Genomic DNA, 114842 nt, shown 5'->3' with positions numbered 1-114842 from the left:
GCGAGGCCGGCTGACCACCCCCTGACCAGCCCGTCCCCGGCGGGCACGATCCCCGCACCGCCCGGCCGGGAGCCTCGGACGGCGCCCGCGACCGACGCGCTCCGTATGCTTTTGGCCACGGCGGCGTCAGGGCGGCATTAGGGTTCTGCCCCGAGGGCGCGTGAGCCGGACGCGCGAGAAGGGGACCGAGGACCGTGGACGTTACGTGGCCGGGCAATGAGCTCGAAGAGGTGCTGGCCGCCTCGCTCGGCAACCCCGCCGCCGGGGGCCGCCTCGTCGAGGTGCTCGGACGCAGCCCGGTCTGGGTCCCGCTGCCCAACGGCGGCAGCCCCGAGAGCACCGACCTCGACCTCCCCACCATGGAGATCGACGGCGTCCCCTACGTCCCCGTCTTCAGCTCCGAGCAGCAGTTCCTCGCCTGCGTCGGCGGCCACATGTCCTTCACCGTCGCGCCCGCCCGCGAGTTCGCCCGCGGCCTCCCCCCGCAGCTCGGCATCGCCGTGAACCCCGGCGGCACCGTCGGGGCCCCGCTGCCCCCGCCCGCCGTCGCCGAGCTGTGCCGGACCGGCCGCACCCCGCTGGACGGCCCCGCCACCGGCGGCCGGGTCCGGCTCTTCGAGCCCGACTGGCAGGACGACCCCGTCGACTTCCTCTCCGCCGCGGCCGCCGAGTTCGAGGCCACCGGCATCGTGCTGAGCGCCCGCCGCGCCCTGGCCAGCGTCGAGGGCACCGAACCGGCCCTGTTCGTCGGCGTGCAGCTCGCCGCCTGGGACGGCGTCGACCGCAACGCCCCGCTGGACGCCCTCGGCCGCGCGCTCGGCCGCGTCGAGGTGGCTTGGCCGGTCAATCTCATCCTCCTGGACGTTGCGCAGGACCCCGTGGCCGACTGGATGCTGGAACGGGTGCGCCCCTTCTACCAGCGCACCGCCGGCTGAGCCGGGCATCACGGCATGACACGTCAGGAAGCTGGACCGATGGACGGACGAGGGGCGGAACACAGGTGAGCGCGTCAGGCACGGCCGCGGCCGGACAGGTCGAGCACATGCTGCGCCAGGTGGCACCCGGACGCTACGACGCGTACGAGCGGCTGCTGCACGCCCTCGCCGACGGCGACGTGTGGATGCTCCTCTGGCACGGCCAGGCCGGGTCGCCCGACGCCCAGTACGGCAACATGGAGGTCGAGGGCCTCGGCTACGCCCCCTGCGTCACCTCCGCCCAGGAGCTGGCCGCCTCCGGCTGGAACCGCGCCCACGAGGTGGTCACCGGACGCGAGATCGCCCGCGCCCTCTACCCCGACCGCTGGGGCATCTGGCTCAACCCGCACGACTCCGGCGGCGGCGTCGGCATCCCCTGGGCCGACCTGCGCAGGATCGCCACCGGACTCGACCGGATGCCCGCCGGTCCGCTCCGGCTGACCGAACCCGCCCTGGAGCTGCCCCGGTTCTACGCCCAGCTGACGCAGAACGCGCACCGCACCCCCGCCGTGCGGGCCCTCCGGCGCGCCTGGGTGCAGCCGGCGCTCGGCTCCCCGTACCTCGCCATCGGCCTCGACCTCTACGACACCTCCCCGGCCTCGGTCGACGCGGTGCGGGCGATGATGCGGCAGTCGGTCTCCGCCGTCCCCGACGGGCTGCCCGTCTCGACGGTCGCCATGTCCGACGAGTACGACCCGGTGGCGATGTGGTTGCGCGCCAACGCGCGCCCCTTCTACGACCGCGACGCCCACGCCTCCCCGGCGCCGCCCGCCCCGGGGTACGGCTACCCGCCCCGCCACTCCTGACCGGCGAACTCGACTCAATGACAGGGGCGTTCGTTCGGGCAGCGCACTTGTCCCGGATCCGTCCGGTTTGGCGAGTGTCCGGGTCTCGACTAGGTATCACCGCTATCCGGACTGTTCTCCAGCTGGTTCCCCGTCGGTAGTGTTCGGCCGGTCAAGACCTCTCACGGCGGAACCTGGGGTGGGCCCATGCGAATACACACGTCCCGTACGGTCCGGGCGATCACGGTGGCGGCAGCCGTCACCCTGATCGCCACGGGGTGCTCCAGTGAGCGCGGCAAGGACGGGGACAAGGCCGGCGCGAAGGACACCTTCGTCTTCGCCGGTGCCGGTGACCCCGGTTCCCTCGACCCCGCCCTCGCCAGCGACGGTGAGACGTTCCGCGTGACCCGGCAGGCCTTCGAGGCGCTGCTGGAGCACGAGTCCGGCGGCAGCAAGCTCGTCGGCGGCCTCGCCGAGACCTGGGAGAGCAACCCGGCCGGCACGGTGTGGACGTTCAACCTCCGCAAGAACGTGAAGTTCCATGACGGCGAGGCGTTCAACGCCGCGGCGGTCTGCGCCAACTACGACCACTGGTTCAACTGGAAGGGCACCTACCAGTCCAGCGCGGTCTCCTACTACTGGCAGACCATCATGGGCGGCTTCGCGAAGAACGAGGACAAGGAAGCCCCCAAGGCGAACTACAAGTCCTGCACGGCCAAGGACGACAACACCGCCGTCATCGAGGTCAACGAGCCCTCGGCGAACCTGCCCGGCGGCTTCTCCCTCCAGGCGCTGGCGATCCACTCGCCGAAGGCCCTCCAGGAGTACGCCAAGCAGGACGCGACCGCCAAGGGCGACGCGATCACGTACCCCAAGTACAGCCAGGAGGCCGGCACGGTCGCCGGCACCGGCCCGTACAAGATCGTGAAGTGGAACAAGGGGAACAAGGAAGTCTCCCTGGAGCGCTTCGACGACTACTGGGGTGAGAAGGCCAAGGTGAAGAACCTGGTCTTCCGCACGATCGACACCGAGGCCGGCCGCCGTCAGGCGCTGCAGGCCGGTGACATCGACGGCTACGACCTGGTCGCGCCCGCGGACGTGAAGACGCTGGAGGGCGAGGGCTACAAGGTCCCGACCCGTGACGTCTTCAACATCTTCTACGTCGGCATGACGCAGTCGAAGAACCCGGCGCTGAAGAAGCCCGAGGTCCGGCAGGCCATCTCGCACGCCATCGACCGCGAGGGCATCGTCAAGACGCAGCTGCCCGAGGGTGGCAAGGCCGCGAGCCAGTTCATGCCCGACACGGTCGCCGGCTTCTCGGACAAGGTGAAGACCTACCCGTTCGACACCGCCAAGGCCAAGGAGCTCCTCAAGAAGGCCGGTGAGGAGAAGCTGAAGATCGAGTTCTGCTACCCGACCGAGGTCACCCGCCCGTACATGCCGGCCCCGCAGGACATGTTCGAGCGCATGAAGGCCGACCTGGAGAAGGCCGGCATCACGGTCACCCCGAAGGCCATGAAGTGGGCCCCGGACTATCTGGACGCCACCGAGGCGGGCTCCTGCGCCCTGCACATGCTCGGCTGGACCGGTGACTTCAACGACGGCTACAACTTCATCGGCACCTGGTTCGCCGGGCCGGACAAGCAGTGGGGCTTCAACGAGAAGAAGGTCTTCGACGCGGTGAACGCCGCCTCCAAGGTCACCGACCCCGCGGGCCGCGTCGAGGCCTACAAGAAGGCCAACGAGGCGATCATGGAGTACGTCCCGGGCGTCCCGATCTCGGCTTCCCCGCCGGCCATCGCCTTCGCCAAGAACGTCAACCCGCCGAAGGTCTCCCCGCTGACGCAGGAGAACTTCGCCGAGGTCTCCTTCAAGTAATCGCACTCCAGCGGGTCCGCCCGGCCACGGAACCTCGGTGGCCGGGCGGACCCGCATCGACGCACGTAAGAAAGGGGCACGCGGGGTGCTGCGACTCGTCGTACGAAGACTGCTACAGCTCATACCCACCCTGCTCGGCCTGTCGGTTCTGCTCTTCCTCTGGCTGAACCGGCTGCCCGGCGGACCCGCCTCGGCGATCCTGGGCGAGCGGGCGACCGAAGCCGAAGTGGCGCGCATCAACCGGGCCCTCGGCCTGGACCAGCCCGTCTGGGTGCAGTACGCCCGCTTCCTCAAGCGCATCGCCGAGCTCGACCTGGGCACCTCCACCCAGACCGGCCAGCCGGTGTGGGACGAGTTCGCGACCCGCTTCCCCGCCACGGTGGAACTGAGCATCGTCGCCATCCTCATCGCCATCGTCGTCGGCATCCCGATGGGCTACCTGGCGGCCAAGCACCGCGGCGGCTGGCTCGACGTCGCCTCCGTCTCCGGGTCGCTGATCGGCATCTGCATCCCGGTGTTCTTCCTCGCCCTGATCCTCAAGGGCATCTTCGCCGTGCAGCTGCACTGGTTCCCGAGCTACGGACGGCTCACCACCGGCATCGACGCCACCGACGTCACCGGATTCGCCGTCCTCGACGGCCTGCTGACCGGTGAGCTGGACGCCAGCTGGGACGCCATCCACCACCTGATCCTGCCCGCCATCGCGCTCTCGTCCATCCCGCTCGCCGTCATCGTGCGGATGACCCGGGCCAGCGTGCTCGAAGTGCTCGGCGAGGACTACATCCGTACCGCGGAGTCCAAGGGTCTGGACAAGCGGACGGTGCGCGGCCGTCACGTGCTGCGGAACGCGCTGCTGCCGGTGGTCACCGCCGTCGGCCTGCTGACCGGCAGCCTGCTGTCGGGCGCGGTGCTGACCGAGTCGGTCTTCTCCTTCAACGGCATCGGCAACTTCATCCGCACCTCCATCGACGCCCGCGACTACCCGGTGCTCGTCGGGTTCATCCTCTTCATCGCGATGGTGTACGTCCTCATCAACCTGCTGGTCGACCTCGCGTACAGCATCATCGACCCGAGAGTGCGGGTGCACTGACGTGACGACCTTGACGAAGAAGGCCGACAAGATCGATCGGCTCGCCGAGCTGATGCAGACGTCCGAGGCCACCAGCGGCGCCAGCCTGTGGCGCGAGGCCATGCGCCGGCTCCGCGCCAGCAAGATGGCGATCATCGGCGCGGTGATCATCGGTCTGTTCGTGATCCTCGCGATCGTCGGGCCGTGGATCGCGCCGTTCAGCCCGTCCGCCCAGACGTGGCGCGGCGAGGTCTTCGCCAACCGGGGCGAGTTCGTCGGCGCGCGGGACGGGAACTGGTTCGGCCTCGACCACCTGGGCCGCGACATGTTCTCCCGCATCCTGGTCGGCGCCCGGCAGACCCTGATGGTCGGCGTGGTGTCGATGCTCATCGGCCTGCTCGTCGGCGCGGTCGTCGGGGTGCTCTCCGGCGCGGCCGCGACCCTCGGCGGCAAGACGGGGCAGCGCATCGACACGGTGGTCATGCGCTTCACCGACATCATGCTGTCGCTGCCGTCGCTGCTGCTCGCCGTCTCCATCGCGGCGGTGATGGGCCAGTCCCTCACCACCGTGATGATCGCCGTGGGTGTCGTGCAGATCCCGATCTTCGCGCGGCTGCTGCGCGGCTCGATGCTCGTCCAGGGCAGCTCCGACTACGTCCTCGCGGCCAAGGCGCTCGGCATCCGCAAGAAGCGGATCGTCCTCACCCAGATCCTGCCGAACTCGCTGAGCCCCGTGATCGTCCAGGCGACGCTCAGCCTCGCCACCGCGATCATCGAGGCCGCGGCCCTGTCCTACCTGGGCCTCGGCAACCCGGACCCGGCTATCCCCGAGTGGGGCGTCATGCTCGCCCAGGCCGAGCGGTTCTTCGACAACGAGCCCATGATGGCGGCCTACCCCGCCATCGGGATCATCATCACCGCCCTTGGCTTCACCCTGCTCGGCGAGGCCATGCGCGAAGCCCTCGACCCGAAGCTGCGAGGCTGAAGTCCCATGGCACTGCTCACTGTTGACGAACTCAGCGTCACCTTCACCGCCAAGGGCCGCAAGGACTCGACGGCCGTCGACGGCGTCTCCTTCGCCGTCGACCAGGGTCAGGTCGTCGGTCTGGTGGGCGAGTCGGGCTGCGGCAAGTCCGTGACCTCGCTCGCCCTCATGGGCCTGCTCCCGGCCAAGGGCGTGAGGGTCGGCGGCCGCGCGGAATTCGACGGCCAGGACCTGCTCACCATGTCCCCGCGCAAGCGCCGGGACATGCGCGGCAGCCAGCTCGCGATGATCTTCCAGGACCCGCTGTCCTCCCTGAACCCGGTCGTCCCGATCGGCGTCCAGGTCACCGAGATCCTCCAGCGCCACCGCGGGCTCAAGGGCGAGGCCTCCCGCAAGGAGGCCGCCCACCTGCTCGAACGGGTCGGCATCCCCGACCCGGCGCGCCGGCTCAAGGAGTACCCGCACCAGCTCTCCGGCGGCATGCGCCAGCGCGCGCTGATCGCCATGGCCGTGGCCTGCGCGCCACGGATGCTGATCGCCGACGAGCCGACCACCGCGCTCGACGTCACCATCCAGGCGCAGATCCTCGAACTCCTCAAGGAGCTCGTCGACCAGGAGGGCACCGCCCTGCTGATGATCACCCACGACCTGGGTGTGGTCGCCGGTCTCTGCGACGAGGTGAACGTCCTGTACGCCGGGCGGGCGGTGGAGTCCGCGGGCCGCCGCGAGCTGTTCGCGCACCCCACCCACCCGTACGCCCACGGGCTGCTCGGCTCCATCCCGCGCCTGGACGCACCGCGCGGCGAGCCGCTCAACCCGATCCGGGGCTCCATCAACGACAAGATCGCCTGGGCGGACGGCTGTGCCTTCGCGCCCCGCTGCGACCACTACACGATGGAGTGCCTGACCGGCACCCCCGAACTGACCGAGCCGCGCACCGCGGGCCACCAGGTGCGCTGCGTCAACCCGGTCCTCCCCACGTCGGACAAGTCGGAGGTCCCGGCATGAGCCTGCTCGAACTCGAGGGAGTGAAGGTCCACTTCCCGGTCAAGAAGGGCGTGGTCTTCAACCGCACGGTCGGCCACGTCTACGCCGTCGACGGCATCTCGCTGAGCGTCGAGGCCGGCCAGACCTACGGTCTGGTGGGCGAGTCGGGCTGCGGCAAGACCACCCTGGGCCGGGCGGTGCTGCGGCTCGTCGACATCACCGACGGCGAGGTCGTCTTCGACGGTACGGACCTGGCCAAGCTCCCGGACGAGGAGATGCGCCGGTTCCGCCGCCGCCTCCAGATGGTGTTCCAGGACCCGCTGGGCAGCCTCAACCCGCGCCAGAACATCGAGTCCATCCTCAGCGAGGGCATGGCCGCGCACGGGATCGGCGCCGACCAGGAGGAGCGCCGGGAGAAGATCAAGGCGATCCTCGCCCGGGTCGGCCTCCCGACGAACGCCCTGTCGCGCTACCCGCACGAGTTCTCCGGCGGCCAGCGCCAGCGCATCGGCATCGCCCGCGCCCTGGTCCTCGAACCGGACGTGATCATCTGCGACGAGCCGGTCTCCGCGCTCGACGTGTCGATCCAGGCACAGGTGATCAACCTCCTGGAGGAGCTCCAGGAGCAGTTGGGGCTCACGTACCTCGTCATCGCCCACGACCTGGCGGTCGTCCGCCACATCTCGGACGTCATCGGCGTCATGTACCTCGGCTCGCTGGTCGAGGAGGCGCCGAGCGACGCGCTGTACGAGGGCCCCAAGCACCCGTACACCAAGGCCCTGATGTCGGCGGTCCCGGTCCCGGACCCGGAGGTCGAGGACCGGCGCGAGCGGATCCTGCTCCACGGCGACCTTCCCTCGCCGGCCGACCCGCCGACGGGGTGCCGCTTCCACACGCGCTGCCCGTGGAAGCAGGAGACGCTCTGCGCGACGGACCGGCCGGCTCTCACCGACCTGGGCGACGGGCACAAGGTGGCCTGCCACTTCGCCGCCGAGATCGCGGCGGGCACGGTGGAGCGGACCCGGGCGACGGGGATCGAGGCGGTGACGGTGGCGCTGGCGGAGACGTCGGACGCGGCGGACGCGGCGACGGCCGAGGGCGAGACCCCGCTCCCGAGGCAGAAGACGCCGGAGCCGGAGAAGGCGAGCGCGGCCGACGGGGCCTGAGCGGCGCGCCGCGCGTGGACGGCTCACGGCCGGTGCCCCCCACCAGGGGCACCGGCCGTGAGCCGTACACGGTAGAACTGTCCGGTGCTCCACGAACTGTTCACCCCCTCCGTTCAACACGCGCTCGACCTCGTCGGCATCTTCGTCTTCGCCATCTCCGGCGCCCTCCTCGCCGTCCGCAAGAACTTCGACGTCTTCGGCATCGCCGTCCTCGCCGAGGTCACGGCCCTCGGCGGCGGCCTCCTGCGCGACCTGATCATCGGAGCCGTACCCCCCGCGGCCTTCACCGACCTCGGCTACTTCCTCATGCCGCTGGTCGCGACCGTGCTGGTCTTCTTCCTCCACCCGCAGGTCGAGCGCACCCAGAACGCGGTGAACGTCTTCGACGCGGCGGGCCTCGGCCTCTTCTGCGTCACCGGCACCACCAAGGCGTACGAGTACGGCCTCGGGCTCACCTCCTCCGCCGCCCTCGGGCTCGCCACCGCCGTCGGCGGCGGTGTCCTGCGCGACGTCCTCGCCAACGAGGTGCCGTCCCTGCTCCGCTGGGACCGCGACCTCTACGCCGTGCCCGCCATGGTCGGCGCCACGATGGTCGTCCTGTGCATCCGCTTCGACACCCTCAACGCCTTCACCAGCGGGACCGCCGTCGTCACCGCGTTCGTCCTCCGCCTGCTCGCCATGCGTTACCACTGGCGGGCGCCCCGGGCGTGGAACCGCCGCTCCTCCACCCGCGAGGACCCCGAAAAAGCTACCGCTCAGTAGTTTCCTGCGGTACCGTCGGGCCCATGAGCACGAGCACCGAGACGGCCGCGGCGACGAGCGCGGCGACGAGCGAGTTCGACCGCGACACCGCTGTCACCCTCCGCGCCCCCGGGGTCTACGACGCCGACCTCTCGGCGGGGTGGACCATCATCCACGCCGTGAACGGCGGCTATCTCCTCGCCCTGCTCGGCCGCGCCCTCGGCGACCACCTGCCGCACCCGGACCCGTTCACGATCTCGGCGCACTACCTCACGCCGTCCGTGCCCGGCCCCGCGGTGATCCGCACCGAGACCGTCCGGACCGGCCGCACGCTCTCCACCGGCCAGGCGTCCCTCTTCCAGTACGCCGAGGACGGCACCGAGGTCGAGCGGATCCGCGTCCTCGCCTCGTACGGAGACCTCGACGCGCTCCCCGACGACGTGCGCACCACCGCGCTGCCGCCGGCCATCGCACCCCTGGAGAACTGCTTCGGCCCCTCCGACGGCCCGGCGCCCAAGATCCCCGGCTCCTCCGCCATCACCGAGCGGCTCGCCATCAAGCTCGACCCGGCCACGATCGGCTGGGCTGTGGGCGCGCCCTCCGGCAAGGGCGAAATGCGCGGCTGGTTCGGCCTCGCCGACGGCCGCGAGCCCGACGCGCTCTCCCTGCTCCTGACCGTCGACGCGCTGCCGCCGACCTCCTTCGAGCTGGGCCTCAAGGGCTGGACCCCGACGGTCGAGCTCACCACCCACATCCGCTGCCGCCCGGCCCCGGGACCGCTGCGCGTCTCCATCACCACCCGCAACCTCGCGGGCGGCTTCCTGGAGGAGGACGCCGAGGTCTGGGACAGCGCGGACCGCCTGGTCGCCCAGTCCCGCCAACTGGCCCGCGCCCCGCGCCCCTGAGCGTCACGGCGGGGCACCGGTCCACCCGTCCGAGGCTGGCCGACCGGCCCCCGGCCGCACGGCCGGTCGGGCGCACCGCCTCCGGCCCATGCCCTCGCACCCCCGCCCGCGCGCCCCGAGCCAGGGGCGCGATCCGGCCACGCCCCGGCGTCCTCGTAGAATCGAGGCACCATGGCATACCTCGACCACGCGGCGACCACGCCCATGCTCCCCGAGGCGATCGAGGCGATGACCGCCCAGCTCGCCGTCACGGGCAACGCCTCCTCCCTGCACGCCGCCGGGCGGCGCGCCCGGCGGACCGTCGAGGAGGCGCGGGAGACCCTCGCCGCCGCCCTGGGCGCCCGGCCCAGCGAGGTGGTGTTCACCTCCGGCGGTACCGAGGCCGACAACCTCGCGGTCAAGGGCCTGTACTGGGCCCGCCGCGCCGCCGACCCCCGCCGCACCCGCGTCCTGGCCAGCCCCGTCGAGCACCACGCCGTGCTCGACGCCGTCGACTGGCTCGCCGCCCACGAGGGCGCCACCGTCGAGTACCTCCCCGTCGACGTCTACGGCCGCGTCCACCCCGAGGCCCTGCGCCAGGCGATCGCCCGCGACCCCGGCAGCGTGGCGCTCGCCACCGTCATGTGGGCGAACAACGAGATTGGCACCCTCCTGCCCGTACGCGAACTCGCCGACGTCGCCCGCGAGTTCGACGTCCCCCTGCACGCCGACGCCGTCCAGGCCTTCGGTCAGGTTCCGGTCGACTTCGCCGCCTCAGGCCTCGCCGCCATGACCGTCTCCGGCCACAAGATCGGCGGCCCCTACGGCATCGGCGCACTCCTCCTGGGCCGCGAGCACAGCCCCGTCCCCGTCCTGCACGGCGGTGGCCAGGAGCGCCACGTCCGCTCCGGCACCCTCGACGTGCCCGCCGTCGCCGCCTTCGCCGTGGCCGGCCGTCTCGCCGCCGAGCGGCGCGAGGAGTTCGCCCGCGAGATCGGCGCCCTGCGCGACGCGCTGATCGCCGCCGTCCTCGACGCCGTCCCCGACGCCCTCCTCGGCGGCGACCCGGTCGACCGGCTCCCCGCCAACGCCCACTTCACCTTCCCCGGCTGCGAGGGCGACTCCCTGCTGCTGCTTCTGGACGCCCAGGGCATCGAGTGCTCCACCGGCTCCGCCTGCACGGCCGGCGTCGCCCAGCCGAGCCACGTCCTGCTCGCCACCGGCACCGACCCGGACCTCGCCCGCGGCACCCTGCGCTTCAGCCTCGGGCACACCTCCACCAAGGAGGACGTCGCGGCCGTCGCCGCGGCGATCGGCCCCGCCGTCGAACGGGCCCGCACCGCCGGCCTGACGTGAGCCCGGCTCACGTCACCCGCGTCGACGCCTCCCGTACGAGCCGCATGTAGCGCGGCCAGTCCCAGTGCGGGCCCGGATCGGTGTGGTCCGTGCCCTCCACCTCGACGTGCCCGACGATGTGCTCCCGGTCCACCGGTATGCCGTACCGGACGCATATCCCGGCGGTCAGCCGCGCCGAACCCTCGTACATCGCCGTCGTGAAGTCCTGCGGCCGGTCGACGAAGCCCTCGTGCTCGATGCCGATGCTCCGCTCGTTCATGTCCCGGTTCCCGGCGTGGAAGGCCACGTCCAGCTCGCGGATCATCTGCGCGACATGGCCGTCCTTGCGCACGACGTAGTGCGTGGCCGCGCCGTGGCCCGGGTTCTTGAAGACCTTCAGGGCCGTGGCGTAACTGCCCTGGACGACATGGATCACCACCCGGTCGATGGTGTAGTCGGCGGGCCGGTCCGCCCGCCGCCAGTTCGCCCGGGCCGCCGCGGACCAGTCGGCGCCCTTGTGGTCGAGCTCACCCTCGACCCGCTTCCGCTGCGCGCCCGGCAGCCCCCACCAGGCACGTCTCAGCTCGTCCTGGGCCAGCACCGCCGTCCCCAGGACGGCCGCGCCGCCGCCGAGCAGGACGGCCCGCCGTCCCACCACCCGCTTCTTCCCGGTCCCCATGTGGGTGTGAACGCCTACTCACGTGCCCGTGGTTCCCGCGGCCCCGTACCCTGGTAGCGCTATGACTCAGACTCCCCAGCGCCCCCTCCGCGTCCTCGCCGCCATGTCCGGCGGTGTGGACTCCGCCGTCGCCGCCGCCCGCGCCGCCGAAGCCGGGCACGACGTGACCGGGGTGCACCTCGCGCTGTCCGCGAACCCCCAGTCCTTCCGTACCGGCGCCCGCGGCTGCTGCACCATCGAGGACTCGCGCGACGCGCGCCGGGCCGCCGACGTCATCGGCATCCCCTTCTACGTCTGGGACCTCGCCGAGCGGTTCCGCGAGGACGTCGTCGACGACTTCGTCGCGGAGTACGAAGCGGGCCGGACGCCCAACCCGTGCCTGCGCTGCAACGAGAAGATCAAGTTCGCCGCGCTCCTCGACAAGGCCCTCGCGCTCGGCTTCGACGCCGTCTGCACCGGCCACTACGCCACGGTCGTCACCGGCGCGGACGGCGCGCGCGAGCTGCACCGGGCCTCCGACATGGCCAAGGACCAGTCGTACGTCCTCGGCGTGCTCGACGAGAAGCAGCTCGCCCACGCGATGTTCCCGCTCGGCGACACCCTCACCACCAAGGACGAGATCCGCGCGGAGGCGGAGCGGCGCGGGCTCGCCGTGGCGAAGAAGCCCGACAGCCACGACATCTGCTTCATCGCCGACGGCGACACGCAGGGCTTCCTCGCCTCCCGGCTCGGCACGGCCGAGGGCGACATCGTCGACGAGACGGGACGCAAGCTCGGCAGCCACGAGGGCGCGTACGGCTTCACCATCGGCCAGCGCAAGGGCCTGCGGATCGGCCACCCCGCCCCCGACGGCAAGCCGCGCTACGTCCTCGACATCTCGCCGGTGGACAACACCGTCACCGTCGGCCCGGTCGAGGCGCTCGACGTCACCGCCCTGACGGCGATCAAGCCCCGCTGGTGCGGCGCCGCCCCCGAGGGCCCCGGCCGCTACACCGCCCAGCTCCGCGCCCACGGCGGCGAGACCGCGGTCACGGCGGAGCCGGCCGACGGCGAGCTGCGGGTCGCGTTCGACGAGCCGGTGCGGGGCGTGGCCCCCGGCCAGGCGATCGTGCTGTACGACGGCACCCGCGTGGTGGGCTCGGCGACGATCGCGACGACGGCCCGCCGCACGACGACGACGGTCTGACCTGACCCGACCCGGGGCGGGCGGCCGCCCGGCGGCTCACTCCTCCGTGAAGAAGTCCTCCAGGACCGGCGCGAGGACGTGCGGCGCCACCAGGTGCGTCTGACCCGTCAGCGTGCGGTGGCGGCCCCGGGGCAGCGCCGTCGAGACCAGCCCGGCCGCGCGCCGCGTCCCGGCGGGGCTGAAACCGCCGTCGACCACCAGCACGCGCGCGTGCACCGCCGTGAGCCGCTCGTACGGCACCTGCCCGTCGCCCAGGATCGCGTGGTCGTACGCCAGGGTGGGCGCCAGGGCCTCCAGCCCCGGCCACGCCGGCGACCCCCGCAGCGCCGTCAGCGCCCCCGGCGCCATCGCGTCGGCCAGGAACAGGTCCAGTGCGTCCCCCCGCCGCCCCCGGCCGAGCAGCCCGGCCAGCCGCCGGCCCAGGACCGCGTGGGCCTCCCCGGCCTCCGGGTCCGTGGCGTACGGCGGCTCGTACACCGAAAGCCGCCCGATCGGCAGCCCCGCCGCCGCGGCGGCGAGCGCCAGCGCCCCGCCCGACGCCGTCCCGTGCACGCACACGCCGTCGCCCGCCTCCCCGGCCAGGGTGACCAGGGCGGCCAGATCGTCGATCTCCCGCTCCACCGCGTACGGCCCGGAGTCCCCGCTTCCGCCCCGGCCCCGCCGGTCGTACGTCACCACCGAGAAGCGCGGCGCGAGGAGCCCGGCCAGCGCCCGCTCCTCGGCGGCGGTGCCGAGGGCGCCGCTCACCACGATCACCCACGGGCCCTCGCCGTGCCGCTCGTACGCGATCCGCGTCCCGTCGCCCGACCTGACCCGCCCCCGGGCCCTGCTCAGCGTGCTGCTCGCCTCGTCCATGCCGGTTACGACCGCCGCCGTCACCGGAACTCATCGGTGCCCGACGCGAAATCCCGGAAAATCTCGGACGCGGGGGCCACGCCCTACGGTGGAGCCCATGAACATCTGCGTCTTCCTCTCCGCCGCCGACCTCGACGAGCGCTACACCACCCCCGCCCGCGAGTTCGCCACCCTGCTCGGCAAGGCCGGCCACACCCTCGTGTGGGGCGGCTCCGACTCCGGCCTGATGAAGGTCGTCGCCGACGGGGTCCAGCAGGCGGGCGGGCGGCTCGTCGGCGTCTCCGTGGAGTTCCTCGCCGCCAAGGCCCGCCCGGACGCGGACGAGATGGTCTTCGCCAAGGACCTCGCCGAACGCAAGGCGCTGCTCCTCACCCGCTCCGACGCGATCGTGATCATGGTGGGCGGTACGGGCACGCTCGACGAGGCCACCGAGATCCTGGAGCTGAAGAAGGACGCCCTGCACACCAAGCCGGTCGTCCTGCTCAACACGGCCGGCTTCTACGACGGTCTGAAGACGCAGTTCCGCCGCATGGAGGAGGAGGGCTTCCTGCCCCTGCCCCTCACCGACCTCGTCTTCTTCGCCGAGGACGGCGTGGGAGCCCTCGCGTACCTGGAGGAGTCCGTCGGCACCCGGTGAGGGTGGGAGCATGACTCCCATGGCTACTCATGTGATCACCGGAGCGGGCTCCGGCATCGGCGCGGCCGTCGCGCGCCGGCTCCACGCGCGCGGGGACGAACTCGTGCTCCACGCGCGCGACGCGGGTCGGGCCAAGGAGCTGGCGGCCGCGTTCCCCGGCTCCCGCACGCTCGTCGGGGACCTCGCCGATCCGGACCGGCTCTCCTGGGCGTTCTCGCACCAGAGCCTCCCCGACCGGGTGGACAGCCTGCTGCACATCGCCGGCGTCGTCGACCTCGGGCCGATCGGCGAGCTGACCCCCAAGACCTGGCACCAGCAGCTCAACGTCAACCTCGTCGCCCCCGCCGAGCTGACCCGGCACTTCCTGCCGCAGCTGCGGGTCACCCAGGGCCACGTGGTCTTCGTCAACTCCGGCGCGGGGCTCAACGCCCACGCCGAGTGGGGGGCATACGCCGCCTCCAAGCACGGCCTGAAGGCGCTCGCCGACTCCCTGCGCCAGGAGGAGCACGTGAACGGCGTGCGGGTCACCTCGGTCTACCCGGGGCGCACCGCCAGCCCGATGCAGGCGAAGGTCCACGCGCAGGAGGGCAAGGCGTACGACGCGTCGCGCTGGATCGACCCCGAGTCGGTCGCGACGGCGATCCTGACGGCGATCGACCTCCCGCGCGACGCGGAGATCAACGACCTGACGGTCCGCCCCGGCCGCTGACGCTGCGGCGTGGCCGCCGTCCCGGCTCGGTGTTCGGACCTCCTCGGGGCTCGTTCCGGATCCGCGGCCGGACTCTCCTCGGGGGCCGCCGGCCCGGTCGCCGACCCCCTGCCCCTCCCGGGTCTGGGCCCGGCGGCCGAAGCGGCCGCCCGGGCCGGCGGGCGCCGGCGGCGCTGTCCCGGCCGGCCGGACGCCCGGACGCCCGCCGTCGGCCGCCCACCGTCCGTCCGGGGCCGCCCCTCGCGCCGCGTACGCTTCGCGGGTGAGCGAGAACACCGAGAAGACGCCCTTCAGCTGGGGGCCCGCGACCGGCGTCGGGTCCATGCCCGGCGGCGACGCGCGGGAGGCCGCCAAGACCGTCGCCGGGTCCTTCGAGGACTTCCCCTTCCTCGCGGAGCTGCCCGCCCGCGGCCCCGGCGCCGACATGATCGGCCGGACCATCGGGCTGCTCGTCGAGATGTACGCGCACGTGGAGCCCAGCGGGTGGCGCGTCAGCGACCGCCCCGGCCGCGACACCCGGCGCGCCCGGTCCTGGCTCGGCGAGGACCTCGACGCCCTGGAGGAGTTCACCCAGGGCTACGAAGGGCCGCTCAAGGTCCAGGCCGTGGGCCCCTGGACGCTCGCCGCCGCCCTGGAGCGGCGAGGCGGCGAGGCGGCCCTCGGCGACCCCGGCGCCTGCCGCGATCTGGCCGGCTCCCTCGCCGAAGGACTCCGCGACCACCTCGCCGAGCTGCGCAGGCGGGTGCCCGGCGCCCGGATCGTCCTCCAGCTCGACGAGCCCTCCCTCACCGCCGCCCTGCGCGGCCACGTCCGTACCGCCAGCGGCTACCGCACCTACCGGGCCGTCGACCGGCAGGTCGTCGAGAGCGCCCTGCGCGAGGTGATCGCCGTCCACGACGGCCCGGCGATCGTCCACTCCTGCGCCCCCGACGTACCGTTCGCGCTGCTGCGCCGGGCCGGGGCAGCCGGCGTCTCGTTCGACTTCGGCCTGCTCACCGAACGTGACGAAGAGACGATCGGGGAGGCCGTCGAGGCCGGCACCCGGCTCTTCACGGGCGTGGTGCCGTCCACCGACACGGCATTGTCCGACCCTGGGGGTAGCGTCATGGGTGTCAGGACGCTGTGGCGCAGGCTGGGGCTGAATCCGGGGACTCTCGCCGAGTCCGTGGTCGTCACCCCGACGTGCGGGCTCGCGGGCGCTTCACCCGCCTACGCCCGCGCCGCGCTCGCCCACTGCGCCCGGGCGGCGAGATCGCTCGCGGACAACCCTGAGTAAGGGTTTCGAGGCAACGGGAGGACGAGTAACGGTGGCAGTCGAACAGGGGGCCCTGCCCGCCGAGGCACGGGAGAAGCACGCCGACCTGGCGGAGCGGATCGAAGAGCACCGCTTCCGGTACTACGTGAAGGACCAGCCGGTCATCAGCGACGGCGAGTTCGACGAGCTCCTGCGCTCCCTGGAGGCGCTGGAGGAGGAGTATCCGGAGCTGCGCACGCCGGACTCGCCGACCCAGAAGGTCGCGGGCGCGTACGAGACCGAGTTCACGGCCGTCCAGCACCGCGAGCGCATGCTCTCGCTCGACAACGCCTTCGACGACCTCGAACTCGCCGCGTGGGCCGAGCGGATCGCCCGCGACGTGGGCACACCCGACCACCACTTCCTCTGCGAGCTCAAGGTCGACGGCCTCGCCGTGAACCTCACGTACGAACACGGCAGGCTGACGAGGGCCGCCACCCGCGGCGACGGCCGCACCGGCGAGGACATCACGCCCAACGTCCGCACCATCGCGGACATCCCGGAGCGGCTCCGCGGCGAGCGCGTCCCCGACCTGGTCGAGATCCGCGGCGAGGTCTATTTCCCGATGGAGGCGTTCGAGGGGCTCAACGCCCGGCTGGTCGAGGCCGGCGACAAGCCCTTCGCCAACCCGCGCAACGCCGCCGCCGGTTCGCTGCGCCAGAAGGATCCCAAGGTCACCGCGACCCGCCCGCTGCACATGGTGGTCCACGGCATCGGCGCCCGCGAGGGCCTCGACATCGCCCGGCTCTCGGAGGCCTATGACCTGCTGCGCGGGTGGGGCCTGCCGACCGCCCGGCACAACAAGGTGGTCGGCTCCCTCGACGAGGTGCGGGAGTTCATCGCGCACTTCGGCGAGCACCGGCACTCCGTGGAGCACGAGATCGACGGCGTCGTCGTCAAGCTGGACGAGATCCCGCTCCAGGGCCGGCTCGGCTCCACCGCGCGCGCCCCGCGCTGGGCGATCGCCTGGAAGTACGCCCCGGAGGAGGTCAACACCAAGCTCGTCGACATCAAGGTCGGCGTCGGCCGCACCGGACGCGTCACCCCGTACGCCCAGGTCGAGCCGGTCACCGTCGCCGGCTCCGAGGTCGAGTTCGCCACCCTCCACAACCAGGAGGTGGTGAAGGCCAAGGGCGTGCTGATCGGCGACACGGTCGTGCTGCGCAAGGCCGGTGACGTCATCCCCGAGATCCTCGGCCCGGTCGCCGACCTGCGGGACGGCACCGAGCGGGAGTTCGTGATGCCCACCGAGTGCCCCGAGTGCGGGACGCCGCTGCGGGCCATGAAGGAGGGGGACATCGACCTGCGCTGTCCCAACGCCCGGACCTGCCCGGCCCAGCTGCGGGAGCGCCTCTTCTACCTCGCCGGCCGCGACTGCCTGGACATCGAGAACTTCGGCGCGGTCGCCGCGGCGGCGCTCACCCGCCCGCTGGAGCCCGCCGAGCCCCCGCTGGCCGACGAGGGCGATCTCTTCGACCTGACGATCGAGCGGCTGCTGCCCATCAAGGCGTACGTCCGCGACGCGGACAGCGGGCTGCCCAAGCGGGACCCGAAGACGGGGGAGGAGAAGGTCGTCACGGTCTTCGCCAACCAGAAGGGCGAGCCGAAGAAGAACGCCCTGGCGATGCTGGCGAACATCGAGGCCGCCAAGACCCGGCCGCTGGCCCGGTTCATCAACGGCCTGTCGATCCGTCACGTGGGCCCGGTCGCCGCCCAGGCCCTCGCCCGCGAGTTCCGCTCCCTGGACCGGATCGAGCAGGCCACGGAGGCGGAGCTGGCCGCCGCCGACGGGGTGGGCGCGATCATCGCGACCGCCGTGAAGCAGTGGTTCGCCGAGGAGTGGCACCGCGAGATCGTCCGCAAGTGGCGCGAGGCCGGGGTGGTCCTGGAGGACGCGGGGGCCGGAGAGGACCAGGGGCCGCGTCCGCTGGAAGGGCTCACCGTCGTCGTGACCGGCACCCTGGAGAAATTCACCAGGGATGGCGCAAAAGAATCGCTCCAGAGCCTCGGCGCCAAGGTGACCGGTTCCGTTTCGAAGAAGACGGACTTCGTGGTCGTCGGTGACAACCCCGGGTCCAAGTACGACAAGGCGATGCAACTGAAGGTTCCGGTTCTGGACGAGGACGGCTTCACGGTCCTGCTGGAACAGGGTCCCGAGGCCGCTCGCGAGGCAGCGGTTCCGGTCACCGGATAGGCCCTTCCCGGCCCTTGAGAGCTCACCCGTTCGGCGCATACCAGATCGTTACGGGTGGCCGGGTCGCATTCGGGCAAGACATGGAGAGCGCTGCCCGTCGGAGCCCTCCGCGGCCTACTGTTGTGACGTGCGTCTGCCACCCATGACCGCGCAGGGCTCCGCCGGTCGTGGTGGCATGACAACGGCCCATCGCGTTGCGACGGCACCGCCGGCTGTGAGAGGGACGGAATGAAACCGACCGAGAGTGCCGCCCGGGTCTCACGGCCACTCGGCCGCGCGGCCTTCACGGGCATCGCCTCCGGGCTGCCCGGAGCCATCGTGGGCCTCGCCGGACTGCTGCTCGCCACCGGCCTCTACCGCGCCCTGAGCACGGGACACGGCCTCTTCCCCGGCGACGCCGCCGGCTGGTCCCTCGCCCTCCTCACCGGCTTCATCGTCACCCACCTCGTCGCCCTCGGCCGCGACCGCTGGTGGGGCGGCACCGGCTCCGGCGCCGCCCTCACCCTCGCCGTCCTGCTCCTGTACGGCTGGGTGCCCGCCGGACTCGTCTCCCTGGCCGTCGTCGTCCTCGTCGGCGCGGCCCGCCGCCACCGCTGGCGCCAGGGCCTGCTGCACGGCGCCGCGGACGTCCTCGGCATCGGCGCGGCCGCCCTGGTCCTCGCCGCCTTCGGGGACGTACCCACCGTGGAGAAGCCCTGGCAGCCCCTCGACTGGGGGATCGCCGACGTCCCCGAGGTGGCGCTCGCCGCCGCCGCGTACCTCGGGGTGACCCGCCTCCTGCTGTGGTACGCCCTCACCCCGCAGGGCGGCGGCCTGCCCACCGTCGCCCGCACCGCCCTGCTCCGGCAGGGCCTCGTCGCCGTCGCCCTCCTCGGCATCGCCCCGCTGATCTGCGTCGTCGCCGTCTCCCAACCGGTGCTGCTGCCGCTCTTCGCCGTCCCCCTCATCGCCCTCGACTCCACCCTCTGGATCGCCCGCGCCCGCGCCGAGGAGCAGCTCAAGGACCCCCTCACCGGGCTGCCGAACCGGCAGTGGCTGCTGGAACGGGCCTGGACCGCCCTGGAGGAGGCCGAGGGGGAGGGAGCCCGCACCGCCCTCGTCCTGATCGACCTCGACCGCTTCCGATCGGTCAACGACACCCTGGGGCACCTCGCCGGAGACCGGCTGCTGCTCCAGATCGCCGAACGGCTCAAGCTCGCCCTGCCCCGCGGCGCCGAGGCCGCCCGGCTCGGCGGCGACGAGTTCGCCGTACTGCTGCCCACCGCGGACTCCACCACCAGCGCCACGCGGGTCGCCCGCCACCTCGTCGCCGAGCTCTCCTCGCCGCTCGACCTCGACGGGCTCACCCTCGTCCTGGAGGCCAGCGCCGGCGTCGCGGTCTTCCCCGACCACGCCCTCGACGCCGAGGGCCTGCTGCGCCGCGCCGACGTGGCGATGTACCAGGCCAAGCGGGACCGTACGGGCGTGGAGGTGTACGAGTCGAAGCGCGACTCCAACACCCCCGACCGCCTCGGCCTCCTCGGCGACCTGCGCCGCGCCCTGGACGCCGGCGAGGTCGAGCTGCACTACCAGCCCAAGGTCCGCTTCGACGGGCAGGTCGCCGGCCTGGAGGCCCTGGTGCGCTGGGTGCACCCGGAGCGCGGCCGGGTCCCCCCGGACGAGTTCATCGCCATCGCCGAGTCCTCCGGCCTGATGCCGCACCTCACCGAGTACGTCCTGGAGACCGCGCTCGCGCAGGTCGCCCGCTGGCGGGCGCAGGGGTTGAACGTTCCTGTGGCGGTCAACGTCTCCCCGCGCGACGTCCACACCCCCGGCTTCGCGGGCGCGGTCGCGGCCCGTCTCGCCCGGCACGGCGTCCCCGCCGGCGCGCTCCAGCTGGAGATAACGGAACACGTCCTCCTGGAGGACCCGCAGCGGGCGGCCGACACCATGGCGGGCCTGACCGGGCACGGCGTGAAGATGTCCCTGGACGACTTCGGCACCGGCTACTCCTCCCTGGTGCACCTGCGGCGCCTCCCGGTGAGCGAGCTGAAGATCGACCGCTCCTTCGTCGCCCGGCTCGCCGTCGACGCGGAGGACGCCGAGATCGTCCGCTGCACGCTCGACCTCGCCCACTCCCTGGGCCTGCTCGTCGTCGCGGAGGGCGTCGAGGACGACGAGACCTGGGAGCGCCTGCGGGACATGGGCTGCGACGCGGTCCAGGGCTGGCTGGTGGCCGCCGCCATGCCCCCGGCCGAGGCCACGGCCTGGCTCCTCGCCCGGGGCGAGCGCGGCTGGCGCCGGCCCTCGGAGGAAGCGGCACTGCCTGCGGTCGAGCGGCCCTCGGGCCAGGTGGTGCAGTAGCCGCCGTGCAGACCCTCGGGCCAGGTGGTGCAGTGGCCCCCGGGCAGACCCTCGGGCCGGGTGGTGCAGTAGCCCCCGGGCAGACCCTCGGGCCGGGTGGTGCAGTGGCCCCCGGGCAAACCGTTTCACGGGTATCGGTGCGGGCCCCATAGGATTGGCCCCGACACCATCAAACGCACCCCGTGAGGATCGCATGCCTGGCATCACGCGCGAGGAGGTCGCCCACCTCGCACGGCTGGCGCGTCTGGAGCTGAAGGGCGAAGAGCTCGATCACTTCGCCGGTCAGCTCGACGACATCATCGGCGCGGTCGCCCGCGTCTCCGAGGTCGCCGACCAAGACGTACCGCCGACCTCCCACCCGCTGCCGCTGACGAACGTCATGCGCGCGGACGAGGTCCGTCCGTCGCTCACCCCCGAGCAGGCGCTCTCCGGCGCCCCGGCCCAGGAGCAGCAGCGTTTCAAGGTGCCGCAGATCCTGGGGGAGGACTAATCACCATGACGGACAGCACCATCATCAAGCTCACGGCCGCCGAGATCGCGGGGAAGATCGCCTCCGGCGAACTGACCGCCGTCGAGGTGACCGAGGCACACCTCGCCCGCATCGAGGCCGTCGACGAGAAGGTCCACGCCTTCCTGCACGTCGACCGCGAGGGCGCCCTCGCGCAGGCCCGCGCCGTGGACGAGAAGCGCGCCAAGGGCGAGAAGCTCGGCCCGCTGGCCGGCGTCCCCCTCGCGCTGAAGGACATCTTCACCACGCTCGGCGTACCCACCACCGTCGGCTCGAAGATCCTCGAAGGCTGGATCCCGCCGTACGACGCGACCCTGGTCAAGAAGCTCAAGGCCGCCGACGTCGTCATCCTCGGCAAGACCAACATGGACGAGTTCGCCATGGGGTCCTCCACCGAGAACAGCGCCTACGGCCCCACGGGCAACCCCTGGGACCTGACCCGTATCCCCGGCGGCTCCGGCGGCGGCTCCTCCGCCGCCCTCGCCTCCTACGAGGCCCCGCTCGCCATCGGCACGGACACCGGCGGTTCGATCCGCCAGCCCGCCGCCGTCACCGGCACCGTCGGCGTCAAGCCGACCTACGGCGGTGTCTCCCGCTACGGCATGGTGGCCTTCTCCTCCTCCCTCGACCAGGGCGGCCCCTGCGCCCGTACGGTCCTGGACGCGGCGCTCCTGCACGAGGCCATCGCCGGGCACGACCCGCTCGACTCGACCTCCATCGACGCCCCGGTCCCGCCGGTCGTCGAGGCCGCCCGCAACGGCTCCGTCGCCGGCATGCGCGTCGGCGTCGTGAAGCAGTTCCGCGGCGAGGGCTACCAGGCCGGCGTCGTGCAGCGCTTCGACGAGTCCGTCACGCTCCTCAAGGAGCTGGGCGCCGAGATCGTCGAGCTGGACTGCCCGACCTTCGACCTCGCCCTTTCGGCCTACTACCTCATCGCGCCTTCGGAGTGCTCCTCCAACCTGGCGCGCTTCGACGCCATGCGCTACGGCCTGCGGGTCGGCGACGACGGCACGAAGTCGGCCGAGGACGTCACCGCCCTCACCCGTGAGGCCGGTTTCGGCGACGAGGTCAAGCGCCGCATCATCCTCGGTACGTACGCGCTGAGCTCCGGCTACTACGACGCGTACTACGGCTCGGCGCAGAAGGTCCGCACCCTCATCACCCGCGAGTTCGAGAAGGCCTTCGAGGAGGTGGACGTGATCGTCTCCCCGACGACCCCCACCACCGCCTTCCCGATCGGCGAGCGCGCCGACGACCCGATGGCGATGTACCTCGCGGACCTGTGCACCATTCCGACCAACCTGGCCGGCAACGCCGCCATGTCGCTGCCCTGCGGTCTCGCGCCGGAGGACGGCCTGCCGGTCGGCCTGCAGATCATCGCCCCCGCCATGAAGGACGACCGGCTGTACAAGGTCGGAGCCGCCGTCGAGGCCGCGTTCGTGGAAAAGTGGGGGCACCCGCTGCTCGAGGAGGCTCCGTCGCTATGAGTGCCATGGCAAAGAAGGCCAAGAACTTCAAGAAGTCGAAGACCGGCGTCTACGTCTCGCTGGCGACCACCGCGTTCGGTGCCGTCAGCGTCGCGAAGCAGGCCAGGCTGGCCCGCAGCGACAACGACATGCTGCGGCTGATCGACTCCGCCGTGTCCGCCGCCGCCATCGTTACCGGCCTGGCGATCCTCTACCGGGAGCTGAAGCGCCTGGGCGACGACGACGTCCTGCTGGGCTGAGAGGGAAAGTCTCACTGTGACCGTCACCGAACTGCTGTCGTACGACGCGGCCCTCGCGGCGTACGACCCCGTCATGGGCCTCGAGGTCCATGTCGAGCTGGGCACGAAGACGAAGATGTTCTGCGGCTGCTCCACCGAGCTGGGCGCGGAAGCGAACTCGCAGACCTGCCCCACCTGTCTCGGCCTGCCCGGCTCGCTCCCGGTCGTCAACGCGATCGGCGTCGAGTCGGCCATCAAGATCGGTCTCGCGTTGAACTGCGAGATCGCTGAGTGGTGCCGCTTCGCCCGGAAGAACTACTTCTATCCGGACATGCCGAAGAACTTCCAGACCTCGCAGTACGACGAGCCGATCGCCTTCAACGGCTATCTGGACGTCCAGCTGGAGGACGGCGAGATCTTCCGTGTGGAGATCGAGCGCGCCCACATGGAGGAGGACACCGGCAAGTCGACGCACATCGGCGGCGCGACGGGCCGTATCCACGGCGCCTCGCACTCGCTGCTGGACTACAACCGCGCCGGCATCCCGCTCATCGAGATCGTCACCAAGCCGATCGAGGGAGCCGGCGAGCGCGCCCCCGAGGTCGCCAAGGCGTACGTCGCGGAGCTGCGCGAGCTGATCCGCGCGCTGGACGTCTCCGAGGCGCGGATGGACAAGGGCCAGATGCGCTGCGACGTGAACCTGTCGCTGCGCCCGCACGGCACCGCGACCTTCGGCACCCGCTCGGAGACGAAGAACGTCAACTCGCTCCGTTCCGTGGAGCGCGCGGCCCGCTACGAGATCATGCGCCACGCGGCCGTGCTGACCTCCGGCGGCACGATCGTGCAGGAGACCCGTCACTTCCACGAGGACGACGGCTCCACCACCGCGGGCCGGATCAAGGACAACGCCGAGGACTACCGGTACTTCCCGGAGCCCGACCTCGTCCCCGTCGCCCCGGCCCGTACGTGGGTCGAGGAGCTGCGCGGCGGACTGCCCGAGCTGCCGCGGGTGCGCCGCAACCGGCTCCGCGAGGAGTGGGGCGTCTCCGAGCACGACATGCAGTCGATCCTCAACGCGGGCGCGGTCGACCTGATCGTCGCGACCACGGACGCGGGCGCTCCGTCGGACCAGGCCCGCAAGTGGTGGATGGGCGAGCTGGCCCGCTCCGCCAACGAGTCGGGCGTCGCCCTGGACGAGCTGGCCATCACCCCGGCCCAGGTGGCCCGGGTCGCGGCGCTCGTCGCCTCCGGCGACCTGAACGACAAGCTGGCCCGCCAGGTCATCGAGGGCGTCCTCGCCGGCGAGGGCGACCCGGACGCGGTCGTCGAGAAGCGCGGCCTGAAGGTCGTCTCCGACGAGGGCGCGCTGGGCACGGCCGTCGACGAGGCCATCGCCTCCAACGCGGCCATCGCCGACAAGATCCGCGGCGGCAAGGTCGCCGCGGTCGGCGCCCTGGTCGGCGCGGTCATGAAGGCCACCCGCGGCCAGGCGGACGCGGCGCGCGTGAAGGACCTGATCCTGGAGAAGCTGGGCGTCAGCGAGGGCTGACCCCTACTTCCGCACGACGGCGGCGCCCCGAGTCTCCGGACCCGGGGCGCCGCCGTCGTGCGTGCGGAGGCAGGACCGTCGCCCGGGGCGGAGTCGGGCCCGGCGCCGGGCCCGGAGTCGGGCCCGGCCCCGCACCCGCCTCCGTACCCGGATCCCGGCGTCGGGCCCGGCTCCTGCGCCCGGCTCCGTACCCGGCCCGGCATCCGCCGCCGTGTCCGGCCCCGCATCCGGCCCGGCATCCGCCGCCGCGTCCAGCCCCGCGTCCGGCCCCGTACCCGGCTCCCGGCGTCGGGCCCGGTCGCGCCGTCCGCACGCCGTGACGGGCCGTCAAACCCGCCCGGCGTCGGCCCCACCCCATTCCTGGGCCCGCTTTCCCCGGCCCTTGGCCCCGCGCCCGGCTCCCGCGCCCGGCTCCCGCGCCCGGCTCCCGCGCCCGGCCCCGCCCGCGCCTCCGTACCCCTCCTGCGCACGGCCCCGCCCGCCTCCGTACCGGCTCCTGCGCCCGGCCCGTACCCCCCTCCTCCCCGTACCCGCATCCGCCGCCGCGCCCGGCCCCGGCCGGGCGTCGCGCCGGTGGGCTTGGGCTTCCGCGTCGGCCTGATGGACGTTCACCGCCACGCCGTCGGCGGGTCTTCCCCCCGTCATCCGGCCTCACTACCGTCCACCGCGTACCACCCAATGGCTCGAAGGCGAACCATTGGCCGTCGACTGGAGGTCGGTCTTGTCCCCCGAGAAGTCCCGGATGTCCCGCCGCAAGGTCCTCGCGCTGGGCGGAGGCGCGCTCGGCGCCGCCGCGGCGGGGTCGCTGCTCCCGCCGTCGCTCCAGCAGGCGATCGCCGCGGGGCCGCCGGCCGGAGGCATGTCGGCCGTCCGCCACGTGGTGATCCTCATGCAGGAGAACCGGTCCTTCGACCACTACTTCGGCACCCTCCGCGGCGTCCGCGGCTTCGGCGACCGCAACGCCGTCCGCCTGCCCTCCGGCGGCTCCGTCTTCGAGCAGCCCGCCGGCGCAGGGCGGACCGTCCTGCCGTTCCCGATCCGGGACGCCGCCGAGGCGCAGCGGAAGGACCTCCAGTACATCGGCGACCTCGACCACTCCTGGAGCGGCGGCGCCAAGGCCTGGCGTGACGGCTGGATGGACGGCTGGGTGTCCGCCAAGACCGCGGCGACGATGGCGTACTACGACCGCCGGGACATCCCGCTGCACTACGAACTCGCCGACACGTTCACCGTCTGCGACGCCTACCACTCCTCGATCCACACCTCCACCAGCCCCAACCGCAACCACCTGTGGTCCGGCTGGACCGGCTTCGAGGCCGACGGCAGCCGCGCGGTCACCAACGCCGCCTACGCCGAGGGCACCCACCCCGGCTACGGCTGGCCGACCTACGCCGAGCGTCTGGAGGCGGCCGGGCGGAGCTGGAAGACGTACACCGAGTGGGAGAACTTCACCGACAACAACATCGAGTTCTTCACCACGTTCAAGAAGATCGCCCGTAAGGCGCTGGCCCCCACCGGCGGCCACACCTTCATGGAGTCCTTCTACGCCGCCGTCCGCGACACCGACGACACCACCGAGCGGGCCAGGCTGCTCGCCGCCCTGGAAGACGGGGTGGCCACGCTCACCACCGCCGAGCGCTCCCTCTTCGAGCGCGGACTGCGCCGCGTCGAGACCGGAGCCCTCGCCGACGCCTTCCGGGCCGACGTCGCCGCCGGAACCCTGCCCGAGGTCTCCTACCTCGTCCCGTCCGCGATCGACTCCGAGCACCCCGGCTCCTCCTCGCCGATCGCCTCCGCCACCCTCGTCTACAAGGTGCTCGACGCCCTCGGCGCCCACCCCGACGTCTGGCGCCATACCGTCGTCCTGATCAACTACGACGAGAACGACGGTTTCTTCGACCACGTCCCGCCGCCCGTCCCGCCCGCCGACGACACCGACGAGCGCTGGCAGGGGCAGCCCACCGGCCTCGGCATCCGGGTCCCGCTGCTCGTCGTCTCGCCCTGGTCGGTCGGCGGCTACGTCTGCTCCGAGACCTTCGACCACACCTCCGTGATCCGCCTCCTGGAGAAGCTCACCGGCGTCCGCGAGCCCAACATCACCCCGTGGCGGCGTACCGTCACCGGCGACCTCACCTCCGCCTTCGACTTCCGGCGCGCCCACCGGCAGCCCGACGTCGACCAGCCGGGACCGATCCCGCCCTTCAGCGGCCGCTGGCGCCCGCAGCCCCCGCTGGAGCAGCGGATGCCGGTCCAGGAGCCGGGCAGCCGCCCCGCCCGCCCCCTGCCCTACCAGCCCGACGCCTCCGCGAAGCTCACAGCGGGTACGGCGGGCGGCCGCCGGATCACCGTCTCGCTCAGCAACACGGGCAAGGCGAGCGCGCACTTCGCGCTCTACCCGTACGCCGGCGAGTTCGCGGTCCCCCAGCACCGCGACGTGAGGGGCGCCGGCCAGTGGACCGTCCCCCTCGCGGGTGATCGCTACGACTTCACGATCACCGGCCCGAACGGCTTCCGCCGCGAGTTCGAGGGCCCCGCCGGCGGCGGCGCCGAGCTGGCCTCCCATCTCGACCATCACGACCGCGACCTGCACCTCACCGTCCGCAACACCGGCACCGCGCCGGTGGCCTTCACCGTCCGGCCGCTCGGCTACGTCGACGAGGACGACCTCGCCGACTGGACGCGCACGGTCACCGTCAAGCCCGGCAGGAGCCGTACCGTCGTCCACTCGGCCGCCGACGCGCACGGCTGGTACGACATCGAGGTGACGGCCCCGGGCGGCTTCCGCAGGCGTCTGATGGGTCACATCGAGAACGGCCGCCCGAGCGTCTCCGGCTGATCCGGCCCCCGGGACACCGGGGTGCGCGGGGCGCCGGGACCTTCGTCCCGACCTCCCGCGCACCACTGTGAGTAACGCCACGAAAGGGACAAAGGATCTTTTAAGGCTGCGACAGTGGCCCCCAGAGAGGTCATGCGTTCTTTGCGGGCTGTTCCCCGGTAAAGATCCACGAGCCACCAGGGAGCACGTCCTTTGGCCGCAATCGCACGGTGGTGCGTCACGCACCGCCTGGTCGCCGTCGTCCTCTGGCTCGTCGCCCTCGGCGCCTCCGTCGCGGGCGCCTCCTTCGCCGGCAGCGCGTACTCCAACGACTACGAGGTGCCCGGCACCGAGTCCGGCCGGGCCACCGCCCTCCTGGACCGCGGCTTCTCCGGTGCGGGCGGCGACAGCGACACCATCGTCTGGCACAGCGAACGGGGCAGCGTCCGCGCCACCGCCGTCGAACAGCGCATGACCGCCATGCTCCACGACGTGGCGGAGCTGGACGGCATCGCGGCCGTGACCTCCCCGTACGACCGTTCTCCCGGCGCCCACGCGCGCGTCAGCGAGGACGGCCATACCGCCTACGCCACCGTCACCTTCCGCGAACAGGCCGACGACATCCCGCAGGCGCAGGCGAAAGCCCTCGTCGACACCGCCCGGGCGGCCGCAGGCGACGGCGTCCAGGTCGAACTCGGCGGCAGCGCCGTCGCGCTCACCGAGGCCCCCGGCGGCCACCTCGCCGAAGCGGTCGGCGTGATCGTCGCCGCCGTCGTCCTCTTCCTCGCCTTCGGCTCGCTCGCCGCCTCGGCGCTCCCGATCGCCACCGCGCTCGTCAGCGTCGGCATCGCCTACTCCGGGATCGTGCTCCTCGGCCATGTGATGACCGTCGCCGACTTCGCGCCCATGCTGGGCATGCTCGTCGGCCTCGGCGTCGGCATCGACTACGCCCTGTTCATCGTCACCCGCCACCGCAAGGGCCTCAAACAGGGCCTACCGGTCCCCGAAGCCGCCCGGATCGCCGTCGCCACCACCGGCCGCGCCGTCGTCTTCGCCGGCGCCACCGTCTGCATCGCCCTGCTCGGCATGCTGATCCTCCGGCTCAGCTTCCTCAACGGCGTCGCGATCGCCGCCTCCCTCACCGTCGTCCTCACGGTCGCCGCCTCCGTCACCCTGCTGCCCGCGCTGCTCTCCCTCATCGGGATGCGTGCGCTCAGCCGGCGCGAACGGGCGCGGCTCGCCGAACACGGCCCGCAGCCCGAGCTGCCCACCGGCTTCGCCGCCCGCTGGTCCGCCTTCGTCGAGCGCCACCCCAAGCTGCTCGGCGCGTTCGCCGCCGTCGTCATGCTGGTCCTCGCGCTGCCGACGTTCTCGCTCCACCTGGGCACCTCCGACCAGGGCAACAACCCGGCCGACTCCACCACGCGGCAGGCGTACGACCTGCTGGCCGAGGGCTTCGGGCCGGGCGTCAACGGGCCCCTCACCCTCGTCGCCGGGATCGACGGCGCCGACGACCGGGTCGCGTTCGCCGAGCTGCCGGCCGTCCTGGAGAACACCCGCGGCGTCGCGTCGGTCTCCCCGGTGATCACCAACGGCGCGGGGGACACGGCCGTCCTGACCCTCGTACCGGAGACGGCGCCGCAGTCCCAGGCGACCAGCGACCTCGTCGACCGGCTGCGCGGCGAGGTCCTCCCGAGGGCGGAGCACGGGACCTCCCTCGACGTGCACGTGGGCGGTGTGACGGCCTCGTACGACGACTTCGCCGAGATCATCGTCGGCAAGCTGCCCCTCTTCGTGGGCGTCGTCATCGCGCTCGGCTGTCTGCTGCTCCTGGTCGCCTTCCGCTCGATCGGCGTCCCGCTCAAGGCGGCGGTGATGAACGTGGCCGCCGTCGCCTCCTCCTTCGGGATCGTCGTGGCCGTCTTCCAGTGGGGATGGGGCAGCGACCTCCTCGGGCTCGGCAGCGCGGGCCCCATCGAACCCTTCCTGCCGGTGATCATGGTGTCCGTCCTCTTCGGACTCTCCATGGACTACCAGGTCTTCCTGGTCAGCCGGATGTACGAGGAGTGGCTGGAGACCGGGGACAACCGCCGGGCGGTCCGCGTCGGCCTCGCCGAGACCAGCCGGGTGATCAACTCCGCCGCTGTCATCATGATCGCCGTCTTCCTCGCGTTCGTCCTCTCCGGCGACCGGGTCATCGCGATGTTCGGCATCGCGCTCGCCGCGGCCGTCGCCCTCGACGCCTTCGTCCTGCGGACGCTCCTCGTCCCCGCCCTGATGCACATGCTCGGCGGGGCGAACTGGTGGCTGCCGGCGTGGATGGACCGGTGGCTGCCGAGGATCAGCATCGAGCCCTCCGAGAGCCGTGCGGCCGCCGACGCGCGGGACGCCGCCCGTGCGACGATCTTCCCGCAACGCGTGCCGGTCCCGAGGCTCGAGGAGAACGAGGATGTTCGCGATACCGCTGGGTGACGACGGCGCCGAGCTGCGGCCCCTGGAGCCGTGGCAGGCCGAGGAGTTCCTCGCCCACATCGACCGCGGCCGGGCCTTCATCGGCGAGCACAACGGACTGCCCGACGTCGTCACCGACCTGGCGTCGAGCCGGGCGTTCCTCCGGGCGTACGCCGAGAAGACCGCCGCCGACACGGGCCGCATCCTCGGCATCCGGTGGGACGGCACGCTGGTCGGCGCGGTCATCCTCCGCACGATGGACACCGCCCAGGGCGTCGCCGAGGCCGGCTGCTGGCTGGAGCCCGCGGCGGTGGGGAAGGGGCTGGTGACCCGAGCGGCACGGGTGATCATCGACTGGGCCGTGGAGGAGCGGGGCATCCACCGCGTCGAGTGGGTGGTGTCGTCCGGGAACGAGCCCAGCATCAACGTGGCGCGCCGGCTGGGCATGACGAAGGAGGGCGTGCTGCGGGAGAGCCACCTCTACCGCGGGCGGCGCCACGACGAGGAGGTCTGGGCCGTCCTCGCGCCGGAGTGGCGGGCGGCGAGAACGGCCGGGACGGACTGCGGTACGTCGGCGGACTCCGGCGGGCCGGGAGGCGTCGGTACGCCGGTGGGCTCCGGTACGCCGGGGGCGACCGCCTCCTGAGCCGGGGCGGCCGTCCGGGCCGGGGCCGGCGCCCGCGACCTCCGCGCCGTTAAGGCGGCTCTCATAGGGGCCGCCTAGCGTGCGGTTCATGAATGCCAGGATCGAGAAGACCACAGCGCCCGACGCGTCCGACGCGGACACGACCGCCCCCGACACCGCCTCCGGCGCCCCGCTCGCCGACCGGCCGGCAGACGCCCGTACCGACGCCGCCACGACCGACGACGAGTCGGCCGAGGACGAGCTGACCGACGAGGAGATCGCCGCCGAGCTGGCCGCCGAACGCGAGGAGGCCTCCCGGGCGGCCTCCGGCATCGGGGCGGGCGCCGCGGCCGTCGTCTCCGCGGCCCTCGGCCTCGCGGCGCTGACCGGCACCTGGACCGGGAAGATCGCCGCCGAGCGCGAGGCCCTCATCGGCCAGATCACCACCTCCCAGGGCGGCAGCGCCCCCCAGCAGATCTCCGAGATCTACGGCGACGCCTGGCACGCCACCGCCCTCGTCAACGGCGTCTTCGCCTTCCTCGCCGTGATCACGGCCATCCTCGTCCTCACCCTCACCCGCCCCGAGCGCCCGGCCTGGATCCGCGCGGTCGCCGTCGCCGGAGCCGTCCTCGGCGGCCTCGGCGTGCTGCTCTCCGGCGCCATGTACTTCGACCTCCTGCTGAGTCTCCCCACCACCGGCTCCTAAGACCTGCCCTGGCCACCCGCCGGGCATCCGCCTAAGGCCCCCTGAGAAATCCCCTAAGGCCCCCAGCCCCCCGAACATCGGGCACTTCCCCGATGTGCCCGCACCCCCTGGGCGACGACAGTGGAGGCATCGCGAAAGCGGTACCGAACCGAAGTCGCCGGCGGAAGCCGGAAGTCCAGGGAGAACGAGATGTTCGTCTACGAACTGCACCGCATGCACCACGCCGAGCTGATCCAGGAAGCCGCGGCCCAGCGGCTGTCCCGCCGGGCCGCCCGGGTGCGGCGGGCCGCCAAGGCCGCCCGCCGGTCCGGCCGACACGACGACGAAGGGCGGGTGGACGCCGGGCACGACCGGTTCGTCCGGGCCGCGTGACCCCGTATGGGCACGGCCCCGGACGTCTGTGCGATGCTCGGCGCCGTGGAGACCAGGTCAGTCAGCCCCGTGTTCGTCGGCCGGGCCGGTGAACTCACCGCCCTCACCGACGCCCTCGCCCGCGCCCACGCCGAAGGCGAGCCGCAGGCGCTGCTCGTCGGCGGCGAGGCCGGTGTCGGAAAGACGCGCCTCGTCGAGGAGTTCGTCGCCGCCGCCTGCGGGCGGGGCGCCGTCGTCGCCGTAGGGGGCTGCGTGGAGGTGGGCGCGGACGGGCTGCCGTTCGCGCCCTTCTCCACGGCCCTCCGCTCGCTCAGCCGCCGGCTCCCCGGCGAACTGGCCGCCGCCGCCGCGGGCCAGGAGGGCGAACTCGCCCGGCTCCTCCCCGAACTCGGCGAGGTCGGCAGCCACGAACCCTCCAACGAGGACTCCACCGCCCGCCTCTTCGAGCTCACCGTACGGCTCCTGGAGCGGCTGGCCGCCGACCGGACGATCGTCCTCGTCCTGGAGGACCTGCACTGGGCCGACGTCTCCACCCGTCACCTGCTCGCGTACCTGTTCCGCACCCTGCGCCGCGGCCGGATCGTCGTCGTCGCCACCTACCGCGCCGACGACATCCACCGCCGCCACCCCCTGCGCCCGCTCCTCGCCGAGCTGGACCGGCTGCGCACCATCCGGCGCATCGAGCTGGCCCGGTTCACCCGCACCGAGGTCCGCCGCCAGCTCACCGGCATCCTCGCCGCCGAACCCGACCCCGGCCTGGTCGACGAGATCTTCGACCGCTCCGACGGCAACGCCTTCTTCGTCGAGGAGCTCGTCGTCTCCCGCGAGACCGGCTGTTCCTCCGGCGTCCTCACCGACTCCCTGCGCGATCTGCTGCTCGTACGGGTCGAGACGCTCCCCGAGGGCGCCCAGCGGGTCGCCAGGACCGTCGCCGAAGGCGGCTCCACCGTCGAGTACGCCCTGCTCGCCGCCGTCGCCCGGCTCCCCGAGGACGACCTCATCGAGGCGCTGCGGGCCGCCGTCGGCGCCAACATCCTGCTCGCGGTCCCGGACGGCGACGGCTACCGCTTCCGCCACTCCCTGGTCCGCGAGGCCGTCAGCGACGACCTGCTGCCCGGCGAGCGCTCCCGGCTCAACCGGCGCTACGCCGAAGCCCTCGAAGCCGACCCCACCCTGGTCAGGGCCGACGAGCGGGCCACCCGGCTCGCCACCTACTGGTACCGCGCGCACGACCCGGCCCGCGCGCTGCCCGCCGTGCTCCGCGCCTCCGTCGAGACCCGCAAGCGCGCCGCGTACGCCGAGCAGTTGCGGCTCCTGGAGCGCGCCATGGAGCTGTGGGACGAGGTCCCCGACGAGGTACGCCGCTCGCTGCGCCCCATGGACTACGCCGAGGCCTATCCGGCCTGCGGCTGCGACCCCGAGACCACCCCGCTGCGCTATCTGGACCTCCTCGCCGAGGCCGCCGTCGCCGCCCGGGTCTGCGGCGAACGCGAACGCGCCCTGAAGATAAGCAAGATGGCCCTGCGACTCCTCGAAGGCGAGGAGGGAGAGGAGAGCGACCCGCTGCGGGCCGCCTGGTTCTGGGCCCAGCGCTCCCGCATCGTCTGCGGCCTCGGCCGCTCCGACGGCTGGGCCGAGATCGCCACCGCCCAGGAACTCGTCCGCGGCCTCCCCCCGACGGCCGTCCACGCCTTCGTCCTCGCCGTCCTCGCCGGCTGGGGCATGCTCCACGCGCCGGGCCCCGACAGCCTCGCCGACGCCGAACGGGCCGTGGAGTACGCCCGCTTGGTCAAGGCGGAACCGATCGAACTCAACGCCCGGCTCACCCTCGGCACGCTCATGGTCTCCGCCGGCGACCGCGAAGCCGGCATCGCCGCACTGTACGAAGCCCGCGACCGCGCCCGCGTCATCGGGCTCTTCCACGAGTCCGCGCGCGCCGTCGTCAATCTCTCGCACGCCCTGGAGAACCTCGGCCGCTCCCGCGAGGCGGTCGAGGTCGCCGAGGCGGGCATCCGCTTCGCCCGCGAACACGGGCTGCGCGACAGCCAGGGCTGGATCCGCGCCAACCAGGCCGAGTCCCAGCTCTCGTTGGGACTGTGGGACGAGGCCCAGCGCAACTGCGAGTGGCTGGAGCACTCCGGTACCAGCTCCAAGCCCCGCGGGACCGTCGCCATGCGCCTCGCCCAACTCTCCGTCGCGCGCGGCGAGCTGACCACCGCCGCCGCCCAGCTCGCCGCCGCCCGCGCCCACTTCGGGCAGGCCGATCCGATGCCCCAGTACACCGTTCCGGTACGGCAGGCGGAGCTGGGCATAGCCGCCGCGAGCGGACGGATCCAGGACGTGCGGACGGTCCTCGCCGAGGCCGCGGAGAGCGGCTTCCCGCCGGGCACCCACCGCGACGGCTGGCCGCTGCTCCTCATCGGCGCCACCGCGGAGGCCGACGCCCACGGCCTGCCCGCGGCCGAGGCGGGACGCGAGGCGTCACTCGACCTGATCCGCCGCTGCGCACGGCGGATGGAGACCCCCGCCCCCGTCTGGCGGGCCTACTCCCTGCACGTCTCCGCGGAGCTGGACCGGGCCGAGGGGCGGAGCTCCGCCGCGCGCTGGGCCGAGACCGTCGCCGCCTACGAACCGACGGAGCGCCCGTACCCGCTCGCCCGCGCCCGGCACCGCCTCGCCGACGCGCTCCTGGCCGAGGGCGGCCACCGCGAGGAGGCCGCGGCCCTGCTGCGCGAGGCGCACGCCACCGCCACGCGCCTGGGGGCGCATCCGCTGCGGGAGGAGGTCGACCTCCTCGCCGCCCGCGCCCGCCTGCCGCTGACCGCCCCGGACAGCGCCCCGGAGCCGGACCAGGCGGAGGAGGCCTTCCGTCTGACCCCCCGGGAGGTGGACGTGCTGCGCCTGGTCGCCGAGGGCCACACCAACCGCCGGATCGCCGAGGAACTCTTCATCTCCCCGAAGACGGCGAGCGTCCACGTCTCGAACATCCTCGCCAAGCTGGGCGTCTCCGGCCGCGGCGAGGCCGCCGCCCTGGCCCACCGCCTCCGCCTGCTCCAGGCCCCCGTCTGAGGCGCGGGCTCACTCAGCGCACGTCGAGGCGGAGGATCCTGTCGTCCCCGTCCTGCGGGGTGCCCCGGGTGTCGGTCTCGCTGGTCGTCAGCCAGAGCCGGCCGTCGCCCGCCGCCACCACCGTGCGCAGCCGGCCGTACTCCTCCGTCAGGAACGCCCGGGGCTCCCCGGCCGTCGTGGCGCCGGAGAGCGGGACGCGCCACAGCCGCTCGCCCCTCAGCCCGGCCATCCAGATCGCGCCGTCGGCGTAGGCGATCCCGCTCGGGGACGCGTCGGAGGTCCGCCACTGCGCCACCGGGTCCACGAAGGCGGGGTCGCCCGCCCGGCCCTCGGCCTCCGGCCAGCCGTAGTTCCGGCCCGGCTCGATCAGGTTCAGTTCGTCCCAGGTGGTCTGGCCGAACTCGGCCGCCCACAACCGGCCGTCCGCGTCCCAGGCCAGGCCCTGCACATTGCGATGCCCGTAGGAGTAGACCGGCGAGCCGGGGAAGGGGTTGCCGGGCGCCGGATCGCCGGCGGGCGTCATCCGCAGGATCTTCCCGCTCAGCGACCGCCGGTCCTGCGCCAGACCGGTCTCGCCCCGCTCGCCCGTGCCCGCGTAGAGCATCCCGTCCGGGCCGAAGGCGATCCGCCCGCCGTTGTGCACGTTCCCCTTCGGGATGCCGGTCAGGATCGCCTCGGGCGGTCCGAGCCGGTCCCCGGGCCCGCCGCCGTACCGCATCCGGACGATGCGGTTGTCCGACTCGGCGGTGAGGTACGCGTAGACGAAGCCGTCGCGCACGGCGAGGCCGAGGAGCCCGCCCTCGCCGCCGGGGACCACCCCCGGCACTTCCCCGAGCGGTGTCTTGGCACCGGACCGGCCGTCGACGCGGGTGACCGTCCGCTCGTCCCGGGAGGCGACCAGCAGATCGCCGTCGGGCAGGACGGCCACGCCCCACGGCGACTCCAGGTCCTCGGTGAGCGTGCCGGCGACGGTCACGCGCGCGGCCGGCGCGGAGGAAGGGGCCGGCGCGGAGGAGGCGGGCGGTGAGGTGGTGGCGGGCGGGGACGAGGGCGTCGCCCGGTCGCCCTCCGCGGCCCCGCCCGACGAGCACCCCGCCACCAGGACGAGCGCGGCGGCGCCCCACAGGCTCTTCACGGTGCGGCTCATGGTTCGGCTCACGGCTCGGTCCCTTCGGAGCGGCGTCCCCTCCCCCCTTGATACACCGCCCGGCCCGCCGCCGTGCCCGATCACCCGGCTTCCGGCCGTGCGGACCGCCCGCCCCGCCCCGGCCTCCGGCGGTCCCGCGTGCCCGGTCAGTCCCACGACCCTCGGGGCGGCGGCAGCTCCGCGATCTCCGCCAGGTCGGCCGCCGTCAGGACCAGCTCGGCCGCCCGCGCGTTCTCCACGGCCCAGCGCTCCCGCTTCGTCCCCGGGATCGGCACCACGTGCGGCCCGCGGCCCAGCGCCCACGCCAGCGCCACCTGCGCCGGGGTGACCTCCGCGCCGTGCCGCGCCGCCACCCGCCGCAGCCCCGCCACCAGGGGCTGGTTGGCCGCCATCATCTCGGCCGTGAAGCGGGGGTGCCGGGCCCGCGGATCGTCCGGCTCGAAACCGCCGCCGGGGGTCAGCGTCCCGGTCAGGAAGCCGTTCCCGAGCGGCATCGCGGCGAGCAACCCCACGCCCCGCGCCTCGCACCACGGCAGCAGCCGCTGCAGCGCCTCCGGCGACCACACCGACAGCTCGGCCTCCACCGCGCTCACCGGGAACACCTGCTGGACCCGCTCCAGCTGCCGGATCGTTCCCTCGTACAGATCGCCGCCCCGCCGGGGCGCCCGCGCGCCGACCGCGCACAGGCCGAGCGCGCGTACCTTGCCCGCCGACACCAGCTCGGCCATCGCGCCCCAGGTCTCCTCGACGGGCACCTCCGGGTCCGCGCGGTGCAGCTGGTACAGGTCGATCACGTCCGTCTGCAGCCGACGCAGCGACGCGTCGCAGGCCCGCCGTACGTACCCGGGGCGGCCGTTGGCCACCACGTGCTGGTCGCCCACGAGCAGACCGCACTTCGTGGAGAGGAACACCTCGGCCCGGCGCTCCTTCAACACCCGCCCCAGCAACAGCTCGTTGGTGAACGGCCCGTACATGTCGGCGGTGTCGAGCAGGCTCACCCCGGCGTCCAGCGCCGCGTGCACCGTCCGCAGCGAGCGGTCGCCCCGCTGCTGCGAGCCGCTGTAGGCCCAGTTCATCGGCATACAGCCCAGGCCCACCGCACCCACGTCGAGCGCCGCCGCCCCGATAGTCCTGCGCTCCACCTGCCGGTACCCCTCCTTCTGCCGTCCCCCAAACTAACCAATGGGCCTCCGGATTCTTCGCATAGCCTCCCGGTCATGACACTCGACGACACGACCCCTGACGTGTGGCTTCCGATTCCCGCGGCGGAGATCGACGGACTTCCCGTACCGGGCGCGTCCGGGCCGAACTACCGCTTCTGGGACGGCGGACCCGATTTCCCGGCCGACCCGGCCCGCTGCGCCTTCTACGTGGTGCCGTACATGAAGGGCTCCGAGATCGCCGTCCGGCCGCTCGCCCGGATGACCTCGCTGCGCGCCGTGCAGACCCTCTCCGCCGGAACCGACCACGTGACCCCCGGACTCGGCTCCCTCCCGCCGGGCGTCGAACTGTGCAACGCCAAGGGCGTGCACGAGGCCAGCACCGCCGAGCTCACCCTCGCCCTGATCCTCGCCTCGCTGCGCGGCATCCCCGGCTTCGTCCGCGGCCAGGACGCCGAGGAGTGGCGGGCCGGCTTCTACCCCGCGCTCGCGGACAAGTCCGTGCTCATCGTGGGGTACGGGTCGATCGGCGCCGCCATCGAGGACCGGCTCGCGCCGTTCGAGTGCGCGCGGGTGGTGCGCGTCGCGCGCTCCGCACGTGCCACGGAGCGCGGGCCCGTGCATCCGCTGTCCGAACTCGCCTCCCTGCTGCCGCAGGCGGACGTGGTGGTGCTCTCCACCCCGCTCACCCCGGAGACCCGGCACCTCGCCGACGCGGCCTTTCTCGGCCGGATGAAGGACGGCGCCCTGCTGGTGAACGTCGCCCGCGGGCCGGTGGTGGACACCGCCGCGCTGCTCAAGGAGACCGAGAGCGGCCGGATCACCGCGGCGCTCGATGTCACCGACCCCGAACCGCTGCCGGCCGGACACCCGTTGTGGCACGCTCCCGGTGTTCTCGTGAGTCCGCACGTCGGGGGCTCCACGTCGGCGTTCCTGCCGCGCGCCAAGCGGCTGATCGCCGCCCAGCTGACCCGGTTCGCGGCGGGGGAGCGGCTGGCGAACGTGGTCCTCACGACCTGAGCCGACGCGGTCGCGGCGGCCCGGGCGCGCCGGTTGGGCCCGGCGCCGGTGGTCGTGGTGCCATGGAGCCGGTGGGGACCGGGTCGTGCCGGCCCGGCCGGCGGGCCCCGCGGAGGCGGCGCTTCCAGGGCGCTGCCCCGGCGCACCGACGGCGCGTGCGCGGTGCGCTCCGGCCATACTCTCCCCAGTCACGGAGAGTACTGCACCCCTGTCCCTGCGTGACCATCCTGGTGTATCGTCCCGATGTGGGGGACCGCGTCGAGTACGGGCAGACGCTGGGAGCGACGTGACGGGACATGAGATTCCGAGGGGGGCGACGGGTGAAGTACGGCCGATGGACCGACGATCCGACGCGGCGGGACCGCCGTCGACGACCCTCGCGCGCGACGCGGGACCACCCGCCGAGCCGGACGCCCGCCCGCGCCGGGTGCGGGACGCCACGGCCCTCCCGGCCCAGGCCGGCCGGCGCCCCGCCGAGGCGGACGACCGCCGACGTGGCGCTCCGCCGCCCGGGGGAGCCGGCGCCCCCACCGCCGCCCGGGACCCCCGGCCGCGGGAGCACGCCCGCCCCGACGAGGCGCCGGGAGCACCGATGACCACCCCCGGCGCCCTCATCGAGCGCGACCACTCCCGGGGAGCGGACCACGCCCCGGCCTCCGGCTCCGCGCCCCCCAGCGGTCGCGCCCGGCCCGTGTGGCGCCGCCCCGCCCCGCCCCGGCCCGGCTCCCTCGGACTCCTCACCCAGGTCCTCCTCGGCCTGGTCTGCGCGGGGTACGCCACCGGCGCGGCCCTCGGCTGGGGATCGGAGCGCCTCGCCCTCGTCATGGGGGACTTCGGGCTCAGCGCCGCGGCCCTCGCCGCCGGGGTCTCCTGCCTCCTCTACGCCCGCGTCCACAAGAGCCGCTTCCGCCCCGCCTGGCTCCTCTTCGCCTTCTCCTCCGTCATGGCCGCCGCCGGAAACGCCGTCTGGGGGTGGTACGAGGTCGTGCTCGACCGTGAGGTGCCCAGTCCCTCCGTCGCCGACCTCTTCTTCCTGCTCTTCGCCCCGCCCGCCATCGTGGGCCTGCTCGTCCTCGCCAAGAAGCCCGTCACCCGGGCCGGCTGGGTCTGCCTCGCCCTCGACGCCTGGCTCATCGGCGGCTCCCTGCTGACCCTCTCGTGGAGCCTGGCCCTCGCGCACACCGCGCACTTCGAAGGCGAGAGCGTCGCCCGGGCCGCGCTCTCCCTGGCCTACCCCCTGCTCGACATCGTGCTCGTCAGCATGGTCCTCGTCCTGCACTTCCGGCGGGCCCACGTGAACCGCTCGGCGACCAACACCGCCATCGCCGCCCTCGCCCTCACGGTCCTGTGCGACGCCCTGTTCACGTCCCCGCTGCTGCGCGAGAACTACACCTCGGGACAGCTCCTCGACGCCGGCTGGTTCGCCGGCTCGCTGCTCCTCGCGTACGCCCCCTGGGGGGTGCGCAGGTCGTCCGACCCGGCGGCCGCCCCCGCCGCGGCCCGCGGCCCGCGCCCGCACAGCCGTCCGGTGGCCGGTTCGCTCGCCGCCCTCACGCCCTATCTCGCCGCCGCCGTCTGCACGCTCGGCATCCTGTACAACGTCATCGAGGGACGCAGTGTGGACCGCGTGGTCGTCTTCACCGGCTGCACGGTGGTCCTCGCCCTGGTCGTCCGCCAGGGCATCATGCTCCTCGACAACATCGCCCTCACCCACGAGCTGGCCCAGAAGGAGAACCACTTCCGGTCCCTGGTGCAGGGCTCCAGCGACGTCATCATGATCGCCGCGCCCAACGGCATACTCCGCTATGTGAGCCCCGCCGCCTCCGGGGTCTACGGCCGCGAGGCCGAGGAGCTGATCGGCTCCGAGCTCGCCTCCCTCATCCACCCGGACGACCTCGGCGCCGTCGTCCACGAGGTGCGCCGGTTCCTGGCCGCCTCGCCGGCCCAGGAGCCCACCGCCCGCATCGAGTGCCGCTTCCGCTCCGGCCGGGGCGACTGGCTCAACGTCGAGTCGACCGTCAACCGCCACCAGGGCGGTCTGATCTTCAACAGCCGGGACGTCACCGAACGGGTCCGCCTCCAGGCCCAGCTCCAGCACAACGCCGAACACGACCCGCTCACCGACCTGCCCAACCGCGCCCTGTTCACCCGGCGGGTCAAGGGCGCCCTCGGCGGCCGCCGCTCCTCCGACCCCGGCACCGCCGTCCTCTTCATCGACCTCGACGGCTTCAAGGGCGTCAACGACCGGCTGGGCCACCAGGCCGGCGACGAGCTGCTCGTCCAGGCCGCCCGGCGCCTCCAGGACTCCGTGCGGGCCGGGGACACCGCCGCCCGCCTCGGCGGCGACGAGTTCGCCGCCCTGATCCTCGGCGACGGCGGACGGGACCGCGCGGCCCGCGAGACCCAGGTCCAGGAGATCGCCGACCGGCTGCGCCTCACGCTCTCCCAGCCGTACCGCCTGGAGGGGGGCGACGACGTGCGGGTCGCCGCCTCCATCGGCGTCGCCTTCGCCGAGCCGGGCATCAGCGCCGGGGACCTGCTGCGCAACGCCGACCTCGCGATGTACCGCGCCAAGGCCGGCGGCAAGGATCGCGTCGAGCTGTACGCCCCCCAGATGCAGGCCGAGGTCGTCCGCAGGACCGAACTGGCCACCCGGCTGCGCACCGCCCTCCACGACGGCGAATTCGCCCTCCTGCACCAGCCGGTCGTCGACCTCGCCACCGGCCGGATCGCCGCCGTCGCCGCCCAGGCCCGCTGGCGCTCCGCGCAGGGCATCCTCTTCACCCCCGCCGAGTTCCTGAGGGCCCCCGACGACAGCGACCGCACCGCCGACCTCGGCCGCTGGCTCCTGGAGGAGGCCGTCGAGCAGGCCGCCGAACGGGCCAGAATCGGACACCGCACACCGGTCTCCATCCGGCTCTCCGCCCGCGGACTGCTCGACCGCTCCCTGCCCCTCGGCTCCGTCGAGGCGCTGCTCACCCGCCACGGCCTGCCGTCCGGCTCCCTGATGATCGAACTCTCCGAGAGCGACCCCCGCGTCCTCGTCGACGACCTCGAACAGCGCCTCGTCGCCCTGCGCCGGCTCGGCGTGCGGATCGCCCTGGACGGCTTCGGCAGCGGCCACGCCGCCTTCCACGCCCTGCGCCGCCTCCCCGTCGACATCCTGAAGCTGGACAGGGGCCTGGTCGAAGGCGTGGTCGAGTCCGCCCGCCTCCGCAAGATCACCAGAGGACTGCTCCGCATCGCGGGCGACCTCGGCCTCCAGTCCGTCGCCGACGGCGTGGACGTACCCGAGCAGGTGATCGCCCTGCGCTCCATGGGCTGTACGCACGGCCAGGGGACGGCCTTCTCCGGCCCGCTCGACGAGTACCGGCTGCGCCGCGCGCTCGTACGGGACGGTTATCCGGTCCCCGGTCGCACGGCCGGGGCGGTCCCCGTACCGGCCGGAAACCATCCCCCGATCGGCTCACATGTTGAGACGCCTGTCCCACCCACTTGACACTGACAGTGCGTCGGGGGGAGGGTCAGTGCCATGCGCACCCGAATTCTCGTACTTGGAAAGCGCGTCGGCTGAAGCGGGGCCACGAAACGGCCCGGCTTGAACGCTACCGACGCGCTCCCCTCGCTTGCCTCCCGGCACGAGGGGTTTTTTGTTGCACCGGCTCCCCCCAAACCCTCGCAAAAACCCTCTGCTTCGAGAAGAGAATGCTGATGACCGAGCAGGCCTCCGGGCACCATCCGCAGCCGCGGGCCCGTAACGGCGGACAGGCCGCCACCACCGTCGAGCACGTCACGGGTGCGCAGTCCCTCATCCGTTCTCTCGAGGAAGTGGGAGCCGACACCGTCTTCGGGATTCCGGGCGGCGCCATCCTCCCCGCGTACGACCCGATGATGGACTCCAAGCGGGTCCGCCACATCCTGGTCCGCCACGAGCAGGGCGCGGGCCACGCCGCGACCGGCTACGCCCAGGCCACCGGCCGTGTCGGCGTCTGCATGGCGACCTCGGGCCCCGGCGCCACCAACCTGGTCACCCCGATCGCCGACGCCCACATGGACTCCGTCCCGCTCGTCGCGATCACCGGGCAGGTCGCCTCCAAGGCCATCGGGACGGATGCCTTCCAGGAGGCGGACATCTGCGGCATCACGATGCCGATCACCAAGCACAACTTCCTGGTCACCAAGGCCGAGGACATCCCGCGGACGATCGCCGAGGCGTTCCACATCGCCGCCACCGGCCGCCCGGGCCCGGTCCTGGTCGACATCGCCAAGGACGCCCTCCAGGCCAAGACGGTCTTCAGCTGGCCGCCGCAGACGGACCTGCCCGGCTACCGTCCGGTGACCAAGCCCCACGCCAAGCAGATCCGCGAGGCCGCCAAGCTGATCACGGCCGCCAAGCGCCCCGTCCTGTACGTCGGCGGCGGTGTCCTGAAGGCCGGCGCCACCGCCGAGCTGAAGGTCCTCGCCGAGCTCACCGGCGCCCCCGTCACCACCACCCTGATGGCGCTGGGCGCGTTCCCCGACAGCCACCCGCTGCACGTGGGAATGCCGGGCATGCACGGTGCGGTCACCGCCGTCACCGCGCTGCAGAAGGCCGACCTGATCGTCGCCCTCGGAGCCCGCTTCGACGACCGCGTCACCGGCAAGCTGGACAGCTTCGCCCCCTTCGCCAAGGTCGTCCACGCCGACATCGACCCGGCCGAGATCGGCAAGAACCGCACCGCCGACGTCCCGATCGTCGGGGACGCCCGCGAGGTCATCGCCGACCTGGTCCAGGCCGTCCAGGCCGAGCACAGCGAGGGCAACCAGGGCGACTACACCGCCTGGTGGACCGACCTCAACCGCTGGCGCGAGACCTACCCGCTCGGCTACACCCTGCCCGAGGACGGCAGCCTCTCGCCGCAGCAGGTCATCCAGCGCATCGGCCAGCTCGCCCCCGCCGACACCATCTACGCCGCGGGCGTCGGCCAGCACCAGATGTGGGCCGCCCACTTCATCGACTACGAGAAGCCGGCCACCTGGCTGAACTCCGGCGGCGCCGGAACGATGGGGTACGCCGTCCCGGCCGCCATGGGCGCCAAGGCCGGCATGCCGGACCGCCCGGTCTGGGCGATCGACGGCGACGGCTGTTTCCAGATGACGAACCAGGAGCTCGTCACCTGCGCGCTCAACAACATCCCGATCAAGGTCGCCATCATCAACAACGGCGCCCTCGGGATGGTCCGCCAGTGGCAGACCCTCTTCTACAACCAGCGCTACTCCAACACGGTGCTGCACTCCGGCCCGGACGCCACCGGCCTGGAGCCCTCCAAGGGCACCCGCATCCCGGACTTCGTGAAGCTGTCCGAGGCCATGGGCTGCGTCGCGCTGCGCTGCGAGGACCCGGCCGACCTGGACAAGGTCATCGCCGAGGCCAACGCGATCAACGACCGCCCCGTCGTGGTCGACTTCATCGTCCACGAGGACGCCCAGGTCTGGCCGATGGTCGCCGCCGGCACCTCCAACGACGAGGTCATGGCCGCCCGGGGCGTCCGCCCCGACTTCGGCGACAACGAAGACGACTGAGACCGAGAGCCGTAGGAAGAGGAACGACCCACATGACTAGGCACACGCTCTCCGTCCTGGTGGAGAACACCCCCGGCATCCTGGCCCGGATCGCCGCCCTGTTCTCCCGGCGCGGCTTCAACATCGACTCGCTCGCCGTCGGTGTCACCGAACACCCCGACATCTCCCGCATCACCATCGTGGTCAATGTCGAGGACCTGCCGCTGGAGCAGGTGACCAAGCAGCTCAACAAGCTGGTCAACGTCCTGAAGATCGTCGAACTCGAGCCCAGCGCAGCGATCCAGCGCGAGCTCGTCCTGGTGAAGGTCCGCGCCGACAACGAGACCCGCTCCCAGATCGTCGAGATCGTCCAGCTGTTCCGCGCCAAGACCGTGGACGTCTCGCCCGAGGCCGTCACCATCGAGGCCACCGGTTCGAGTGACAAGCTCGACGCGATGCTCAAGATGCTGGAGCAGTTCGGCGTCAAGGAGCTCGTGCAGTCCGGCACGATCGCCATAGGGCGCGGTGCCCGGTCCATCACGGACCGCTCCCTGCGCTCCCTCGACCGCAGCGCCTGACCCCTCCCGCGACCGCCGGGCGGCCGACACCCGTCCGGTCGGCGGTCCGCCTGGCGAGACCCGACAACCTTCCTTCCGCCGACCGCCGTACGGTGGGAAGCAACACCAGCACATCAAGGAGATTCCCAGTGGCCGAGCTGTTCTACGACGACGACGCCGACCTGTCCATCATCCAGGGCCGCAAGGTCGCGGTGATCGGTTACGGCAGCCAGGGCCACGCCCACGCGCTGTCGCTCCGTGACTCCGGTGTCGACGTCCGCGTCGGTCTGCACGAGGGCTCCAAGTCCAAGGCGAAGGCCGAGGAGCAGGGCCTGCGCGTGGTCACGCCCGCCGAGGCGGCCGCCGAAGCCTCCGTCATCATGATCCTCATCCCGGACCCGATCCAGGCCCAGGTCTACGAGGAGTCCATCAAGGGCAACCTGCAGGACGGCGACGCCCTGTTCTTCGCCCACGGCTTCAACGTCCGCTTCGGCTTCATCAAGCCCCCGGCCAACGTCGACGTCGCCCTGGTCGCCCCGAAGGGCCCGGGCCACCTGGTCCGCCGCCAGTACGAGGAGGGCCGCGGCGTCCCCGCGATCGCCGCCGTCGAGCAGGACTCCACCGGCAACGCCTTCGCCCTGGCGCTCTCCTACGCCAAGGCCATCGGCGGCACCCGCGCCGGCGTCATCAAGACGACCTTCACCGAGGAGACCGAGACCGACCTCTTCGGCGAGCAGGCCGTCCTCTGCGGTGGCGCGTCGGCGCTGGTGAAGGCGGGCTTCGAGACCCTGGTCGAGGCCGGCTACCAGCCCGAGATCGCCTACTTCGAGTGCCTCCACGAGCTGAAGCTCATCGTCGACCTCATGTACGAGGGCGGCCTGGAGAAGATGCGCTGGTCGGTCTCCGAGACCGCCGAGTGGGGCGACTACGTCACCGGCCCCCGCATCATCACCGAGGCCACCAAGGCCGAGATGAAGAAGGTGCTCACCGAGATCCAGGACGGCACCTTCGCCAAGAACTGGATGGACGAGTACCACGGCGGTCTGAAGAAGTACGACGAGTACAAGACCCAGGACGAGCAGCACCTCCTGGAGACCACCGGCAAGGAGCTGCGCAAGCTCATGAGCTGGGTGAACGACGAGGAGGCGTAAGCCTCGCGCGCGGGGCCGGACAGGGTGTCCGGCCCCGCGGCGCATCGTTGGACAGCCCGTCCAACCACGGACGGGTGATCCTGCCAACGAGGCGCATGATGTGCGCCGACGCACCACTACACTCTCAACAACATTCGCGTTCAGGCCCACAGCGTCGTGCGCTTTCACGCGGCAAGCCCCCTCCACCGCATGCGGCCGTCGGGACGGCCGTCCGCACTGGATCTGTGAGGACTCACGTGAGCTCGAAACCTGTCGTACTCATCGCTGAAGAGCTGTCGCCCGCCACCGTCGACGCGCTGGGCCCGGACTTCGAGATCCGGCACTGCAACGGCGCCGACCGCGACGAACTGATTCCCGCCATCGCCGACGTGGACGCGATCCTGGTCCGCTCCGCGACCAAGGTCGACGCGGAGGCCATCGCCGCCGCGAAGAAGCTCCGTGTCGTCGCCCGCGCCGGTGTCGGCCTGGACAACGTCGACGTCTCCGCCGCCACCAAGGCCGGCGTGATGGTCGTGAACGCGCCGACGTCCAACATCGTCACTGCCGCCGAGCTCGCCTGCGGTCTGCTCGTCGCCACCGCCCGCAACATCCCGCAGGCCAACACCGCCCTGAAGAACGGCGAGTGGAAGCGGTCGAAGTACACCGGCGTCGAGCTGAGCGAGAAGACCCTCGGCGTCGTCGGCCTCGGCCGCATCGGCGTCCTGGTCGCCCAGCGCATGTCCGCGTTCGGTATGAAGATCGTCGCCTACGACCCCTACGTGCAGCCGGCCCGCGCCGCCCAGATGGGGGTGAAGCTGCTGGCCCTGGACGAGCTCCTGGAGGTCGCCGACTTCATCACCGTCCACCTGCCGAAGACCCCCGAGACCCTCGGTCTCATCGGCGACGAGGCGCTGCACAAGGTCAAGCCGTCCGTCCGGATCGTCAACGCCGCCCGCGGCGGCATCGTCGACGAGGCCGCGCTGTTCTCCGCCCTCAAGGAGGGTCGGGTCGCCGGCGCCGGTCTCGACGTGTACGCGAAGGAGCCCTGCACGGACTCCCCGCTCTTCGAGCTCGACCAGGTCGTCTGCACCCCGCACCTCGGCGCGTCCACGGACGAGGCCCAGGAGAAGGCCGGCATCGCGGTCGCCCGCTCGGTGCGCCTCGCGCTCGCCGGCGAGCTGGTGCCGGACGCGGTCAACGTCCAGGGCGGCGTCATCGCCGAGGACGTCAAGCCGGGCCTCCCGCTCGCCGAGCGCCTCGGCCGGATCTTCACCGCGCTGGCCGGCGAGGTCGCGGTCCGCCTCGACGTCGAGGTGTACGGCGAGATCACCCAGCACGACGTCAAGGTGCTCGAACTCTCCGCGCTCAAGGGCGTGTTCGAGGACGTGGTCGACGAGACCGTGTCGTACGTCAACGCCCCGCTGTTCGCGCAGGAGCGCGGTGTCGAGGTCCGCCTGACGACCTCCAGCGAGTCCCCGGACCACCGCAACGTCGTCACCGTGCGCGGCACGCTCTCGGGCGGCGAGGAGGTCTCGGTCTCCGGCACCCTGGCGGGCCCCAAGCACCTCCAGAAGATCGTCGCCGTCGGCGAGTACGACGTGGACCTGGCGCTCGCCGACCACATGGTCGTGCTGCGCTACGAAGACCGCCCCGGCGTCGTCGGCACGGTCGGCCGGATCCTCGGCGAGGCCGGTCTGAACATCGCGGGCATGCAGGTCTCCCGTACGGAGGAGGGCGGCGAGGCGCTCGTCGTGCTCACCGTCGACGACACGGTCCCGGCGAACGTGCTCGCGGAGATCTCGGAGGAGATCGGCGCCAACTCGGCCCGCTCGGTCAACCTGATCTGACCCCCGCCCGATCGCACGCAGGTCCCCGCACCCGGTGCGCCGGACGATCGTCCCGCACGATCCGTCCGGCCGCCGGGTGCCGTGCTGCCGGGAGCCGCGGGGACGGGCCGCTCAGCGCCAGGAGAGGTTCCGCCAGGGGCTGCCCGCGTGCTCCGTCAGGACCCGGTGGGCGGCCACGCTCTCCCCGTGGAAATGGCCGTACTCCTCGCCGTCGAACCGCAGCACCCGACCCAGCGCGTACCCCGCCGAGTACTCCTGCCACGATCCGTACGCCGCGCGGGCCAGCGCCCCCGCGTGGACGATCGCCTGCTCGGCCTCCGGAGGTGCGCAGAAGCGGGCCGACAGGCCCCAGCGGGTCAGGTTCACCGCCCGGCCGTAGTCGTACGCGACGGTCCTGCGCACCCGCCCGTCCGGCGGCAGCAGTCCGTCGGCCCGGAACCGGGACTCGTAGCGCAGGATGCGGCGCACCAGCTCCTCGATGTGCCGCACCGTCGCCGGGCTCGCGCCGAGGTCCTGGGCGTGCCCCGCGGCCGTCTCGCGCCACTCCTCGGCCGAGGGCACGGCGCCGCTCCCCTCGCGCAGCCCCTCGCGGACGCGGAGGGCGAAGTCCGGCTCCGGCGGACTGTTGCGGCCGTCCAGGAGCGCGTCGAGCTGCTTGCGCCAGCCCGCCCTGTCGGTGATGCCCCAGCTGTCGCGGAGCGCTTCGTGTTCGTGGGTGTAGCCCCTGTAGGCGGAGCCGACGTCGTTCCACGGGACGCCGTTGCGGAACGCCAGATGGGCGCCGCACGCGAGGCCGAAGGCGAGCGGGCCGTGCAGGGGCCCGTGCCGCAGCGCGGCGAAGCGGTCGCTCCGCCCCTGCTCCCGCTCGCCGTACGCGCGCAGCCATGCCGCGCGGTGCTCGGGCGTGGCGGGCAGGAGCAGTTGCCCGGGGGTGTCGCCGTTGACGGCCAGGAGCGTCCGGGGGTCGCGCCAGGTGAACTCGGCGGCGTACCGGAGGGTGATGTGGTGGAAGACCCAGTCCGGTTGCCAGGGAGGCAGCATCCCGCGGGTGAGGACCGGCCGGACGAGGAACCCCGCAGGTGTCCGGTGCTCCCGCCAGTAGACCGTCTCCGGCTCGGCGTCCACCTCGGCCCGGGGGGCGCCGACGAACAGCTCGGCCTCGGCGAGGACCCGGATCTGTCCGGCGAGGTCGCCGCGGAGCGCCGCCTCCTGCAGCAGCTGTTCGGTCTCGGACGGCGGGGACCACGGGGCGCCGTGGGGAGCGGGAGGGTGGTGGGGGTTCATGACCATGGGAGGTTCCGGTAGGGGCTCGAAGGGTCCTGGGGCCGGCGCGTGCGGGTGTCCGCCGGCGTGGGTGAGCAGCCGCCGCCGGGCGGGCCCGCCGCCGCGGGTGGCCGCCTCCGGGCCTCGTACGGCGTCCGCTCGGTGTGCGTGGGTGGCGCCCAACTCCCCGTGATCATGGGGTGATCCTATAAATCGGCCCGCAGGGCCGGACCGCCGGAGGCTCAGAGCCGGGCCGACTTCAAGGACATGTGCAGCAGGAGGCGGTCCTCGCCGTCGTCCAGGTCCAGGCCGGTGAGCTGCTCGACCCGGGAGAGCCGGTAGTAGAGGGTCTGGCGGTGGATGCCCAGGGCCGCCGCCGCGCGGCCCGCCTGGCCCGCGCTGTCCAGGAACACCTCGGCGGTGCGGGCCAGTTCGGCGTGGGCGGGGGCGATCAGGGGGGCGACCACGGGATCGATCTCGGGGTGGTAGAGCGCCGCGAGCAGGCGGTACGGGCCGATGCCGGCCCACTCCGCGACCGGGCCGAGCGTCGGCTGCGCCGTGGCGGCGCGGGCCGCGGTGTTGGCCTCCCGCCAGGCCGCCGGGAGCTCCGTGAGGCCCCGGCGGGGGTTCGCGATGCCGGCCGGGGCGGCGGCGCGCAGCCGGTCGGCGGCCGTGTGGGCGGGGGAGAGGTCCTCGGCCGTGCGCAGTCGTACGAGGACGGCGAGGGACGCGCCCTCGGGGAGCGTCGCGACCGCCGCCGCGCCGGGGACCGCCCGGATCGACGGGACCTCGCCCTGCCAGGGGGTCACGCAGACGACGGTGTGCAGACCGTCCGCGCTCGGCCCCAGGGCCACCCGGAGCGCCGCGACGGCCATCTCGCTCTGCCAGCCGCGCCCGGCGGTCAGGACCGCGGCGAACTCGCGCGCCAGGTCGGCGCCCGCCCGCTCCTCGTCCGCGAGGAGGCCCCCGATCCGGGTGGCGACCTCCATGGCCGCCGCGAGCTGCCCGGGCGTGGGGTGCGGCTCGGCGTCGAGCAGCCAGACGTACCCGAGGACGACGCCCCGGTGCCGTACGGGAAGGCAGATCCGGTCCCGGAAGACCCCGGCGTCCGGGGCGGCGGGGATGCGGACCGGAGCCGTCGCCCGGGTGATGCCGAAGCCCTCGAACCAGGCGCGGACCGCCGGGGTGGACTTCCGGGTCAGGATCGAGCGCGTCCGGACGGGGTCCATCGCCTCGTCGTCCTCGCTGTCGTGGGCGCCGAAGGCGATCAGCCCGAAATCGCGGTTCTCCAGCGTCGCCGGAGCCCCGAGCAGCGCGGAGATCTCGTCCACCAGTTCCTGGTAATCGCCCTTCACAGCGCCATTCTCGCACCCGCTTCAGACATCTGTATGAGATGCCGTCCACAGATGCGTGACAGGTGTCGATGGCAGAGGATCGGAGCGATCCTTAGGTTTCACGGTGGTTCTCCGTGCTCTTCCCGGTTCCTTGCGAAAGATCGGGTAGGCACCTTTCGTCACCTGTCCTTCTGGAGGTCCCCGTGCTGGGTCCCGTGATCCTCGCCGCGTCCCGCAGCGACAAGATGCGCCGTTTCGTCTCGGCCGCCCCGGGGACCAAGCAGGTCGTCGACCGGTTCATCGCCGGGGAGACCGTCGACCACGTCATCCCGATCGTCCAGGACCTCACCGGCCGCGGCCTGGAGGTCACCCTCGACGTCGTCGGCGAGGACATCACCACCGTCGAGCAGTCCCACGCCGCGCGCGACGCGTACCTGCAGCTGATCGGCCGCCTCAAGGAGCTGGGCCTCGGCGAGCGCGCCGAGATGTCCGTGAAGCTCTCGATGTTCGGCCAGGCGCTGGAGAACGGGCACGAGCTGGCGCTGGCCAACGTCCGCCCGGTCGTCGAGGCCGCCGCCGAGATCGGCACCACGGTCACCCTGGACGCCGAGGACCACACCACCCTCGACTCGATGTTCGCCATCCACGAGGAGCTGCGGAAGGACTTCCCGCAGACCGGCTGCGTCATCCAGGCGTACCTCTTCCGCACCGAGGAGGACGCCCGCCGCCTCGCCGCGAACGGCTCCCGCGTCCGGATCGTGAAGGGCGCCTACAAGGAGCCCGCCTCCGTCGCCCTCCAGGAGAAGGCCGAGATCGACAAGGCGTACGTCCGGATCATGCGGATCCTCATGGACGGCGAGGGCTACCCGATGATCGGATCCCACGACCCGCGCCTGATCTCCGTCGGCCAGGAGCTCGCCCGCCGCGCCGGGCGCAAACTGGACGAGTACGAGTTCCAGATGCTCTACGGCATCCGCGGCGAGGAGCAGAACCGGCTCGCCGCCGAGGGACACCGGATGCGCGTCTACACCGCGTACGGCACCGACTGGTACGGCTACTTCATGCGCCGCCTCGCGGAGAAGCCGGCCAACCTCCTCTTCTTCGCCCGCTCCATCCTCACCAAGGGCTGAGCCCACCTCTCACAAGGAGTAACGAGACTCATGGACGCTGTCACCCAGGTCCCCGCTCCGGTCAACGAGCCGGTGCACAGCTACGCCCCCGGTTCCGCCGAGCGCGTCCGCCTGGAGGCCAAGCTCAAGGAGCTGGCCGACAACCCGCGCGAGCTGCCGATGACCATCGGCGGGGTCAAGCGCATGGGCGGCGGCGAGCGCTTCGACGTCGTGCAGCCGCACAACCACAAGGCGGTCATCGGCACCTTCGCCGCGGCCACCCAGCAGGACGCCCAGGACGCGATCGACGCCGCCCTGGCCGCCGCCCCGGCCTGGCGCGCCATGTCCTTCGACGACCGCGCCGCGATCATCCTGCGCGCCGCCGAGCTGCTGGCCGGCCCCTGGCGCGAGACGCTGGCCGCCTCCACCATGCTCGGCCAGTCCAAGACGGCCCAGCAGGCGGAGATCGACACCCCCTGCGAGCTCGTCGACTTCTGGCGCTTCAACGTCTCCTACGCCCGCCAGATCCTCGCCGAGCAGCCGACGGTGAACTCCCCCGGCGTGTGGAACCGGCTGGACCACCGCCCGCTGGAGGGCTTCGTCTACGCGATCACGCCGTTCAACTTCACGGCCATCGCGGGCAACCTGCCCACCGCCCCCGCCCTCATGGGCAACGTCGTGGTCTGGAAGCCGTCCCCCACGCAGACCCACTCCGCCGTGCTCCTCATGGAGCTCCTGGAGGAGGCCGGCCTGCCCAAGGGCGTCATCAACCTGGTGACCGGCGACGGCATCGCCGTCTCCGAGGTGGCCCTGAACCACCGCGACCTGGCCGGCATCCACTTCACCGGCTCGACCAAGACCTTCCAGCACCTGTGGAAGACGGTCGGCAACAACATCGAGACGTACCGCTCCTACCCGCGGATCGTCGGCGAGACCGGTGGCAAGGACTTCGTCGTCGCCCACCCGAGCGCCGACCGCGGCATCCTGAAGACGGCGCTGACCCGCGGCTCCTTCGAGTTCCAGGGCCAGAAGTGCTCCGCGTCCTCGCGCGCCTACGTCCCGGCCTCCCTCTGGAACGACGGCTTCAAGGAGGAGTTCGCGGCGGAGGTCGACGGCATCAAGATGGGTGACGTCACCGACCTGACCAACTTCATCGGCGCCGTGATCGACGAGCGCTCCTTCGCCAAGAACAAGGCCGCGATCGACCGCGCGAAGGCCGACCCGACCTGCACGATCGTCGCCGGTGGCACCTACGACGACTCCGAGGGCTACTTCGTCCGCCCGACCGTCATCGAGTGCTCCGACCCGGAGAACGAGGTCTTCACGACCGAGTACTTCGGCCCGATCCTCGCCGTGCACGTCTACGAGGACGACGCGTACGACGAGATGCTGACCCAGATGGAGTCGGCCTCGGACTACGCGCTGACCGGCGCGGTCATCTCCGGCGACCGCGCCGCCACGGCGTACACGATGGAGAAGCTCCGCTTCGCCGCGGGCAACTTCTACATCAACGACAAGTCGACCGGCGCCGTCGTCGGCCAGCAGCCCTTCGGCGGCGGCCGCGCCTCCGGTACGAACGACAAGGCCGGCGCCCCGCAGAACCTGATGCGCTGGACGCTGACCCGCGCCATCAAGGAGACGCTGGTCCCGCCGACCGAGTACGGCTACCCCCACATGGGCTGACACCCCCGCACGGGCCGCTGACGGCCCGTCCCCCCGACACCGCCCCCCTCCTCGGTCCCCCAATCGAGGACGGGGGCGGTTCTCATGGGCGGACCGCGCCGGGACCGGGCGGCGGGGAGGCGTGGGGGAGACTGGGGCCATGACCGTGACGACCGCCGCCACCCATGAGCTCGGGCCCGTACGGCTGCGGGCCGTACGGCGGATGCTCGACGCCGCCTTCGAGGGCGGCTTCTCCGACGAGGACTTCGACCACGCCCTCGGCGGCGTCCACGCCTGGATCGAGGACGAGCACGGCATCGCCGCGCACGGCAGCGTCGTGATGCGCCGGGTGCTGCACCGGGGCCGTTCGCACCGGGTCGGGTACGTCGAGGGTGTGGGCGTCCGCGCCGACCGGCGGCGGCAGGGGCTGGGCGGTGAGGTCATGGCCCGACTGGAACGGGTCGTCGACGGGGCCTATGCCTTCGGGGCGCTGTCCGCGTCGGACGAGGGTGCGGCGCTCTACCGGGCGCGCGGCTGGGTGCTGTGGGGCGGCCGGATCGAGGTGCTCGGCCCCGGCGGGATCGTCCCCCTGCCGGACGAGGAGGACTCCACCTTCCTGCGCCCGGCCGCCGGCGCCCGCCTGCCGGACCCCGCCGCGCCGCTCACCTTCGACTGGCGCGACGGCGACGTGCTCTGAGAGCGGGAGCCCCCGCCTTCGTCAGCTTCCGGCCTCGGGCGCTCAGCCCTGGCAGCCCTTGGCCGCGTCCCGCTTCAGGCCGATCAGCCCGCCGGCCAGGCCGAACAGCGCGGCGAAGACCACCGTCAACGGCGGCAGATCGAGGGCGCCGAAGAAGACCACCGTCACCATGGCGGCGACCAGCACCGCCCAGACCGCCAGCAGCGCCTTGCCCTTACGGCTGAGGAAGAGCCACCGGCCGGGCCGTGCCGGCAGGGTATCGAGAGCCCCCGCCGGCCCCTCGCTCGCCGCCTTCGGACGCTTGAAGTAGGCGTAGACGGTCCACTCCCCGCACATCTCCCACCCTTCGGGGGTCAGCCGGTCGAGCGCCTCGGCGCGCCGCTTCCCGCTGATCAGCTCGCGGCGGTACTCCCAGCGCAGGGCGGCGCCGGGCACCCGGCGGCACCGGAACCGGCCGAGCCCGTCCAGGCCCTCGACCTCCCAGCCCTGGTCGCCGTAGTGGGCCAGCAGCCGACGGTCGTTGTAGATGTCGGCCGTCCACAGCCAGGTCTCCGCCCCTCCGTCCGGCTCGGCCGCCGTGGGCGCCGTGCCGCCCAGGCGCGCCGCGAACCGGGCGGCGGGGCCGAACTCCTCCTCAGGCGACGAGCCCGCGTCAGCGAGGTGTCCGCGCAGTTCGGAGACGGTGGCGGTGATCTGCTCCGCCGGGACGCCGGCGGCGCGCAGCGCGGTGGCGAGTTCGTCGAAGTAGGTGTCCGGCTCGGTGTTCATGCGATTCCCCCGGTGTTCAGCGTGGTGCGTACGGCGGTGTGGAAGGTCAGCCAGGCCGCGCTCTCGGCGGCGAGGTGCTCGCGCCCCCGCTCGGTGAGCCGGTAGTAGCGCCGCCCGGGCCCCCGTTCGGCGGCCCGGAACTCGGCGTCGAGGAACCCGGCCTCCTCCAGGCGGTTGAGCACGGGATAGAGCGTCCCGCCCTTGATCTCCCCGAGCCCCGCCTCGGCGAGGGCCTTGGCGATCTCGTACCCGTAACTCTCGCCGTCGGTCAGACGGGAGAGGACGAGCAGGTCGAGGACTCCCTTGAGCCAGCTGGATCTGCGGTCTGCGGCCATGGTTGCATTCCATCACCACCTAGGTAGGAAAGCAACCTAGCTAGTGACGTCGAGTCGTGGGCCGGAGGACCCCGGCCGGAGCGCCGCCGTCTCAGATAGTAGGAAGTCCGAGTAATTGTGGAGACAGATGCGGCCGGCTGTCCTAGCTTTGTAGGAGCCGAACGTCTCGCTCCATCGAGCGAATGGCGGTCGTGAGCGCGACGCCCTGTGCAGGCAACCCCTGCGGCGGCGCTCCCCGCCCCCTCCGGCGCCTTCGATCACCACTGATCTCGGATCACCACTGATCTCAAGGAGTCGATCCCTCATGACCACTCAGACCGCCCGTCGCGTCCGCCACTCCGTCGCCCGCCCCCAGGACGAGGCCCGCAAGAACGCCGCCGCCGCCCTCCAGCGCGCCCTCGACCGCCGCGACAACGGCGGCGAGACCGGCCACTGAGTCCCGAGGCGCGACGCGCGCCGTGCGTCCGTATGGTGGACGGCGCGTGTCAGCGACTGGGACGGGGAGTAGGGTGCCGACATGTCTCACAGCATCGATCTCGCAGTCATTCCCGGCGACGGCATCGGCCAGGAGGTCGTGGCCCAGGGCCTCAAGGTCCTCGCCGCCGCGCTCCCGCAGGATGTGAAGCTGGAGACGAAGGAGTACGACTTTGGCGCCAAGCGCTACCACGCGACCGGTGAGACGCTCACCGACGCGGACGCCGAGGCCCTGAAGCAGCACGACGCCATCCTGCTCGGCGCGATCGGCGACCCCTCGGTCCCGTCCGGCGTGCTGGAGCGCGGCTTCCTGCTGAAGCTCCGCTTCCTCTTCGACCACCACGTCAACCTGCGTCCCTCGAAGCTGCTCCCCGGCGTGTCGACCCCGCTCAAGGGCCAGCCCGAGATCGACTTCGTGGTGGTCCGCGAGGGCACCGAGGGTCCGTACACCGGCAACGGCGGCTCCATCCGGACCGGCACGCCGCACGAGGTCGCCACCGAGGTCTCCGTGAACACGGCCTTCGGCGTCGAGCGCGTGGTCCGCGACGCCTTCGCCCGCGCCCAGGCCCGCCCGCGCAAGAAGCTGACGCTGGTCCACAAGAACAACGTCCTGGCGTACGCCGGTCACCTCTGGACCAACATCTTCACCAAGGTGGCCGAGGAGTTCCCCGAGGTCACCACCGACTATCTGCACGTGGACGCGGCGACGATCTTCCTCGTCACCCAGCCCGAGCGGTTCGACGTGATCGTCACCGACAACCTCTTCGGCGACATCATCACCGACCTCGCCGCGGCCGTCTCCGGCGGCATCGGCGTCGCCGCCTCCGGCAACATCAACCCCAGCGGCGAGTTCCCGTCCATGTTCGAGCCGGTCCACGGCTCCGCGCCGGACATCGCCGGCCAGGGCAAGGCGGACCCGACGGCCACCGTCCTTTCCGTCGCACTGCTCCTGCGCCACCTCGGCCACGAGACCGAGGCCGGCCGCATCGAGGACGCGGTCGCCGCCGATCTGACCGAGCGCGGTGACTCCGTCCGTACGACCGAAGAGATCGGCGACGCGCTCGCGGTACGCGTAGCGCGCTGACCCGCCGACTGATCACCTCCCAGCCGCCGGGTCGCCCTTCGCGCCCGGCGGCCGGCGTCTTCCGCGGTCCCCGGGTGCCCCCTCTCACATCCCGGACCGCGCGCACACCGTTTCCCGCACCGCCTCCCACGGGCGATAATCGAACGTGGGGCCGCGGCATGCGGGCAAGCTCGGACGTCCTAGCAGAGCACTGGTAGCGGCGTCGGCGCGGTCCGTCACACACAACCGGTGAAGGACACGCACTGATGACGACGCCCACGATCGAGCTCAAGCCCTCCTCCAGCCCGCTGTCCGAAGCGGAGCGGGAGGCGATCCTGACCAACCCCGGGTTCGGCCGCCACTTCACCGACCACATGGTGACGATCCGCTGGACCGAGGGCCGCGGCTGGCACGACGGCCAGCTCGTGCCGTACGGCCCGCTCTCCCTCGACCCCGCCACGAACGTCCTGCACTACGCCCAGGAGATCTTCGAGGGCCTGAAGGCGTACCGCAGGCCCGACGGCACCGTCGCCAGCTTCCGTCCCGACGCCAACGCCCGGCGCTTCCAGGCGTCCGCCCGCCGTCTCGCCATGCCCGAACTGCCCGTCGAGACCTTCATCGAGGCCTGTGACCTGCTCGTCCAGCAGGACAAGGCATGGGTCCCGGCGCACGGCGGCGAGGAGTCGCTCTACCTCCGCCCCTTCATGATCGCGACCGAGGTCGGCCTCGGCGTCCGCCCGGCCAACGAGTACCTCTTCGTCGTCATCGCCTCGCCCGCCGGCCCGTACTTCCCCGGCGGCGTGAAGCCCGTCTCCATCTGGCTCTCCGAGGACCGCGTCCGCGCCGTCCCCGGCGGCGTCGGCGACGCCAAGACCGGCGGCAACTACGCGGCCTCCCTGCTCGCGCAGGCCGAGGCGGCGCAGAAGGGCTGCGACCAGGTCGCCTACCTCGACGCCGTCGAGCACAAGTGGGTCGAGGAGCTGGGCGGCATGAACCTGTACTTCGTGTACGGGAACCGGATCGTCACCCCCACGCTCACCGGCTCCCTGCTCGCCGGCATCACCCGTGACTCCCTCCTCCAGCTCGCCAAGGACCTCGGCTACGAGGCCGAGGAGGGCCGGGTCTCCATCGACCAGTGGCACGCCGACTCCGAGAACGGCAGCCTCACCGAGGTCTTCGCCTGCGGCACGGCCGCGGTGATCACCCCGGTCGGCACGGTCAAGGCGGCCCGCGGCGAGTGGCGGCAGTCGGACGGCCGGCCGGGCGAGGTGACGATGCGTCTGCGCGACGCGCTGCTCGCCATCCAGACCGGCAGGACCGAGGACGTCCACGGCTGGACGCACCAGCTCGGCTGACACCACCGGGAGTGTGTGCGAAGGGGCGCCCCGCCGTCGGGGCGCCCCTTCGTCGTTCCGTACGCCGGACCCGGGCGGCCCCGCGCGTCGACCGGGCGTACGCCCGCCGGGGGTCGGGAGGCTTCCGGCCGGGGGCCTCCGGTCGAAGAGGCTTCCGGCCGGGTGCCGGCCCGTCAGGAGACGGCGACCTCCGCCTCCGCCTCCGTTACCGGCGCCCCCGCCGTCCTCGGTGTGAGCGCCGCGTAGAGCAGGCCGCCCACCGCGCCCGACAGCACGAAGCTGCAGTCGACCCCGCCGGTCAGGGCGAGCAGCGGCCCTTCGTAGAGCGGGGTGGACACCGCCGCGAGTCCCACGCCGGCGCCGAGCGCCCAGGAGGCGACGGCCCGCGGGTGCCAGCCGGCCGAGAACCAGTACGCTCCGCCGCGCGCCCGCCGGTTGTAGACCTGGAGCGCCTCCGGGTCGTACGCCCCGCCGCAGCGCCGGTGCCCGATCAGCGTGATCACCGCCCACGGCGTGCCGATGGCGGTGAGCAGCAGCACGAACGACGTCATGGCCGTCTGCGCGTCCGAGGCGAAGTGGCCGAGGAAGACGAAGGCCGTCGCCACCGCCGCGACCACCAGCGTCGCCCGCGCCCGGGTGGTGCGCGGCAGGATCGCGTCCAGGTCGAGGCCCATCGAGTACAGCATGAGCCCGGCGTTGCCGACCGAGCCCGCCGTCGCCGCGAGGAGCAGCGGGACGAGGTACCAGACCGGGGAGGCGTCGACGAGCGGCCCGGCGTAGTCGAGGGCGCCGCGCGCCGCCAGGGCCGTGTACGTACCGAAGAGCTGGGGGATCAGCAGGCCGGCGAGGAGACCGAGACAGGTGGTGCGCCAGACGGTCCGCGCGCCGTACCGGGCGGGGGAGACGTAGCGGGTGTAGTCGCCCAGGAGCGTGATGAATGCGACCGGTCCGCTCAGTCCGGCGGCGACGGCGGCCAGCGCCCAGGTCGGCCAGAACGAGCCGAGGAGGTACGGGGTGTCCGGCACGGCGGCGGCCGTGGCATCGCCGGCGTAGGCCGCCACGCCGAGCGCGAGGAGCACGATCATGCCGATCGCGAGCGCCTTGCTGAGCTGGAGCAGCAGCCGGTAGCCGTACACGGCGGCGACGACCGTGCAGGCGGCGAGCAGGGCGTAGACGGCGGCGTGGGTGGCGCCGCCGGTCGGCAGCCCGGTCAGCCGGGCGAGCGTGCCGACCATCACGTCCCCGCCGATCCACAGGGTCAGCGCCGTGTAGCCGAGCGAGAGCAGCAGGCCGACCACCGAGCCGACGAGCCGTCCGCGCACGCCGAAGAAGGCGCCGCTGGAGGTGGAGAGGTTGGTCGCGGTGCGCAGCGAGACGAGCGCGAGCGGGGCGGTGAAGGCGACGCCGACGAGGGTGCCGGCGACGACGGAGGTCACCGACGCCCACAGGCCGAGGCCGAAGGAGACGGGCAGCCATCCGAAGACGATGACGCCGAGGCAGAGGTTCGAGCCGAGCAGGATCGACAGGAGGTCACGGGGGCCGCTGGTGCGTTCCGCCTCGGGGATGGTGTCGACTCCGCGCTGTTCGATCGGCATGGGGCTCCCTGCGGGGGCTAGAGTCCGGACGAGGTTTTTGAGCGACGCTCAATGTGACCTATGCGGACCGGCTCCGTCAATGCTTGGAAGCGGCGGATTCTCGGTTTAGAGTGTCACTCAAACAGGAGGTGTTTCTGACGTGCGACTGACCCCCACGGAACGCGACCGGCTGCTGCTCTTCGGCGCCGCCGAGCTCGCCCGGGCCCGCCGGGCCCGGGGCCTGCGGCTCAATGTGCCGGAGGCGACCGCCCTCATCGCGGACACCGTCTGCGAGGCGGCCCGCGACGGCAGGCGGCTCGCCGAGGCGATCGCCGCCGCCCGGTCCGTCCTCGGCCCGGACGACGTGCTGCCGGGGGTGGCCGATGTCGTCACCGAAGTGCATGTCGAGGCCGTTTTCGACGACGGCTCGCGGCTGGCGGTCGTCTCCGACCCGATCGGCGGCGGTGCGCTCGGCGAGGCGGCCCCCGGCGCCCTGCTGCCGGCCCCGGCCCACGCCGAGGAGCCGCCCGCGCTCACCCTGACCGTCCGCAACACCGCGGCCGTCCCCGTCAGCGTCACCTCCCACTTCCACTTCTTCGAGGCCAACCCCCGGCTCGACTTCGACCGCGCCGCCGCCTACGGCATGCGGCTCGCCGTCCCCGCCGGCTCCTCGTTCCGCTTCGACCCGGGCGGCGCGGCCGAGGTCGGCCTCGTCCCCATCGGCGGCGCCCGCGTCGCCATCGGCTTCGCGGGCCTGGTCGACGGCCCGCTGGACGGACCCGGCGCGAAGGAAGAGGCCCTGCGGCGCGCGGCGGCCTGTGGCTACCTGGGAGCGGAGGCGTGATGGACCCCTACGAGTACGCGTCGGTGCACGGACCCCGCACGGGCGACCGGGTCGTCCTGGGCGACTCCGGCCTCGTCGTCCGGGTCGAGTCGGACGCCCAGAAGCCGGGCGACGAGTTCCTCGCCGGCTTCGGCAAGACCGCCCGCGACGGACTGCACCTCAAGGCCGCGGCCGTACGCGACACCTGCGACGTGGTGATCAGCAACGTCCTCGTGATCGACGCCGTCCAGGGCATCCGCAAGGTGTCCATCGGCATCCGCGAGGGCCGGATCCACGCCATCGGGCGGGCCGGCAACCCGGACACCCTCGACGGCGTCGACGTCGTCGTCGGCACGGGCACCTCCATCGTCTCCGGCGAGGGCCTCATCGCCACCGCCGGAGCCATCGACACCCATGTCCACCTCCTCTCGCCGCGGATCATGGAGGCTTCCCTCTCCTCCGGTGTCACCACCGTCATCGGGCAGGAGTTCGGCCCCGTCTGGGGCGTCGGCGTCAACTCGCCGTGGGCCCTCAAGCACGCCTTCAACGCCTTCGACGCCTGGCCCGTCAACATCGGCTTCCTCGCCCGCGGCTCCTCCTCCGACCCCGCCCCGCTGGTCGAGGCGCTCGCCGAGGGCGGCGCCTCCGGCTTCAAGGTCCACGAGGACATGGGCGCGCACACCCGCGCCCTGGACACCGCCCTGCGGGTCGCCGAGGAGCACGACGTCCAGGTCGCCCTGCACAGCGACGGCCTCAACGAATGCCTCTCGGTCGAGGACACCCTGCGCGTCCTGGACGGCCGGACGATCCACGCCTTCCACATCGAGGGCTGCGGCGGCGGGCACGTCCCGAACGTGCTGAAGATGGCGGGCGTGCCGAACGTCATCGGCTCGTCCACCAACCCCACGCTGCCCTTCGGCCGCGACGCGGTCGCCGAGCACTACGGGATGATCGTCTCCGTCCACGACCTGAAGACCGACCTCCCGGGCGACGCCGCCATGGCGCGCGACCGGATCCGGGCCGGGACGATGGGGGCGGAGGACGTCCTGCACGACCTCGGCGCGATCGGGATCACCTCCTCCGACGCGCAGGGGATGGGAAGGGCCGGCGAGACCGTACGCCGGACCTTCGCCATGGCCGGGAAGATGAAGGCCGAGCTGGGCCCGCTGGAGGGCGACGGCGCGCACGACGACAACGCGCGCGTGCTGCGCTACATGGCCAAGCTGACCGTCAACCCGGCGATCGCCCACGGCCTCGCCCACGAGATCGGCTCGATCGAGGTCGGCAAGATGGCGGACATCGTGCTGTGGCGGCCGGAGTTCTTCGGCGCCAAGCCGCAGCTCGTCCTGAAGTCCGGCTTCCCCGCGTGGGGGGTCGTGGGCGATCCCAACGCCGCCACGGACACCTGCGAGCCGCTCGTCCTCGGACCGCTGTTCGGAGCCCACGGAGCGACCCCGGCCGACATCTCGGTCGCCTTCGTCGCCCAGGCGGCCGTCGATCTCGGCTCCGACGCGATGCCGACCCGCCGCCGCCGGGTGGCCGTCCGCGGCACGCGCGGCATCGGCCCCGGCGACCTGCTCCTCAACTCCCGTATCGGGGACGTCGCGGTCGACGGCCGGACGGGTCTGGTGTCGCTGGACGGCGACCCGATCCGCTCCGAACCGGCCGAGTCCATCTCCCTCAACCGTCTCTACTTCCTCTGAGGACCTTTCACATGACCTTCCGTATGCCGCCGGAGTGGGCCCCGCACGAGCGCACGTGGATGGCCTGGCCCGGCCCCAACCCCACCTTCACCAACGACGAGGAGCTGGCGGAGGCGCGCGCGGCCTGGGCCTCGGTGGCCCGTGCCGTACGCCGCTTCGAGCCGGTGACCATGGTGGTCGGCCCCGGGCAGCTGGACTCCGCGCGGGCCCTGCTCGGCGACGCCGTCGAGCTGGTCGAGCGGGACCTCGACGACGCCTGGATGCGGGACATCGGCCCCACCTTCGTCACGAACGGCACCGAGCTGGCCGCCGTGGACTGGGTGTTCAACGGCTGGGGCGGGCAGGACTGGGCCCGCTGGGAGCACGACTCCAAGATCGCCCGCCATGTCGCGGACCTCGCGGGCGTGACGGTGCGGAGCAGCCGGCTGGTGAACGAGGGCGGCGCGATCCACGTCGACGGTGAGGGAACGGTTCTGCTGACCGACACCGTCCAGCTCGGCGCGGGCCGCAACCCGGAGTGGACCCGCGAGCAGGTCGAGGCCGAGATCCACGCCCAGCTCGGCACGACCAAGGCGATCTGGCTCCCGCACGGCCTCACCGGCGACTACGGCCTCTACGGCACCCAGGGCCACGTCGACATCGTCGCCGCCTTCGCGAAGCCGGGCGTCGTGCTCGTCCACAGCCAGCGGGACCCGGCCCACCCCGACCACGAGCGCTCCCGGATGTACGTCGACCTCCTCCGCCGCCAGACGGACGCGAAGGGCCGGCCGCTGGAGGTCGTCGAGATCCCGGCGCCGACCGTCCTGAAGGACGAGGAGGGCGACTGGGTCGACTACTCGTATATCAACCACTACCTCTGCAATGGCGGTGTGGTGCTGTGCGGCTTCGACGACCCGAACGACGAGATCGCGGCGGGCGTCTTCCGCCGGCTGTTCCCGGAGCGGACCGTCACGCTGGTCGACGCCCGCGCCATCTTCGCGGGCGGCGGCGGCATTCATTGCATCACCCAGCAGCAGCCGAAGGTCTGAACCCGCCGGGCTCCGGACCGCGGGACGGCGAGACGCCCCGCGGCCCGGAGCCCCGAGAAACGATGGGATAGAACGTACGAGTGACCCGCATCGACCCGGCCGCCCCCCGGCGGCGCAACAACGCCGCTCCTCCGCGTGAGGAGCTGCTCGCCGCCGCCATGGACACCATCGCCGAACGCGGGCTCGACGGGCTCACGATGGCCGGGCTCGGCCGCCAGGTCGGCATGAGCAGCGGCCACCTCCTCTACTACTTCCGCACCAAGGACGAACTGCTCCTGCAGACCCTGGAGTGGAGCGAGGGCCGGCTCGGCGCCGAGCGCAGCGCCCTGCTCTCCCGGCCCGGTACGGCGCGCGAGCGGCTCGACGGGTACGTGGACGTGTACGTCCCCGACGGGCCCCGCGACCCGCACTGGACGCTGTGGCTGGAGGTCTGGAACCGGTCCCAGAACGCCGACGCCGACGCCCGCGCCCGGCAGGCCGCCATCGAGGGGGCCTGGCACCGCGACCTGGTCGCCCTGGTCGCCGAGGGCGTCTCGCGCGGGGAGTTCCGGGCGGTCGACCCCGACCGGTACGCGGCCCGGATGCGGGCGCTGCTCGACGGCTTCAGCGTCCACGTCGCCGTCGGCATCCCGGGCACCGGCCGGCAGCAGGTCCTCGCCCACGTCCGGGACTTCGTCGAGGAGACGCTGCTTCTCCGCCCGTGAGGCGGCGGGGCGAAGCCGGACGGTCGCCCCTCGGCGGCCGTGACGCGGCGGGCCGTCGCTCGTTCCGTATCGTGAGATCCGTGTCCCGCGAGCGGCCTGCCTGTGGGAGACTGCGGGCGTGCTTGCTACCACGATGATTATCGGCAGCAGCGCGCCGGTCCGCAGTGACCGCTGAACCGTGGCTCGATCCCCGCGGCAGTGGACACCGTGCCCCAGACCCGCGCGCAGACCTCTCGCACCCGCGAGGGGTTTTTTCGTTTTCCGGCCCCACCACCGCCGGACGGCGACCGCGCGCGAAAATGGGGGCAAGTGGATCCAGACCTTCCGGAGCCACATCCGACAGGAGCCATCAGAGTCATGACCACGGAGACCGACGCGAGCCCGCGTCCCGACGACAGCTTCCACGTCTTCGACACCACGCTGCGCGACGGGGCGCAGCGGGAGGGCATCAACCTCACCGTCGCGGACAAGCTGACCATCGCGCGGCACCTCGACGCGTTCGGCGTGGGTTTCATCGAGGGCGGCTGGCCCGGCGCCAACCCGCGGGACACCGAGTTCTTCGCCCGCGCCCGGGAGGAGATCGACTTCCGGCACGCCCAGCTCGTCGCCTTCGGCGCGACCCGCAGGGCCGGCGGCCGCGCCGCCGAGGACCCCCAGGTCAAGGCGCTCCTCGACTCCGGCGCTCCGGTGATCACGCTGGTCGCCAAGTCGCACGACCGGCACGTCGAGCTCGCCCTGCGCACCACCCTGGACGAGAACGTGGAGATGGTCCGCGATACCGTCTCCCACCTGGTCTCCCAGGGCCGCCGCGTCTTCGTCGACTGCGAGCACTTCTTCGACGGCTACAAGGCGAACCCCGCCTACGCCAAGGCCGTCGTCCGCGCCGCCTCCGAAGCCGGCGCCGACGTCGTGATCCTCTGCGACACCAACGGCGGCATGCTCCCCGCCCAGGTCCAGGCCGTCGTCGCCACCGTCCTCGCCGACACCGGCGCCCGCCTCGGCATCCACGCCCAGGACGACACCGGCTGCGCCGTCGCCAACACCCTCGCCGCCGTCGACGCGGGCGCCACCCACGTCCAGTGCACCGCCAACGGCTACGGCGAGCGGGTCGGCAACGCCAACCTCTTCCCGGTCGTCGCCGCACTGGAGCTGAAGTACGGCAAGCGGGTGCTGCCCGAGGGCGCGCTGGCCGAGATGACCCGTATCTCGCACGCCATCGCCGAGGTCGTGAACCTCACCCCCTCCACCCACCAGCCCTACGTCGGCGTCTCCGCCTTCGCGCACAAGGCGGGCCTGCACGCCTCCGCGATCAAGGTCGACCCCGACCTCTACCAGCACATCGACCCCGAGCTGGTCGGCAACACCATGCGGATGCTCGTCTCCGACATGGCCGGGCGGGCCTCCATCGAGCTCAAGGGCAAGGAGCTCGGCGTCGACCTCGGTGACGACCGAGCGCTGGTGGCCCGGGTCGTCGAGCGGGTCAAGGAGCGCGAACTCCAGGGCTACACCTACGAGGCCGCCGACGCCTCCTTCGAGCTGCTGCTCCGCGAGGAGGCGGAGGGCCGCCCGCGCCGCTACTTCCGTACGGAGTCCTGGCGCGCGATCGTCGAGGACCGGCCCGACGGCATCCACGCCAACGAGGCGACCGTGAAGCTCTGGGCCAAGGGCGAACGGATCGTCGCCACCGCCGAGGGCAACGGCCCCGTCAACGCCCTGGACCGCGCCATGCGGGTCGCCCTGGAGCGGATCTACCCCCAGCTCGCCAAGTTCGAGCTGGTGGATTACAAGGTCCGCATCCTGGAGGGCCGTCACGGCACGGAGTCCACGACCCGCGTCCTCATCACCACCGGCGACGGCAACGGCGAGTGGTCGACGGTCGGCGTCGGCGAGAACGTGATCGCCGCCTCCTGGCAGGCCCTGGAGGACGCCTTCACCTACGGACTGCTGCGGGTGGGCATCGACCCCGCCGAGTAGGGGCGCGAAGGAACGCGACGGCTCCGCCGAGCGCGACGCCTTGTACCTCCCCGTGCGCCCCCGCCGGGGCGCACGGGGAGGACGTTCAGCGGGACGCGTACGAGGCAGGCGGAGGAGGCTCGCGAGATAGTTCGGCCCGTATGGCCTGGTTTTCATCCTTTCGGGTAAGTTTCAAAGCATGAGGACTCGGCCGTTCCACCTTCTGTCGGCCCTCGCGGGGCTGGCACTCCTGCTGCTCCTCGCCCTGGCCCCCTCCGCGGGCGCCAAGGCGACGGGGATATCCGATGCGGCCGCGGCCCTGAAGCAGGGCCCGGTCTACGTCGATCCGGGCGCCGCCGGCCAGCTCTCGACGGCCGAGGCGGCCGCCCTCACCCAGAAGATCGAGGACGCGGACAAGCCCCTCTTCGTGGCAGTCCTGCCCGCGAACGCCGAATTCCCGCCGGACGACCTGCTGCGGAACCTGCGGACCGAGACCGGGGTGACCGGGCTCTACGCGGTGCGGCTCGGTACCGGCTTCGACGCCGGCGCGGACTCCTCCGTGATGTCCCAGGACGCGGTGCGCAACCTCGTGACGGCCGTGCGCCAACCGGGCGTCGACGCGGCGACGGAGCTGAACAACTTCGTCGATCAGGCCCTGCCGACGGTACGCGGCTCCGCCCCCGCCTCCTGGGGGTCCGTGGGCGCGGACGACGGCGGCGTGCCCGTCGCCGGCCTGATCACCCTCGGCGCGGTCACCGCCGCCGGCGGCGCCGGTGCCTACGCGGTGGTCCGCCGCAACCGGCTCCGCAAGGAGGCGGCCGAGGGCGAGGCCCTCGAACGGCTCCGGGTCGTCGTCGACGAGGACATCACCGCCTTCGGCGAGGAGCTGGAACGCCTCGACTTCCATCCGGCCGAACCGGGCGCCGACGACACCATGCGCGGCGACTACGAACGCGCCCTGGACTCCTACGACCAGGCCAAGTCCCTGATGGGCTCCGCCACGCGCCCGCACGACGTCCGGGCGGTGACCCAGGCCCTGGAGGACGGCCGGTTCTCCCTCGCCGTCCTGGGCGCCCGCCGCGAGAAGCGGCCGTTGCCGGAGCGCCGGCCGCCCTGCTTCTTCGACCCGCGCCACGGCCCCTCCACCACGGACCGCAGCTGGGTTCCGGCCGGGGGCGCGGCCCGCGAGGTCCCGGTCTGCGCCGCCGACGCCGCCCGCCTCGACGACGGCCAGGACCCCCAGGCCCGTACCGTCGAGACCGACGGCGGCCGCCGCCCGTACTGGGAGGCGGGACCGGCGTACGGCCCCTGGGCGGGCGGCTATTTCGGCGGCGGCATGCTCCCCGGCCTGCTGGTGGGCACCATGCTCGGCTCGATGCTCGCGACCCCGGCCTACGCGGCGGAGTACGGCGGCGGCGAGTTCCAGGGCGGCGACTTCTCCGGGGCCGACTTCGACTCCGGCGACTTCGGGTCGGGTGACGCCGGCGGAGGCGGATTCGGCGGCGGCGACTTCGGCGGAGGCGGCGGGTTCGACGGCGGAGGCGGCTTCTGACCACCGGCCCCCCCGGGCCGAGGTCCGGTGGGCGGGCGGAGGGCCTACGCCGGCAGCTTCACCGACATCAGCAGGTGCTGGTGGACGCCGTCGGCCCGGTCGGTGAGCAGGGCGCGCTGCCCCGGCCCCAGGAGGTGGAAGCGGACGGTGCCGGTGTCGAACGAGCCGAGCGCGTCCAGGAGGTACGCCGGATTGAACGCGACCGTCGTGGACACTGCCCCGTCGAGGCGGGCCGGGAGCCGCTGGGAGGCCACGTCGTCCTCGTACCCGGCGTGGAGCCGGACGGCGTCCTCGCCGAAGGACAGCTGGACCGGGCTGTCGCCCTCCGCGACGACGGCGACCCGCTTCACGGCCTCGACCAGCGGGGCCCGGTCCGTCTCGGCGACGGCGTGCTCGCCCAGCGTGAAGAGCTTGTCGTGGCGGGGGAGCCGGCCGTCGAGCAGGCGGGTGGTGGCGCGGACGCCGTCGCCCTCGAAGCCGATCGAGCCGCCGTCGAGCGCCAGCCGGACCAGGCCGGCTCCGGCGAGGGAGCGGGCGATCTCCGTCAGCCGGCGGGCGGGCACCACGACATCGGTGTCCCCCACCGGACCGGTGCCGCCCTCCGGTTTCCACTCCAGGGTGCGGACCGCGTAGCGGTAGCGGTCGGTCGCGGCCAGCGTCATCTCCGTACCGTCCAGGGCGAGGCGTATGCCCGTCAGGACCGGCAGCGCGTCGTCCCGGCCGGCGGCCACCGCCACCTGCCCGACGGCGGCCGCGAAGGCGTCCGCGTCCACCGCGCCGCGCAGGGCGGGCAGACCTGGCGGGGCCGGATAGTCCTCCAACGGCAGGAGGGAGAGCCCGAAGCGGGCCTCCCCGCCGGTCACCGACAGGCGCGAACCCTCGACCGCGCATTCCACCGGCCCCTTCGGCAGCACCTTGGAGATGTCGAGGAGCCGCCGCCCCAGGACGAGCGCCCGGCCGTCGACGGCCGTGTCCGCCTCGACCTCGATCCGTGCCGACGCCTCGTGGTCGAGTCCGGAGACGCGCAGCCGGCCGTCCGCCGCCTCCAGGAGCAGACCGCCGAGCACCGGGACGGGGGAGCGGGCGGGCAGGACGCGGGCGGCCCAGGCGACGGCGTCGGTCAACGCGCTGCTGTCGATGCGGAATTCCATGCCCGCGACGCTAGCGGCCCCCACTGACAACGACGTTGACCAGCGGTTTCCGGTTCCCGGCGCCCGTCGGTGAGATCGGCCCGCAGCCCGCAGCCCGCAGCCCGCAGCCCGCAGCCCGCGGCCCCGTCCCGGAACGGCCGAGCGCCCGCCCTCCGCTGTCGCGGAGAGGCGGGCGCGCTCGTATCGCCGGGGAATCGCGATCCGTCAGGCGGCGGTCTTGATCGCGGAGATGTCGAAGGTCAGCTTCACCTTGTCGCTGACCATGACGCCACCCGTCTCCAGGGCCGCGTTCCAGGTCAGGCCCCACGCGGAGCGCAGGATCTCGGCCGAGCCCTCGAAGCCGACGCGCTCGTTGCCGTAGACGTCGGTGGCCGCGCCGTTGAACTCCAGGTCGATGGCGAGCGGGCGGGTCACGTCCTTGATGGTGAGGTCGCCCGTGATCCGGTACAGGTCGCCGCCCAGTTGCTCGGCCCCGGTCGAGCGGAAGGTCATCAGCGGGAAGGTCTCGGCGTCGAAGAAGTCCGCGCTGCGCAGGTGGCCGTCGCGGTCGGCGATGCCCGTGTCGATCGAGGCGATGGTGACGTCGATCGAGGCGGAGGAGGCGCTCGGGTCGGTGCCGTCGAGGCTCAGCGTGCCCTGGTGCTCGGCGAAGGAGCCGCGGACGTTGGTGACCATGGCGTGGCGGACCGTGAAGCCGATGCTGCTGTGCGCCGGGTCGATGGTGTAGTCGCCGGTCAGCGCGGCCAGGGCCGGGTCGACGGGGCGGGTGGCGACGGCGGTGGCGGTGCCGGTGGCGGTGTCGTTCTTGCGGCCGAAGATGCCCATGACGTGCTCCTTGGGGGACGAGGCGGGGGAGCGCCTGCGGAAACGAACTTGTTGAAGCTTCAACGAGAACGACCGTAGCGCTATTCCGTTCAAGTTTCAACATCTCCCGTGAATGTTCACCTCGACGGCCCTCAGGCCCTCTGGCGGACGCGCGTAGAACTACGGCACCATCTCCTTGCTCGATCGGAACTCTCCGCTCCACCTGCACCGCCGTCCCATCCGTCACGGTCATCAGCAGGAGGCACCCCCCGATGAAGCTCCGCTCCGTCCTCACCGCCCTCGCCCTCGTCCTCGGCGCGCTCTTCGCGCCCGGCGTCGGCGTCCTCTCCGGCGCCACCGACGCCCAGGCGGCCACCAAGATCAGCCACGCCACCGCGACCTCGAAGTTCCGCGCCTCGGGGATCACCTGGTCCTCGTCGGGCGGCTGCTCCGACCGCAACAACCCCACCTGCACCTCCTTCGAGCAGCTCAACCTCGCCACCGCCCAGGGGGCCCAGACGCTCAAGAGCGCCAGCGGCTGCGCCCTCAACATCACGGGCGGCACCGAGACCGGCCACGCCGGCGGCACGTACTCGCACTGGAACGGCTACAAGCTCGACTTCGCCAAGTACGCCTGTGTCGGGACCTACATCAAGAACACGTTCACCTACATCGGTGTACGCGGTGACGGCGCCCCGCAGTGGAAGTCCGGCGCCGGCAACATCTACGCCGACGAGGGCAACCACTGGGACGTGACGTTCTACAACTGCGGCGGCTGCTGACCCCCATCAGGCCCCCTTCGGTGGTCACTTGGACTAACCGAAGGGGGTTCTTGGACTGGCGGGCCCGCCGGGCCGCGATCTCGTTGACGGTGCGCCGGGGGCCGAGGACAACTGGTGCGCATGTCCCTCCCCACGCCCCGAAGGATCCGTACGGCCTGCGCGCTCGCCGCCGCCTCGGCCGCCGTGTTCGCCCTCTCTGGGCCCGCCCTCGCCCAGGCCCCCCAGGCGCAGGCCCCGCGGGAACCGGCCCCGCAGGCGCAGGCCCTGCAGGAACCGGCCCCGCAGGCGCAGGCCCCCCGCCGGGACGCCGCCGCCCTCATCGGCTCCGACCGGCTCACCGTCGCCGTCGCCGAGGACTTCCCGCGCGTCCTCTCGTACACCGACCGGGCGACCGGAGCCCGCCTCCTCGGCAGTACGGCCCCGGTGACCGAGGTCGTCCTCAACGGCACGGCGTACGCGGTCCGCGCCCAGGGCGCCCCCGTCCTCACCTCCTCCACCGCCGCGTACACCCTGGCCTTCCCCGCCCTCCCCGGCGTCCGGATCGACGCCACCCTGGGCGTCAGCGGCCGCACCACCACCTTCCAGGTCACCGCCGTCCACGACACCGAGGCGTTCCGGGTCGGCACCCTCGACATACCGGGCCACGACCTGGTCTCCGTCGGCGCCGCGGACGGCGGCGCCGCGACCGCCTTCACCCGGCTCGACCCCGACTCCACCCGTACCGCCGACGTCTTCGCCGGGATCACCGACGCGACCCCCGCCGAGTCCGCCGCCACCGGGGCGAGCTACGCACTGGTCAGCACCGGCTCCCTCGCCGCCGCCGTCGAGTCCAACTCCTCCTACGACAAGCCCGCGGGACCGAGCGCCCGCGACGGAGCCCGCTTCTGGCACCAGGCGCGGAAGAACGGCGCCGAGACCCGCGTCGGCGTCTGGTCCGGCCAGTGGACCTACCGGGGCGAGGGTGCCCCCGCCCCGGAGCGCGGCGGAAACCTCCCCTGGGCCAAGGTCGTCGTCACCCCCGACGCCAACGCCGACGGACGCACCGACTGGCAGGACGCGGCCGTGGCCTTCCCCGCCATCGGGATCAAGGCGCCGGGCAGCGAGGCGACCCCGGACCGGGTGATCGCCCACATCCCCTTCAACTTCGCGTCCCACGCCACCCACCCGTTCCTGCGCACCCTCGACGACGTCAAGCGGATCTCCCTCGCCACCGACGGACTCGGCCAGTTCGCCCTGCTCAAGGGGTACGGCTCCGAGGGCCACGACTCGGCCCACCCCGACTACGGCGGCAACTACAACAAGCGGGCCGGCGGCCTCGCCGACCTCAACACCCTCCTCAAGGAGGGCCGGAAGTGGGGCGCGGGCTTCGGCGTCCACGTCAACGCCACCGAGTCGTACCCCGAGGCGAAGAACTTCAGCGAGACACTCGTCGACACGAGCAAGCCCGGCTGGAACTGGCTCAACCAGAGCTACTCCATCGACCAGCGCCGGGACGTCAACAGCGGCGATCTCGCCCGCCGCTTCCAGCAGCTCCGCGACGAGACCGACCCGAACCTGTCGATGCTCTACATCGACGTCTACTACACCCACGGCTGGATCGCCGACAAGACGCTGCAGGCCGTGCAGGCGCAGGGATGGAACGTCGCCACCGAGTGGTCCGAGAAGTTCGAGCGCGCCTCGCTCTGGTCCCACTGGGCCAACGACCTGGACTACGGCGGCGCCACCAACAAGGGCCTCAACTCGCAGATCGTCCGTTTCATCCGCAACGGTGAGAAGGACGTCTGGAACGACCACCCGGTCCTCGGCCGGACCGCCCTGGAGGACTTCGAGGGCTGGACCGGCGAGACCGACTGGAACCGCTTCCAGGCCAACATCTGGCAGAAGAACCTGCCCGCCAAGTACCTCCAGCGGCAGCGCATCACCCGCTGGAACGGCAACGACCTGACCTTCACCGGCGGCGTCCGCGGCACCGTCGAGAACGGGAAGCGCACGTTCCACGAGGGCGGCCGCACGGTCCTCGACGGCGAGAACTACCTGCTGCCCTGGGACGGCGGAAAGAAGCTGTACCACTACAACAAGACTGGCGGGACGACGAGTTGGGCGGTGCCCGGCTCCCGCTCGTACAGCGTCTACAAGCTCACCGACAACGGTCGCGTCAAGACCGGCACCGTGCGGCCCACGGGCGGCCGGATCACCCTCGACGCCGCCGCCGGACAGCCCTACGTCCTCTACCCCGACCGCGCCCCCGAGCCGCGTGACCCGCGCTGGGGCGAGGGCACGCCCGTGAGGGACCCCGGCTTCAACGACAGCCGGCTCCGCGCCTGGACCACGGCCGGCACGGTCGCCCGGGACACCGACGCCCAGGGGCGCAACAGCGCCCGGCTGACCGGCTCCGCCACCGCCGCCGTACAGCAGCGGCTCACCGGCCTCACCCCCGGCGCGCGCTACACCGCCTCCGCCCTGATCGAGGTCGAGCCCGGCCGGACGCGTCCCACCACCCTCTCCGTCGGCGGCCGGTCCGTCACCGTGGCCCGCTCGCCGCTGGTGGACCGGGTCGCCGCCTCCGACTGGAACGGCACCCGCCTCCAGCGCGCCAAGGTCACCTTCACCGCCCCCGCGCGCGGCGCCGCCATGCTCGGGATCCACGCCGCGCCGGGCAGCCCGGCCGCCGTCCGGATCGACGACGTACGGGTCGTGCGCAACGACCCGACGACCAGGCCGGGCGCGACCGTGTACGAGGACTTCGAGGCCGTCGACCAGGGCTGGGGCCCCTTCCTCAAGGGCGACTCCGGCGGGACGACCGACCCGCGCACCCACATCGCCCAGCTCCACGCCCCCTACACCCAGGCCGGCTGGAACGGAAAGCTCGTCGACGACGTCCTCGGCGGCGCCGAGTCCCTCAAGTCCCACGACGAGAACAGCGGGCTCGTCTACCGCACCGCCCCCTGGACCGTCCCGATGCGGGACGGGCACCGCTACCGCGTGGAGTACGACCACCAGTCCAGCCACGCGGGCGCCTACGAGTGGGTCACCGGCTACGACCGCCCCGACGGCACCTCCGTGGAGACCCGCCGCACGCCCCTCGGACAGCAACGGACCACCGGGCGCTTCACCGAGACCGTCACCGCCGGTTGCGGCGGCACCTGGACCGGGCTGCGCAAACGCGCCGACGCCCCGGACGGCGCCGACTTCGTCCTCGACTCCTTCACCGTGACCGACCTCGGCCCGGCCGCCGAACCCGCCGCCTGCGGCACGCTCGCGCTCGCCGCGCCCGAGACCCTGGAACCCGGCCGTCCGAACCGGGTCACGGCCACCTTCGCCCACGACGAGGCCGCAGCGGTCTCCGGCGCCGTGGCCACGCTCGCCCTGCCCGCGGGCTGGACCGCCGAACCGGCGGCGCCGGTCACCCTCGACCCGGTCGCGCCGGGCGGGCAGACCACCGCCGCCTGGCAGGTGACGCCGCCCGCGGACGCGGCCCACCGGCCGTACCCGCTCGACGCCTCCCTCACGTACGCGATCGGGGGCCGGGAGCGGAGGCTCACCGCCGCCGCCACCGTCCGCACCCTGCCCCCGCCGCCCACCACCGACAACTGGGCGAGCGACCTAGAGTGGGCCTCGGCCACCAACGGCTGGGGGCCGGTCGAACGCGATCGCTCCAACGGCGGGACCGGCACCGGCGACGGCACCCCGCTGCGGATCGGGGGAGTGGCCTACGCCAAGGGGCTCGGCAGCCACGCAGCCGCCACGATCCGCTACTACCTGGGCGGCCGGTGCGCCTCCCTCACCGCCGAGGTCGGGGTGGACGACGCCCAGGCCACCCGGGGCAGCGTCCGGTTCGACGTCCTCGCCGACGGTGTACGGAAGGCGACGTCCCCGGTCCTCACGGCGACGGACGGGCCTTGGCGGCTGACCGCCGACCTCACCGGCGCCGCCTACGTCGACCTGGTCGTCGACGACGGCGGGGACGGCAACGGCAACGACCACGCCGACTGGGGGAACGCCCGCTTCCACTGCTCGGCCTGACCCCGGCGCACGTCGCCAGGTATCGGACAGCAAGCGCTTGCCCAATCTCTCCTCGCCCGACGTGTCCTACCCATTGATACGTATAGAAAGCGCGTGCTAGACCGGGGGCCGTCCGGTCCCACCCATGCCCCGGGAGGCTCCCGTGCCCGTCTGGTCCCGCCGTACGTTCCTCACGACGGCCACCACCGCCGCCGCGTCCGCCGCAGCCCTCGGAGCCGCCGCCTCGGCTCGCGCGGCGGAGGCGGAGTTCGAGACGCTGCGGCTGCGCTGGCTCGGCATCCAGCTCGGCGCCGGCTTCGACTCCGGCGCCGAGCCCTACGCCTCCCGCCTCGCCGGGACCGGCGCCCTCGCCCGCTCCTTCCGGGCCGCGATGGCCCCCACCGGCACCTCCCTGTGGCCCGGCGTCCCCTTCGACCCGCCCGCCGGGATCACTCAGAGCCACAGCCGCCTGTGGACCATGACCCAGGCCTACGTCCAGCCCGGCACCGGCCTCACCGGCGACCCCGGGCTCCTCGCCGACGTCCTGCGCGGCCTCGACCACCTCTCCGCCCGGGCGTACGCGGCGGGGGTCAGGCCGTACGGCAACTGGTGGGAGTGGCAGATCGGCAGCCCCCGCCTGCTCATGGACATCGCCGCCGCGCTCCACCCGCACCTGGGCGCCGAGCGGATCGCGGCCGCCTGCGCCGCCGTCGACCACTTCGTCCCCGACTCCGCCCTGCGGGACTACACCGGCACCTCCACCGGCGCCAACCGCGTCGACCTCTGCCGCTCCGTCGCCCTGCGCGGCATCCTGGGCGGCGACGCGGCCAAGGTCGCCCTCGCCCGCGACGCCCTCTCGCCCGTCTTCCCGTACGTGACCGAGGGCGACGGCCTCTACGCCGACGGATCGTTCGTCCAGCACACCTGGGTGGCCTACTCGGGCACCTACGGACAGGTCATGCTCGACGGCCTGGGCCGGCTCTTCACCCTGCTCGCCGGCTCCCGTTGGGAGGTGACCGACCCCCACCGTCAGATCATCCTCGACAGCGTCGAGAAGGCCTACGCGCCCCTCATCTACGACGGTCTGGCCATGGACAGCGTCAACGGCCGGGCGGTCAGCCGCGGTCTGCTCACGAGCGACGAGCGGCGGATCATGCGCTCCGACCACTTCCACGGCCAGGGCCTCATCGCCGCCATCGCCCTCCTCGCGGGCGGCGCGAGCCCGGCCGAACGCGACCGCTGGCACGCGCGCGTGAAGGGGTGGATCGAACGGGACACGGTCAGCCCGATCCTCACCGCTCCGCAGTACGGCGTCGCCGACCTCGCGCGCCTGCACGCCGTCGCCGCAGCGCCCGTGCCCGCCGCGCCCGAGCCGACCGGACACCGGCTGTTCACCGCCATGGACCGGGCCGTCCACCGCCGCCCCGGCTGGGCCGCCAACCTCTCCCTCTCCTCCGAGCGGATCTCCTCCTACGAATGCGGCAACGGCGAGCACCCGCGCGGCTGGCACACCGGCGCCGGGATGCTGTACTGGTGGACCACCGGCCAAGGCGGCCAGTACACCGACTGGTTCTGGCCCACCGTCGACCCTTACCGCCTCCCGGGCACCACCGTCTCCACCCGGCGGCTCGCCGACCGCGCCGGCGGCGAGTGGGGCGCGCACCGGCCCGCCGTCCAGTGGGTCGGGGGCACCACCGACGGCGAGTTCGCCGCGATCGGCCAGCATGTGAAGGGCCTCGGCTCCACGCTGGAGGCCCGCAAGTCCTGGTTCTGCGCGGCCGACACGATCATCTGCCTCGGCGCGGGCATCACCGCCTCCGACGGCGTCCCGGTCGAGACCGTGGTCGACAACCGCAACCTCGGCGAGGCGGGCGCCTCCCGCGCCGCGGGCCGCGGGGGAGGCCCCGCCCCGCTCACCACCGGCGCCGGCTGGGCCCACCTCGACGGCCACGGCGGCTGGGTCTTCCCCACGGGGACCGCCGACCTGCGCACGCTCCGCGAGGAGCGGACCGGCGCCTGGAGCGACATCAACACCACCAGCTCCACCGAACGCCGCACCCGCGTCTACCAGACCCTGTGGTTCGACCACGGCACCGACCCGGTCGCCGCCTCCTACGCGTACCTCCTGATGCCCGGCGCCACCCGCCGCACCCTGGCCGCCCGCGCCGCCGACCGCCGCTGGCTGCGCGTCCTCGACAACACCGCCGACCGTCAGGCCGTCTCCGTCCCGTCCCTCGGGCTCACCGCGGCCAACCTCTGGCGGGCCGGTACGGTGGGGCCCCTGACCGTCTCCGCCCCGGCGAGCGTGCTCGTCCGCCGACGGCGCTCCGTCCTCGACCTCCGGGTTGCCGAGCCGCCGCGCACCGGGCAACCGCTGGAGCTCGTCTGGGACCGCCCGGCCCGCCGGGTGATCTCCCACGACCCGTCCGTGGAGATCCTCGCCACCGGCCGCTCGCTGCGGCTCCGGATCAGCCCCGGCACCGCCGGCGCCACCCACCGCTGCAGCGTGCTTGTATAGGAATCCTACAAACGGAAGGGGTCTTCCGCTGTCGACTCGGGCCGAGGGCGGCATGGTTCTGTCCAGCTCCACCAGGAATCGACGCGGGAGACTGTACGGAGTCAACGGCGGGTTTTCCTTGGTCGACTTCGTAGGGTCGGTACATGACCGTTGTGGACCAGATCCCGAGCGAGCCGACTGACGCCCGTGGCCGTGTGGCCGAGCTGCACGCCCTGCGCGAGGAGGCCCGGCGCGGCCCCAGCGATCGGGCGACCGAGGCCCAGCACGCCAAGGGCAAGCTCACCGCTCGCGAGCGCATCGAGCTGCTGCTCGACCCGGGTTCCTTCAGCGAGGTCGAGCAGCTGCGCCGCCACCGCGCCAGCGGCTTCGGGCTGGAGGCCAGGAAGCCGTACACCGACGGCGTCATCACCGGCTGGGGCACGGTCGAGGGCCGCACGGTCTTCGTCTACGCGCACGACTTCCGGATCTTCGGCGGCGCGCTGGGCGAGGCCCACGCCACCAAGATCCACAAGATCATGGACATGGCCATCGCGGCCGGCGCCCCGCTCGTCTCGCTGAACGACGGCGCCGGCGCGCGCATCCAGGAGGGCGTCTCCGCCCTCGCCGGCTACGGCGGCATCTTCCAGCGCAACACCCGCGCCTCCGGGGTCATCCCGCAGATCAGCGTGATGCTCGGTCCCTGCGCGGGCGGCGCGGCCTACAGCCCGGCGCTCACCGACTTCGTCTTCATGGTCCGCGAGACCTCGCAGATGTTCATCACCGGCCCGGACGTCGTCAAGGCGGTCACCGGCGAGGAGATCACCCAGAACGGCCTCGGCGGCGCCGACGTCCACGCCGAGACCAGCGGCGTCGCGCACTTCGCGTACGACGACGAGGAGACCTGCATCGCCGAGGTGCGCTACCTCCTGTCGATGCTCCCGCAGAACAACCGCGAGAACCCGCCGACCGTGGGCTCCGAGGACCCGGCCGACCGCCGCTCGGACGTCCTGCTCGATCTGGTCCCCGCCGACGGCAACCGCCCGTACGACATGCACAAGGTGATCGAGGAGCTCGTCGACGACGGCGACTACCTGGAGATCCACGAGCGCTGGGCCCGCAACATCATCTGCGCGCTGGCCCGGCTCGACGGCCAGGTCGTCGGCATCGTCGCCAACCAGCCCCAGTCCCTGGCCGGTGTCCTGGACATCGAGGCGTCCGAGAAGGCCGCGCGATTCGTCCAGATGTGCGACGCTTTCAACATCCCCATCGTCACTCTTCTGGACGTACCCGGCTTCCTGCCCGGCGTGGATCAGGAGCACGGTGGAATCATCCGCCACGGCGCGAAGCTGCTGTACGCCTACTGCAACGCGACCGTGCCCCGGATCTCCCTGATCCTGCGGAAGGCGTACGGCGGTGCGTACATCGTCATGGACTCCCAGTCCATCGGTGCCGACCTGACGTACGCCTGGCCCACCAACGAAATCGCGGTGATGGGCGCGGAAGGCGCCGCCAACGTCATCTTCCGCAAGCAGATCGCCGAGGCCGAGGACTCCGAGGCCATGCGGGCCCGCATGGTCAAGGAGTACAAGGCGGAGCTCATGCATCCCTACTACGCGGCGGAGCGCGGCTTGGTCGACGACGTCATCGACCCCGCCGAGACGCGGGAGGTCCTCATCCGGTCCCTCGCCATGCTCCGCACCAAGCACGCCGACCTGCCGTCCCGCAAGCACGGCAACCCGCCGCAGTAAGAGGAGTCCTCCGTGACCACCCCCGCCAACCTTCTCCGCGTCGAGAAGGGCCACGCAGATCCCGAGGAGCTGGCCGCGATCACCGCGGTCCTGCTCGCCCGCGCGGCCGCCCAGCCGGCCGAGGCGACCGCCCACGGCCGCTCCACGGCCGGCTGGCGCCGCCTGGAGCGCCAGTCGGGCTTCCGTCCCTCCCACTCCTGGCAGGGCTGAGCCCCACGGCACCGAAGGCCCCCCGCTCCTCCTCGGAGCGGGGGGCCTTCGCCGTACCACCGCCGTACCACCGCCCGTGCCCCCACGCCCCCTCACGCGGGCACGGAAAAGCCCCGCCCACCGGTCCGGTGTGCGGGGCCTCTGCGTGCCGTGGTCCGGTGGGACTACCGGAGGCGGGCCATCAGTGCGTGCTCCACGAGCGTGATCAGCGCGCTCTTGGCGTCCGCGCGGTGACGGGCGTCGGTGGTGATGATCGGCGTGTCCGGGCCGATCTGGAGGGCCTCGCGGACCTCCTCCGGGTTGTACGGCTGGTGGCCGTCGAAGCCGTTCAGGGCGATGACGAACGGCAGGCCGCTGTTCTCGAAGTAGTCGACCGCCGGGAAGCAGTCGGCGAGGCGGCGGGTGTCCACGAGGACGACGGCGCCGATGGCGCCGCGGACCAGGTCGTCCCACATGAACCAGAAGCGGTCCTGGCCCGGCGTACCGAAGAGGTACAGGATCAGGTCCTGGTCCAGGGTGATACGGCCGAAGTCCATCGCGACAGTCGTCGTCGTCTTGTCGCCGGTGTGCGTGAGGTCGTCGATGCCCGCGGACGCAGACGTCATCACGGCCTCGGTACGCAGCGGGTTGATCTCCGAGACGGCGCCGACGAACGTGGTCTTGCCCACGCCGAAGCCACCCGCCACCACGATCTTCGCGCTGGTGGTTGAACGGGCCGCGCCGCCGCTAGAGCTTGCGAAGTCCACTGAGCACCCTTTCGAGCAGTGTCACGTCTGGCTGACCGCCGGCGGCCTCGTCGCCGCCGGGCTGGTGGATGGCGACAAGTCCGGCCTCTGCCAGGTCGGCGACGAGAATCCGGGCAACGCCGAGGGGGATCGAGAGAAGCGCCGAGATCTCGGCGACCGACTTGATCTCGAAGCAGAGCCGGCAGATCCGCTGGTGCTCGGGCAACTGCCCCTGCAGCCGGGACGGATCGGCCGTCGTACTGACCAGCGCCTCGATAGCGAGCTGGTAACGCGGCCGGGTCCGGCCGCCGGTCATCGCGTACGGACGCACGAGCGGGTTGTGGCCGCCCGATCCGCCCGAACCACCCGCGCCGCGCTGGGCACGCGGCGCGCTCGGCGGCGCGCTCACGGGCGAGGGCTGGGCCTGCGGCTGCTGATAGGGCTGCTGTGTGCCCTGTCTGCTCGGTGCGGAGGGAAAGTTGAACCGGTTCTGCGCGGTGTCACCGTGCGGCTGCTGCGCGTCAAAACCGTTGTAAGGGCGTCCGCCCGGGGGTGTTCCCACTTCTCCTCCTCCGACTGCCTCGCGGTCCATGTCCCTGTGGAGCCGCGCCACCGCACCTTACGGTGCGGTGGCGAGATACGCACTGTCTGTCTATTAGTTGAGCAGACTTCCCTGCAGCTCCGCCCGGAGGTCGGGCGTCAGCACGCTGCCCGCGCGGTCGACGAGCAGCGCCATCTCGTAGCCCACGAGGCCGATGTCGGCCTCCGGGTGCGACAGCACGGCCAGCGAAGAGCCGTCCGAGATCGACATGATGAAGAGGAAGCCGCGCTCCATCTCCACGACGGTCTGGTTGACCGCACCGCCTTCGAAGATCCGGGACGCGCCCGCGGTCAGCGAGGTCAGTCCGGAGGCGACGGCCGCAAGCTGGTCGGCTCGGTCCCGGGGGAAACCCTCGGACATCGCCAGCAGGAGACCGTCGGCGGAGACCACCACCGTGTGGGACACCCCGGGGGTGTTGTCCACGAAGTTGGTGATCAACCAGTTCAGATTCTGCGCCGCCTGGCTCATGCTCACACTAACGCTCCTGGTTGTAGGTACTGCCCGGGCCGAGGCCCGATCCGTTCGTGTCCGTTCCCGCGCTGCGTCCCTGCTGGACACCGCGGCGCAGGTTGCTCAACCTGCCCCGGACGTCCTCAGGTGCGCGGGAGACCTGGGGGCCGCCCTGCGGGGTCTGCTCCGCCGTGCCCTCGACCAGATTGGCCTTGGGGACCCGCTTCGGAAGACCGGACGAGGTGACCCCGCCCGCCTTCGGGTCGCGGAGCTTCTCGGCCCGCTGCCAGCGCTCGTCGTTGGTCGAGCGCCATTCCTCGGGACCGTCGGCTTCGTTCTGCTGGGCCGGCTGCTGCGCCGGCTGCGGAACCGACCGCGTGGGCAGCGGCTGCTGGGCGGGCCGGGGTGCCTGCGCGGCGGTGCCGCCTCGGCGCGGCAGACCGGCGTCGGTCAGCGCGTGCCCGGCGTCCGGGGCCGGGTTCGGGGTGGGACCCGGACGGTCGAAGCCTACGCGCTCCGAGGGCTGCGCGGGAGCGCTGGGCGCAGATTCCGCTTCCGGCCGGTACTCCTGCTCGTAGCCGCCCTGGTACGCACCCTGCTCGGGCCAGGCACCCTGCTGGGACTGGGTGTCGTAGGCGTTGTCGTACTGCGCCTGCCCGTTGCCCTGACCCTGATAGGGAGCTTCCGTATAGCCGTTGTCGGCGGACCGGCCGTAGTCGCCCGCGGCCTGGCCGTACTCGTCGTAGCCCTGCTGCGGGTAGTCGTATCCGGCGTGCTGATGAGCCGGCTGACCGTAGTCGGACGCGTACTCCTGCCCGTATCCCTGCTCCGGTGCGTACGCCTGGTCCTGCTCCTGCTGTACGTACCCCTGCTGCGAGGAGTCGAGCTCGTCACGGAAGAGCGGGCGGTCGCCGCCCTGCGCCTGCGCCTCCAGGGCCGCACGGCGCTCTTCGCGCATGAGCGAACGGTTCACCGGGTCGAGCTGGCGCTCCTCCCCGGGCTCGTCGTAGCGGGAGTCGTCGAAGCCGAGCTCCGCGGCGGTCCGCATCGGCTGCTGCTGCACCGGCTCGAAGGCGTGCGACTGCTGCTGCGGGATGATCTGCGAGACGGTGAAGTCGTCCTGCGGCAGCGACTCGCCGCCGCCACCGTGGGTGATCGCGTCCGGCAGCATGACGAGCGAGGTCGTGCCGGCCTGCTCGCCCGAGGGGCGCAGCTGGACCCGGACGCCGTGCCGGTCGGCCAGCCGGCCGACCACGAACAGGCCCATGCGCTGCGAGACGGCGGCGTCCACGGTCGGCGGGTTGGCCAGTTTGTGGTTGATGTCCGCGAAGTCCTCGGCGGTGAGGCCGATGCCCTTGTCGTGGATCTCGACCATCACGCGGCCGTCGGGCAGACGGGTCGCGGTGACGCGGACCTTGGTCTGCGGCGAGGAGAACGTGGTGGCGTTCTCCAGCAGCTCCGCGAGGAGGTGGACGAGGTCGGTCACGGCCTGGCCGTGGATCTCGGCCTCCGGGACGCCGGCGAGCTCGATGCGCTCGTACTGCTCCACCTCGGAGGAGGCGGCGCGCATCACGTCGACCAGCGGCACCGGCTGGTCCCAGCGGCGGCCCGGCTCCTCGCCGGCGAGGACGAGGAGGTTCTCGCCGTTGCGGCGCATACGGGTGGCCAGGTGGTCCAGCTTGAAGAGGTTCTCCAGCTGGTCCGGGTCGGCCTCGTTGTTCTCCAGATCGGTGATGAGGGTCAGCTGGCCCTCGATCAGCGACTGGTTGCGGCGCGAGAGGTTGGTGAAGATCGCGTTGACGTTGCCCCGCAGCATGGCCTGCTCGGCTGCGAGCCGGACGGCCTCGCGGTGGACCTGGTCGAAGGCGCGGGCGACCTCACCGATCTCGTCCTGGGAGTCGATCGGGATGGGCTGCACCCGGGTGTCGACCCGGCCCGGCTCGGTACGGGAGAGCTGGTCGACCAGCATCGGCAGGCGCTGCTCGGCGATGGCGAAGGCGGCGGTGCGCAGCTCGCGCATCGAGCGGCTCATCTGGCGCGCCATCATCCCGGCGAGGATGAAGGCGGTGAGGAGCGCGATCACGACGATGCCACCGTTGACGAAGGCGTCCGTCTTGGCGTCGTCCGAGATCGCGGCGGCCTCGGTCACGGCCTTGTCGACGAGCTCCTTCTCGACCTCGGTGTAGCCGTCGAACTTCGCCGTGGCCGCACCCATCCAGGTCTCGAAGGTGACGGCCTGCTTGCGCAGGTCCTCGATCGCGTCGGCGTCCTCGGCGGAACCGATCGCCTCCGCCATACCGGTGTAGACCGAGCCGTCGTCCTGGCCCTTGGGCGGGTTGAGACCGGCGGCCTCGAGCTTCCTGGCCCCCTCGGTGGCCTTCTCGTTCATCACCTTCGTCAGGCGGTCCACGTCCGCCTGGGTGCCACCGGAGACGTACTCGCCGAGGGCGATCTTCTCCAGGTAGTTGTACGAGTTGAACGCCACCGACTGCTGGGCGAAGACCTCGGCCCGCTGGCTGGGGCGCACGAGGAGGTGCGTGCCGATCGAGCGCTGCAGCGACGTGGCGGCCTTGGCGAGCTGGATGGCGTAGACGGTACGGCCGTAGCTCGTGATGTTGCCCGTACCGAGCCCGAGCTCGTTGGAGAACTCCATCAGGTAGTGCTGGACGTCGACGTACCCGAGCTGGGTCTTCACCGGGTCCATGGCCTTGGTGTACGCGACCTCGCGCAGCTTCTTGAGGTCCGGCTCCTTGTCCTGGAACAGCTTCAGGCGGCGCTCGAGGCCCTCGCCCTCCGGCATGTTCTCGGCGGCCTGGGAGAACTTCAGCGCGGCGGCGTCGGTGGCGGCGTACGCCTGCGTGACCTCGTCGCTCTCGCGGTCCTTGGCCGAGGTGGCCTTGAGGAGGGGAGCGGCGGTGAGGTCGCGCTCGTTGAGCAGGGCCTGGCTGTACTCCGAGGCGGCGCGGATGATCAGCGCCGTCTTCTCGGCGTTCTGCGCCTCCTGCCAGGTGTCGATGGACCCCTTCACCTGGAAGCCGCCCATGACGAGGCCGACCAGCACGGGTATGAGGAGAATGGCGTTCAGCCTGGTGGGCACACGCCAGTTCCGGGGGGACAGCTTGCTGGAGCTGCCCTGCGGGGCCGGGGGCGTGACAGGCACCTCCGCGGGCGACGCCACCGCGCGGGTCGGCGGCGTGAAGTTGCCGCGCGCCTGCTGCTCCGCGGAGCTTTCCTTGCTTCGCCTCACTCGACCAACAACCTCTCGGCGTCGGCACCTACGTTGTGCCGGTGTTTCGTTCAGGGCCGTACTACTCGGGAGTTCATGAATTGCAGCACGTGAAGGGGGTCCCATCCAAACAGCTCTGAGCGGTCGCTTTCACCGGTCCAGGCCGAAGATAAAACGGGCATAAAGAGCGAGCCCCGGCAAATTGCGGGGCTCATGTGAGCGCAGTGGCACCGAACGGATGCGTCGGGTGTCCACCGCGCACCAATTCTCTTTCGAAACGTTATGAACGCGGGGGCGGACCGTGTCAAAGGACACAGACCGCCCCCAGAGCGGCGTACGACAACTGCCGTACACGGTCGCCTACTTGAGTCGTGCCATCAGCGCATGCTCCACGAGCGTGATCAAAGCACTCTTCGCGTCCGCGCGGTGACGGGCGTCGGTGGTGATGATCGGCGTCCCCGGACCGATCTGCAGCGCCTCCCGCACCTCGTCGGGAGTGTAGGGCTGGTGGCCCTCGAAACCGTTCAGGGCGATGACGAACGGCAGGCCGCTGTTCTCGAAGTAGTCGACCGCCGGGAAGCAGTCGGCGAGGCGGCGGGTGTCGACCAGGACGACGGCGCCGATGGCGCCGCGGACCAGGTCGTCCCACATGAACCAGAAGCGGTCCTGGCCCGGCGTACCGAAGAGGTACAGGATCAGGTCCTGGTCCAGGGTGATACGGCCGAAGTCCATCGCCACCGTGGTGGTGGTCTTGTCCCCGGTGTGGGTCAGGTCGTCGATGCCGGCCGAGGCCGAGGTCATCACGGCCTCGGTACGCAGCGGGTCGATCTCCGAGACGGCGCCGACGAACGTGGTCTTGCCCACGCCGAAGCCACCCGCCACCACGATCTTCGCGCTGGTGGTCGACCGGGCCGCACCGCCGCTAGAGCTTGCGAAGTCCACTGAGCACCCTTTCGAGCAGTGTCACGTCCGGCGTGCCGCCGGCCTCTCCGTTACCCGGCTGGTGGATCGCCACCATGCCCGCCTCCGCCAGGTCGGCGACCAGGATCCGGGCCACACCGAGCGGCATGGACAGCAGGGCCGACACCTCGGCCACCGACTTGACCTCGCGGCACAGGTGGCAGATCCGCTGGTGCTCGGGGAGCAGGCTGGACAGGTGCGCCGGGTCGGCCGTGGTGCTGACCAGCGCCTCGATGGCGAGCTGGTACCGCGGCCGGGTCCGGCCGCCGGTCATCGCGTACGGACGCACCAGCGGCTGGTCGCCCTCATATCCGTACGACTCGTCGAGCGAGGCGCCGTACGGATCGTGAGAGGCGGGGGGCGGGGTCATGAATCCTCCGGGCGTGACAGCAAGAAGTCTGCCGTCTGATGGGGCCGGTGGGGGGCCGAATGGGGCGGCCGGACGGGGTGTGTGCCCAGTGCGGTGCGGAGGGGCGCACCGCACTGTCGGTCATGGCTGTTCCTAGTGGAGCAGACTGCCCTGGAGCTCCGCACGGAGGTCCGGGGTCAGGACGCTGCCGGCCCGGTCGACCAGCAGGGTCATCTCGTAGCCCACGAGGCCGATGTCGCACTCCGGGTGGGCGAGCACGGCCAGCGAGGAACCGTCGGACACGGACATCAGGAAGAGGAAGCCGCGCTCCATCTCCACCACGGTCTGTGCGACGGAGCCCCCTTCGAAGATCCGGGAGGCGCCCGCGGTCAGCGAGGTCAACCCGGAGGCGACCGCCGCCAGCTGGTCGGCCCGGTCCCGGGGGAACCCTTCCGACATGGCCAGCAGCAGGCCGTCGGCGGAGACCACCACCGTGTGGGACACCCCGGGGGTGTTGTCCACGAAGTTGGTGATCAACCAGTTCAGATTCTGCGCCGCCTGGCTCATCGCACTCAACTAACGCTCCTGCTGGTGGGTGGGGCTGACGTGGAAGGAGCCCGTGGTCGAGTTCCCCGCCTGACGGCCCTGCTGGATGCCACGGCGCAGGTTGGTGAGCCGGCCGCGGACGTCGTCGGGTGCACGCGAGACCTGGGGGCCGGCCGCGTGGGCCTGCTCCTGGGCGGTCCCGGGTACGAGGTTGGCGCGCGGCACCCGCCGCGGCAGCCCCGAGGTGGTGACGCCGCCGGCCGCGGGCTTGCGCACCCGCTCGGCCTGGCGCACCAACTCGTCATTGGGGGAGGTCCGCCAGGAGGCGGGCCCGGCGGCCTGCTGGCCGCCGTCGCCGCCACCCTGCGGCGCGGCGGGGAGCCGCGGGGCCGGGGAAGCGGACGGCTGCTGCTGCGGGACGACCGGGGTCTGCATGGTCTGCTCGGCCTCGGGGACCCGCCCGGCGTCCGGACGGCCCTGGCCGGGCGCCTGGCCCTGGACCGGGTCCTGGCCCTGGGGCTGGCCGCCCTGTGCCTGGCCGTGGAACCAGTTGGTCTCCAGCGTGTCGTACAGCGGCGTACGGCCGTCGCCCGATCCGCTGGCCGGCGGCAGCGCCTCCGGCTGGCGGGGCTGCTGCGGTCGCTGCTGCTGGTTCTGCTGAGGCTGCTGCGGCAGGTTGCCGGCCGGGCGCGGGGCGCCGTATCCGGAACCGCCACCGCGCTGACCCGGGGCCTGCGGAGCCTGCTGCTGGTAGCCCTGGGGCGCCTGCTGCGGTGCGCCGAAGTCGGGGCGCGGGAACGCGGCGGTGGACGCCGGGTCCTGGCCCGCGGGCTGGTAGCCCTGGGGCGCCTGCTGCTGCCCGGTCACGTCCGGACGCGGGAACTGGCCGGTGGAACCGGGGCCCTGGGGCGCCTGCGGACGGGCGTACTGGCCCGTGGTGTCCGGCTCGTCGTGGCCGCGCGGGGCGTCCAGCGGGGACATCTCCTGCTGGGGGCGCCGGACCGGCTGGGCCGGGTCGTTGCCCCAGCTCGCCGCCTGGGGGCGCTGCTGCTGCGGGCCGCCGGGGAGTTCGGCGCGGGCGAAGCCGTTCTGACCCGCCCGGCCACCGCCCTGCGGCGCCTGACCCTGCTGGCCCTGCTGCTGACCCTGCTGGCTCTGCTGGTTCTGCGGGGGCTGGTTGCCCGGACCGGACTGGCTTCCCGGACCGGACGGGTTGCCCTGCCCGCCCCAGACGTCCGTACGGGACGGGATGGCGCGCTGGGCACCGCCGCCGAACCCGCCGGCACCGGCCCCCGGGCGCGGCTGCTCCGGAGAGACGGCCGGCATCTGCGCGGTCTGCGCCGACTGCGGGGCCGGCGCCGGGCGCTGACCCTGACCCTGGCCCTGGTTCGCACCCTGGCCCTGGCCCTGACCCGGCCCCTGGGGGGCGCCGTCACGGCCGGGCAGCGCGGCCCGCGGACCGTTGCCCGCTCCGACCTGGCCGCGCGGGGCCGGCGTACCGCCGAGACCCGGGCGGCCGCCACCGGCGTTGCCGGGGCCACCGGCGCCCGGACCGCCGGGCAGGCGTCCGCCCGGAGCGCCCGCGCCCTGCGGCATCGCGCCCTGACCGCCCGCACCCTGCTTGGGCACGGGCTTCTTGCCGCCGTGGGCGACGTCGACGGGGAGCATGACGAGCGCGGTGGTGCCGCCGGAGTCCGACGGACGCAGCTGGATCCGGATGCCGTGTCGCAGGGACAGGCGGCCGACCACGAACAGACCCATGCGGCGGGAGACGGAGACGTCCACGGTGGGCGGCGAGGCGAGCCGCTCGTTGATCGCGGCCAGGTCCTCGGGGGAGAGGCCGATGCCGGTGTCGTGGATCTCGACGAGCACCCGGCCGTCGGGCAGCGCGTGGCCGGTGACCCGCACCTTCGTCTGCGGCGAGGAGAACGAGGTGGCGTTCTCCAGCAGCTCGGCGAGGAGGTGCACGAGGTCGTTGACGACCCGGCCGGCGACCTCGGTCGCCGGGACCGCGGCCAGTTCGATGCGCTCGTACTGCTCCACCTCGGAGGCGGCGGCACGGAGCACGTCGACCAGCGGGACCGGACGGGTCCAGCGGCGGCCGGGCTCCTCGCCCGCGAGGACGAGGAGGTTCTCGCCGTTACGGCGCATGCGGGTGGCGAGGTGGTCGAGCTTGAAGAGCGAGGAGAGCTGGTCCGGGTCGGCCTCGCGGGACTCCAGCTCGGAGATGAGCGAGAGCTGACGCTGGATCAGACCCTGGGAGCGGCGCGAGAGGTTGGTGAACATCGCGTTGACGTTGCCCCGCAGGAGGGCCTGCTCGGCGGCGAGGCGGACCGCCTCGCGGTGCACGTCGTCGAAGGCCGCGGCCACCTGGCCGATCTCGTCCCGGGAGTGCACGCCGACGGACTCGACGGAGGTGTCGACGTCCTGCGGGTCGGCCTCGGAGAGCTGCTTGACCAGCTCGGGCAGACGGTCCTGGGCGACCTTGGTCGCGGTGTCCTGGAGCCGGCGCAGCGACCGGATCATGGACCGGGCCACGACGAAGGCGCCGACGAGGGAGACGCCGAGGACGAGGAGGATCAGGGCACCGTTGATGATCGCGTCGCGCTGCGACTCCGCGCGCAGCTCACGGGCCTTGGTGTCCATCTGGCCGAGGAGGGTCTCCTCGATGACGTTCATGGCCGTGATCTTGGTGCCGTACTCGTCGGTGAAGTTCAGGTGACCGCGCGGCGTGCGGCCGTCCATGCCGGTGTTGTTGCTCAGCACGCGGTCGGCGTACTTGCTGGCGGCGTCGATGGACGGGTTGCCGGTGGTCAGCGAGGCGGTCAGCTCGTCGGCGTCGCCGCCGGCCGACTCGTAGATGGCGGAGAAGGACTTGAGCTCGACCTTCTCGCCACGCTGGGCGGCGTAGCCGTAGAGGCGGTCGCCCTGCTCCAGCTTGCCGGGCCGGCTGTCGCTGGAGGGGAGGGCCGAGGCGATGATCGCCTGCTGGATGGAGGCGTACTCCTTGGCGGACGAGAACGCGGCGAGCGCCCGGGTCCGCTTGATCATCTCCGGGTTGCTGGTCGCCTGCGCCATGTCCTGGGAGAGGCTCAGCAGCGAGCGGATCAGCCGGCTGTACGCCTCGACCGTCACCGAGTGGGCGACGCCGGGCTTGTAGGCCTCCTGGCGGATGCCGCCGATCTCGACGACCTGCGAGGCGATCTGGCTGATGTTCTGCCGGATGCTCTGCAGCGCCTCGTCGCCCTCGGTCGCGGGCAGCTCCGTGGTGGCGTCCATGAACGCCTTCTGGGCCCGGTCCGTGGCCTTGCGGGGGTTGGCGACCTGGTAGTCGTTGGCCGACTTCTTGTTGGCCAGGGGGCCGGCGGACAGGTCGCGCTCGGCCTGGAGGGCCTGGGCGAGGTCCGTCGCCTCCTTGGTCAGCTCGGTCAGCAGCTGCATGTGCTCCAGCTGCTCCATGTCCTGGAGCGACTCGCTGATGCGGATGCCGCCGAGGCTGGTGGCCGCGACGACGGGCAGGGTCAGCAGCGCGACCAGACGCGTCGAGATGCGCCAGTTGCGCAGGGCTATTCGCGGCCCGGCGTCGACCTCGGCCTTGAGCGGGGGTACGGCCCCGGTCTCGCCGGTCGTCTTGCCCTTGGCCTTCGCGGCGCCCTTGCGCGCGGTGGCCTCACCGCTCTCGGAAGCCGGTCCCTGCGCCTGGTTCTGGGCGTGCTGGGCCGAGGAACCGCGGTCGGTCCCGGCAGCGCGCTCCTGCTCCGCCGCAGCGTCCCCTCGGCCCTGACGGGCCTGGGGAGACCCCATGCCATCCCTCTTGAAACGTCCCTGCACTAGCGTCGCAACCTCTGGACCAGGCGTCCTTTCCGCGTGAACGGAGCAGACGGTGTCGGCGTCGTGGGACGCGAATGCGCCCCATGGTGGTCGTCTGTGACCGGCGCAGATCCCCCTTCCCCACCGCTCACCCGGCGCTGCGTTGCGCCCCCTGCGCGCCGGCTTGAAACCCGCGGCGGTGCGGGAATTCCAGCACAGTGCAGGATCTCCAACAAGGGCCGTGTCCGGGCCCACGAACGGGATGACAACCCGTGAACATCAGGTCACCCCATGTAGAACATGATCACGGAGGAATCGGACGTATTAGCCCCAAAGGCTGACGCGGGCCGAGTGTCCCAGTCGAGATGATCAGGAGCGGAATACGGCATTCAGTGGCGCAATGTCCGTTTCCGTAGCCCCTGATGGCGGTCCGTAATGCCGGGTTTATCCGCGCTTTGGTGAGCAAACTCACACCTGGGTCGTTGTCTGAGGCATGTAATCGAAGGGAAAGGGGCGTTTAGCCTGACGCTTTACATCCGCCCACACTCTGTAGAGGTCCGACACCCGCCATGAAGACGACGATGCTGCTCCGCTCCACGGCCAACCCCCGCCGCACCACGCTCGCGCACCTCGAGGACGCCGAGCGGCTCGGGCGCGGTGTCCAGCCGGAGCACGCGGTCGACCTCCCCAACCAGACGGCCAACCCGCGCCGCACGATCCTGATGACGGCGCCGCAGGCCCTCCAGCCCGCAGAGTAACGGCTCGGCTCCCCTCCGCGGCGCCCGGCCCGTCCCCCGACGGCCCGTTCCCCGCCGCCCGGGCGCCCCATCGGCTCACCTCCGGCGCCCCTCACCGCGTTAGCCTGGAGCGTCAGACTCCAGACCAGTAGCAAGTGAGGGGCGACAGCACTCGTGCGCATCGCCAGATTCTCCATCGACGGCAATGTCGCCTTCGGCGCCGTCGAGGGCGAGGGAACCGTCGAGTCGGGCGGCCTGGTCCTCGACATCATCAAGGGCATCCCGTACACCGACTTCGAGCTGAGCGGCACCAAGGTGCCGCTCGACAAAGTCCGGCTCCTGCCGCCCGTGCTCCCCAACAAGGTCGTCGGTATCGGGCGCAACTACGCCGAGCACGCCGCCGAGCTGGGCAACGAGGTCCCCGACGTGCCCGTCGCCTTCTTCAAGCCCACCACCTCGGTGATCGGCCCCGGCGACGCCATCGAGTACCCCTCCTTCTCCAGCGAGCTGCACCACGAGGCCGAACTGGCCGTGGTGATCGGCCGCATGTGCCGCGAGGTCCCGCGCGAGCGCGTCAAGGACGTCGTCTTCGGCTACACCTGCGCCAACGACGTCACCGCCCGCGACGTCCAACGGCGCGAGAACCAGTGGGCCCGCGCCAAGGGCTTCGACACCAGCTGTCCGCTCGGCCCCTGGGTGGAGACCGGTCTCGACCCGGCCGCCGCCGGCGACCTCACCATCCAGGCCACCGTCAACGGCGAACAGCGCCAGCTCGGTCGTACGAGCGACATGATCCGCTCCATCGAGGACCTGGTCGTCCACATCAGCGAGGCCATGACGCTGCTCCCCGGAGACGTCATCCTCACCGGCACCCCCGCCGGGGTCGGCCCCCTCACCGTCGGCGACGAAGTCGCCGTCACCATCGAAGGCATCGGCACTCTCACCAACAAGGTGATCAAGCGTGGCTAACGCGAACGTCCGCGTACGTTTCTGTCCCTCCCCGACCGGCAACCCCCACGTGGGCCTGGTCAGGACCGCCCTCTTCAACTGGGCGTTCGCCCGGCACCACGGCGGCACGTTCGTCTTCCGCATCGAGGACACCGACGCGGCGCGCGACTCCGAGGAGTCGTACCAGCAGCTGCTCGACTCGCTGCGCTGGCTCGGCCTCACCTGGGACGAGGGCCCCGACGAGGTCGGCGGCCCGCACGCCCCGTACCGCCAGTCCCAGCGCATGGAAATCTACCGGGACGTGGCCGAGAAGCTGCTCGCCGGGGGCTACGCCTACCACTGCTTCTGCACCGCCGTGGAGCTGGAGGCCCGCCGCGACGCCGCCCGCCTGGCCGGCAAGCCCTCCGGCTACGACGGCACCTGCCGCAACCTGAGCGACGAGCGCATCGAGCGCTACCGCGCCGAGGGCCGCGAGTCGATCGTCCGCTTCAAGATGCCCGACGAGCCCATCACCTTCACCGACCTGGTCCGCGGCGAACTCACCTTCACCCCGGACAACGTCCCGGACTACGGCATCGTCCGCGCCAACGGCGCCCCGCTGTACACCCTGGTCAACCCGGTCGACGACGCGCTGATGGAGATCACGCACGTGCTGCGCGGCGAGGACCTGCTCTCCTCCACCCCGCGCCAGATCGCCCTCTACAAGGCGCTGATCGAGCTGGGCGTCGCCAAGGAGATCCCCTCCTTCGGCCACCTGCCGTACGTCATGGGCGAGGGCAACAAGAAGCTCTCCAAGCGCGACCCGCAGGCCTCCCTCAACCTCTACCGGGAGCGCGGTTTCCTCCCCGAGGGCCTGCAGAACTACCTCTCCCTCCTGGGCTGGTCATACTCCGCCGACCAGGACATCTTCACCATCGCGCAGATGGTCGAGAAGTTCGACATCGCCGACGTCAACGCCAACCCGGCGCGCTTCGACCTCAAGAAGGCCGAGTCGATCAACGCCGACCACATCCGCCTGCTGGACGTGAAGGCCTTCGCCGCCGCCTGCGAGCCCTGGCTCCGGGCCCCGCACGCCCCCTGGGCGCCCGAGGACTTCGACCGCGCCGCCTGGGAGGCCATCGCGCCGCACGCCCAGACCCGCGTCACCGTCCTCTCGGACATCACGGCCAACGTCGACTTCCTCTTCCTGAAGGAGCCGGTCTTCGACCAGCCCTCCTGGGACAAGGCCATGAAGGGCGAGCCGGCGGCCCTCCTGACCTCCGCCCGCGCCGCGCTGGAGGCGGCCGACTGGAACGACCCCGAGTCGCTCAAGAACGCCGTCCTGGCCGCCGGCGAGCAGCACGGCCTGAAGCTCGGCAAGGCCCAGGCCCCGGTCCGCGTCGCGGTCACCGGCCGCACGGTCGGTCTGCCGCTCTTCGAGTCCATGGAGATCCTCGGCAAGGAGCGCACCCTGGCCCGGATCGACGCGACGCTGGCGAAGCTGGCGGCGTAATCTCGGCCGCATGCCGATCCGCGCGGTCCTGTGGGACATCGACGACACGCTCTTCGACTACGCCCGCGCCGACCTGAGCGGCATGCGCGACCACCTCGCGGCCGAGGGCCTGGCCGACGGATTCGCCTCCGTCGACCAGGCCCTCGGGCGTTGGCAGGAGCTGACCGTCCTCCACTGGCGGCGCTTCGAGGCCGGCGGGGTGGACTTCCGGGAGCAGCGCCGCGACCGGGTGCGGGACTTCCTCGGCGCTCCCGCCCTGACCGCCGACGAGGCCGACGCCTGGTTCGACCGGTACGTCGCCCACTACGAATCCGCCTGGGAGCTCTTCCCCGACGCCGTCCCCGTCCTGGACGCGCTGGCGGGTGACTACCGTCACGCCGTCCTGTCGAACTCCAGCATCCTCAACCAGGACCGCAAACTCCGGGTGCTGGGGGTGCGGGACCGCTTCGAGGCCGTCGTCTGCGCCGCCGAACTCGGCCACGCCAAGCCGGCCGCCGAGGCCTTCCACGCGGCCTGCGACGCCCTCGGCCTGGCCCCGCGCGAGGTGGCGTACGTCGGTGACCAGCCGGACATCGACGCCCGCGGGGCGGTGGAGGCGGGCCTCACCGGCATCTGGCTGGACCGCGCGGGCATCGGCGGCCGGCCCGAGCTCACCCGCGTCACCGGCCTGCACGAGCTCCCCGCGCTGCTGCGGCGCGATACCCGTTTTGGAGCGTCGGAGACCTTCGGGTAATGTTCTTCCTGCGCCGAGGGGAGCGAGCCGAAAGGCCGGGACCCGAGGAGCACAACCCGAACAAGATCCCGCAAGGGTTCGCGTTTTGGTGGCCTATGGTGTAATTGGCAGCACGACGGTTTCTGGTTCCGTTAGTCTAGGTTCGAGTCCTGGTAGGCCAGCTCGCAGAGCTCATCTGCATCCGCGGATCTCATCCGCAAAGCCCCCGTTGTGTAGCGGCCTAGCACGCTGCCCTCTCAAGGCAGTAGCGCCGGTTCGAATCCGGTCGGGGGTACAGATCCATCCTGCGCATCACCAGGGTCGCTCCCGGTGAACACGTGGTGACATCGCTCGGCACTCCGGTGCCGAGCGGGATCGCTAGGGCCCCCGTTGTGTAGCGGCCTAGCACGCCGCCCTCTCAAGGCGGTAGCGCCGGTTCGAATCCGGTCGGGGGTACTGGTTTAAACCACCATGGCCTATGGTGTAATTGGCAACACTACGGTTTCTGGTACCGTCATTCTAGGTTCGAGTCCTGGTAGGCCAGCTCGCAGAGCTCATCTGCAACGTACGCGGATCTCATCCGCAAGGCCCCCGTTGTGTAGCGGCCTAGCACGCCGCCCTCTCAAGGCGGTAGCGCCGGTTCGAATCCGGTCGGGGGTACGCATCGAAGAAGCCCTTCCCTTCGGGGGAGGGCTTCTTCGCGTCCCGGCGACGACGGACACAACTCCGGCCCACCGCTGCGGCGTTGAAGCGGTGGGCCGGGACGGACGGAATGAGGGCGGCCGGTCAGCCGGTGCGGCGCAGGGCCTCGGAGAGGCGCGCGGCCGCGTCGATGACCGCCTGGGCGTGCATACGGCCCGGGTGGCGGGTCAGGCGCTCGATCGGCCCGGAGACCGACACGGCCGCCACCACGCGGTTCGAGGGTCCCCGCACGGGCGCCGAGACGGACGCCACGCCCGGCTCCCGCTCACCGATCGACTGGGCCCAGCCCCGGCGCCGTACGCCCGACAGCGCGGTCGCCGTGAAGCGGGCGCCCTGAAGGCCGCGGTGCAGCCGCTCGGGCTCCTCCCAGGCCATCAGGATCTGCGCCGAGGAGCCGGCCTTCATCGTCAGCGTCGAGCCGACCGGGACGGTGTCCCGGAGGCCGGACAGCCGCTCGGCCGCCGCCACGCAGATGCGCATGTCGCCCTGCCGGCGGTAGAGCTGGGCGCTCTCGCCGGTGACGTCGCGCAGATGCGTCAGCACCGGGCCCGCCGTGGCGAGCAGGCGGTCCTCACCGGCCGCGGCGGCGAGCTCCGCCAGGCGCGGTCCGAGGATGAACCGGCCCTGCATGTCGCGAGCCACCATCCGGTGGTGTTCCAGTGCCACGGCGAGACGATGTGCCGTGGGTCGTGCGAGTCCCGTCGCCGCGACCAGACCTGCGAGGGTGGCCGGACCGGACTCCAGGGCGCCCAGGACAAGGGCTGCCTTGTCGAGAACGCCCACGCCGCTAGAGTTGTCCATGCAACGATACTCGCGTCTCACTCTGTGAAACGCAAGTTCAATTTCTCCCGGAACCTGTGACCCTGGTGAGGCGGCCGCACAACGGCCCGCGAAACGGGTCTCTAGTTGTGCCGGCGTAGACGTCGGCCGGAGGGAAAGCGATGGGTAGGACACTCGCGGAGAAGGTCTGGGACGACCACGTCGTCCGGCGCGCCGAGGGCGAGCCCGACCTCCTCTTCATCGATCTGCACCTGCTGCACGAGGTGACCAGCCCCCAGGCCTTCGACGGACTGCGTCAGAACGGCCGGCAGGTGCGCCGCCTCGACCTCACCATCGCCACCGAGGACCACAACACCCCGACCCTCGACATCGACAAGCCGATCGCCGACCCGGTCTCCCGCGCGCAGCTGGAGACCCTGCGCAAGAACTGCGCGGACTTCGGCGTACGGCTGCACCCGCTGGGCGACGTCGAGCAGGGCGTCGTCCACGTCGTGGGCCCCCAGCTGGGCCTGACCCAGCCCGGCACCACCGTGGTCTGCGGCGACTCGCACACCTCCACGCACGGCGCGTTCGGCGCGCTGGCGTTCGGCATCGGCACCAGCCAGGTCGAGCACGTGCTGGCCACCCAGACGCTGCCGCTGGCCCGCCCCAAGACCATGGCGATCACGATCGACGGCGAGCTGCCCGAGGACGTCACCGCCAAGGACCTGATCCTGGCGATCATCGCCAAGATCGGCACCGGCGGCGGCCAGGGCTACATCCTGGAGTACCGCGGCCCCGCCATCGAGAAGCTCTCGATGGAGGCCCGGATGACCATCTGCAACATGTCGATCGAGGCCGGCGCCCGCGCGGGCATGATCGCCCCCGACGCGACCACCTTCGCGTACCTGAAGGGCCGCGACCACGCCCCCGAGGGCGAGGAGTGGGACGCCGCCGTCGCGTACTGGCAGACCCTGAAGAGCGACGAGGACGCCGTCTTCGACGCCGAGGTCGTCATCGACGCCGCCTCCCTGGCGCCGTTCGTCACCTGGGGCACCAACCCGGGTCAGGGTGCCCCGCTTTCGGCGAACGTCCCCGACCCCGCTTCGTACGAAGACGCTTCGGAGCGCCTGGCCGCCGAAAAGGCCCTGGAGTACATGGGGTTGGACGCCGGACAGCCGCTGCGCGACATCAAGGTCGACACCGTCTTCGTAGGCTCCTGCACCAACGGCCGCATCGAGGACCTGCGCAACGCCGCCGACCTGCTGCGCGGCCGCCGGGTCGCCGACGGCGTCCGGATGCTGGTCGTCCCCGGCTCCGTCCGGGTCGCCCTGCAGGCCGTCGAGGAGGGCCTGGACAAGGTCTTCAAGGAGTCCGGGGCCGAATGGCGGCACGCGGGCTGCTCGATGTGCCTGGGCATGAACCCCGACCAACTGGCTCCCGGCGAGCGCTCCGCGTCCACCTCCAACCGCAACTTCGAGGGCCGGCAGGGCAAGGGCGGCCGGACCCACCTGGTCTCGCCCCAGGTCGCCGCCGCCACCGCCGTACTGGGCCATCTGGCCTCCCCGGCCGATCTGTCCGACGTCGCTACGCCCGCGGGGGTCTGAGGAACCATGGAAGCTTTCACCACGCACACCGGCCGGGCCGTCCCGCTGCGCCGCAGCAACGTCGACACCGACCAGATCATCCCCGCCCACTGGCTGAAGAAGGTCACCCGCGACGGCTTCGAGGACGGGCTCTTCGAGGCCTGGCGCAAGGACTCCTCCTTCGTGCTCAACCGCCCCGAGCGGCAGGGCGCCTCCGTCCTGGTCGCCGGACCCGACTTCGGCACCGGCTCCTCCCGGGAGCACGCCGTCTGGGCGCTGCAGAACTACGGCTTCAAGACCGTGATCTCCTCCCGGTTCGCCGACATCTTCCGCGGCAACTCCCTGAAGAACGGTCTGCTGACCGTGGTCCTGGACCAGCAGGTCGTGGACCGGCTCTGGGAGCTGACCGAGGCCGACCCGACGGCCGAAATCACCGTTGACTTGGAGCGGCGGAAGGTGCTCGCCGACGGGATCGACGCCGACTTCGAGCTCGACGAGAACGCCCGCTGGCGCCTGCTCAACGGCCTGGACGACATCAGCCTCACCCTTCAGAACGAAGCCGACATCGCGGCTTACGAAGCGGACCGGCCGGCCTTCAAGCCCCGTACAATTACCGCCTGAGCAGCGCTTTTCCACGACTGCGCCCCCCACCTTCCGGTGGGGGGCGCAGTCGCTTGTTGAGACCCCGTCGGGCGACAACTCGCCCTAGATGGCACAATCTGTGCATGGAACGCGACAGCCAACTCGAGCTCTATGAGGCAGTCGCCGCCCGATTGAAGGAAGCGCACACAAGGGTGCGCGAACTGCAAGTCCCGGAGGGCGTAAGGATGGCGCTGTCCCGGAAGCTGCTGGTCGTCACGGCCGCGGCGAAGCACGATCTCGCGGACGCGGCAACGCGTCTGGACCGGTTGATGAAGGACCTCGACGAGGGCCGATTCCCTGAAGACGACTGACACCAGGAACTCCGCAACGGCACTTCCGCGTTGCGGCACTAGGGTGATTAGCCCGTTTCGTGTTTGATTTGCGGTATATACATGCCTAACGTGCGAAAAAGCTTGAACACTTTCGTTCTGGCAATGTCTCCGAAGGGGAAGACGTGAACAAGGCGCAGCTCGTAGAAGCGATTGCCGACAAGCTCGGCGGCCGTCAGCAGGCCGCGGACGCTGTCGACGCGGTGCTGGACGCGATCGTGCGTGCCGTGGTCGGCGGGGACCGGGTTTCGGTCACCGGCTTCGGTTCGTTCGAGAAGGTCGACCGTCCCGCCCGGTACGCGCGTAACCCGCAGACGGGTGAGCGCGTGCGGGTCAAGAAGACCTCGGTTCCGCGCTTCCGTGCGGGTCAGGGCTTCAAGGACCTGGTCAGCGGCTCGAAGAAGCTCCCCAAGGGAGGCGAGGTCTCGGTCAAGAAGGCGCCCAAGGGCAGCCTTTCCGGCCCCTCGGCGACCATCTCCAAGACCGCCGGCAAGAAGGCCGCGGCCAAGAAGACCTCCGCCGCCGCGGCGAAGAAGGCCGCCGCCAAGAAGACCTCCGCGGCCCCGGCGAAGAAGACCACCGCCACCGCGAAGAAGACCACCGCCACCAAGACCGCGAGCGCCGCCAAGAAGACGACGACCGCCAAGAAGGCGACGCCGGCGAAGACCGCCGCCACCGCGAAGAAGACCACCGCCAAGAAGACCGCCCCGGCGAAGAAGGCCACGGCGAAGAAGGCGCCGGCGAAGAAGACCACCGCGCGCAAGACCACCACCGCCAAAAAGACCACCACCGCCCGCAAGAAGTAAGCGGCGCACGGTCGCAGGGCCACTCACACGCCGGGCCGGGCTCCCCCAGGGGAGCCCGGCCCGCGGCGTTGACCCGGCCGTACGGGCGAGGGCCCGTCCCGGCCGCGCCCGACACGGCGGTACGCGGTACGGCCCGGAGGTCAGAAGGTCTGGAGCGTCACCAGCGTGATCCGCGGCCCGGCGGACCCGGCTTCGGTCTCGATCCGCACCCGCTGCCCCGGACGCAGCAGCCGCAGCCCGCCCGCGTCGAAGGCGTCCGTCCCGAAGTCCAGCGGGGTGCCGTCGTCGAGCAGCACACTTCCGCTGCGGGTCTCGGGGTCGTAGGTGTACGCGGTCGCCTGCATGGCCGCAGCCTATCCGGCGGCCCGGTCCCAGTGGGCCGCCGTCCGGGGACCGACACCGAGCGCGAGCGCGGCCGCCAGATCCTCCCCGGTGTCCACGTCCCGGCGCACGGAATCCACCCCCGCCAGCCGTATTTCCACCGCCCCCGTCGACGAATGCCGACGCCGTGAGGCGCCCCCGAAAGCAGGGGCCAATTCCACCCCCGGCCCTGCCGAGAGGAATGTCGTACCGATTTCCGCGGCATCCGCGAGAAATGCCCGGGGGTATTTCCCGGCCGCCCGCAGCACCCGCTCAAGCTCCGCCGGGCGCAGAGCCGGGAGGTCCGCGTTCAGCGCCGCCACCCGCGCTCCCGGCCGCCCCTCGCGCACCGCGCGCGCCCCGTGGGCCAGCGCCGCGTTGAGCCCGGCGGCGGGGGAGTCCGGCACGATCCGCGCCCCCAGCGCCGCCAGGGCGGCCGCCGCCTCCGGATCGTCCGTGACGACCGCCACATCCCGCACCCGCGGACATTCCAGCGCCGCCGCCACCGTGTCCAGCGCGAACGCCAGCGCGAGCCGAGGCCGCGACCGGGCACCGGCGGCCGCCGCGAGCCGGCTCTTCGCCCGCGCGAGGGGCTTCAGGGGAACGACTAGGGACCAGCCGTCATCCGGATCGGTGTTCATCGGGGCCATTGTGGCCCCGCTCGTGGTCAGGCTGTCCGGCGGGAGCCACGGCGCGGGGCGTACGGTGTTCTCGACAGACCGGGAGCATGGGGCGACACTTGGCCCCCTGCAACCCAGTCCCAGAGGAAGGTGTCCGAGTGTCCCGCCGCAGAATCGGCTTCTGGTACCGCCTGGCGGCGGTCATCGCCAAACCGCCACTGGTGGTTCTGTTCAAACGGGACTGGCGAGGAACGGAACACATTCCGGACGACGGCGGATTCATCACCGCCGTCAACCACAACTCTTATCTGGACCCGCTGTCCTACGCGCATTACCAGTACAACACCGGGCGCGTGCCGCGCTTTCTCGCCAAGGCCGGCCTCTTCAAGGGATCGTTCGTCGGCACGATCCTGCGCGGCACCGGCCAGATCCCCGTCTACCGCGAGTCCACCGACGCGCTGGACGCCTTCCGCGCCGCCGTCGAGGCCATCGAGCGCGGCGAGTGCGTCGCCTTCTACCCCGAGGGCACCCTCACCCGCGACCCCGACATGTGGCCCATGGCCGGCAAGACCGGCGCCGCCCGCGTCGCCCTGCTCACCCGGGCCCCCGTCATCCCGGTCGCCCAGTGGGGTGCCAACCTCGCGATGCCGCCGTACGCCAAGGAGAACAAGCTCCGCCTGTTCCCCCGCAAGACGCTGATCGTCCAGGCCGGGCCGCCCGTCGACCTCTCCCGGTTCCACGGCCAGGAGCCGACGCCCGAGGTGCTGCGCGAGGCGACCGAGGCCATCATGGCCGCGATCACCGCCCTCCTGGAGGACGTACGCGGCGAGAAGGCCCCGGCCGCACCGTACGACCACCGCAAGGCACGGCTGGAACAGCGGCGCAAGACCGCCGGAGAGGGCAAGAAGTGACCAAGGCAGCCGTCTTCGGTACGGGATCGTGGGGCACCGCCTTCGGCATGGTGCTCGCCGACGCGGGCTGCGAGGTGACCCTCTGGGGCCGCCGCGCGGAGCTCGCCGAGGCCATCAACACCACCCGCACCAACCCCGACTATCTGCCGGGCGTCGAGCTCCCGGTGAACGTCCGGGCCACCACCGACCCCGCCGAGGCCGCCCGGGACGCCGACTTCACCGTCCTCGTCGTGCCCTCGCAGACGCTGCGCGCCAACCTCGCCGCCTGGGCCCCCGACCTGGCCCCCGGCACCGTCCTCGTCTCCCTCATGAAGGGCGTCGAACTCGGCACCGCCAAGCGCATGAGCGAGGTGGTCACCGAGGTCGCCGACGTGCCCGTGGAGCGCGTCGCCGTCCTCACCGGCCCCAACCTGGCCCGGGAGATCGCCGCCCGGCAGCCCGCCGCCGCCGTCGTGGCCTGCGCCGACGAATCCGTCGCCCAACGGCTCCAGACCGCCTGCATGACCCCGTACTTCCGCCCGTACACCAACACCGACGTCGTCGGCTGCGAACTCGGCGGAGCGGTCAAGAACGTCATCGGGCTCGCCGTGGGCATCGCCGACGGCATGGGACTCGGCGACAACTCCAAGGCCACCCTCATCACCCGCGGCCTCGCCGAGACCACCCGTCTCGGCCTCGCCATGGGCGCCGACCCGCTCACCTTCTCCGGCCTCGCCGGCCTCGGCGACCTGGTGGCCACCTGCTCCTCGCCGCTCTCCCGCAACCACACCTTCGGCACCAACCTCGGCCGCGGGATGACGCTGCAGGAGACCATCGCCGCGACCAAGCAGACCGCCGAGGGCGTCAAGTCCTGCGAATCGGTCCTCGACCTGGCCCGCCGCCACGGTGTCGACATGCCGATCACCGAGACCGTCGTCTCGATCGTCCACGAGGGCAAGCCGCCGATCGTCGCGCTGAAGGAACTGATGTCCCGCAGCGCCAAGTCCGAGCGCCGCTGACCCCGCCGCCGGGAGCCCCGTTGCGCCGGACGCGCGGGGCGCACCGGGGCTCTCGGGCACGTCGGGGACGCAAGGTACGCTCAACGCGATATGAGCGAGAACACCCAGAGCCCCCGCAAGCCGCGCGTGGCCGTCGTCTTCGGCGGACGCAGCTCGGAGCACGCCATCTCCGTCGTCACCGCAGGTGCCGTCCTGCGCGCCATCGACCGGGACAAGTACGACGTGCTGCCCATCGGCATCACCACCGACGGGCGCTGGGCGCTGACCGCCGACGCCCCCGAGCGGATGGCCATCGCCGAGCGCGCCCTGCCGAACGTCTCCGACCTCGCCGAGTCGGAGCGGGGCGGTGTCGTCCTCTCCGTCGACCCCGCCAACCGCGAGGTCGTGTACGCCGAGCCCGGCGCCGTGCCGCAGGCCCTCGGCGAGGTCGACGTCGTCTTCCCGATGCTGCACGGCCCGTACGGCGAGGACGGCACGCTCCAGGGTCTGCTCGAACTCTCCGGCGTCCCCTACGTCGGCGCAGGCGTCCTCGCCTCCGCCGTCGGCCAGGACAAGGAGTACATGAAGCGGGTGTTCACCTCCTTCGGGCTGCCCGTCGGCCCGTACGAGGTCATCAGGCCCCGCGAGTGGGAGCAGAACCCCGCCGCCGCCCGCAAGAAGATCGTCGAGTTCGCCGCCGAGCACGGCTGGCCGCTCTTCGTGAAGCCCGCCCGTGGCGGTTCCTCCATGGGCATCACCAAGGTCGACGACCTCTCCGGCCTCGACGAGGCCATCGAGGAGGCCCGGCGCCACGACCCCAAGATCCTCGTCGAGTCGCTGCTGAGCGGCCGCGAGATCGAGTGCGGCGTCCTGGAGTTCGAGGACGGCCCGCGCGCCAGCGTCCCCGCCGAGATCCCGCCCGTCACCGACCACGACTTCTACGACTTCGAGGCGAAGTACATCGACTCGGCCTCCGGGATCGTGCCGGCGCCGATCGGCGACGAGGCCACCGCCGAGGTCCAGCGCCTGGCGGTCGCCGCCTACGAGGCCGTCTCCTGCGAGGGTCTGGTCCGCGCCGACTTCTTCCTCACGGAGAACGGCGACTTCGTCATCAACGAGATCAACACCATGCCCGGCTTCACGCCGATCTCCATGTACCCGCGCATGTGGCAGGAGAGCGGGATCGGCTACCCCGAGCTGGTCGACCGGCTGATCCAGGCCGCGCTGACCCGCTCCACGGGCCTGCGCTGACGGACGGCCGGGACCGGGGCCCCGGCCCCGGCCGGGCCAGGCGGGACTTTCCGGGCACGCCCTAGAGGCTGTCCGGGACCGTCTTCTCGATGGAGGCGGCGAGATCCGCGAGCGGGCCGACGTCGTGCGCGTACCGCTCGTCCAGCGACACCTCGACGTACGCCTTCCGGTACGTCGTGGTGAAGCGGGGCCCGTCGCCCTCCCGCCGCTCGAAGAGCCAGGTCACGCCTTCGGCGTCGACCCCCTGAGCCTGGGGATCATTCATCTTCTCGGGCCGGGGGACGCCGCAGCGCAGTACGATCGCCGCGTCCCCCCACCCGGCGGTCAGTTCGGACCCTGGCTCCGGATCGTTCCGTTCCAGCCCCGCCACGGTGTCGGGAAGCTCCTTCGCCAGGGCCTGGCAGAAGGCGGCTTCCTCCACCGGAGGGCGGGGAACGGGGGCCGACGCCTTCGCGTCCGTGGAGGAGCAGCCCGCGACGGACAGCAGCAGCACGGCCGCCGCCGCGGCGGCGGGCAGGCCGAAGGGCCGGTGGGAAGACATCACCGGCCAAGGGTAGACGGGGGCTACAGATGCACGACCGGGCAGGTGAGGGTTCGCGTGATGCCGTCCACTTGCTGGACCTTGGCGACCACCATGCGGCCGAGTTCGTCGACCGTGTCGGCCTGGGCGCGGACGATCACGTCGTACGGGCCCGTCACGTCCTCCGCCTGGATCACCCCCGGGATCTTCGCGATGGTCTCGGCGACGGTCGACGCCTTGCCCACCTCGGTCTGGATGAGGATGTACGCCTGTACCACGGAACCTCCAGGGCGACCACGAGGATCTTGTGGGAGAAAGGGACGCCACGGTACCGCGTCGCCGAGGGCCGCGGGGAGACCTGCGCGCTCAGAGGCGCCCACAGTGTGGCGTACGCACGACAGAAGTTGACGGTCCACTTGACGGTATCTGGCGCAGTGACGGCTCGCGACCCGCGGTCGGCGCGCACGGCCGGCACGACAACACGAGGTGAGACGCGGTGAAGGGCACAGTCGGCGAGTTGGGTGAGTTCGGGCTCATCAGGGAGCTCACGTCCCGGCTCACCTCCACCCCGGCGGTACGGGTCGGGCCGGGCGACGACGCCGCGGTCGTCTCCGCGCCCGACCGGCGCGTGGTGGCCAGCACGGACATCCTCCTCGAAGGGCGTCACTTCCGCCGCGACTGGTCGACGGCGTACGACGTCGGCCGCAAGGCGGCCGCGCAGAACTTGGCCGACATCGCGGCGATGGGCGCGGTCCCCACCGCGCTCCTGCTCGGCCTGGTCGTCCCCGCCGAGCTCCCCGTCACCTGGCCCACCGAGCTGATGGACGGCCTGCGCGACGAGTGCCAGGTCGCCGGCGCGGCCGTGGTCGGCGGCGATGTCGTCCGCGGCGACACGATCACCGTCGCCATCACCGCCCTCGGCGACCTGCGCAACCACGACCCGGTGACCCGGGGCGGCGCGCAGCCCGGGGACGTCGTGGCGTACACCGGCTGGCTCGGCTGGTCCGCCGCCGGCTACGCGGTCCTCTCCCGGGGCTTCCGCTCGCCCCGCGCCTTCGTCGAGGCCCACCGCCGGCCGGAGCCGCCGTACCACGCGGGCCCCGCGGCCGCCGGGCTCGGCGCCACCGCCATGTGCGACGTCAGCGACGGACTCATCGCCGACCTCGGCCACATCGCGGAGGCCAGCAAGGTCCGCATCGACCTGCGCTCCGGCCTCATCGACATCCCCACCCAGATGAACGACATCGGCCAGGCCGTCGGCGTGGACCCGCTGCAGTGGGTGCTGACCGGAGGCGAGGACCACGCGATCGTGGCCACCTTCCCGCCGGACGTGAAGCTTCCGGCCCGCTGGAAGGTCATCGGCGAGGTCCTCAACCCCTCGGCGCTGCCCCAGGTGACCGTCGACGGCGCGCCGTGGCACAGCACGGGCGGCTGGGACCACTTCGGGGAGACCGAGTGAGCGCGGAGCCGGGTGCGGTCGACGTCACGGAGCCGGGCTCGGTCGAAGGCCCGGAGCCGGGTGCGGTGGGCCGGGTGCACCCGCCCCTGGTGCTGACGGTCGCCGGCTCCGACTCCGGCGGCGGCGCGGGCGTCCAGGCCGACCTGAAGGCCATGCTCGCCCTCGGCGTCCACGGCATGAGCGTGATCACCGCCGTCACCGCCCAGAACTCCCGGGGCGTCCATGGAGCCTGGGAACTGCCCGAGGAGGCCGTACGCGCGCAGTACCGCGCCGTCGTCGACGACATCGGCGTCCAGGCGGTCAAGACCGGCATGCTGGCCTCCGCGACGCTCGTCGAGACCGTCGCCGAGCTGCTCGCGGCCACGGACGCCCCCGTGGTCGTCGACCCCGTCGGCGTCTCCAAGCACGGGGACTCGCTGCTCGCGGCCTCCGCGCTGGATTCCGTACGGAAGCGGCTGCTGCCGGTCGCGACCGTCGCCACGCCCAACCTGGACGAGGTGACACAGCTCACCGGCGTCATCGTCGTCCGGGAGAGCGACATGCGGGTCGCGGCCGAGGCGATCCTGGCGTACGGCCCGCGCTGGGCGCTGATCAAGGGCGGCCACCTGCCCACCGGCGACACGGCCGTCGACCTGCTCACGGACGGCTCCGAGGAGCTGTGGCTTCGGGCGCCCCGCCACGACAACCGGCACACGCACGGGACGGGCTGCACGCTGGCCTCCGCGGTGGCGTCGGGGCTCGCGAAGGGGCTGCCGGTCCCCGAGGCCGTCCAGGAGGCCAAGGAGTACGTCACCGGGGCGATAGCCGCCGGCTTCGCCCTGGGCACCGGCATCGGCCCGGTCGACCACGGCTGGCGCTTCCGCTAAGGGCTGTCCCGTCATGCCTGGTGGATCAGCGCGCGGCGTCAGATGCGGTGCATCGCAAGGCGGAGGCACGCCCGCATACTGGATGTATTCGGGCGTGCCGACAACGCGGCGAGGTGCCGTAGCTGTCGTCGCGCGCCCGCCGGGGATTACGGGACAGCCCTGAGGCGCGCGCGTGGGGGAGGCCCGCTCCGGCGGGCCCGCTTCCGCGGCTCCCGTGTCCGGGCATGGCAAAAGGCCGGTTCACCGAGGTGAACCGGCCTTTCAAGGCAACCGCAGGGGCTGCGCTACGACGAAACGTCGGCGGGATCATCCCCGCTGACGCGGGGAGCATCACTTAGCGCGAGACCTTGCCGGCCTTGATGCACGAGGTGCAGACGTTGAGCCGCTTCGGCGTCCGACCGACCACTGCACGCACGCGCTGGATGTTCGGGTTCCAGCGACGGGACGTACGGCGGTGCGAGTGCGAAATGTTGTTGCCGAAGCCCGGCCCCTTGCCGCAGACGTCGCAGTTGGCAGCCACGGGTCACTCCAAAGACTTCAGATTTACAGTGAAATCCGGCGCACCGGAATCAGAGTTCTGAAGTGGCTTGCCGGGGGAATGGCCCGACTCTCGCCGGGCAACCGAAGCAGCATACAACGGCTGCTCCCGTGGAACGAAACTACCACGATCGCCCCGGCCCCCGCCCCGGCCCGGGGCGCCGAGCGGTCTACCCTGCGAGGCAGCCAGCAGCTCAAGGAGGACCACCAGGTGCCGCAGACCGCGCAGACCCTCGACGCCGCAGCGGTCCGATCCTGGTGCGTACGGGCGCTGGAGGCGCTCGGCCGGGAGCGCGAGGAGATCGACGCGATCAACGTCTATCCCGTCGCCGACGGGGACACCGGCACCAACCTCTATCTGACCGTGGAATCCGCCGCCAGCGCGGTGGACGCCGTCTTCGACGCCTGCGCACCGGCCCCCGCCCCCGCCGGACGGACCGGGGCCGCGGCCGGCGAAGGACCCGCGGTGGACCCCGTGGACGCCATACGGGCCATGGCGCACGGCGCCCTCATCGGAGCCCGGGGCAACTCCGGGACCATCCTGTCGCAGCTGCTGCGCGGCATGGCCTCCGTCCTCGCGGACGGCCGTGACGGGGATCACCTCGCCCGCGCGCTGGCCGCCGCGGCCATCGCCGCCCGCCGGGCCGTCGCCCACCCGGTCGAGGGGACCATCCTCAGCGTCGCCCACGCGGCCGCCGACGCCTGCGCGGGCGGCGGCAGCCTGGTGACGGTGGCCAGGGGCGCGTACGAGGGCGCCAGGACGGCCCTGGAGGCGACCCCCGGCCAACTGGCCGTGCTCGAACGCGCCGGGGTCGTGGACGCCGGCGGACGGGGTCTGGTCGCCGTCCTCGGCGCACTGGTCGAGGCCGTCTCCGGGGAGGCGCAGCTACGTCCCGTACGCCCCGCGCGCCCCGTGCCGGCCGAGGAGTGCGCCGGCGAGGACGACCGCCGGGGGCCGGCCTTCGAGGTGATCTACCTCCTGGAAGCGCCCGACGAGGCCGTGGAGCGCCTGCGCACCCGCCTCGACGAGCTGGGCGACTCCCTCGTCGTCGTGGGCGGCGACGGGCTGTGGAACGTCCACGTCCACGTCGACGACGCCGGAGCGGCGGTCGAGGCGGGCGTGGAGGCCGGACGGCCGTACCGCATCCGGATCACCCACTTCGCGGGCGTGGCCCCGCGCGAGCAGGCCCAGCGCGCGGTCGTCGCCGTGGTCCCGGGCGGCGGCATCGCGGGCCTGTGCGAGGAGGCCGGCGCCACGACCGTCCTCGCCCGCCCCGGCAGACCCCCCGCCAGCGGCGACCTGGTCGACGCGATCCGCCGGGCCCACGCGCGCGAGGTGGTCCTGCTGCCCAACGACACCGACCTGCGGCACACCGCGGGCGCCGCCGCCGAACAGGTCCGCGCCGAGGGCATCAGGGTCGCCCTCATCCCCACCCGCGCCGCCGTCCAGGGCATCGCGGCCCTCGCCGTCCACGAACCGGAGCGCCGCTTCGACGAGGACGTGGTGGCCATGACCGCGGCGGCCGGCGCGACCCGCTACGCCGAACTGGCCGTCGCCGAACGGCAGTCCTTCACCTCGGCGGGCGTCTGCCAGGCCGGCGACGTCCTCGGCCTGATCGAGGGCGATGTCGCCGTCATCGGCCAGGACCCGACGACGACCGCCCTGACCGTCCTCGACCGCATGCTGTCGGCCGGCGGCGAACTGGTCACCCTGATCGTCGGAGACGACGCCCCGGAGTCGCTGGCGGCCGCCCTCGAACAGCACGTCCGCGGCACCCACTTGGCCGTGGACACCGCCGTCTACCACGCCGGCCCCGGCGCCCCGCCCCTGCTGATCGGCGTGGAGTAGACCCGGCCCGCCGGGCGGTTCGTCCACAGCCTGCGGGACGGTTGTCGGTCCCGTGGTGTGCAATGGATCGCGTGCCCGCGCTCGACGAACCACTGACCACATCGCCCGAGGGGAGCCGCCGTGCTGCTCGGTGACCCGCTCAAGAACGTCCTCGGCGCCGCCACCGCCAAGGTGATGGCCGACCACCTCGACCTCCACACGGTCGGCGACCTGCTCCACCACTACCCCCGGCGCTACGCCGAACGCGGCGAGCTGACCGCCCTCGCCGACCTCCCCCTGGACGAGCACGTCACGGTCGTCGCACAGGTCGCCGACGCCCGCGTGCTGACCTTCAACAAGGGCGGACGGGGCAAGGGCCAGCGCCTGGAGGTCACGATCACCGACGGCAGCGGCCGGATGCAGCTCGTCTTCTTCGGCCGGGCCGTCTTCTTCCACCAGAAGGAGCTGCTGCCCGGCCGGCGCGGGATGTTCGCCGGCAAGGTCGGGCTGTTCAACCGCAAGCTCCAGCTCTCCCACCCGGAGTACAAACTCCTGGACGCCGACAGCGACGCCGAGCAGGTCAAGGCCTTCGCGAGCGAGCTGCTGCCGATCTACCCCGCCTGCAAGCAGCTGGAATCCTGGACCATCGAGCAGTCCGTCTCCATCGTCCTGGACTCCCTGGCCGCCACCGGCTGGGCCGGACTCGCCGACCCCCTGCCGTCCGCCCTGCGCGAGGGCCGCGGCCTCACCGACCTGCCCGACGCGCTGCGCAAGGTGCACCGGCCGCGGACCAAGGCCGACATCGAGGACGCCCGGCAGCGGCTCAAGTGGGACGAGGCGTTCGTCCTCCAGGTCGCCCTCGCCCGCCGCCGCTTCGCCGACACCCAGCTGCCCGCCGTCGCCCGTAGACCCGCCCCCGGCGGCCTCCTCGACGCCTTCGACGCCAAGCTGCCCTTCACCCTCACCGACGGCCAGCGGAAGGTCTCCGCGGAGATCTTCGACGACCTCGCCACCGAACACCCCATGCACCGCCTCCTCCAGGGAGAGGTCGGCAGCGGCAAGACGATGGTCGCCCTGCGCGCCATGCTCGCCGTCGTCGACGCCGGGGGACAGGCCGCCATGCTCGCCCCCACCGAGGTCCTCGCCCAGCAGCACCACCGCTCGATCACCGAGATGATGGGCGAGCTCGCCGAGGGCGGCACCCTCGGCGGCGCCGAGCACGCCACCAAGGTCGTCCTCCTCACGGGCTCCATGGGCGCGGCCGCCCGCCGCCACGCCCTCCTCGACCTCGTCACCGGCGAGGCCGGCATCGTCATCGGCACCCACGCCCTGATCGAGGACAAGGTCAAGTTCCACGACCTCGGCCTGGTCGTCGTCGACGAACAGCACCGCTTCGGCGTGGAACAGCGCGACGCCCTGCGCGGCAAGGGCAAACAGCCCCCGCACCTGCTCGTGATGACCGCCACCCCCATCCCGCGCACCGTCGCCATGACCGTCTTCGGCGACCTGGAGACCTCCGTCCTGGACCAGCTGCCCGCCGGACGCTCCCCGATCGCCAGCCACGTCGTCCCCGCCGCCGACAAGCCCCACTTCCTCACCCGCGCCTGGGACCGCGTCCGCGAGGAGGTGGAGAACGGCCACCAGGCCTACGTCGTCTGCCCCCGCATCGGCGACGGCGAGGACGACCCCAAGGCCAAGAAGAAGCCCTCCGCCGAGGACGAGGCCGAGAAGCGCCCGCCGCTGGCCGTCCTGGAGGTCGCCGAGAAGCTCACCGCCGGCCCGCTCGCCGGACTGCGCGTCGAGGTCCTGCACGGCAGGATGCACCCCGACGACAAGGACGCCGTCATGCGCCGCTTCGCCGCCGGCGAGGCCGACGTCCTCGTCGCCACCACCGTCATCGAGGTCGGCGTCAACGTCCCCAACGCCACCGCCATGGTGATCATGGACGCCGACCGCTTCGGCGTCTCCCAGCTCCACCAGCTCCGCGGCCGCGTCGGCCGCGGCGCCGCCCCAGGCCTCTGCCTCCTGGTCACCGAGATGCCCGAGGCGAGCCCCGCCCGGCAGCGCCTCGGCGCCGTCGCCTCCACCCTCGACGGCTTCGAGCTCTCCCGGATCGACCTCGAACAGCGCCGCGAGGGCGACGTCCTCGGCCAGGCCCAGTCCGGGGTCCGCTCCTCGCTGCGGATGCTCACCGTCATCGACGACGAGGACGTCATCACCGCCGCCCGCGAGGAGGCCACCGCCGTCGTCCACGCCGACCCGGACCTCACCGCCCACCCCGAGCTGCGCATCGCCCTCGACGCGCTCCTGGACAAGGAACGGGAGGAGTTCCTGGACAAGGGGTGACGCCACACCCCGGCCCCGGCCATATCGTGGAGGCGCAGACCCGAGTCCCGAAGAGAACGGCAAGGACCTCAGATGACCCGCGTGATCGCCGGCACCGCCGGCGGACGCCGACTGGCCGTGCCGCCCGGCACCGGCACCCGCCCCACCTCCGACCGGGCGCGCGAGGGCCTCTTCTCCACCTGGGAGGCGCTCCTCGGCACCCTGGACGGGACGCGGGTCGCCGACCTCTACGCCGGCTCCGGCGCCGTCGGCCTGGAAGCGCTCTCCCGGGGCGCGGCCCACGCCCTCCTCGTCGAGGCCGACACCCGGGCCGCCAGGACCGTCCGCGACAACGTCCGCGCCCTCGGGCTGCCCGGCGCCGAGGTCCGTACCGGCAAAGCGGAACAGATCGTGACGGGCCCGGCGCCCGCCGACCCCTACGACCTCGTCTTCCTCGACCCGCCGTACGCCGTCTCGGACGACGATCTTCGGGAGATCCTGCTCACACTCCGCTCCGGGGGCTGGATCGGCGACGACGCCCTCGTCACCGTGGAGCGCAGCACCCGAGGCGGAGAATTCGGCTGGCCGGCCGGTTACGAGCCATTGCGGGCCCGTCGCTACGGCGAGGGAACGTTTTGGTACGGTCGCGCCGCCTCTACGTGCGAAGACGCACGATGACCGGACCGGAGAGCGAGGGACCCACGTTGCGCCGCGCCGTCTGTCCGGGGTCATTCGACCCCATCACCAACGGACATCTCGACATCATCGCCCGCGCCTCCAAGCTGTACGACGTCGTGCACGTCGCGGTGATGATCAACCAGTCCAAGAAGGGCCTGTTCACGGTCGACGAGCGGATCGAACTGATCCACGAGGTGACCGCCGACTTCGGCAACGTCGAGGTCGAGTCCTTCCACGGCCTCCTCGTCGACTTCTGCAAGCAGCGGGACATCCCCGCCATCGTCAAGGGCCTGCGCGCGGTCAGCGACTTCGACTACGAGCTGCAGATGGCCCAGATGAACATCGGCCTCTCGGGCGTCGAGACGCTGTTCGTCCCCACCAACCCCACCTACAGCTTCCTGTCGTCCTCGCTGGTCAAGGAGGTCGCCGCCTGGGGCGGCGACGTCTCGCACCTGGTGCCCGAGGCCGTCCTCGGCAGGCTCACCGAGCGGCTCGCCGAGCAGCGCGGCGGGCAGTGACCCGCACGCCACCGCGCGCGACCGCCACTGACAGACCGTCACCCGGTGTCGGACGGGGGACGACTGCCCTTACAGTCGTCCCGTCCGTCTCCATCCAGCTGTAGAGAGTGGCGAGCACCCGGTGGACGTGCAGAAGAAGCTCGACGAGATCGTTTCGACGGTCACCCACGCCCGGTCCATGCCCATGTCGGCGTCCTGCGTCGTCAACCGGGCCGAGCTGCTCGCCCTGCTCGACGAGGTGCGACAGGCCCTGCCCGGCTCCCTGGCCCAGGCCCAGGAGCTGATCGGCGGGCGGGAGCAGATGGTCGAGCAGGCCCGCCAGGAGGCCGAGCGGATCATCGAGGCCGCCCACGCCGAGCGCGGCTCGCTGATCTCCGACACCCAGGTCGCCCGCCGCTCCCAGGACGAGGCGGAGCGGATCCTCGACGAGGCCCGCCGCGAGGCCGAGGAGATCCGCGCCGAGGCCGACGACTACGTCGACTCCAAGCTCGCCAACTTCGAGGTCGTCCTCAACAAGACCATCGGCTCCGTCGACCGCGGCCGCGAGAAGCTGCTCGGCCGCGGCCCCGGTCTCGACGCGCAGGGGTACGCCGACGAGGACGCTCCCGAGTACAGCTCGGACCCGCAGACCCTGATCCACCGGGCCGACGAGTACGTCGACGCCAAGCTCGGCGCCTTCGAGGCGGTGCTCTCCAAGACCCTGGAGGCGGTCGGCCGCGGCCGGCAGAAGCTCCACGGCCGGATCGCCACCGACGACCTCGGCGCCCACATGGCGGCCCAGGACGCGGCCGGGGGAGCGGTGCACACCAGTGACGCCGACTATCTGGCCGGACTCGCCGAGCTGGCGGACCCCGCGCCGGTGGGCCGGCAGGCCCCGGAGCAGGCCCCGCAGGTCCCGGCCCAGCACCCCGACCCGTACGGCACCGCCGCCTCCCACACCCAGGGCTACGGCGAGCAGTCCCAGCTCCCGCAGCAGGACGCGTACGCCTACCAGACCCAGGACCCGTACGCGTACCAGAACCAGGGCCAGGACCCGTACGCCTACCAGCAGCCCTACGCCTACGAGCAGCAGCACCAGGTCCAGCAGCACCAGGTCCCGCAGCAGCAGCAGGCGGCGGCGCTCGACGAGACCAGCTTCTTCGACACCGGCATGATCGACCTGGAGCAGCTGCGCCGGTACGAGCAGGGGCAGTGAGCCCGGTGGCGGCCCCGGCCCGGATTGGGTCCTGAGCGAAGCGTCCAGTATCCTGGCTCTTCGGTCGCGCGTATGCCCGCGATCCATGCTGCCCGCTTCGCCTCTCGACGCGCACCCATCGTGTCCCGATGCGAGCACGGCAGCCGCCTCACGATCCGAAAGCAGGAAGAACCCTGAGCACGCGCCTCGACCACCGCAATCCCCTCGTGTTCGACACACACGAGCTGGGGCGGCGTCCTGGTGCCCTCCAGCGGCTCTCCCGCTCGGTGTCGGCCCCGGCCGACCTCGGGGTCGAAGGGGTCGTCGGTGTGCCGGAAGGCGCGCCTGTGGAGATCGAGCTCCGTCTCGAGTCGGTCATGGAAGGGGTGCTCGTCACAGGCACCGCCCGTGCATCGGCCGCAGGGGAGTGCGTAAGGTGTCTGGAGCCCGTCGAGCTCGAGCTCGACGTGGACTTCCAGGAGATGTTCTCGTACCCCGACTCCGACGACCGGGGCCGCTCCAAGGCGGCCGCGGACGACGAAGCCGAGGACGACGAGGACATGATTCCCCTCGAGGACGGCATGTTCGACCTCGAACCCGTGCTGCGTGATGCGGTGGTGCTCGCACTGCCGATGCAGCCGGTGTGCCGGGAGGACTGTGCGGGTCTGTGTTCCGAATGTGGGACCAACCTGAACGACAATCCGGACCACCACCATGACGCCGTCGACATCCGTTGGGCGGCACTGCAGGGACTCGCCGGTTCGCTGGGAACCGATGAGAAGGACAACATGAGCGGCGACGGGCCTGGGTCTGCACGCGCCGCCGAGAAGCAGGAGAAGTAGCCGTGGCTGTTCCGAAGCGGAAGATGTCGCGCAGCAACACGCGCCACCGCCGGTCGCAGTGGAAGGCTGCGGTCCCCACCCTGGTTTCGTGTGAGCGTTGCCAGGAGCCGAAGCAGCAGCACATCGCGTGCCCGAGCTGCGGCACCTACAACAAGCGCCAGGTCCTCTCGGTCTGAGTGGCTGGTGAGAGGCGCAATGTCTGAGTCCCACACGTCGGACAACAAGACGGACAATGCCTCGTCCCACACGCTTCTGGAAGGGCGGCTCGGGTATCAGCTCGAGTCCGCCCTTCTGGTGCGTGCGCTGACCCACCGCTCGTACGCGTACGAGAACGGCGGTCTGCCCACCAACGAGCGGCTGGAGTTCCTCGGGGACTCCGTGCTCGGCCTGGTGGTCACGGACACGCTGTACCGCACCCACCCCGACCTGCCCGAAGGCCAGCTGGCCAAGTTGCGGGCCGCGGTGGTCAACTCGCGTGCGCTGGCGGAGGTGGGCCGCGGCCTCGAACTCGGCTCCTTCATCCGGCTCGGCCGGGGCGAAGAGGGCACGGGCGGCCGGGACAAGGCGTCCATCCTTGCCGACACCCTTGAAGCGGTGATCGGCGCGGTCTATCTCGACCAGGGCCTCGATGCGGCGTCCGAGCTGGTGCACCGGCTCTTCGACCCGCTGATCGAGAAGTCCTCGAACCTCGGTGCAGGACTGGACTGGAAGACCAGCCTCCAGGAACTCACCGCGGCCGAGGGCCTGGGGGTCCCGGAGTACCTCGTCTCCGAGACGGGCCCGGACCACGAGAAGATCTTCACTGCTGCCGCCCGCGTCGGTGGTGTCTCGTACGGCACCGGCACCGGCCGCAGCAAGAAGGAAGCGGAGCAGCAGGCCGCGGAATCCGCGTGGCGTGCGATCCGCGCGGCCGCGGACGAGCGGGTGGCCGCGGCGAAGGCCGCGGCCGAGGCGGGAACGGAGGAGATCGCCGACGTCTCCTCCCCCGCGGATCAGGCATCCGCCTGAGGCCACACCCTTCCTGACGACCCCGCCCGGAACCTCCACGAGGTTCCGGGCGGGGTCGTTCGCGTGAGGCCCCTTCTCCCACCGGCTCGGGCCGGGACTCCTCGGAGCGGGGGGGCGAACCCCGGGCGGTAGGCTGACGGGCGTCGTTCCCGTACCCCCTCCGGAGGAGTCACGTGCCCGAGCTGCCCGAGGTCGAGGTCGTACGGCGCGGGCTCGAGCGCTGGATCGACGGGCGGACCGTGGGCGAGGTCGAGGTGCTCCACCCGCGGGCCGTGCGCCGGCACCCGGCCGGCGGGGACGATTTCGCGGCGCGGCTGAGGGGCCGCCGGTTCGGGACCGCCCGCCGGCGCGGCAAGTACCTCTGGATCCCGCTCGCCGACGAGGACGTCTCCGTCCTCGGACACCTCGGCATGAGCGGCCAGCTCCTCGTGCAGCCGGAGAGCGCTCCCGCCGAGAAGCACCTGCGGATCCGCGTCCGGTTCGACGACGCCCTCGGCACGGAGCTGCGCTTCGTCGACCAGCGCACCTTCGGCGGTCTCTCGCTCCACGACAACACTCCGGACGGCCTGCCCGACGTCATCGCGCACATCGCGCGCGACCCGCTGGACCCGGCGTTCGACGACGCCGCCTTCCAGGCCGCGCTCCGCCTGCGCCGTACGACCATCAAGCGCGCGCTGCTCGACCAGTCGCTGATCAGCGGCGTCGGCAACATCTACGCCGACGAGGCGCTCTGGCGCGCCCGACTGCACTACGAACGCCCCACCGCGACCCTGACCCGCCCCCGCTCGGCCGAACTGCTCGGCCACGTGCGGGACGTCATGAACTCCGCGCTCGCCGCCGGCGGGACCAGCTTCGACAGCCTCTACGTCAACGTCAACGGCGAATCCGGCTACTTCGACCGCTCGCTTGACGCGTACGGGCGCGAGGACGAGCCGTGCCGCCGCTGCGGTACGCCGATGCGGCGCCGGCCCTGGATGAACAGGTCCAGCTACTTCTGTCCGCGCTGCCAGCGACCGCCCCGCACCGTCCTCTGAGGACGGTGCGGGGCGGTCACGGCGCGGCGGTCTCGCGCGCCGCGTCGTACTCCGCGCGGGCCGTGAGCACCTGCGGCATCCGCCCCTCGACCAAGTCGATCAGGCCGTGCAGATGCTCGGCGATCTCCCGGCCGAGCGGCGTCAGGCGGTAGTCCACCCGCGGCGGGTTGGTCGGCCGTGCCTCGCGGTGGACCAGACCGTCCCGCTCCAGGGCGTGCAGCGTCTGCGACAGCATCTTCTCGCTCACCCCGTCGACCCGGCGCCGCAGCTCGTTGAAGCGGTACGAGCCTTCGTACAGCGCGCCCAGGGTGAGGCTGCCCCACCGGCCCGTCACATGCTCGAGCGTCTCGCGCGAGGTGCAGGCCCGGGCGAACACGTCGAACACCAGCTCGTCAGTCATGCCCTCTACCATACCCGCGCGCAGCGCTGTGTATCAGAGTGCGCTAACTGGTGGCTTGCACTAACCAGAAGTTAGTGCTCTACTTCTGGTCATCGCCCCCCGCTGATGAGGAGTCCTCCATGACCGCGCCCGTCGTCTCCATCGCCTACCACTCCGGCTTCGGCCACACCGCCGTCGTCGCCGAGGCCGTCCGTGACGGCGCCGCCGACGCCGGTGCCACCGTGCACCTGATCAAGGTGGACGAGATCACCGAGGCCGACTGGGAGCTGCTGGACGCCTCCGACGCGATCGTCTTCGGCTCGCCGACCTACATGGGCACCGCCTCCGGCGCGTTCCACACCTTCGCCGAGGCCACGTCGAAGCGCTGGTTCAGCGACGCCTGGATGGACAAGCTGGCCGCCGGATTCACCAACTCCGCCTCCAAGAGCGGCGACAAGCTGCACACCCTGCAGTTCTTCCAGACCCTCGCCGCCCAGCACGGCATGACCTGGGTCAACCTCGGCCTGAAGCCGGGCTGGAACACCAGCGACGCCTCCGAGAACGACCTCAACCGCCTCGGCTTCTTCTCCGGCGCCGGCGCCCAGACCCCGAACGACCTGGGCCCCGAGGGCGTCCACAAGGCCGATCTCGCCACCGCCGAGCACCTCGGCCGCCGCGTCG

General features: G+C 72.2%; 99 protein-coding genes and 5 tRNA genes (2 of these 104 running past the window's edge). 78 read left to right on the top strand and 26 right to left on the bottom strand.

Going from position 1 to position 114842, the window contains the following annotated elements; all coding sequences use genetic code 11:
• From ACZ6RC_RS30350 to ACZ6RC_RS30300, 11 genes are all read left to right on the top strand, one after another.
• Positions 1 to 14: the final stretch of an AAA family ATPase gene (locus ACZ6RC_RS30350; protein ID WP_469589195.1), read on the top strand. It extends 658 nt beyond the left edge of the window; only the last 14 of its 672 coding nucleotides appear in the window; the start codon falls outside the window, past its left edge; it ends in the stop codon at positions 12 to 14.
• A 180-nt stretch (positions 15 to 194) separates the two neighbouring features.
• Positions 195 to 935, top strand: a complete 741-nt coding sequence (locus ACZ6RC_RS30345) for an enhanced serine sensitivity protein SseB (RefSeq protein WP_391139040.1) — start codon at positions 195 to 197, stop codon at positions 933 to 935.
• A 65-nt stretch (positions 936 to 1000) separates the two neighbouring features.
• The gene (locus tag ACZ6RC_RS30340) at positions 1001 to 1780 is read left to right on the top strand and encodes an enhanced serine sensitivity protein SseB C-terminal domain-containing protein (protein WP_391139038.1); all 780 of its coding nucleotides are present in this window, start codon (positions 1001 to 1003) and stop codon (positions 1778 to 1780) included.
• A gap of 186 nt (positions 1781 to 1966) precedes the next feature.
• Positions 1967 to 3637, top strand: coding sequence for an ABC transporter substrate-binding protein (locus ACZ6RC_RS30335; RefSeq protein WP_391139036.1), 1671 nt, complete (start codon positions 1967 to 1969; stop codon positions 3635 to 3637).
• Between the two features lie 85 nt (positions 3638 to 3722).
• Entirely contained in the window at positions 3723 to 4727 is a 1005-nt protein-coding gene (locus tag ACZ6RC_RS30330) for an ABC transporter permease (RefSeq protein WP_391139034.1), read from the top strand.
• Position 4728: 1 nt separating this feature from the next.
• Positions 4729 to 5691 carry an ABC transporter permease gene (locus tag ACZ6RC_RS30325; protein WP_391139032.1) on the top strand — a complete coding sequence of 321 codons (963 nt, stop codon included), beginning with the start codon at positions 4729 to 4731 and terminating at the stop codon, positions 5689 to 5691.
• 6 nt (positions 5692 to 5697) lie between these two features.
• Positions 5698 to 6699, top strand: a complete 1002-nt coding sequence (locus ACZ6RC_RS30320) for an ABC transporter ATP-binding protein (protein ID WP_391139030.1) — start codon at positions 5698 to 5700, stop codon at positions 6697 to 6699.
• Entirely contained in the window at positions 6696 to 7844 is a 1149-nt protein-coding gene (locus ACZ6RC_RS30315) for an ABC transporter ATP-binding protein (RefSeq protein ID WP_469589187.1), read from the top strand. Before ACZ6RC_RS30320 ends, ACZ6RC_RS30315 begins: the two co-directional genes overlap by 4 nt.
• Before the next feature lie 84 nt (positions 7845 to 7928).
• Complete coding sequence (locus tag ACZ6RC_RS30310; protein ID WP_391139025.1) at positions 7929 to 8606, top strand: trimeric intracellular cation channel family protein; 678 nt, start codon at positions 7929 to 7931, stop codon at positions 8604 to 8606.
• A 23-nt stretch (positions 8607 to 8629) separates the two neighbouring features.
• Positions 8630 to 9490 carry a thioesterase family protein gene (locus ACZ6RC_RS30305; RefSeq protein ID WP_391139023.1) on the top strand — a complete coding sequence of 287 codons (861 nt, stop codon included), beginning with the start codon at positions 8630 to 8632 and terminating at the stop codon, positions 9488 to 9490.
• Positions 9491 to 9661: 171 nt separating this feature from the next.
• The gene (locus ACZ6RC_RS30300; RefSeq protein WP_469589182.1) at positions 9662 to 10825 is read left to right on the top strand and encodes a cysteine desulfurase family protein; all 1164 of its coding nucleotides are present in this window, start codon (positions 9662 to 9664) and stop codon (positions 10823 to 10825) included.
• Positions 10826 to 10832: 7 nt separating this feature from the next.
• Here the strand turns inward: ACZ6RC_RS30300 and ACZ6RC_RS30295 are convergent, their stop codons facing one another.
• Positions 10833 to 11483 (bottom strand): N-acetylmuramoyl-L-alanine amidase, encoded by a 651-nt coding sequence (locus ACZ6RC_RS30295; protein ID WP_391139019.1) that lies wholly within the window; start codon positions 11481 to 11483, stop codon positions 10833 to 10835.
• 61 nt (positions 11484 to 11544) lie between these two features.
• Here ACZ6RC_RS30295 and mnmA point away from each other — a divergent pair, with 61 nt between their 5' ends.
• On the top strand, positions 11545 to 12669 hold the full coding sequence (gene mnmA, locus ACZ6RC_RS30290; RefSeq protein WP_469589178.1) for a tRNA 2-thiouridine(34) synthase MnmA: 1125 nt from the start codon (positions 11545 to 11547) through the stop codon (positions 12667 to 12669).
• A 36-nt stretch (positions 12670 to 12705) separates the two neighbouring features.
• Here the strand turns inward: mnmA and ACZ6RC_RS30285 are convergent, their stop codons facing one another.
• Positions 12706 to 13524, bottom strand: coding sequence for an alpha/beta fold hydrolase (locus tag ACZ6RC_RS30285; protein WP_469589284.1), 819 nt, complete (start codon positions 13522 to 13524; stop codon positions 12706 to 12708).
• 97 nt (positions 13525 to 13621) lie between these two features.
• Here ACZ6RC_RS30285 and ACZ6RC_RS30280 point away from each other — a divergent pair, with 97 nt between their 5' ends.
• From ACZ6RC_RS30280 to ACZ6RC_RS30210, 15 genes are all read left to right on the top strand, one after another.
• Positions 13622 to 14161, top strand: coding sequence for an LOG family protein (locus ACZ6RC_RS30280; protein ID WP_469589175.1), 540 nt, complete (start codon positions 13622 to 13624; stop codon positions 14159 to 14161).
• Positions 14162 to 14171: 10 nt separating this feature from the next.
• A complete protein-coding gene (locus ACZ6RC_RS30275; protein ID WP_391139013.1) occupies positions 14172 to 14870 on the top strand; it encodes an SDR family oxidoreductase in 699 nt (232 codons plus the stop codon).
• A gap of 262 nt (positions 14871 to 15132) precedes the next feature.
• Positions 15133 to 16146: a methionine synthase gene (locus tag ACZ6RC_RS30270; RefSeq protein ID WP_469589171.1), complete on the top strand. Its 1014-nt coding sequence runs from the start codon at positions 15133 to 15135 to the stop codon at positions 16144 to 16146.
• 31 nt (positions 16147 to 16177) lie between these two features.
• Complete coding sequence (ligA, locus tag ACZ6RC_RS30265; RefSeq protein WP_391139009.1) at positions 16178 to 18358, top strand: NAD-dependent DNA ligase LigA; 2181 nt, start codon at positions 16178 to 16180, stop codon at positions 18356 to 18358.
• 228 nt (positions 18359 to 18586) lie between these two features.
• Entirely contained in the window at positions 18587 to 20701 is a 2115-nt protein-coding gene (locus ACZ6RC_RS30260; RefSeq protein ID WP_391139007.1) for a putative bifunctional diguanylate cyclase/phosphodiesterase, read from the top strand.
• A 193-nt stretch (positions 20702 to 20894) separates the two neighbouring features.
• Positions 20895 to 21191, top strand: a complete 297-nt coding sequence (gene gatC / locus ACZ6RC_RS30255; RefSeq protein ID WP_015036350.1) for an Asp-tRNA(Asn)/Glu-tRNA(Gln) amidotransferase subunit GatC — start codon at positions 20895 to 20897, stop codon at positions 21189 to 21191.
• A gap of 5 nt (positions 21192 to 21196) precedes the next feature.
• On the top strand, positions 21197 to 22696 hold the full coding sequence (gene gatA, locus ACZ6RC_RS30250) for an Asp-tRNA(Asn)/Glu-tRNA(Gln) amidotransferase subunit GatA (protein WP_391139005.1): 1500 nt from the start codon (positions 21197 to 21199) through the stop codon (positions 22694 to 22696).
• A complete protein-coding gene (locus tag ACZ6RC_RS30245; protein ID WP_391139003.1) occupies positions 22693 to 22935 on the top strand; it encodes a hypothetical protein in 243 nt (80 codons plus the stop codon). The genes gatA and ACZ6RC_RS30245 overlap by 4 nt, the downstream gene beginning before the upstream one ends.
• A gap of 16 nt (positions 22936 to 22951) precedes the next feature.
• Positions 22952 to 24463: an Asp-tRNA(Asn)/Glu-tRNA(Gln) amidotransferase subunit GatB gene (gene gatB / locus ACZ6RC_RS30240; RefSeq protein ID WP_391139001.1), complete on the top strand. Its 1512-nt coding sequence runs from the start codon at positions 22952 to 22954 to the stop codon at positions 24461 to 24463.
• Positions 24464 to 25205: 742 nt separating this feature from the next.
• Positions 25206 to 27299, top strand: a complete 2094-nt coding sequence (locus tag ACZ6RC_RS30235) for a phosphocholine-specific phospholipase C (protein WP_469589164.1) — start codon at positions 25206 to 25208, stop codon at positions 27297 to 27299.
• A 192-nt stretch (positions 27300 to 27491) separates the two neighbouring features.
• Positions 27492 to 29750, top strand: a complete 2259-nt coding sequence (locus ACZ6RC_RS30230; protein WP_469589162.1) for an MMPL family transporter — start codon at positions 27492 to 27494, stop codon at positions 29748 to 29750.
• Positions 29728 to 30375, top strand: a complete 648-nt coding sequence (locus ACZ6RC_RS30225; RefSeq protein ID WP_469589158.1) for a GNAT family N-acetyltransferase — start codon at positions 29728 to 29730, stop codon at positions 30373 to 30375. Before ACZ6RC_RS30230 ends, ACZ6RC_RS30225 begins: the two co-directional genes overlap by 23 nt.
• 88 nt (positions 30376 to 30463) lie before the next feature.
• Positions 30464 to 31060, top strand: a complete 597-nt coding sequence (locus tag ACZ6RC_RS30220; protein ID WP_469589155.1) for a hypothetical protein — start codon at positions 30464 to 30466, stop codon at positions 31058 to 31060.
• Positions 31061 to 31249: 189 nt separating this feature from the next.
• Positions 31250 to 31432 (top strand): hypothetical protein, encoded by a 183-nt coding sequence (locus ACZ6RC_RS30215; RefSeq protein ID WP_453618629.1) that lies wholly within the window; start codon positions 31250 to 31252, stop codon positions 31430 to 31432.
• Between the two features lie 33 nt (positions 31433 to 31465).
• On the top strand, positions 31466 to 34501 hold the full coding sequence (locus ACZ6RC_RS30210; RefSeq protein ID WP_469589281.1) for a helix-turn-helix transcriptional regulator: 3036 nt from the start codon (positions 31466 to 31468) through the stop codon (positions 34499 to 34501).
• A gap of 13 nt (positions 34502 to 34514) precedes the next feature.
• On the opposite strand, the gene ACZ6RC_RS30205 is transcribed toward ACZ6RC_RS30210, so the two are convergent.
• On the bottom strand, positions 34515 to 35648 hold the full coding sequence (locus ACZ6RC_RS30205; RefSeq protein WP_469589278.1) for a PQQ-dependent sugar dehydrogenase: 1134 nt from the start codon (positions 35646 to 35648) through the stop codon (positions 34515 to 34517).
• 146 nt (positions 35649 to 35794) lie between these two features.
• Positions 35795 to 36790, bottom strand: coding sequence for an aldo/keto reductase (locus ACZ6RC_RS30200; protein WP_391138987.1), 996 nt, complete (start codon positions 36788 to 36790; stop codon positions 35795 to 35797).
• A 75-nt stretch (positions 36791 to 36865) separates the two neighbouring features.
• Here ACZ6RC_RS30200 and ACZ6RC_RS30195 point away from each other — a divergent pair, with 75 nt between their 5' ends.
• The 6 genes from ACZ6RC_RS30195 to serA all read left to right on the top strand — a co-directional run bounded on the left by ACZ6RC_RS30195 (position 36866) and on the right by serA (position 46903).
• Positions 36866 to 37828 carry a 2-hydroxyacid dehydrogenase gene (locus ACZ6RC_RS30195; protein ID WP_453618625.1) on the top strand — a complete coding sequence of 321 codons (963 nt, stop codon included), beginning with the start codon at positions 36866 to 36868 and terminating at the stop codon, positions 37826 to 37828.
• Between the two features lie 592 nt (positions 37829 to 38420).
• Positions 38421 to 41327, top strand: a complete 2907-nt coding sequence (locus ACZ6RC_RS30190) for a putative bifunctional diguanylate cyclase/phosphodiesterase (protein WP_469589275.1) — start codon at positions 38421 to 38423, stop codon at positions 41325 to 41327.
• A gap of 206 nt (positions 41328 to 41533) precedes the next feature.
• Positions 41534 to 43390 carry an acetolactate synthase large subunit gene (locus tag ACZ6RC_RS30185; RefSeq protein ID WP_391138983.1) on the top strand — a complete coding sequence of 619 codons (1857 nt, stop codon included), beginning with the start codon at positions 41534 to 41536 and terminating at the stop codon, positions 43388 to 43390.
• 32 nt (positions 43391 to 43422) lie between these two features.
• Positions 43423 to 43947 carry an acetolactate synthase small subunit gene (gene ilvN, locus ACZ6RC_RS30180; protein ID WP_391138981.1) on the top strand — a complete coding sequence of 175 codons (525 nt, stop codon included), beginning with the start codon at positions 43423 to 43425 and terminating at the stop codon, positions 43945 to 43947.
• Positions 43948 to 44075: 128 nt separating this feature from the next.
• Positions 44076 to 45077 carry a ketol-acid reductoisomerase gene (gene ilvC / locus ACZ6RC_RS30175; RefSeq protein WP_391138979.1) on the top strand — a complete coding sequence of 334 codons (1002 nt, stop codon included), beginning with the start codon at positions 44076 to 44078 and terminating at the stop codon, positions 45075 to 45077.
• A 236-nt stretch (positions 45078 to 45313) separates the two neighbouring features.
• The gene (gene serA, locus ACZ6RC_RS30170) at positions 45314 to 46903 is read left to right on the top strand and encodes a phosphoglycerate dehydrogenase (RefSeq protein ID WP_391138977.1); all 1590 of its coding nucleotides are present in this window, start codon (positions 45314 to 45316) and stop codon (positions 46901 to 46903) included.
• Between the two features lie 111 nt (positions 46904 to 47014).
• On the opposite strand, the gene ACZ6RC_RS30165 is transcribed toward serA, so the two are convergent.
• Both ACZ6RC_RS30165 and ACZ6RC_RS30160 read right to left on the bottom strand, forming a co-directional pair.
• Positions 47015 to 48193 (bottom strand): DUF1266 domain-containing protein, encoded by a 1179-nt coding sequence (locus ACZ6RC_RS30165; protein WP_469589146.1) that lies wholly within the window; start codon positions 48191 to 48193, stop codon positions 47015 to 47017.
• Between the two features lie 215 nt (positions 48194 to 48408).
• Positions 48409 to 49521, bottom strand: a complete 1113-nt coding sequence (locus tag ACZ6RC_RS30160; protein WP_469589143.1) for a PucR family transcriptional regulator — start codon at positions 49519 to 49521, stop codon at positions 48409 to 48411.
• Positions 49522 to 49703: 182 nt separating this feature from the next.
• Between ACZ6RC_RS30160 and ACZ6RC_RS30155 the strand changes: the two genes are divergently transcribed.
• From ACZ6RC_RS30155 to ACZ6RC_RS30145, 3 genes are all read left to right on the top strand, one after another.
• Positions 49704 to 50630, top strand: coding sequence for a proline dehydrogenase family protein (locus ACZ6RC_RS30155; RefSeq protein ID WP_453618621.1), 927 nt, complete (start codon positions 49704 to 49706; stop codon positions 50628 to 50630).
• Positions 50631 to 50660: 30 nt separating this feature from the next.
• The gene (pruA, locus tag ACZ6RC_RS30150) at positions 50661 to 52292 is read left to right on the top strand and encodes an L-glutamate gamma-semialdehyde dehydrogenase (RefSeq protein WP_469589140.1); all 1632 of its coding nucleotides are present in this window, start codon (positions 50661 to 50663) and stop codon (positions 52290 to 52292) included.
• A gap of 139 nt (positions 52293 to 52431) precedes the next feature.
• Complete coding sequence (locus tag ACZ6RC_RS30145) at positions 52432 to 52968, top strand: GNAT family N-acetyltransferase (RefSeq protein ID WP_469589136.1); 537 nt, start codon at positions 52432 to 52434, stop codon at positions 52966 to 52968.
• 42 nt (positions 52969 to 53010) lie between these two features.
• Here ACZ6RC_RS30145 and ACZ6RC_RS30140 read toward each other — a convergent pair whose 3' ends face one another.
• Together ACZ6RC_RS30140 and ACZ6RC_RS30135 are read right to left on the bottom strand one after the other, a co-directional pair.
• On the bottom strand, positions 53011 to 53736 hold the full coding sequence (locus tag ACZ6RC_RS30140; RefSeq protein WP_469589133.1) for a hypothetical protein: 726 nt from the start codon (positions 53734 to 53736) through the stop codon (positions 53011 to 53013).
• A complete protein-coding gene (locus ACZ6RC_RS30135) occupies positions 53733 to 54071 on the bottom strand; it encodes a PadR family transcriptional regulator (RefSeq protein ID WP_391138963.1) in 339 nt (112 codons plus the stop codon). The genes ACZ6RC_RS30140 and ACZ6RC_RS30135 overlap by 4 nt, the downstream gene beginning before the upstream one ends.
• Positions 54072 to 54375: 304 nt before the next feature.
• Between ACZ6RC_RS30135 and ACZ6RC_RS30130 the strand changes: the two genes are divergently transcribed.
• The 3 genes from ACZ6RC_RS30130 (at position 54376) to ACZ6RC_RS30120 (ending at position 56963) form a co-directional block, all read left to right on the top strand.
• Positions 54376 to 54507 (top strand): hypothetical protein, encoded by a 132-nt coding sequence (locus ACZ6RC_RS30130; RefSeq protein ID WP_391138961.1) that lies wholly within the window; start codon positions 54376 to 54378, stop codon positions 54505 to 54507.
• Positions 54508 to 54588: 81 nt separating this feature from the next.
• Positions 54589 to 55629 carry a 3-isopropylmalate dehydrogenase gene (locus ACZ6RC_RS30125; RefSeq protein WP_391138959.1) on the top strand — a complete coding sequence of 347 codons (1041 nt, stop codon included), beginning with the start codon at positions 54589 to 54591 and terminating at the stop codon, positions 55627 to 55629.
• A gap of 245 nt (positions 55630 to 55874) precedes the next feature.
• A complete protein-coding gene (locus ACZ6RC_RS30120; protein WP_453618616.1) occupies positions 55875 to 56963 on the top strand; it encodes a branched-chain amino acid aminotransferase in 1089 nt (362 codons plus the stop codon).
• A gap of 173 nt (positions 56964 to 57136) precedes the next feature.
• Here the strand turns inward: ACZ6RC_RS30120 and ACZ6RC_RS30115 are convergent, their stop codons facing one another.
• Positions 57137 to 58558: a cytosine permease gene (locus tag ACZ6RC_RS30115; protein ID WP_391138955.1), complete on the bottom strand. Its 1422-nt coding sequence runs from the start codon at positions 58556 to 58558 to the stop codon at positions 57137 to 57139.
• Between the two features lie 139 nt (positions 58559 to 58697).
• Here ACZ6RC_RS30115 and ureA point away from each other — a divergent pair, with 139 nt between their 5' ends.
• From ureA to ACZ6RC_RS30085, 6 genes are all read left to right on the top strand, one after another.
• Positions 58698 to 59381: an urease subunit gamma gene (ureA, locus tag ACZ6RC_RS30110; protein ID WP_391138953.1), complete on the top strand. Its 684-nt coding sequence runs from the start codon at positions 58698 to 58700 to the stop codon at positions 59379 to 59381.
• Entirely contained in the window at positions 59381 to 61063 is a 1683-nt protein-coding gene (locus ACZ6RC_RS30105) for an urease subunit alpha (RefSeq protein WP_391139657.1), read from the top strand. Before ureA ends, ACZ6RC_RS30105 begins: the two co-directional genes overlap by 1 nt.
• 11 nt (positions 61064 to 61074) lie before the next feature.
• Positions 61075 to 62091, top strand: a complete 1017-nt coding sequence (locus ACZ6RC_RS30100) for an agmatine deiminase family protein (protein WP_469589124.1) — start codon at positions 61075 to 61077, stop codon at positions 62089 to 62091.
• Positions 62092 to 62234: 143 nt separating this feature from the next.
• On the top strand, positions 62235 to 62795 hold the full coding sequence (locus ACZ6RC_RS30095) for a TetR/AcrR family transcriptional regulator (protein WP_391139656.1): 561 nt from the start codon (positions 62235 to 62237) through the stop codon (positions 62793 to 62795).
• A gap of 357 nt (positions 62796 to 63152) precedes the next feature.
• Complete coding sequence (gene cimA / locus ACZ6RC_RS30090; RefSeq protein WP_391138949.1) at positions 63153 to 64769, top strand: citramalate synthase; 1617 nt, start codon at positions 63153 to 63155, stop codon at positions 64767 to 64769.
• A gap of 178 nt (positions 64770 to 64947) precedes the next feature.
• A complete protein-coding gene (locus tag ACZ6RC_RS30085) occupies positions 64948 to 66300 on the top strand; it encodes a hypothetical protein (RefSeq protein ID WP_469589120.1) in 1353 nt (450 codons plus the stop codon).
• A gap of 44 nt (positions 66301 to 66344) precedes the next feature.
• Here the strand turns inward: ACZ6RC_RS30085 and dnaN are convergent, their stop codons facing one another.
• Entirely contained in the window at positions 66345 to 67451 is a 1107-nt protein-coding gene (gene dnaN, locus ACZ6RC_RS30080) for a DNA polymerase III subunit beta (RefSeq protein WP_469589115.1), read from the bottom strand.
• A gap of 204 nt (positions 67452 to 67655) precedes the next feature.
• A complete protein-coding gene (locus ACZ6RC_RS30075; protein ID WP_391138943.1) occupies positions 67656 to 68276 on the bottom strand; it encodes a YceI family protein in 621 nt (206 codons plus the stop codon).
• 251 nt (positions 68277 to 68527) lie between these two features.
• Here ACZ6RC_RS30075 and ACZ6RC_RS30070 point away from each other — a divergent pair, with 251 nt between their 5' ends.
• From ACZ6RC_RS30070 to ACZ6RC_RS30050, 5 genes are all read left to right on the top strand, one after another.
• Positions 68528 to 69037, top strand: a complete 510-nt coding sequence (locus ACZ6RC_RS30070) for a hypothetical protein (protein ID WP_391138941.1) — start codon at positions 68528 to 68530, stop codon at positions 69035 to 69037.
• A 120-nt stretch (positions 69038 to 69157) separates the two neighbouring features.
• On the top strand, positions 69158 to 73060 hold the full coding sequence (locus ACZ6RC_RS30065; protein ID WP_469589110.1) for an endo-alpha-N-acetylgalactosaminidase family protein: 3903 nt from the start codon (positions 69158 to 69160) through the stop codon (positions 73058 to 73060).
• Positions 73061 to 73184: 124 nt separating this feature from the next.
• Positions 73185 to 75557, top strand: a complete 2373-nt coding sequence (locus ACZ6RC_RS30060) for a polysaccharide lyase 8 family protein (protein WP_469589105.1) — start codon at positions 73185 to 73187, stop codon at positions 75555 to 75557.
• A 143-nt stretch (positions 75558 to 75700) separates the two neighbouring features.
• A complete protein-coding gene (locus tag ACZ6RC_RS30055; protein WP_469589102.1) occupies positions 75701 to 77284 on the top strand; it encodes an acyl-CoA carboxylase subunit beta in 1584 nt (527 codons plus the stop codon).
• 12 nt (positions 77285 to 77296) lie between these two features.
• Positions 77297 to 77494, top strand: a complete 198-nt coding sequence (locus ACZ6RC_RS30050; RefSeq protein WP_391138933.1) for an acyl-CoA carboxylase subunit epsilon — start codon at positions 77297 to 77299, stop codon at positions 77492 to 77494.
• A gap of 164 nt (positions 77495 to 77658) precedes the next feature.
• Here the strand turns inward: ACZ6RC_RS30050 and ACZ6RC_RS30045 are convergent, their stop codons facing one another.
• The 8 genes from ACZ6RC_RS30045 to ACZ6RC_RS30010 all read right to left on the bottom strand — a co-directional run bounded on the left by ACZ6RC_RS30045 (position 77659) and on the right by ACZ6RC_RS30010 (position 88155).
• On the bottom strand, positions 77659 to 78240 hold the full coding sequence (locus ACZ6RC_RS30045; RefSeq protein WP_050791473.1) for a GTP-binding protein: 582 nt from the start codon (positions 78238 to 78240) through the stop codon (positions 77659 to 77661).
• Positions 78221 to 78781: a DUF742 domain-containing protein gene (locus ACZ6RC_RS30040; protein WP_391138930.1), complete on the bottom strand. Its 561-nt coding sequence runs from the start codon at positions 78779 to 78781 to the stop codon at positions 78221 to 78223. The genes ACZ6RC_RS30045 and ACZ6RC_RS30040 overlap by 20 nt, the downstream gene beginning before the upstream one ends.
• Positions 78782 to 78874: 93 nt before the next feature.
• Positions 78875 to 79288: a roadblock/LC7 domain-containing protein gene (locus ACZ6RC_RS30035; protein ID WP_147980024.1), complete on the bottom strand. Its 414-nt coding sequence runs from the start codon at positions 79286 to 79288 to the stop codon at positions 78875 to 78877.
• A 7-nt stretch (positions 79289 to 79295) separates the two neighbouring features.
• On the bottom strand, positions 79296 to 82517 hold the full coding sequence (locus ACZ6RC_RS30030; RefSeq protein ID WP_391138928.1) for a sensor histidine kinase: 3222 nt from the start codon (positions 82515 to 82517) through the stop codon (positions 79296 to 79298).
• A gap of 339 nt (positions 82518 to 82856) precedes the next feature.
• Positions 82857 to 83438, bottom strand: a complete 582-nt coding sequence (locus ACZ6RC_RS30025; RefSeq protein ID WP_158990864.1) for a GTP-binding protein — start codon at positions 83436 to 83438, stop codon at positions 82857 to 82859.
• On the bottom strand, positions 83419 to 83826 hold the full coding sequence (locus tag ACZ6RC_RS30020; RefSeq protein WP_391138926.1) for a DUF742 domain-containing protein: 408 nt from the start codon (positions 83824 to 83826) through the stop codon (positions 83419 to 83421). The genes ACZ6RC_RS30025 and ACZ6RC_RS30020 overlap by 20 nt, the downstream gene beginning before the upstream one ends.
• Before the next feature lie 132 nt (positions 83827 to 83958).
• A complete protein-coding gene (locus ACZ6RC_RS30015; protein WP_260228050.1) occupies positions 83959 to 84372 on the bottom strand; it encodes a roadblock/LC7 domain-containing protein in 414 nt (137 codons plus the stop codon).
• A 9-nt stretch (positions 84373 to 84381) separates the two neighbouring features.
• Positions 84382 to 88155: a sensor histidine kinase gene (locus ACZ6RC_RS30010; protein WP_469589094.1), complete on the bottom strand. Its 3774-nt coding sequence runs from the start codon at positions 88153 to 88155 to the stop codon at positions 84382 to 84384.
• Positions 88156 to 88730: 575 nt separating this feature from the next.
• Here ACZ6RC_RS30010 and ACZ6RC_RS30005 point away from each other — a divergent pair.
• From ACZ6RC_RS30005 to ACZ6RC_RS29965, 9 genes are all read left to right on the top strand, one after another.
• Positions 88731 to 88919 carry a hypothetical protein gene (locus tag ACZ6RC_RS30005; RefSeq protein ID WP_391138922.1) on the top strand — a complete coding sequence of 63 codons (189 nt, stop codon included), beginning with the start codon at positions 88731 to 88733 and terminating at the stop codon, positions 88917 to 88919.
• A gap of 153 nt (positions 88920 to 89072) precedes the next feature.
• Positions 89073 to 89867 (top strand): fumarylacetoacetate hydrolase family protein, encoded by a 795-nt coding sequence (locus ACZ6RC_RS30000; RefSeq protein ID WP_391138919.1) that lies wholly within the window; start codon positions 89073 to 89075, stop codon positions 89865 to 89867.
• Positions 89860 to 91338, top strand: a complete 1479-nt coding sequence (gltX, locus tag ACZ6RC_RS29995) for a glutamate--tRNA ligase (RefSeq protein WP_469589090.1) — start codon at positions 89860 to 89862, stop codon at positions 91336 to 91338. The genes ACZ6RC_RS30000 and gltX overlap by 8 nt, the downstream gene beginning before the upstream one ends.
• Before the next feature lie 10 nt (positions 91339 to 91348).
• The gene (locus ACZ6RC_RS29990) at positions 91349 to 92071 is read left to right on the top strand and encodes an HAD family hydrolase (RefSeq protein WP_391138914.1); all 723 of its coding nucleotides are present in this window, start codon (positions 91349 to 91351) and stop codon (positions 92069 to 92071) included.
• A gap of 89 nt (positions 92072 to 92160) precedes the next feature.
• A tRNA-Gln gene (locus ACZ6RC_RS29985) sits at positions 92161 to 92232 on the top strand.
• A gap of 40 nt (positions 92233 to 92272) precedes the next feature.
• Positions 92273 to 92345 (top strand) — tRNA-Glu (locus ACZ6RC_RS29980).
• A gap of 88 nt (positions 92346 to 92433) precedes the next feature.
• Positions 92434 to 92506 (top strand) — tRNA-Glu (locus ACZ6RC_RS29975).
• Positions 92507 to 92522: 16 nt separating this feature from the next.
• Positions 92523 to 92594, top strand: a tRNA-Gln gene (locus tag ACZ6RC_RS29970).
• Positions 92595 to 92637: 43 nt separating this feature from the next.
• Positions 92638 to 92710, top strand: a tRNA-Glu gene (locus tag ACZ6RC_RS29965).
• A gap of 126 nt (positions 92711 to 92836) precedes the next feature.
• Here ACZ6RC_RS29965 and ndgR read toward each other — a convergent pair.
• On the bottom strand, positions 92837 to 93553 hold the full coding sequence (gene ndgR, locus ACZ6RC_RS29960) for an IclR family transcriptional regulator NdgR (protein ID WP_366834024.1): 717 nt from the start codon (positions 93551 to 93553) through the stop codon (positions 92837 to 92839).
• Positions 93554 to 93693: 140 nt separating this feature from the next.
• Between ndgR and leuC the strand changes: the two genes are divergently transcribed.
• From leuC to ACZ6RC_RS29940, 4 genes are all read left to right on the top strand, one after another.
• A complete protein-coding gene (gene leuC, locus ACZ6RC_RS29955; protein WP_469589084.1) occupies positions 93694 to 95118 on the top strand; it encodes a 3-isopropylmalate dehydratase large subunit in 1425 nt (474 codons plus the stop codon).
• Positions 95119 to 95124: 6 nt separating this feature from the next.
• A complete protein-coding gene (leuD, locus tag ACZ6RC_RS29950) occupies positions 95125 to 95718 on the top strand; it encodes a 3-isopropylmalate dehydratase small subunit (protein WP_391138909.1) in 594 nt (197 codons plus the stop codon).
• A gap of 104 nt (positions 95719 to 95822) precedes the next feature.
• Positions 95823 to 96050: an SCO5555 family protein gene (locus tag ACZ6RC_RS29945; RefSeq protein WP_260227783.1), complete on the top strand. Its 228-nt coding sequence runs from the start codon at positions 95823 to 95825 to the stop codon at positions 96048 to 96050.
• Positions 96051 to 96193: 143 nt separating this feature from the next.
• On the top strand, positions 96194 to 96874 hold the full coding sequence (locus tag ACZ6RC_RS29940) for an HU family DNA-binding protein (RefSeq protein ID WP_391138906.1): 681 nt from the start codon (positions 96194 to 96196) through the stop codon (positions 96872 to 96874).
• Positions 96875 to 97014: 140 nt separating this feature from the next.
• Here ACZ6RC_RS29940 and ACZ6RC_RS29935 read toward each other — a convergent pair whose 3' ends face one another.
• Both ACZ6RC_RS29935 and cofC read right to left on the bottom strand, forming a co-directional pair.
• On the bottom strand, positions 97015 to 97218 hold the full coding sequence (locus tag ACZ6RC_RS29935) for a cold-shock protein (RefSeq protein ID WP_391138904.1): 204 nt from the start codon (positions 97216 to 97218) through the stop codon (positions 97015 to 97017).
• A gap of 9 nt (positions 97219 to 97227) precedes the next feature.
• The gene (cofC, locus tag ACZ6RC_RS29930) at positions 97228 to 97875 is read right to left on the bottom strand and encodes a 2-phospho-L-lactate guanylyltransferase (protein ID WP_469589079.1); all 648 of its coding nucleotides are present in this window, start codon (positions 97873 to 97875) and stop codon (positions 97228 to 97230) included.
• 137 nt (positions 97876 to 98012) lie between these two features.
• Between cofC and ACZ6RC_RS29925 the strand changes: the two genes are divergently transcribed.
• The 3 genes from ACZ6RC_RS29925 to ACZ6RC_RS29915 all read left to right on the top strand — a co-directional run bounded on the left by ACZ6RC_RS29925 (position 98013) and on the right by ACZ6RC_RS29915 (position 100993).
• Positions 98013 to 98765, top strand: a complete 753-nt coding sequence (locus tag ACZ6RC_RS29925; RefSeq protein WP_391138900.1) for a lysophospholipid acyltransferase family protein — start codon at positions 98013 to 98015, stop codon at positions 98763 to 98765.
• Positions 98762 to 99763, top strand: a complete 1002-nt coding sequence (locus ACZ6RC_RS29920; RefSeq protein ID WP_391138898.1) for an NAD(P)H-dependent glycerol-3-phosphate dehydrogenase — start codon at positions 98762 to 98764, stop codon at positions 99761 to 99763. Before ACZ6RC_RS29925 ends, ACZ6RC_RS29920 begins: the two co-directional genes overlap by 4 nt.
• Positions 99764 to 99853: 90 nt before the next feature.
• The gene (locus tag ACZ6RC_RS29915) at positions 99854 to 100993 is read left to right on the top strand and encodes a D-alanine--D-alanine ligase family protein (RefSeq protein ID WP_469589074.1); all 1140 of its coding nucleotides are present in this window, start codon (positions 99854 to 99856) and stop codon (positions 100991 to 100993) included.
• 61 nt (positions 100994 to 101054) lie between these two features.
• Here the strand turns inward: ACZ6RC_RS29915 and ACZ6RC_RS29910 are convergent, their stop codons facing one another.
• Complete coding sequence (locus ACZ6RC_RS29910; protein WP_469589268.1) at positions 101055 to 101534, bottom strand: DUF3515 domain-containing protein; 480 nt, start codon at positions 101532 to 101534, stop codon at positions 101055 to 101057.
• Between the two features lie 23 nt (positions 101535 to 101557).
• The gene (locus ACZ6RC_RS29905; RefSeq protein WP_064070330.1) at positions 101558 to 101791 is read right to left on the bottom strand and encodes an Lrp/AsnC family transcriptional regulator; all 234 of its coding nucleotides are present in this window, start codon (positions 101789 to 101791) and stop codon (positions 101558 to 101560) included.
• A gap of 218 nt (positions 101792 to 102009) precedes the next feature.
• On the opposite strand from ACZ6RC_RS29905, the gene ACZ6RC_RS29900 reads away from it, so the two are divergent.
• Together ACZ6RC_RS29900 and thiD are read left to right on the top strand one after the other, a co-directional pair.
• Positions 102010 to 102972 (top strand): thiamine-phosphate kinase, encoded by a 963-nt coding sequence (locus ACZ6RC_RS29900; protein ID WP_391138894.1) that lies wholly within the window; start codon positions 102010 to 102012, stop codon positions 102970 to 102972.
• Between the two features lie 65 nt (positions 102973 to 103037).
• On the top strand, positions 103038 to 103838 hold the full coding sequence (thiD, locus tag ACZ6RC_RS29895; protein WP_469589265.1) for a bifunctional hydroxymethylpyrimidine kinase/phosphomethylpyrimidine kinase: 801 nt from the start codon (positions 103038 to 103040) through the stop codon (positions 103836 to 103838).
• A gap of 334 nt (positions 103839 to 104172) precedes the next feature.
• Here the strand turns inward: thiD and rpmB are convergent, their stop codons facing one another.
• Complete coding sequence (rpmB, locus tag ACZ6RC_RS29890; protein ID WP_003957616.1) at positions 104173 to 104358, bottom strand: 50S ribosomal protein L28; 186 nt, start codon at positions 104356 to 104358, stop codon at positions 104173 to 104175.
• A gap of 228 nt (positions 104359 to 104586) precedes the next feature.
• Between rpmB and ACZ6RC_RS29885 the strand changes: the two genes are divergently transcribed.
• From ACZ6RC_RS29885 to mutM, 9 genes are all read left to right on the top strand, one after another.
• Positions 104587 to 106224 carry a DAK2 domain-containing protein gene (locus ACZ6RC_RS29885; protein WP_469589069.1) on the top strand — a complete coding sequence of 546 codons (1638 nt, stop codon included), beginning with the start codon at positions 104587 to 104589 and terminating at the stop codon, positions 106222 to 106224.
• A 174-nt stretch (positions 106225 to 106398) separates the two neighbouring features.
• Positions 106399 to 108549 (top strand): ATP-dependent DNA helicase RecG, encoded by a 2151-nt coding sequence (gene recG / locus ACZ6RC_RS29880; protein WP_469589262.1) that lies wholly within the window; start codon positions 106399 to 106401, stop codon positions 108547 to 108549.
• Between the two features lie 72 nt (positions 108550 to 108621).
• A complete protein-coding gene (gene rsmD, locus ACZ6RC_RS29875; RefSeq protein ID WP_391138889.1) occupies positions 108622 to 109206 on the top strand; it encodes a 16S rRNA (guanine(966)-N(2))-methyltransferase RsmD in 585 nt (194 codons plus the stop codon).
• Positions 109207 to 109232: 26 nt separating this feature from the next.
• The gene (gene coaD / locus ACZ6RC_RS29870; RefSeq protein WP_391139651.1) at positions 109233 to 109724 is read left to right on the top strand and encodes a pantetheine-phosphate adenylyltransferase; all 492 of its coding nucleotides are present in this window, start codon (positions 109233 to 109235) and stop codon (positions 109722 to 109724) included.
• 121 nt (positions 109725 to 109845) lie between these two features.
• Positions 109846 to 110919: an ATP synthase F0 subunit B gene (locus ACZ6RC_RS29865; protein WP_469589065.1), complete on the top strand. Its 1074-nt coding sequence runs from the start codon at positions 109846 to 109848 to the stop codon at positions 110917 to 110919.
• Between the two features lie 128 nt (positions 110920 to 111047).
• Entirely contained in the window at positions 111048 to 111740 is a 693-nt protein-coding gene (locus ACZ6RC_RS29860; RefSeq protein WP_391138885.1) for a YceD family protein, read from the top strand.
• Positions 111741 to 111742: 2 nt separating this feature from the next.
• Positions 111743 to 111916 carry a 50S ribosomal protein L32 gene (rpmF, locus tag ACZ6RC_RS29855; protein WP_030496967.1) on the top strand — a complete coding sequence of 58 codons (174 nt, stop codon included), beginning with the start codon at positions 111743 to 111745 and terminating at the stop codon, positions 111914 to 111916.
• Between the two features lie 19 nt (positions 111917 to 111935).
• Complete coding sequence (rnc, locus tag ACZ6RC_RS29850; protein ID WP_391138882.1) at positions 111936 to 112748, top strand: ribonuclease III; 813 nt, start codon at positions 111936 to 111938, stop codon at positions 112746 to 112748.
• 173 nt (positions 112749 to 112921) lie between these two features.
• Positions 112922 to 113782, top strand: coding sequence for a bifunctional DNA-formamidopyrimidine glycosylase/DNA-(apurinic or apyrimidinic site) lyase (gene mutM, locus ACZ6RC_RS29845; protein WP_469589061.1), 861 nt, complete (start codon positions 112922 to 112924; stop codon positions 113780 to 113782).
• Between the two features lie 16 nt (positions 113783 to 113798).
• Here mutM and ACZ6RC_RS29840 read toward each other — a convergent pair whose 3' ends face one another.
• Positions 113799 to 114182 carry a winged helix-turn-helix transcriptional regulator gene (locus tag ACZ6RC_RS29840; protein WP_391138877.1) on the bottom strand — a complete coding sequence of 128 codons (384 nt, stop codon included), beginning with the start codon at positions 114180 to 114182 and terminating at the stop codon, positions 113799 to 113801.
• A 119-nt stretch (positions 114183 to 114301) separates the two neighbouring features.
• On the opposite strand from ACZ6RC_RS29840, the gene ACZ6RC_RS29835 reads away from it, so the two are divergent.
• Positions 114302 to 114842: the 5' portion of a flavodoxin family protein gene (locus tag ACZ6RC_RS29835; RefSeq protein ID WP_469589056.1), read on the top strand. It continues 44 nt past the right edge of the window; only the first 541 of its 585 coding nucleotides appear in the window; the start codon lies at positions 114302 to 114304; the stop codon falls past the right edge of the window.

It is taken from the genome of Streptomyces sp. NPDC048353, from assembly GCF_055587165.1.
Note: the sequence above shows the minus strand (reverse complement) of the source record. Positions and strands in the feature narration are given on the sequence as shown.

What these genes read in the sequence shown, in the direction of transcription:
- gatC (WP_015036350.1), top strand. Translation starts at nt 20,895, where the DNA reads ATGCCTGGCATCACGCGCGAGGAGGTCGCCCACCTCGCACGGCTGGCG.
- ACZ6RC_RS29840 (WP_391138877.1), bottom strand. Translation starts at nt 114,182, where the DNA reads ATGACTGACGAGCTGGTGTTCGACGTGTTCGCCCGGGCCTGCACCTCG.
- rsmD (WP_391138889.1), top strand. Translation starts at nt 108,622, where the DNA reads ATGACCCGCGTGATCGCCGGCACCGCCGGCGGACGCCGACTGGCCGTG.
- ACZ6RC_RS30135 (WP_391138963.1), bottom strand. Translation starts at nt 54,071, where the DNA reads ATGGCCGCAGACCGCAGATCCAGCTGGCTCAAGGGAGTCCTCGACCTG.
- ACZ6RC_RS30005 (WP_391138922.1), top strand. Translation starts at nt 88,731, where the DNA reads ATGAAGACGACGATGCTGCTCCGCTCCACGGCCAACCCCCGCCGCACC.
- ndgR (WP_366834024.1), bottom strand. Translation starts at nt 93,553, where the DNA reads ATGGACAACTCTAGCGGCGTGGGCGTTCTCGACAAGGCAGCCCTTGTC.
- ACZ6RC_RS30295 (WP_391139019.1), bottom strand. Translation starts at nt 11,483, where the DNA reads ATGGGGACCGGGAAGAAGCGGGTGGTGGGACGGCGGGCCGTCCTGCTC.
- ACZ6RC_RS30275 (WP_391139013.1), top strand. Translation starts at nt 14,172, where the DNA reads ATGACTCCCATGGCTACTCATGTGATCACCGGAGCGGGCTCCGGCATC.
- ACZ6RC_RS30015 (WP_260228050.1), bottom strand. Translation starts at nt 84,372, where the DNA reads ATGAGCCAGGCGGCGCAGAATCTGAACTGGTTGATCACCAACTTCGTG.
- ACZ6RC_RS30190 (WP_469589275.1), top strand. Translation starts at nt 38,421, where the DNA reads ATGACCACCCCCGGCGCCCTCATCGAGCGCGACCACTCCCGGGGAGCG.
- ACZ6RC_RS30210 (WP_469589281.1), top strand. Translation starts at nt 31,466, where the DNA reads ATGCTCGGCGCCGTGGAGACCAGGTCAGTCAGCCCCGTGTTCGTCGGC.
- ACZ6RC_RS29915 (WP_469589074.1), top strand. Translation starts at nt 99,854, where the DNA reads ATGAGCGAGAACACCCAGAGCCCCCGCAAGCCGCGCGTGGCCGTCGTC.
- rnc (WP_391138882.1), top strand. Translation starts at nt 111,936, where the DNA reads ATGTCTGAGTCCCACACGTCGGACAACAAGACGGACAATGCCTCGTCC.
- ilvN (WP_391138981.1), top strand. Translation starts at nt 43,423, where the DNA reads ATGACTAGGCACACGCTCTCCGTCCTGGTGGAGAACACCCCCGGCATC.
- ACZ6RC_RS29935 (WP_391138904.1), bottom strand. Translation starts at nt 97,218, where the DNA reads ATGCAGGCGACCGCGTACACCTACGACCCCGAGACCCGCAGCGGAAGT.
- recG (WP_469589262.1), top strand. Translation starts at nt 106,399, where the DNA reads ATGGCCGACCACCTCGACCTCCACACGGTCGGCGACCTGCTCCACCAC.
- ACZ6RC_RS30130 (WP_391138961.1), top strand. Translation starts at nt 54,376, where the DNA reads ATGACCACTCAGACCGCCCGTCGCGTCCGCCACTCCGTCGCCCGCCCC.
- ACZ6RC_RS30235 (WP_469589164.1), top strand. Translation starts at nt 25,206, where the DNA reads ATGTCCCGCCGCAAGGTCCTCGCGCTGGGCGGAGGCGCGCTCGGCGCC.
- ACZ6RC_RS30035 (WP_147980024.1), bottom strand. Translation starts at nt 79,288, where the DNA reads ATGAGCCAGGCGGCGCAGAATCTGAACTGGTTGATCACCAACTTCGTG.
- ACZ6RC_RS30185 (WP_391138983.1), top strand. Translation starts at nt 41,534, where the DNA reads ATGCTGATGACCGAGCAGGCCTCCGGGCACCATCCGCAGCCGCGGGCC.
- ACZ6RC_RS30105 (WP_391139657.1), top strand. Translation starts at nt 59,381, where the DNA reads ATGGACCCCTACGAGTACGCGTCGGTGCACGGACCCCGCACGGGCGAC.
- ACZ6RC_RS30100 (WP_469589124.1), top strand. Translation starts at nt 61,075, where the DNA reads ATGACCTTCCGTATGCCGCCGGAGTGGGCCCCGCACGAGCGCACGTGG.
- ACZ6RC_RS30145 (WP_469589136.1), top strand. Translation starts at nt 52,432, where the DNA reads ATGACCGTGACGACCGCCGCCACCCATGAGCTCGGGCCCGTACGGCTG.
- ACZ6RC_RS30070 (WP_391138941.1), top strand. Translation starts at nt 68,528, where the DNA reads ATGAAGCTCCGCTCCGTCCTCACCGCCCTCGCCCTCGTCCTCGGCGCG.
- ACZ6RC_RS29990 (WP_391138914.1), top strand. Translation starts at nt 91,349, where the DNA reads ATGCCGATCCGCGCGGTCCTGTGGGACATCGACGACACGCTCTTCGAC.
- ACZ6RC_RS30125 (WP_391138959.1), top strand. Translation starts at nt 54,589, where the DNA reads ATGTCTCACAGCATCGATCTCGCAGTCATTCCCGGCGACGGCATCGGC.
- ACZ6RC_RS30245 (WP_391139003.1), top strand. Translation starts at nt 22,693, where the DNA reads ATGAGTGCCATGGCAAAGAAGGCCAAGAACTTCAAGAAGTCGAAGACC.
- ACZ6RC_RS30205 (WP_469589278.1), bottom strand. Translation starts at nt 35,648, where the DNA reads ATGAGCCGCACCGTGAAGAGCCTGTGGGGCGCCGCCGCGCTCGTCCTG.
- gatA (WP_391139005.1), top strand. Translation starts at nt 21,197, where the DNA reads ATGACGGACAGCACCATCATCAAGCTCACGGCCGCCGAGATCGCGGGG.
- ACZ6RC_RS30020 (WP_391138926.1), bottom strand. Translation starts at nt 83,826, where the DNA reads ATGACCCCGCCCCCCGCCTCTCACGATCCGTACGGCGCCTCGCTCGAC.
- leuC (WP_469589084.1), top strand. Translation starts at nt 93,694, where the DNA reads ATGGGTAGGACACTCGCGGAGAAGGTCTGGGACGACCACGTCGTCCGG.
- ACZ6RC_RS30315 (WP_469589187.1), top strand. Translation starts at nt 6,696, where the DNA reads ATGAGCCTGCTCGAACTCGAGGGAGTGAAGGTCCACTTCCCGGTCAAG.
- ACZ6RC_RS30065 (WP_469589110.1), top strand. Translation starts at nt 69,158, where the DNA reads ATGTCCCTCCCCACGCCCCGAAGGATCCGTACGGCCTGCGCGCTCGCC.
- ACZ6RC_RS30285 (WP_469589284.1), bottom strand. Translation starts at nt 13,524, where the DNA reads ATGGACGAGGCGAGCAGCACGCTGAGCAGGGCCCGGGGGCGGGTCAGG.
- ACZ6RC_RS30075 (WP_391138943.1), bottom strand. Translation starts at nt 68,276, where the DNA reads ATGGGCATCTTCGGCCGCAAGAACGACACCGCCACCGGCACCGCCACC.
- ACZ6RC_RS30055 (WP_469589102.1), top strand. Translation starts at nt 75,701, where the DNA reads ATGACCGTTGTGGACCAGATCCCGAGCGAGCCGACTGACGCCCGTGGC.
- ACZ6RC_RS30085 (WP_469589120.1), top strand. Translation starts at nt 64,948, where the DNA reads ATGAGGACTCGGCCGTTCCACCTTCTGTCGGCCCTCGCGGGGCTGGCA.
- ACZ6RC_RS30260 (WP_391139007.1), top strand. Translation starts at nt 18,587, where the DNA reads ATGAAACCGACCGAGAGTGCCGCCCGGGTCTCACGGCCACTCGGCCGC.
- ACZ6RC_RS30300 (WP_469589182.1), top strand. Translation starts at nt 9,662, where the DNA reads ATGGCATACCTCGACCACGCGGCGACCACGCCCATGCTCCCCGAGGCG.
- ACZ6RC_RS30120 (WP_453618616.1), top strand. Translation starts at nt 55,875, where the DNA reads ATGACGACGCCCACGATCGAGCTCAAGCCCTCCTCCAGCCCGCTGTCC.
- ACZ6RC_RS30010 (WP_469589094.1), bottom strand. Translation starts at nt 88,155, where the DNA reads ATGGGGTCTCCCCAGGCCCGTCAGGGCCGAGGGGACGCTGCGGCGGAG.
- ACZ6RC_RS30060 (WP_469589105.1), top strand. Translation starts at nt 73,185, where the DNA reads ATGCCCCGGGAGGCTCCCGTGCCCGTCTGGTCCCGCCGTACGTTCCTC.
- ACZ6RC_RS29945 (WP_260227783.1), top strand. Translation starts at nt 95,823, where the DNA reads ATGGAACGCGACAGCCAACTCGAGCTCTATGAGGCAGTCGCCGCCCGA.
- ACZ6RC_RS30195 (WP_453618625.1), top strand. Translation starts at nt 36,866, where the DNA reads ATGACACTCGACGACACGACCCCTGACGTGTGGCTTCCGATTCCCGCG.
- ACZ6RC_RS30165 (WP_469589146.1), bottom strand. Translation starts at nt 48,193, where the DNA reads ATGGTCATGAACCCCCACCACCCTCCCGCTCCCCACGGCGCCCCGTGG.
- ACZ6RC_RS30225 (WP_469589158.1), top strand. Translation starts at nt 29,728, where the DNA reads ATGTTCGCGATACCGCTGGGTGACGACGGCGCCGAGCTGCGGCCCCTG.
- ACZ6RC_RS29860 (WP_391138885.1), top strand. Translation starts at nt 111,048, where the DNA reads ATGCGAGCACGGCAGCCGCCTCACGATCCGAAAGCAGGAAGAACCCTG.
- ACZ6RC_RS30115 (WP_391138955.1), bottom strand. Translation starts at nt 58,558, where the DNA reads ATGCCGATCGAACAGCGCGGAGTCGACACCATCCCCGAGGCGGAACGC.
- dnaN (WP_469589115.1), bottom strand. Translation starts at nt 67,451, where the DNA reads ATGGAATTCCGCATCGACAGCAGCGCGTTGACCGACGCCGTCGCCTGG.
- ACZ6RC_RS29910 (WP_469589268.1), bottom strand. Translation starts at nt 101,534, where the DNA reads ATGTCTTCCCACCGGCCCTTCGGCCTGCCCGCCGCCGCGGCGGCGGCC.
- leuD (WP_391138909.1), top strand. Translation starts at nt 95,125, where the DNA reads ATGGAAGCTTTCACCACGCACACCGGCCGGGCCGTCCCGCTGCGCCGC.
- ACZ6RC_RS30140 (WP_469589133.1), bottom strand. Translation starts at nt 53,736, where the DNA reads ATGAACACCGAGCCGGACACCTACTTCGACGAACTCGCCACCGCGCTG.
- pruA (WP_469589140.1), top strand. Translation starts at nt 50,661, where the DNA reads ATGGACGCTGTCACCCAGGTCCCCGCTCCGGTCAACGAGCCGGTGCAC.
- ACZ6RC_RS30305 (WP_391139023.1), top strand. Translation starts at nt 8,630, where the DNA reads ATGAGCACGAGCACCGAGACGGCCGCGGCGACGAGCGCGGCGACGAGC.
- ACZ6RC_RS30335 (WP_391139036.1), top strand. Translation starts at nt 1,967, where the DNA reads ATGCGAATACACACGTCCCGTACGGTCCGGGCGATCACGGTGGCGGCA.
- cimA (WP_391138949.1), top strand. Translation starts at nt 63,153, where the DNA reads ATGACCACGGAGACCGACGCGAGCCCGCGTCCCGACGACAGCTTCCAC.
- ACZ6RC_RS30215 (WP_453618629.1), top strand. Translation starts at nt 31,250, where the DNA reads ATGTTCGTCTACGAACTGCACCGCATGCACCACGCCGAGCTGATCCAG.
- ACZ6RC_RS30220 (WP_469589155.1), top strand. Translation starts at nt 30,464, where the DNA reads ATGAATGCCAGGATCGAGAAGACCACAGCGCCCGACGCGTCCGACGCG.
- mnmA (WP_469589178.1), top strand. Translation starts at nt 11,545, where the DNA reads ATGACTCAGACTCCCCAGCGCCCCCTCCGCGTCCTCGCCGCCATGTCC.
- cofC (WP_469589079.1), bottom strand. Translation starts at nt 97,875, where the DNA reads ATGAACACCGATCCGGATGACGGCTGGTCCCTAGTCGTTCCCCTGAAG.
- ACZ6RC_RS30320 (WP_391139030.1), top strand. Translation starts at nt 5,698, where the DNA reads ATGGCACTGCTCACTGTTGACGAACTCAGCGTCACCTTCACCGCCAAG.
- ACZ6RC_RS30280 (WP_469589175.1), top strand. Translation starts at nt 13,622, where the DNA reads ATGAACATCTGCGTCTTCCTCTCCGCCGCCGACCTCGACGAGCGCTAC.